Here is a 115,343-nt window from a genome sequence, read left to right as displayed (position 1 = left end):
GGAAGCCCTTTCGGAGTTTTCATCCATCACCCCGACAAGCTGAGCTCCCAATATCTCGGTGTAAATTCGGGCGTGATGCTGCCCAAGATGGCCTACTCCAACGACGCCCATTCTTTTCAATTCCACCAGTACTCACTCCAATCGGCCTGGTTCTGTTGTTCCCGTCTACAGTATCACAGATAAGCGTCGAAAGTGGCATCTATGGATGAAAAAAAGACCATTCGGCTCTCTTTATCCCCGCTTCGATAGGATAGATACCTGGAAGAGTTGCATAAAGTACACTCCCCATGAACGGCGATGTTGTTCGGGTCAATACCCAATCCCTCGATCTGACTTCTTATAGCGGAAGCCATGTCGAACCATACGGAGTCGCCGTCTCTTCTCCAAAAATTCCTTTCAAGCAGGCGCATCGCTTTATCGGTCCAGGGATCGTTGCTCTTTCTTCTGTAACAGCAAGAACCTATTCCCGGACCTATCCAGGCACGAGATAGCTCGACATCCACGTCCGTCGTCTTCAACAACCTACGCCATCCGGCAAGGACTATATTGTCAACAGTTCCCTTGAATCCCGAATGTAGAAGAAGGCGCCAAGGAGCGGGAGAGCTCCCCGATAACAGGACGGGGTAACAATCCGCTACCTGAATCGTCCCTATGAATCCTTCGGATGTCAGAATGACGCCGTCCCCGAAGGTGCGGGAGGCGATGTCGTCCCGATCGATAACTATGTCGACGCCATGAACCTGCCTAGGAGAGATCACTGTTCCCAAGGTCGACAGATACATCATCACTTCGTCCTGAGGACGAAGATCGGGAGAACGCAACGTCATAGCACCACGAACAGAGTTCCCCTCCAAAAACTCGAGCACATCTCCATTTGCTCCGATCGATACGCGAAAGGAAGGGATCATGGTTTTACGTAGTTCCTGTATATCCAGGACAATAGATAGAGACTCCCGCAGCCGATAACGATGTCGCACTCCTCCGAGGCAAGATCCAGGGCTCTCGATGGATCGGTTACGGCGACCGGAGAGGCTGTCCACCTCATGTCCTTCGCAGCTTGGGCCAGTCTTTCGGCTTTGGCACACCTCTCGTTATCGGGCACCTCGGTACAGTACAGTCGACAGGACATACCGTCGGACAGTATGCCCAACACGGTGGCGTAGTCTTTGTCGGACATGGACGTATAGACGATTCCGAGGCTTCTAGATCCGATAAGATCGCCCAAGGAGGCTACCAAAGCCGACATTCCGTGGGGGTTATGGGCTCCGTCCAAAAGCAGAGGAGGCTCTTTTCTAAATACCTCCAACCTTCCGGGCCATTTGGTGGAGGAAAAACCTCTCAGGATATCCTTTTTTTTCATCCGGTAAAAATCTTCTCTCAGGATATCGCAGGCCAGATAGGCTAGACGTGCGTTCTCCGCCTGGTATCTACCCAATAAAGACAGGACAAGCTCGACGGTCTTCCCCTGTCTTCTAAGAGATACCGTCGTACCTGAAAGGGACAGGGATAAACTATCCAGATCTATCTCTATCGTCTCATCCGCCACGACATCGATGCAACCTCGGCTGTCGCAGATCTCCCTGAAACGGCGAGATAGCACGCCTCCTCCGTCTCCGGCAAAGATGGCTCGACCCCCATCCCTTATGACCGCGAATTTTTCCTCCGCCACCGCCTCCACAGTATCTCCGAGAAAATCGCTGTGATCCAAGGCGATAGGCGTGACCACCGACAGCCTGACGTCGCCCAACACGTTGGTGGCATCCAGACGGCCTCCCATGCCGGCCTCTATCACCGCTATGTCGGGAGATCTCTCGGAGATCAAAATCAAGGCACATACCGTCATGATCTCAAAATAAGTAGGCCTGTCCTCTTTTAGCGAGGGGTCTTCTTCTACACAGTCGAATATCCGAAGAATTGATCTCCTCCAGGCTTCCGGAGATACGCATTCGCCATTGAGGGTTAGTCTCTCTCCGAAATGCAGAAGATGGGGACTGGTGTAGAGAGCTGTAGAGTATCCCGAACTCCGCAAAGCCATCTCTATCATGGCGGAAGTGGATCCCTTGCCGTTGGTGCCGACAACGTGGACGGCGGGAAAGGATCTTTCAGGATTTCCCATGATGTTCAAAAGACGGACAACCCTGCCTAGCCCGGGGTGTATCCCAGGGCTGGACAGTTCTGTCATAAGCCTCTCGATATCGTCGTATCTCTCTATATCTATTTTTTCGCTCATTTTTCGGAGAGACTGGCGATGTTTTCCGCTATTCTATGAATTCTTCTTTGGAAATCCTCGATCCTACCGCGCTCTTTTTCCACTACATCCAGGGGAGCTCTTTCAACGAAGTTTGGGTTGGCCAGTTTCTTTTCGCTCTTGGAAAGGTTGCTCTCCATCTGTTCCTTTTCCTGCTCCAATCTCCGTATTTCAGAATCGATATCCAGAAGATCTCCTACCGGAAGATAGACTATACCCGAGCCGAGAACGGAGCTAAGAGACTTGCCGGAAGCGTCGGATCCGGTCGGGACCACCGATACTCTATTCACCCTGGCGAGAAGGGATATCATGTCCTCGTTCTCCTTCACCAGTTCAACAGTATCTCTAGAATCCGTCCTCACCACCACGGAATCCACAGACTTCTGAGGAGGCAAACCAGCCTCTGCTCTAAGGTTCCTTATGGCCCTTATCATGTCCTGTAGGGTATCCATGGATTTCTCCAGGGTGTCGGGCCTTTCGTCGGAGGATCTGACCTTCCACTCCTCCTTTTCCATAGGCTCCTGTCCAAAACCGAAAGCCTGCCACAGCTCCTCTGTCAGGAAGGGAATAAAGGGGTGAAGCAACGAGAGAGTCTCTTTGAAGACTTCGAGAAGGACCCAGAGGGTGGCTTCCTTTCTGTCCTCACCCTCGTCTCCCCAGAGAGCGGGTTTGCTCATCTCTACGTACCAGTCGCAAAGATCTCCCCAGATAAAATCGTAGAGCAATCTGGCCGCATCGCCTATGAGATATTCGTCAAGATAATCGGTAACCTGAGAGTTCACCTTGGACAGTCGATCCATTATCCACTTATCGTGAAGCCTAAGGTCCTTATCATCGGGTCGAGAGGGTTCCGAGTCGCCCAGATTCATCAGTGCGAAACGGCTGGCATTCCATATTTTATTGAGGAAATGCCTGTAGTTCTCTATCTTACTTGGGCTTAGGAGTATGTCCCTTCCGGGCATCGTAAGGGCAGCTACGGTAAAACGAAGAGCGTCGGCGCCGAACTGATCGATCATGGTAAGAGGATCGATCACATTCCCCTTGGACTTGCTCATCTTTTGCCCCTGCTCGTCTCTCACCAAGGCATGGATGTAAACGTCGTTGAAGGGGATCTCGTCCATGAACTCCAACCCCATCATTATCATCCTAGAGACCCAGAAGAAGATTATGTCGAATCCGGTCACCATCAGGGAAGTGGGGTAGAAATGCTCCAATTCCTCGGTCTTATCGGGCCAGCCCAAGGTCGAGAAAGGCCAAAGGGCGCTGCTGAACCAGGTATCAAGCACGTCCTCGTCCTGTATCAAGGCGGACGATCCGCACTTAGGACATTCTGTCGGGTCTTCCTCGGCAACCACTATATGTCCACAGTCCTGACAGGTCCAGGCCGGGATTCTGTGTCCCCACCAAAGCTGACGTGAGATACACCAGTCCCTGATGTTTTCCATCCACTGATAGTAGGTTTTGGTCCAGTGTTCAGGCAACCATCGGATTTCGCCGTTTTCGACCGATTGAACTCCTCTGTCGGCCAAGGGCTTCGCCTTGACAAACCACTGTTCAGACAGATAGGGTTCCACGACGGTGTTACACCTATAACAATGACCGACCTGATGAGGAAGATCCTCGACCTTCTTGAGGTAGCCCTGTTCTTCGAGGTCCGAGACTGCCTTCTTTCGTCCTTCCTCTACGGACATACCTGCATAGGGACCGGCGTTCTCGTTCATCACGCCCTGGGCATCGATCACCTGGAGCTGTTCGAGACCGTGTCTCTGCCCCACCAGGAAGTCGTTCGGGTCATGAGCGGGGGTTATCTTGACGAATCCCGTTCCGAACTCGGGATCCACCATGTTGTCCTCTATTATGGGTATCTCCCTGCCTCCGGTTAAAGGAGCCACCACTTTTTTGCCTATCAGAGAGCGATTATTCTCGTCCCTGGGATGGACGGCTACTGCGACGTCTCCGAGAATGGTCTCCGGTCTGGTAGTGGCTACTAGAATATATCCATCTTCCCCTACGATCGGATAGGCAACGTAATAAAGTTTACCCGGCTCCTCCGAGTGCTCCACCTCCAGATCGGAAAGGGCGGTCTGACACCTGGGGCACCAGTTTATGATGTATTTCCCTCTGTATATGAGTCCTTTTTCGTAAAGCCTCACGAAGACGGCACGTACCGCCTTGGAGAGCCCCTCGTCCATGGTGAACCTCAGACGGCGCCAATCACAGGAATTTCCTAGTTTTTTCTGCTGGTTTATTATCCTGTTGCCGTATTCCTCTTTCCACGCCCATACCCTGTCGATAAAATCCTCTCTGGACATATCGTGTCTGGAGATACCCTCTTTGGTAAGCTCCCTTTCCACGACGTTTTGTGTGGCTATCCCGGCATGATCTGTTCCAGGAAGCCACAGGACGTTGTAGCCTCTCATCCTCTTGTATCTACAGATAATGTCCTGAAAGGTGTTATTGAAGGCATGCCCCATGTGAAGAGAACCGGTTACGTTAGGGGGGGGGATGACTATGCTGAAAGCCTCTTTCTCCTTGTCTACGTCCGCCTCGAAGAGTCCTTTATCCAACCACCACCGATAAAATCTGTCCTCGATCGGTTTAGGATCGTAGTTTTTGGAAAGCTCTTTGTTCCTCTCTATCATCTTTTTTCCCCCTTAACTATCCACATAACGATTCCATTCTTCCAGGTAGGCCGATATGAAAGTCCGCAACTCCTCTACTCCCAACTTCCCCTCCGTAGAGGTGAGGATAGGGACGTCGACGGATTTCAGACCGGACTTTATATACTTGTGAAGCTCGCCCTTTCTTTTACCCCTGGCTATTTTGTCCACCTTGGTAAAGACCGTGAGCATAGGCACTCCGAGAGCGGAGATCCAGTCCTGAAGTTCTACGTCGTTCTTCAGAAGTCCGTGACGAAAATCGACCAAGTGTATGACCAAAGACAGATTTTGTCTGGAAGATACGTATCTCTCTATCAGCTTACGCCACTGGTCCTGTTCTTTTTTGCTCCTCGACGCAAATCCATATCCAGGAAGATCGACCAAGGTAAAAGGATTTCCTCCAGAGGAGACCTCGAAAAAATTTATGCTTCTAGTCTTTCCCGGTTTCGAACTGATATGGGCTATTTTCTGGTCTATAAGGGCGTTCAGCAGACTGGACTTTCCCACGTTTGACCTGCCTGCCAAGGCGACCTCCGGAAACTTAGGTTCTGGAAACTGACGAGCCTCGAAGGCTGTGCGGACAAGCTCCGCTCTCCACCTGAACATTAATCGGACTCCAAGGCATGCTTAAAGACGTCCTTAGCGGAAGAGACGAAGACGAAACGGAGACCGTCCTTAACCCACTCTTCGAGCTCTTCCACGTCGGGACGATTGCCCTCGGGAACGATGAGCCTCTTGATACCGTTTCTCTTGGCAGCCAAAATCTTTTCCCTGATGCCCCCGATCGGTAAGACCTGCCCTAGAAGGGAGATCTCGCCAGTCATAGCAACGTCCGGGAGGTATCTTCTACCGGCCAAAACCGACAATATGGCCACGGCCATGGTTATACCGGCCGAAGGTCCGTCCTTCGGGATAGCGCCTTCAGGGACGTGGAGATGGACGTCGAGACCGTTCCAGTCGACGTCTTTAAGGCCGAGCTGGCCGCCGTGACCTTTCAGATACCCCATAGCGGTCTGTGCCGATTCCTGCATAATGGAGCCGAGGTTGCCGGTCAAGGTGACCTGCCCCTTTCCCTCCGTAGAGATAGCCTCTATCACCAGGACCTCTCCTCCGGCCTGAGTCCATGCCAAGCCCAAGGCAACTCCTCTGCGGGGACTCTTGGGAAGCCTGAGATCGTACCGTTTTGGGGCGCCAAGATAGTCTTTTAAGTTTTTAGCGGTCACCCTAACAGGGCCGACTTTTTCGTCGGAAGTCTCCGATTCGACGATCTTCATCGCCGCTTTCCTGCAGAGGGAGGCCATGTTCCTCTCCAGGTTTCTTACGCCCGCTTCCCTCGTGTACTCTCCCACTATCTTTCGATAAACTCCGTCGGAGATGGTAAGGTCTTTCCTGCTCAGTCCGTTTTCCCTGAGAAGCTTGGGCAGCAGGTGTTTCTTAGCTATCCTCAGTTTTTCCTCCATCACGTAACCGGAAAGCTCTATAACCTCCATACGGTCCAACAAGGCGCTTGGTATCGTATGGGTGACGTTTGCGGTGGTAATGAACAGGACCTTGCTGAGATCGAAGGGGACCTCCAGATAATGGTCCACGAAACGATCGTTCTGCGATGGATCTAGTACCTCCAAAAGGGCCGACGCCGGATCCCCTCTGAAATCGTTGCCCAGTTTATCGACCTCGTCCATCAACAACACCGGGTTCTTGGTCCCCACTTGCTTTATCTTCTGCATTATCCTGCCAGGCATGGATCCGATATAGGTCTTCCTATGGCCTCGTATCTCCGCTTCGTCTCTTACCCCGCCCAGAGACATACTGACGAACTTTCTTCCCATAGCATCGGCGACGGAACGGCCTAACGAGGTTTTCCCGACCCCGGGAGGGCCGACAAGACAGAGAATTCCCCCTCTGGCCTGGTCTCCCGCCAGTTTCCTGACCGCTATGAATTCCAGAAGGCGTTTCTTTATCCTCTCGAGACCGTAATGATTGGACTCCAGGACGGAACGCACCGAGGAGAGGTCGAGATTGTCCTCCGTTTCCCTATGCCAAGGCATCCCCAAGATCCAGTCTATGTAGCTCCTCACGACCGTGGCCTCCGCCGACAGAGGCGGCATCTTGCCCAATCTTCGAAGTTCCTCCCTGGCCCGTTCCTCCACTTCCTCCGGAAGCTCTGCATCGATGATCTTCTTTTCGTACCCGTCCAGTTCGGATTCCGAATCGTCCTGTCCTAACTCGGAACGTATGATCTTCAGCTGCTCCCTCAGATAATACTGCTTCTGCCCCTGTTCCAGCTCCTGTTGAACTCTGTCGTGGATATCGTGTTCCAGTTTCAGAAGTTCGTTTTCCTCCAGTAACGTCTTAAGAAGAAACTCCAACCTCGTATCCATACGGTTGCATTCCAAAAGATTCTGTTTTTTGTCGACATCTATGGTCAGATGAGACGCGACCAGGTCGGACATTTTATCCAGGTCTTTCACAGAATTAACCGAGATGAGGATCTCCGACGGAAGTTTTGGGTGAAGGGTCACGTATTCCTCGAAAGCCAGCATTACACTTCTCTTTAATGCCTCTATCTTTTCATCTTTCCTCCATCGCCCTGTCTCAACTGGTACGATATCGGCCGATAGGACATCCCTCTCCTTGACGAACGATCTAGCCCTCATACGCCCGAGCCCCTCAAGCAGCACCTTGGTCGATCCATCCGGAACCCTGACCATCTGAAGTATGTTGCAGAGAGTTCCCATAGAGTAAAGATCTCCGTCTCCGGGATCCTCTACCGACAGGTCCATCTGGGTAGCGACGAAGATCTTCCGATCCTCGAGTATGGAAAGCTCAATTGCCTTGAGGGATCTGGGACGTCCTACGAAAAGAGGAGCGATGGCCCCCGGGAACATCACCATGTCCCGAACGGGAAGAACATAGGCCATAAACTAGGCTACCTCCTCATCGCTTCCGAGAACATACCTGGGCGGCTCCGAGCCGTCGATAAACCCTTCGTCCAGAATAATCTTGACGACGTCGTCCTCTCTGGAAGGGATATCGTACATAAGATCCAACATTCTGCCCTCCATTATCGTCCGGAGTCCTCTGGCCCCGGTGTTCTTGATCATGGCTTTTTCAGCTACGGCTTTTAAGGCTCCCTCGGTAAACTCCAGATCGATGTTCTCCAGCTCAAGGAGTTTCTCATACTGTCTGACCAAAGCGTTACGAGGCTCGGTAAGTATCTTGACCAAGGCATCTACGTCCAGGGTCTCCATGGGAACCAATACGGGAATACGGCCTATGATCTCCGGTATAAAACCGAAGGACATCAGATCGTCCGGCTCTGCATGAGACAGAAGCTCAAATCTCTTGGCCGACACTTTGCTGTGGACTTCACCTCCGAAGCCGATCATCTTTCTGTTCATCCTTCTGGCTACTATATCCTCAAGGCCATCGAAGGCCCCCGCACATATGAAAAGGATATTGGTGGTATCTATCGATATGAATTCCTGATAGGGGTGTTTTCTGCCACCCTTGGGGGGAATGTTGGCCAAGGTCCCCTCGAGTATCTTGAGCAATGCCTGCTGAACTCCTTCCCCCGAGACATCTCTGGTTATCGACGTCGACTCGGACTTACGGGTTATCTTGTCCATTTCGTCTATGTAGATGATCCCTCTCTCCGCAGCGGAGACATCGTAATCGGCGGCTTGTAGAAGCCTTACGAGGATATTCTCGACGTCCTCTCCGACATATCCAGCCTCTGTAAGAACGGTGGCATCCGCCATGGCAAAGGGAACATTAAGTTTTTTTGCCAGTGTCTGGGCGATCAGGGTCTTTCCTGAACCGGTAGGACCGGCCAACAGTAGGTTGCTTTTCTGGATATCAACTTCGCTCTCGTTGGCCATATTGTTCTGAATTCTCCGATAGTGGTTATATACCGATACGGAGACGGCTCTTTTGGCCTTTTCCTGACCGATAACGTAACGATCCAGATAGGACTTGATCTCTCTGGGCTTGGGAATGTTGTTGAAGTCCATAAAAGGTTCCTTTACCGAGAGGGTCTTTCCCGACTCCTGAGAGGCCTGATCCTCCTGAAGTATCAGAGAACAGAGGTTGATGCACTCGTTACATATATAGACGCCAGGCCCGGCGATTAGCTTGACCACCTCTTCCTGGGTTTTGCCACAAAAGGAACAACGAATGCCCTTATCTCCTGTACGGCCTTTCTCGTCAAAATTTCTCATTTTTAGTCCTCCTTGCGATCGGATAGGAACCTGGACGACGCATTAACGCCCATAATGCACAAATAAGGGATACCCGATTTGCGGGCTCCCTTATCTGCGTCTCGGCGGTTACGAATTCTATCGTCTATCGATGACCTTGTCCACAAGCCCATAGGCCATGGCCTCGTCAGCTGACATATAGAAGTCCTTTTCCGTATCTTCGCATATCTTATCGAAATCCTGACCACTGTGGTCGGCCAGAATCCGATTCAACGTCTCTTTAGTATGCATAATCTCCTTGACCTGAATAGCCATATCGGATGCCTTGCCTCTGGCACCTCCCCAAGGTTGATGTATCATCACCCTGCTTCGAGGAAGAGATACCCTTTTCCCCGTAGTGCCGGCGGTCAAAAGCACCGCCGCCATGCTGGCGGCTATTCCTACGACTATGGTCGAGATATCGCACTTGACATACTGCATGGTGTCATAGATCGCCAACCCGGCGGTGGTGGAACCACCGGGAGAGTTGATGTAAAAATAGATATCCTTATCGGGGTTCTCGCTCTCCAAAAACAACATCTGGGCTATGACCGAGTTCGCCAGACCATCGTTTATCTCGTCTCCTATGAAAACGATACGGTCCTTCAAGAGCCTGGAGTAGATATCGTAGGATCTCTCTCCTCGCCCCGTTTGCTCTATGACATAAGGGATATACATCGACATCGAGGTAACTCCTCCCTGTCCTGATTATTGAGCCTGGCCCAACTCCTTTTCCTCAACGGAGACCTTCTCCATCATTGCGGAGATCGTCTTCTTGACCTTCAGACTATGGGCTATCTCGTTGATCTTGTCCTTATTTTTAAGGAAAGCTCCCTTTACCGCCTCTACCCCGATTCCGTAACTATCGGCTACACGCTGGAACTCCTCGTCTAGATCCTCCTTGGTGAGCTCAACGGCCAGATCCTTGCCGTAAGCCTCCAAGACAAGGAACTCCTTAACGTCTCTTTCGGCCTGAGAGATAAGCTGCGAATCGTCTACATCCTCGGTTTCCTGCTCTTCCATTCTCTTTTTAAGGCTTTCGACCTGTCTGTTGACCATGGATACGGGAACCTCTACATCGGAGGCATCCACTGATTTTCTGACCATGTCGCCCTCGGCAGCCTGCTGAGCTTCGCCTTCCATATGCTCTCCTAGACGATTACATATGGCTTCTCTGAAAGCCCCCTCGTCCATAGTCTCTCCCTCTTCTCCGAAAACCTGTCCGAAGAAGGTTGGATCGAGATTCGGCAGAACTCTTTCCTTGACTTCTTTTACGGTAAACTTATATTTAGCGGTCTTCCCCGCTAATTTCTCGTCTTTGTAATCCTCGTCTATAACGACCTGCGAGTCCCTTTCGTCCTCGGGAGAGACGCCAAGCAATGCCTGATATATCTCGGGCCTCAGGGTCTCTTCGACCAAGTCAAAAGAGTGACTCTCAGCAGGGTGAGAGACTATTTCCTCTCCCTCGTCGTCGACCACTACCGTTGAGTAATCCGCCACGACGACATCTCCGGAAGCACTGGGGCGATCTACCGACTCCAAAGAGGAATGTCTTTTACGAAGATCATCGATCGCTTCCGCTACATGATCGTCGGTGACGTTCATCTTTGGTTTTACTACCTTGATCTCGGATAGATCGGCCAAGGACACCTCGGGCTCGACCTCGAAAACCAAGGTCAACTCCACATCCTTACCCTCTTCCATAACGTCGATCTTAACGTCCGGATCCTCGATAAGGTTCAAATCGTAATCGGTGGTTATCTCTCCTAGGAGAGATGGGATCATCTCTTCCAAAGCCTCTGCCAAAATAGCCTCTTTCCCGAAACGAAGATCGAGAACCTTTCTGGGAGCCTTCCCTCGGCGGAACCCTGGGATAGCTGCATTTTTGGCGAGCTTATCGTACATCTTGGAGACCTCTTTTTTGAAGTCCTCTTTTTCAACAACCGCTTTTATGGTAACCACGTTCTTTTCCTGCGACAGCATCTCTGATCTCACGAGAGGCAACCCCTTTCACGACAACCTATATCTTGAACAACCACGGTAGTATATCACAAACGAACTTCTTTTACTAAACCATTCATTTCTGCGCATCTATGAAGAGACGTATCTCGTCGTTGGAACGATTGATGGCCTCCTCGTAGAGGAGAAATAGTTCCTCGAAAAGATCACGACGCTCGTCACGACCGGCCTGACCTATGGCGGACAGCTTCTCTATTGACTCGAGACTTCCCATCGCCCCTAAACTGCCCTCTATCGAGTGAACCATTCGCCGTACGTCCAAAGGATCTCGTCGTTCTACGGCATCGGCCAGAGAACGATGCATTTCATCGTAATGAGATAAAAAGATGCGGGCCAACTCTACGGCTAGTTTTAGATCTCCCCCCGCCATGTCAAGCAAGCGCTTTTCTCGTTGACTTGAGGACTCGGACACGGGCAACACCTCTACATTGGTTGAATTTTATTCTATGAATAAACAAGACAGATAAAACAATACGTCCTGAAAACAGCTTATCATATAAAGGAGAATAAGAGAACTAAAAGGAAGGGTAATGGATGAAGGGAATCCCTTAACGAGGAAAATGGTGCGAGAGAGGGGACTTGAACCCCTACGCACGAAGGCACTGGATCCTAAATCCAGCGTGTCTACCAATTCCACCACTCTCGCATCGTCGTTGGCGGAAAAATGGTGGACCGTACAGGAATCGAACCTGTAACCCCCTGATTAAGAGTCAGGTGCTCTGCCAGTTGAGCTAACGGTCCCATTAGAAGGCATCACCAAGACGGAAAACTGGTGGATCGTACAGGAATCGAACCTGTAACCCCCTGATTAAGAGTCAGGTGCTCTGCCAGTTGAGCTAACGATCCACAAAAACAATGGGGTGAGTGAGGGGATTCGAACCCCCGACCTCTGGAACCACAATCCAGCGTTCTAACCAACTGAACTACACCCACCATAAACTCTTGGCGCGCCGGGCAGGATTCGAACCCGCGACCCACGGCTTAGAAGGCCGTTGCTCTATCCAACTGAGCTACCGGCGCAAAAAAAATGGAGCGGAAAACGGGACTCGAACCCGCAACCCCCAGCTTGGAAGGCTAGTGCTCTACCAATTGAGCTATTTCCGCATATCCATCGTAATATGGTCGGGGCGAAAGGATTCGAACCTTCGACCCCCTGCTCCCAAAGCAGGTGCGCTAACCAGACTGCGCTACGCCCCGCACTACAGCCGAAGGGTGAAAACTTGACCTAACAGCGCCCGAACTCGGTACCGGGAAATGATACAACAGGAAGCTAAAACCGTCAAGCACTTCCTTATCCCGTGACAGCCCACAGAAAAGTCTAAAAAAGAACCAATCTGGTGGAGCTGGGGGGACTCGAACCCCCGACCTATTCCTTGCGAAGGAATCGCGCTCCCTCTGCGCCACAGCCCCTTTCATCACGAGACGGCGATAATTGTACGGATATGAGGCGATCTTGTCAAGCAAAGAAAAAAGGATTACCCTAGCACCTTACGGTTAAAGACCGAGGATGGAGCGTGATCTTATGGGATATGGCCCAGAACTGGTTCGTGCCCTCTCTAAGGAACTTTCTTCACTGTTGGAAGGAAAATCGATCTCAAAGATAGAGGGCGGCAAGGATTGGATTCTATTCAGAATGAGGGATAAAAACGTTTTCGTATCCTGGGGACAGGAAAACTTCGGGATGACTCTTCTCTCTACGAAACAGGCGCTTTTATGCAAAGAGCTAAAACCGATCCGAGGCGGACTCCCTCTAGCTCTCAACAAATATCTATCGGGAGGAAGAATAAAGAGCATACGTCAGGAAAAGATGGACAGGGTAATAGCCATCGACATAAGACGGTTCGTGGGGGCCGGGATAGAGAACGAATACACCGTGACAATAGAGCTTATGGGGCGGTTGAGCAACGTAATTCTTCTGGACAGGGAGGGAACCATAATAGAACCTGCCAGACACGTGCATCCGGACGTAAACCGCTACAGAAGCGTGCTCCCAGGGCAAACCTACGTATCTCCGCCGCCAGTCCAGGGAATATCGCCCGATGGAATAGAGAGATCGAACGTCATAGATTATCTAAAAAAACCGATAGGCATAGGCAAAAAACTGTCTAAAAGCCTGCTGATAGAGATCGAGAGAGGGTCGTTAACCCAAGACGAAGTACTTTCTGATTTAAAGAAAACGTTAAATGGCGAGGGGATTATCCAAGACATAGGAGATTATACATCCATATGGCCTCGTCCTCTGGAGTCGGGAAAAGTTCGCCAGGGAGGAGCCATAGAGATATTTCGACGTATATCTCTTTGGAGAGCCCTGGAACAGGTTCGATTCAAATTGGTATCGGAGGGCAAAAAAAAGCTATCCAAGAGGATAAAAAGCCTCGACAGACACATCGAAGGAGTGTCGAGACAGCTCAAAATGATAGACGAAGCCGGGGCTTTCCGCATAAAGGGAGAGGCCATCCTGTCTAACCTACATATGATACCGTCCAGGACGTCGGAAATAGAACTACCCTATTGGGACGAAGAAGGGCGAGAGGTCAGGCTATCGGTGAAACTGAACCCCGACCTCTCGCCCTCGGCAAACGCAGCTATATACTTTAAAAAGTACAAAAAATACTCCGCCGACGAAAAGTCGGTACTCGCACACAGGGGAAAGGTACTTAAAGAAAAGGAAGACATGGAGGCAGAGCTGGATAATCTTAGCAGAATCGAGGACATAGGGCTCCTCCGACAGATGGTCTCGGAAATATCGGGAAACAGCGACGATGCAAGGAAAGATAAAAGGCGCAAGAAGAACAAAGAGGAGAAAGAACCTCCATACATACGATATGACTTCCAAGACAGCCTTATACTGGTAGGCCTAAACGAGAGAGGGAATCGTCACGTAACCTTCCGTATGGCCGGACCGGATGACATATGGTTCCATATACATGAAATGCCGGGAAGCCATGTCATATTAAAGACCCCTCCCAAAGACCAAGTCCTGTTGGACACGGCCATAAGGATATGTGCATCTCTATCCGTCTATTACTCAAAGGGAGCCAAACTACCTAGTTCCTCGGTGGATTACACGAGTAGGAAACACGTCCGCCATATACAGGGAGCCGGACCGGCGCAGGTGACATACAAAAACAGCGACTCAATAACGGTCAATTCCGACCTATGGAGAGAACTCTTGAGAGAACCGACGAGAGATCACGAGGAAGAACGGAACGAAAATTCATGATCTCAGCCGTCCTAGGATGAGGAAGCACGAGTTTCCAGGCATGAAGAAAAACTCGCCCCTCCAAAAGAGGATCGCTTTTTCTGACCTTTTTCCTGAAACCATAAAGTTCGTCTCCCACCAGAGGTGCACCCAAATGTCTGAGGTGCACCCTTATCTGATGGGTCCTTCCCGAGTGTAGCTCGCATATCATAAAAGAGTATCTTCCTCTGTTCCAGAGAGGATAGACATCTGTGCGGGCGTCCTTCCCGTCGTCCGTGACGGTCATCCTGTAGCGGTTGTTTCTATCCCTTCCGATAGGAGCGTCCAAGGACATCCTCTCTCCTACCACACGTCCATCGGACAAGGCCAGATAGAACTTTCCCACCTCCCTGTCTCTGAAGGAACGCTGAAGTTCGTTCAGAGACAGGGTGTTCCTGGCTACTACCAAGAGACCGGAGGTCGTCGAATCCAGACGATGGACTATCCCTGGCCTGACCACATCGTTTATGGTACCTATATCGGGATACCTGTAAAGCAAACCATGCACCAAAGTTCCCCGCCAATGTCCGGGAGCTGGATGTACAACCACTCCCGCAGGCTTATCCACGACTATTATGTCGTCGTCCTCGTAGACGACGGAAAAATCGACCGGTTCGGGGACGAGGTCCGTCCTCTGAGGAGGCGGAAGCCTGAATCTCAAAGACTCTCCCGCCAAAACCGATCTGGACGGTTTCACTCTCTTTCCCTGAAAGACCTTCACGTAACCGTCACTGATCACTCTCTGTATAAATGTTCGGGATACGCCTAAGAAATCGGACAAGAAAACATCCATACGAATACCGTCCATATCGGGGGGGACCACTATCTTCTCTTCTTCAGGACAGGCCGAGAGAGCCTGTCCTTGATCGGACAGGCTCTCCTCGTCTACGAATTTTATCGGGTCTAACCCCTCATTACGCTCTGACATCTGGGACACAGACCTTCTTCATCTACCTCTGTAACGTATTTCCAGCAACGAGGACACTTGTCGCCTGGGGTCTTCTCCACCAGAACCTTATACCCCGTATCCTGATCCTCGACGAAGCCGTCTCCTTCCTTCTCCACCCACTTGAAGGACGATACTATGGTCACGTACTCCCAATCTTCTCGAGAAAGATAGTCGGCGACCTCTCCGTCCGGTTTCACCACCGATACGGCGGCCTCCAGGGACTGTCCGATCTCGCCTCTACCTCTGGAAGCCTCCAAGGCCCTGCTGACAGCGCCTTTGAGTTTTATTACGGCACTCCATTTTTTCTCAAGATCCTCGTCGTCCGCTCTTTCATCGAAGAGGGGCCAATCTGCCAGAAAAACGCTCTCCTCTAGAGACTCGTCGATCTTTCTAAGTTCATGCCATATTTCCTCGGACGTAAAACTCAGCACGGGAGCCAGCATAGTGGACAGAGCCGTGACGATCCTCCACATTACGGTCTGAATAGCCCTGCGGCCCTTGAAGTTCGGGTCATCTGCGTAAAGAGAGTCCTTGGCTGCGTCGAGATAGAGAGAGCCCAACTCGTTTACGCAGAATTGATGGATAGAGACAGTCGGAATATGGAACTCATATGAATCGTATCCCTTCGTAACCCTCTTAATAAGCCTATTCAACCTGGACAGGATCCACTTATCGAAAGAGGACATCTCCGCCTCAGAGACGGCATTGGTACTCGGATTAAAATCACACAGGTTTCCCAACAAGAAACGAGCCGTGTTTCTTATCCTGCGGTATTCCTCGCTCAAGGTCCTTATGATCGTCTTCGAAATCCGAATATCGTTTTTGTAATCGGTCGAGGCTACCCAGAGTCTCAGTATATCGGCACCGTTGGTATCTATGATCTCCTGAGGAGCTACAACGTTACCGATGGACTTCGACATCTTCTTCCCCTTGCCGTCGACGATGAAACCATGGGTCAAGACAGCCTTATAGGGGGCTACTCCCCTGGTGGCGACGGAGGTCAGTAGGGAGGTCTGGAACCATCCTCTATGTTGATCGCTTCCCTCGAGATAAAGGTCCGCCGGCCAAGAAAGTTCCGGACGATTCTCCAGAACCGCAAAATGACTGATACCGGAATCGAACCATACGTCCATTATGTCCTTCTCTTTTTTCAGATTGCCGCTGCCGCAAGAAGGACATTTACACAGGTCGCCCAGCAGTTCCTCCGGCGACTCCTGCCACCAGACGTCTCCGCCCCGCTCTTTGACCTTTTTCTGAACCAGTCTTATCGCCTCGGGGTCTAGCAACATCTTTCCGCAATCCTGGCAATAGAAGACCGGGATGGGGACTCCCCATACCCTCTGTCTACTGATACACCAATCCGAGCGATCCCGCACCATGTTGTAGATCCTATCCTTGCCCCAATCGGGAATCCACTTGACCTCGTTCTCTATGACGTCTAACGCCTGTTGACGAAACTGAGCCACGTTTACGAACCATTGATCGGTGGAACGGAAAATCACGGGTTTCTTACATCTCCAGCAATGAGGATATGAGTGAAGTATCTCAAGCTGGCCTAAAAGCCTGCCGCTGTCGGTCAAGGTCTTCAGAACTAACGTAGCACCTTCGTCCAGAGTCATACCGCCGACTAAAGGGGTCTCTGGAAGATATCTTCCGGTCGGATCCACCGGATTATATACCTCTATACCGTATCTGACGCCCGTCTCGTAGTCTTCGACCCCGTGTCCCGGAGCGGTGTGAACACATCCCGTCCCAGTATCCAGTACAACATAATCGGCTAAGAGAACAGGGGTTTTCCTATCGTCATAAAAGGGATGCACTGCCTCGACCTTCTCCAGTTCCGCTCCTTTAACCGTAGCGAGAGGCTCCCCGAAGGTCATCCCCGTGGCCTTCTCAACGTCGGCTATCAACGCTTTGGCCAGAAGATATACAGAGTCTCCCGAGGGAACGAAGACATATTCGTAGGCAGGATGAATGGCTACAGCCATGCTCGCAGGCAGGGTCCAGGGAGTCGTCGTCCATACGATTACGTTGACGTCCTTTCCGGCTACCTCTGGTATCCTGTCTGCGACGTTCGGCATTGAATAGGCCACGTAAATCGACGGGGAAGTCTCGTCACCGTACTCGATCTCCGCAGCGGCCAGAGCAGTCTGACAGTCGATGCACCAATACACGGGCTTTTGCCCCTTGTAGACCAACCCCTTCTCCACCATATCGGCGAAGACGCCTATCTGTGCAGCCTCGTACTCGGGCTTCAGAGTTACATAAGGATTTTCCCAATCGCCGACACCGCCGAGACGCCTGAACTGGGAACGCTGGGAGTCCAAGAAACCGAGGGCATAGTCGGTGCATCGACGGCGAAGCTCCACTGGATCTATCGAATCCTTGTCGACGCCCTCCCCTTTGAGCACCTTCAACTCGATAGGAAGGCCATGGGTATCCCAGCCGGGGACATAGGGGCATCTATAACCCCGCATAGACTTAAACTTGACTATAAAATCTTTAATAATTTTATTAAAAGCCGTTCCGATGTGGATATCACCGTTGGCATAAGGAGGGCCATCATGCAATATAAAGGAAGGCTTGTCCTCGTTTTTTTTCAACATGAGCGAATGGAGATCGATCTCATCCCAACCCTCTATAAAACCGGGTTCTTTCTTGGCCAGACCGGCCCTCATGGGAAAATCGGTCTTAGGTAGACACAAGGTCTCCTTAAAATCTTTCGACATTAACCAGGTCACCTCTCAATACGGAAATGCCGCCCCGGGAGAGGCGGCGCAAAATCGAACGATGAAATTGTATCACGTATCGTCCCTGTTAGGGACGATACGTGATGTTTTTTGTATCTAGGCGGCGGAAGCGTTCAACCGTTTAGCTTTAGCGGCTTGAAGAACATGCAGCATCACCAAAACGGAGAGTCCGGCTAAATCGCTGTAAATACCCGGTATCAACAGACAGAGGGCACCGGACAAAGCGACTATGCGAAAGACCGGGTTCATAGGACACTTGTAGAAACCGACGGTGCTCATCCCCAGAAGGAACACCCCTAACACGGCCGTACCGACTGACATGGCAAACCGCCCCAAAGTGAAGTTAACCAAAACCAATATCGGATTATAAGCGTATATATAGGGGACTAAGAAACCGGCCAGAGCCAATTTTATAGCCGTCGCTCCGGTCTTAAACGGATCGGCTCCCGCTATCCCAGCGCCGGCATAGGCTGCTAACGCGACGGGCGGACTTAGATCCGCTGCTATACCGAAGTAGAGAACGAACATATAGGCCGCGATAGGTGCTACTCCCAACTGGAACAAGGCCGGTGCACACATTGTGCTCGTGACTATAAAGTTAGCCGTCGTAGGCAACCCGGCCCCTAGAAGTATACAGGCGACCATGGTCAACAACAAGGTTGGAAGAAGCTTGCCGCCAGCGATGGCGACTACGGCGCTGGCTATTCGAAGGCCCAGTCCGGTCAATGTGGCTGTCCCGACTATTATACCTACGGTAGCACAGGCACAGGCTACTCCTATAGCGCCTCTAGCTCCGTTCTCAAACGCGGCAGCCAGTTTTTTAGGGGTTAGCCAGGTTTCCCTGTTGAAATAAGACACGGCTATGCTTATAAGGATGCCGTTAAAAGCGGCCTTTAAAGGCGTATATCCGGCTATCAGGAAATAGATAATGCCGATTATGGGGAGCAACAAAAGACCCTTTTCCTTCAGAAGTGGGATCAATTTAGGCAGTTGTTCCTTGGGAAGCCCCTTCAGTCCGAGTCGGTTGGCCTCCAGATGGACCTGAATCATCACGGCGAAATAGTAAAGTAAAGCCGGAACGATTGCAGCCAGAGCAACATGTATGTATGGAATCCCAAGAAACTGAGCCATTATGAAAGCCGCTGCTCCCATCACCGGTGGCATTATCTGTCCTCCGGTAGATGCGACCGCCTCCACCGCACCGGCAAAATGACTCTGATAGCCCACGCTCTTCATCAATGGGATGGTAAACATACCTGTAGTACATACGTTAGCCACGGAGGATCCGGATATCGATCCCATAAGACCAGAGCTTAAAACTGCGACCTTGGCGGGACCACCGGTGCTATGTCCGGCCAGAGCCATAGCCAGATCGATGATGAACTTTCCGAGTCCGGTCTGCTCAAGGACCGAGCCAAACAATATGAACATAAAGACGAAGGTCGCAGACACTCCGAGAGGAATACCGAAAACTCCCTCCGTCCCGAGGTACATATGGTTGATGATCCTCTTTATGCTGAATCCCCTATGCTGGAAAAGATCGGGAAAAGCCCTTCCATAAAAACAATAGATGAGAAAGAAAATAGCTATGCAGGGCAATATCGGGCTGGACACCCTTCTGGTTGCCTCTAGCAAAAGCAATATACAGACGAAGCCCATAACTATGTCCATCTGAGTCGGAAGCCCCGACCTGTTGACCAGTTCGTTGAAATTTATCACCAGATAAAGAGCGGAATAAGCAGCCACGGCGGCCAAGGCAAAATCCATCAGGGGAATTTTATCCTTGGGCGAGCTCTGCTTTGCAGGATAAAGCAGAAAGACCAGAGCCATGACGAAAGCCAAGTGTACCGCCCTTTGTTGAAGAGCAAGCAAAAGCCCGAAACCCGAGGTATAAAAGTGAAACGCAGACATAGAGACCGCCAGGATAGTTATCAACATACCCTGCCAATTCCCTAATTCCCTGTATCTGGCCTCGGTATCGAATTTTTTTCTCAGATCGTCAAGATCAATGGTCTGATTTTCCTCGGCGATCTTTCCCTCTAAGACGTCGCTCAAACAAACCCCTCCCTCTTATCTCTAACTTTACATCCCCACGAGAGTCGTCAAAAAAGGCTTCGTCTCTACAGAGACTACGCATCTTTTACCTGGAACGATATCGAACAGATCGATCCAGTCGGACCGACCGTAAAAACGGCATACGTTTCGTCCCAATACGTTGTCTCCGACTCTCAGCATATACCTCTTTGTGCTGTAGCGTCCACCGAAAAAATGCATCCAATCTTTATCCGACAGATAATACCCACGATAAGGGGATTCCGAAGGAAGACCTGCGTTGTGAGAGACCACCCGTTCCTCCCAAAGCCACAGTTTTCCATCGACAACGACGTAGACGTCCTCTACCGGAGTTTTTTGAACAGAGTGGATATAGCCGGTCTCGAACAAGCTTCCGAGATACATATATTCGTCGACCAGGACCTCTTCTCCCACCGCTAGAGATATTATGGTTGCGTCGACACACACAAAATAAATTAAAAAAACACATATTATAGACAAAATAGCCCTTCTGATCGTTATTATCGCCCCTCCCCCCATTCACAGGTGAACGCATTTGTAAATTATAGCGCCTCAGGGAGCTAATCACAATGGACTAGTCTAAAAAGATACGCCCTTTTATCTAGTCAGAAAAAAGAAAATCGCTTATGTGGCCTATCGTTTTGTTCGGCATACAAACTATCACACAGAAGAGACAAAAAAGAGTCTCCCCTATAGGGGAGACCCTTTAATATAACGATACCAAAATCAAATGGCGGACCTGGGGGGATTCGAACCCTCGACCTACGGCTTAGGAGGCCGTCGCTCTATCCTCTGAGCTACAGGCCCGCATCTGGAACGAAAGGAATTGTACCACGGTACATCATACAATTCAAGACCGAGGAAGTATAAAAAGGGCTAAGGATATCGGTTTTACATCCGAAAATTGCCTTGGTCCTCTTTATATCGTCCCTTAACTGACTTACGAGCCTTTCGGGATCGGGAAAGCGCCGTTCAGACCTGAGTCTCTCAAAGAATAGAACGTATAGAGTCTGATCGTAGAGATCTTCGTTTTTATCGATTATGTGAACCTCTACCCTGTTTTCCGATATATCTCCGAACGTAGGGTTATTCCCGATAGAGATGGCCGCAGGGCACCATTCGCCATCCAGATAGGCTGCACCGGCGTACACGCCTGGTTTGGGAATTATCTTAGTGGACGGGAAGGATAGATTAGCCGTAGGAACCCCCATCTTTCGTCCTCTTCTAGATCCTTCTATTACGTGACCTCTCATGAAGAATGGGTAACCTAGCCTAGTCGAGGCATCCGATATCTTGCCCCTAGAGATTAAATCCCTTATCAAGGTACTGCTGACCACGGAACCATCGATGGTCACAGGAAGCACCGAACTAAACGGAATTCCTTTGGCTCTACATATCTCCGAAAGGGTATCCACGTCTCCCCTTCTTTCCCTCCCAAATCTGAAATTATCCCCAACGACTACACCGGAAACGCCTATCTCCCTATCCATGTAGGAAAAAAAATCCTCCGGGTCCATCGAGGAAAGTCGAGAGGTAAAGGGAAACTGTATCATCGTCGGAATGGACAGTATTTCCCTCAAAAGGATCTTTTCTTCCTCCGTGAAGAGCAATGAAACTCTCTCGTGCATCAACACTGTCTTGGGATGAGGGGTAAAAGATACCACCGCCCATCCGCAGGATTCCCTCTCGGCCATGGCGGATGCAACGGAGAAAAGCCTCTGATGTCCTAAGTGGTAACCGTCGAAGGCCCCCAACACGACTATCATGAAAGACTCTCCATCAGCAGATTGGTCTCAGGGACCAGATAACAACGGTCATCCTCAAAACGGAACCTGCACACCGACAGAAGACCTTTCCCTGTAACGACAGCCCTCGAGCAGCACCAAGCCTTATGGTTTTTTATAGGCTTTAGCGTGTAAAGGGGAAGGGAAAGTCCGTTCTTGAGAGCTCCAAGATCTTCATGTCTCGTTATCTCATAGCTTCTGTAAGCTCTGGATATGAAATCCACAGGAAGCAAGGATTGCGAGAGCACCTCTTTGTCGAGACAGTCCATCCCCTCCGAAAAGGGTACCCCGTCCGATACGTCGAAGGGCCCGGTAGAAATTCTGCGTAATGAGCTCAGATGGGCCCCATATCCGGACATATCTCCCATGTCCCTGGCGATACTCCTTATATAGGTACCTTTATGACAGACCACTCCTATGGCGGCCTCTCCTCTATCGGTAGAAATCCTCTGCACGTTTACGGAAGTGATAAAGACCGGTCTAGACGGTAGCTCCATCAACTTCTCCGATCTGGATACGACGTGAGCTCTCCGACCATCGACCTTCAAGGCCGATATGGAGGGAGGACGCTGCATCCTTATTCCCAAAAAGGAGGGGACTAAAGACTCCACCAGATCCCGCTCTATAGATATTTCATCATCTATAGAGCTCAGGATATCGCCGGTACCATCGTCGGTGGAGGTCTTCACTCCGAACTTGACGATTCCCAGATAGTTTTTGGGCAGATCCATAACGTAACGGCATAGCCGGGTGGCCTTACCTACCAGAACGATCAGAAGTCCCTGGGCCGTAGAATCCAGAGTACCGGCATGACCCACCTTTACCCCTCTGCCCAAAGTCCTCTTTACCGCGGAGACACAGGCGGTGCTTCTGACTCCCTCGGGTTTATCTATTATCAAAAAGCCGTCTCTACCGTTTGTAAATCGAGTCGAGGACACGGGCGATCACCTCGTCCATGGGACCTGTCAATCGGCATCCGGAGGCACATGGATGTCCTCCGCCGTTCCATAAATGGGCTATCTCTCTGACGGACAAACTGCCGTCGGAGCGAAGACTTACCTTCACATCTTTATCGTTTTCAACGAACAATACAGCGACCTTGGTATCCTTGATTTTCATCAGAGAGTTGACCAACGATTCCGTATCGTCTTGATCGGTATGGGTCTCCTCGAAGTCCACATCGTACAACCACGAATAACACAGGCCATCTAGTCGAACCACACGTTCGTATGCCCGTCCCCAAAGATGAAGTCTTTCAACTGTGTCGTTATGATAAAGCATCTCTACGACGCGCTGAAGGGGTAAACCACAATCAAGCAGGTCAGCCACGATTCTCAAGGTCTTCCCACCGGTGTTGGAAAAGGTCATTCCACCTGTATCGGTAGCTATCGCCACGTATATGGCCTCTGCCATATCGGCCGAGATCGCCACGTTCATATCCCCTGCCAAACAGTAGATCATCTCCCCGACCGAGGAGACGTCCTCTATCAAGTTGATATCCCCAAATCTGGCGTTATCGCCGTGATGGTCGATAACCACCAGTTTCTCCCCTTTAGACATTCCCTCTATCCCTCTATCGAGGGTACTCACGTCCAAAGCGACAACTACGGAGTTCTCTGGAATGTCCGGCATGGATTGGACCGATTCATAACGATCGGAGGCGAATAAAAAGCGATAGCGCTCGGGGAAAGGATCCTTGCCATACCATCGAACATCCTTTCCCAAAGACAGGCCTATTTTAAAAAGAGCGCTTGCGGACCCTAGAGTATCGCCGTCGGGCTTTACGTGACTTATCAATATCCAACTACCGCTATCTTTTAAGGTGGAAATCAAGCGGGCCTTATTCTCGTTCTCCATCGTCACCCTCGACATAATCGGTATTCTCTTCATGAGTTACCACCATATCTAGAAGTCTATCGATGGACCTTCCGTATTCCCCGCTTGTATCGTAGATGAAGCGCAACTCGGGAACCGTCCTAATCCTCAAGCTCTGAGCGAGAGAGGACCGGAGAAAAGTCCTCACTTTTTTCAAGGACTCCGAAACAGAACGACGATCTTCCGGGGAGATAGTGGTGAAATAGACTTTCGCCGATTTCAAATCTTTAGCGCAGTCGACTCCGGTTATAACCGCTCTTTTGGCATTTTCGTCCTTTACGGAGAACTCCAGGAGACGGGATATTTCCCTTTGAAGTTCTTTATTGACTCTCTCTATTCGAAATCCCGCCATAGGAATCACCTCACTTATCGATGATAATCTCGAAAGTATTCGCCGGAGGTCCAGCGATGCGGCCTCCGGCGGACTGTCCCCGTTATTACAGGGTTCTCTTTTCCTCTATCAGTTCGTAGGCTTCTACGACATCGCCTTCTTTTATATCCTGGAATTTAGCAAAGCTCATTCCGCACTCGTAACCGGAGGTCACCTCGGCAACATCGTCCTTGAACCTCCTGAGGGCGGAAAGCTCTCCCTCCCAGTAGACCACTCTGTCCCTTATCAGCCTTACCTTAGAACCTCTCTTGACGGATCCCTCCGTCACCATACATCCGGCGACTTTTCCTACCTTGGGAACCTTGAAGATCTCCCTGATCTCCGCCTGACCGACTATTTTTTCCCTTATGTCCGGGGCAAGCATTCCCTCCATAGCCGCCTTGATGTCATCGATAATATCGTATATGACCCGGTAGAGACGGACCTGGACGTGCTCTTTCTCCGCCATTTTCTTGGCGTTGGCGTCGGGACGAACGTTGAAACCGATGACTATGGCGTCCGATGCGGATGCCAGCATGATATCGGACTCGGACAATCCGCCCACACCGGTATGGACGATATTTATTCCGACCTCATCGGTCGTCAACTTATCCAAAGAGCCGGTAAGAGCCTCTATACTCCCCTGAACATCACACTTGATCAACAAGTTCAGCATGGGGGTCTCGCCGTCCTGCATCTTGGTGTAGAGTTCCTCCAGGGTCATCCTCGGAGCCATCTTGTTAGCCTCCAGGCGCCTCTCCTGTTCCTTGACCGCTATGGCGTCCCTTGCGGTCTTTTCGTTGTCCACCACGAAGAAACGCTCTCCCGGCTGAGGAACCTCGTTGAGCCCCAGGATCTCCACCGCGGTGCTGGGACCGGCGGACTTCACCTGTTTGCCCGATGCGTCTATCATAGCCCGGACCTTTCCCCAGGAGGAGTCCAGCAACACTATGTCTCCTCTTTTGAGGGTTCCCTGCTGAACCAGAACCGTGGCAACCGAGCCCTTCCCCTTGTCCAACTCGGCTTCCACGACAACGCCCTCGGGAGATACGGTCGGATCGGCCTTGAGCTCCTCCATTTCAGCGACGAGAAGGATCATCTCCAGAAGCTGGTCTATGTTTTCGCCGGACTTCGCCGAGACATGGACCATTATGGTGTCTCCTCCCCAATCTTCGGGAATCAACCCCTGATCGCTGAGCTGCTGTTTGACCCTGTCGGGGTTGGCTCCTGGCTTATCCATCTTGTTGACCGCCACGATTATGGGAACTCCGGCAGCCTTGGCGTGGTTTATGGCCTCCGTTGTCTGAGGCATTACGCCGTCGTCGGCTGCCACCACCAAAATGGCGATATCGGTACACTGGGCGCCTCTGGCCCTCATGGAGGTGAAGGCGGCGTGCCCCGGAGTATCGAGAAAGACGATGTCCTTGCCATCATGGCTAACCCTGGACGCACCTATATGCTGCGTTATTCCGCCCGCTTCCCTAGCCGTTATGTTAGTGTTCCTGATGGTATCCAGAAGGGTTGTCTTGCCGTGATCGACATGTCCCATAACCGTCACTATAGGGGCCCTTGGTTGAAGGTTTTTGCCCTTGAAATCCGGCTTCAATGTAGTTTTATGAGGTTCCTCGTCATCGGCCTTGACAGCCCACTCGATATCGACCTCGTAAGCATCGGAGAGTATGGTCAACACCGAATCGTCGGCCTGTGCCGAAGCAGGCAGCATAACGCCCTGAGCTATAAGGGTCTTTACGGCATCTGCAGGGGAGACCTTGAGGATATCAGCCACTTCCTTGATGGAAGATCCTTCCGGAACGGAGATTCCTCTCCTAGGTTTATCCTCTTCTTTGGAGGTTTTTCTTTCATTATTAGAGGACTTCTTCACTAAATCCTCTATCTGTTGAGCCGTTTCCACGTCCAAAGAACTCATATGGCTCGTAGCCTCCACGTCCATATCGTGCAGTATCTCCATAAGCTCTTTGTTGCTCATTTCCAGCATCTTTGCAAGCTCGTAGACCCTGATTTTACTCAATGGCCTCTCCCCCTTCTTTTAATCGCAAAATTACGGTATCGGTAAGCCCTTCTCCTTCGGGGAGGGCTACAATTTGACAACCCGCCAACCCTATGGCCTCGCCCAGTCTCTCTCTATCTATCGTCCTCAACTGAAAAAAACTATGACGAGAAAAGGCCTCTTTCTTAGCCTTTCTGGCTACGGCATCGGATCTATCGGAAGTCATTATCACGACGTAGTTTTTTTTGTTTTTTTGTAAGACGGCGAAGACGTTATCCTGTCCTATCACCAAAAACCCCGCCCTCCTGGCGAGCCCTAAAAAGGACATCCACGAGAGATCAGGCATCGTCGCCATCCTCCAAACCCCTAACCCTCTCGAGCAAACGAAGGTAAACGTCCTCCGGCACCCTTACCTTGAGGGCTTTATCCAGACGTTTTTGACGAAACGCCGTTTGAACACAGCGACTAGAGGGGCATAGGTATGCCCCTCGACCGTTGACCCTTCCTGAATCGTCTACGACGACGGTTCCGTCGGGACGACGAACTACCCGAATAAAGTTTGCGGGTACGTCGTGTCTACGACATACTAGACACATCCTAGGGTTCTTCGATTTCTTTTTGGGAACCGCCACTATTTTACAACCTCTCGCCTCTTATGGGATATCTTCGAACAAATCCTGCAAAGTCGGCATCGAATCCTTTTCCGGTGCCTCCAGAGGATTGATGTCCACTTTCCACCCGGTAAGGCGGGCAGCAAGACGAACGTTTTGCCCCGCTTTCCCTATGGCGAGAGAGAGCTGATCGGGACGGGCAAATACCTTGGCGGATTTCTCCTGCTCCAAAACTGGCTCCACCCTGACTACCTTAGCGGGAGAAAGGGTATTCCTTATGTATTGAAGAGGATCGTCGCTCCATATTACCACGTCGATCTTTTCTCCGTTAAGCTCGTTGCTTATGGTCTTGATTCTGGAACCACCGTTTCCGACGCAGGCTCCGACAGGATCGACATTGGGATCCAATGTCGTCACTGCGACCTTGGCTCTGGCACCGGCCTCCCGAACGATTCCATGTATCTCCACCACTCCGTCTCGGATCTCTGGAATCTCCAGCTCCATCAGGCGACGAAGCAAACCAGGATGGGTTCTGGAGACAACGATCCTAGGCCCTCTGGTAGTCTGACGAACGTCTAACAGATAGAACTTCATCCTCGAGCCCAGTTCGTAGGTTTCTCCGTTTATGCGTTCTTCCCGGGGTAACATTGCCTCGGTTCTCTCGCTTATACGGACGAGAATCTGGTCGTTTTCGGCCTTAAAGACGACACCGTTGACCATGTCTCCCACTCTCTCGGAGAACTCGTTGAAGATGATCTCCCTCTCTGCATCTTTCAAACGCTGGATTATCACCTGTCTGGCGGTCTGGGCCGCTATACGTCCAAAGCTCTCAGGAGCGATCTCCACCTCTGTCTTGACCACATCTCCCTCTACCAGACCGGGGAAACCTAGGGCTGCAGCGTCCTCTGAAGTCAACTCCGCGTCGGAATTTTTCACCTCATCTACAACTCGCCTAATCTCCATGATCGAGATATTTCCGGTCTCTCCGTCTATCTTCACCTCGGGCTCGAGGTTTTTTTCCTTGTATTTTTTATAAGCCGAAGCCAGGGCCGCCTCAATACTGCCCAAAATTATGGATTGAGAGAGATTACGCTCCTCCGTTAGCTGCATCAAAGCTCGAATAAAATCGCTCCCCAGCTGCATCTACTGATCCTCCTCGCGTACTTTCTTTCTCTTGTTTTTCTTTTTAGCACCCTTCTTTTTTCTGTTGCTATTGGTCTTTTTGTTCTTTTCTAAAACATACTTTAATTTAGCGGAGAGAATCGTCTCTAGAGGGAACTCAAAAGCACCGTCTTCGTTCTCCACCCTTATAGAACCATCCTGAGACACCGAGACGATCCCATTTATGCGACGGCGTCCTTCGACGAGCTCATTAAAACGGATGGATGCCTCTTTCCCCGAGAAACGACGAAAATCGTCTAAGCTCAATAGTGGTCTCTCTAAACCGGGAGAACTAACCTCCAGATAATAGCGATCGTCGAGAAGGTCCTCTCCGGATTCCTCCAGCCAGTTATTGATCCTTCGAGAGACGATCTCGCAGTCCCTCACGGATATTCCACCTAGAGAATCCATATAGACCCTGACAAAAGAGGCGGCAGATTCTTTTTTCACCTCGAGACCTACGAATTCATAACCTAAGCTTTCGACGATTTTACGAATTTCTTCTTTAGGGAAGTTTTTCCCCTCCATGCTTTTCGACTCCTTATATGACTACATAAAAAATGAAGAGTGGGGGGGCCCACTCTTCTCGGTCCAGGACATTTGACCCAGTGTCTCAATCAGTATATCACGCATAACTATGCATAACAAGATTATTCTGAGACATCGGAGAGGAAATCCCCCCACCAGAGATCAACCGTAGCGATAAAATCCTCCTCCGGTATCAGGCGAATTTCCTGATCAGCGAAGACCTCTTCCTCCAGACCTTCAAGATCGTTCAGTCCGAAGAAAAGGGAAGAATTGTTCATATCGATCCTCTTATAGTAATGAAAATCTCTGGAAATCAAGGGAATCCCCCTTTGTCTATCTAGTCAAAGCCTATAAGGATCAATCAACCCAATAGTTCGGAGCTTCCTTGGTAACCACGACGTCGTGAGGATGACTTTCCTTGACCGACGCAGAGGTCATCTTTACAAAACGAGCATGACGATGCAGATCTTCGATATCGGAGGCTCCGGCGTAACCCATCCCTGATCGAATGCCACCGGTCATCTGATAGATAACGTCTCCCGCCGATCCCTTGTAGGCCGCCAATCCTTCGATTCCCTCAGGTACCAATTTATTTTCCTTTGCACCTTCCTGAAAATAACGGTCCTTGCTGCATCCACCCTTCATAGCTCCCAGAGACCCCATCCCACGATAGCTCTTATAGGACCTGCCATGATAGATAATGACCTCTCCCGGACTTTCCTCGGTTCCGGCCAAAAGAGAGCCTATCATTACTGAATCAGCACCGGCAGCCAAGGCCTTTACTGCGTCGCCGGAATAACGTATACCTCCATCGGCTATAACCTTGATCCCTCTAGGGGTCGCTTCGGACGCTACATTCATTATAGCAGCCAATTGTGGAACTCCTATGCCGGCTATTATCCTTGTAGTACAGATCGACCCAGGTCCCACTCCGACCTTGACTGCCTGCACTCCCCTGTCGATAAGGGCCTTTGCGGCCTCAGCTGTGGCGATATTTCCCCCGATAAGGGGCAACTCTGGATGCCTTTTGCGTATAGCCTCCACCGTATCCAGGACCTTGATCGAATGGCCATGGGCCGTATCTACCACGATCACGTCAACACCGGCCTTCACCAATGCGTCCACTCTGTCGTAAACGTCCGCCCCTACCCCGACTGCGGCTCCTACCCTGAGTCTTCCGGACGGATCTTTAGCGGCGTTGGGGAAGTCCTTGACTTTCTGGATGTCCTTTATGGTTATAAGCCCCTTTAGAACTCCGTTGGAATCGACTATCGGTAGCTTCTCCACCTTATGGCACATCAATATATGCTGCGCGTCGTCCAAGGTGGTGCCCTCCGGAGCGGTTATCAGATTTTCCCAGGTCATTACCTCGGATATCGGTTGATCATAGTCATGGATAAAACGAAGATCTCTGTTCGTTATTATACCCACCAGTTTTTTGCCGTCGTCTACTATCGGAACTCCCGATATATGGTAGTGGGACATCAGCTCCAATGCCTGGCTCAGACGATCCTCAGGATGAAGATAAAAGGGATCGACGATGACCCCTGACTCGGATCTTTTTACCTTGTCCACTTCCCTGGCCTGTTTTTCCAGGGTCGTGTTTCTGTGAACTATTCCAATTCCGCCCTCTCTAGCCACAGCGATGGCCAAGCGACCTTCCGTAACTGTATCCATAGCTGCACTGCATATGGGTATGTTCAGTTTTATCTCCGGCGTAAGCCAGCTCTCTACTTTGACCTCCGACGGCAGAACCTCGCTGTATCGAGGCTCTATCAACACATCGTCGAAGGTAAAACCGTCATAGGGCGCGAATTTTTGAGAAATATTCATGACAGCCTCCTCATATTTTCTTGGGTTAGTCGTAAATTGTGAGCATTATAGTGGATTTGCCGCTTTATGCAACCCCATGGAGGTGTTTTTTATCGTAGCGACCGCGTAACACATCATACAATGCCCCGACCCTACCGATCCGACGCCCTCTCCAGACTTAACCTTGAGATTGACTCTACGTATCCCATCGTTCCATATGGAATCCAGATTCCTGATTATATCGATCACAGTTTCACCGATTCTGGGTATCTGGGCATGCAAAACAACGTCAAGCCAGACGATCGACCATCCGCACTCCTCCACCTTGGAGACTACCTCTCGTAGAAGTTCATAGCTATCAGCATCTCTATAGGAATTATCGCAGGCGGGGAAAACACGGCCGATATCGGGCAACCCCGCCGCTCCCAGGATTGCGTCCGAAATACCGTGGCATATCAGGTCGGCATCGGAATGTCCCTCCAACCCCATAGGAGAGGGAACCTCCACACCGCCTAGGACAAGAGAACGCCCCGGCACCAACGGATGGACGTCGAAACCTATGCCGGTTCTTATCTCTCCGGCCGAATTCCTACCGGCTAAATAGGTGGCCATCTCCCAATCCCCCTCAGTAGTGACCTTGAAATTCATCTCGTCGCCCTCGACAGGAACGATGACGCCACCGTTAGAAATCCACGGTTCGGCTTCATCTCTGACCTCTTCCGACGAGAGGGACAATGCTTTCAAAAGGCCCTCCCTGGGAAAACCCTGAGGGGTTTGGGTTATTCTGATACCTGAACGATCCATGGCCTTCACGACATCGTCGACGGAAACCCTCTTTAAAGCGTCCTTTACCGGCAACAAAGGGATAGCCCCTGTGTTTTTCGACACAGCGGACATGATCTTTTCACACATGGAGCTCTTCGCAAAGGGTCTGGCCCCATCGTGGATCAACACCTTATTCGACCGGACCGAGGCGATTCCGTTCCTCACGGAAAGGGATCTGGTACAGCCACCCCTTACGATCGACAATCCCTCTCTCGTCCTCACCGGATACAATCTCTCGTCCCAATCCTCCGGCAGGACGAGAACTATCTCCTCTATCCCCAGACTAAGAGCCAAATCGAAGGACCATTCCCACATGGGGCGACCTCCAAGAAATCTGAACTGTTTAGGCGTTCCGCCAAGACGACTGCCGCTACCGGCAGCCATTATCATAAAGGACCACTCGCTCACTCGCGAACCTCTCTTCTTATCCTTCCGAAAACCATCCTACCGGCGGAAGTTTGAAGCATAGACGTCACGACGACCTCTACCCTGCGACCGATGTAGTTCTCTCCGTCCTCCACGACCAACATGGTCCCATTATCGAGATAGCCTACCCCTTGTTGCGGCTCTTTACCTTCCCTTATGACGTCGACGACCACCGATTCTCCCGGCAAAAGCGAGGGTTTCAGTGAGTTGGCCAGATCGTTTACGTTGAGAACCACGATATCCCTAATCTGAGCCACCTTGTTCAGGTTGTAATCTGTAGTGAGGATCTTTCCGCCTATCTTTTGGGCAAAGACGATCAAACCACTGTCCACCGAATCGGCGTCTAGATCCTTCAATCCGACCTCGGTTATGACGATCTCCAAAAACGAGATCTTTTGCAAGGCCTTGACGACGTCGAGACCTCTCCGACCTCGGGATCTTTTATTGGGATCCTTGGAATCCGCTACGGATTGAAGCTCGGTCAGTATAAAGCGGGGAAGTATGATGGCTCCCTCTAGAAAACCGGTCTTAGCTATATCCAATATTCGACCGTCTATTATCACGCTCGTATCCAGAATCTTCCCCGGAATAGCCATGGACATGGCGGCATTGCCTTCCATATCCTCTATAACTACCTCGTTGCCCTTGCCTTTGAAAGAGGCTATTTTTTGTTTAAGCCCCACGAAGGGAGCCAGTACCCCCCTGATGTCGTTCTGTCTTTTGACGAACAACCTGGCCAAAACGTAACCTATCACTATGTTGAGAAATACCGCGACATAAGGTCCTACAGGAAGATCGGAAAAAGGCATGGCCACCAGGTTCGCCAACAGAAGTCCGACGAACAGCCCTGTCGTAGCAGCCGATATATCCTGCCACTTCGTGCTTTGCAAATGTTTTTCAAAGAGAGTTCCTATAAGACCGAGTATGCGAAGAAAAAACGGAGCTATTAAAAAGCCGATTGAACCACATATAAAGACGCAGATACCACTGAGAGCAAATTTACTCAAAAAACGATCGGTCCCAATCCACTCGGATAGATGTGGAACTATCGCGAAGGCCAGTTGATAACCTGCCATTCCTCCCAGCAGAGCCAACAGAACCCTGCAGATGAATTTCATTATCTTTATGAGTCCTTCCGTCATAAAATCACCCCTTCCTGAATATCATGCCTAATTATTCATTAAAATCAATCTTCTCCAGACACAAAAATTCTGGTATCCATAGCGGCATGGAGAGTCACCCTATCGGCGAATTCTATGCTTCCTCCGACCGGAAGCCCATAAGAAAGCCTGCTTTTTTTGAGATCCGGCATCCCCTTAAGGGCGGAAAGAACGGAGTGGTAGGTCATGTCCCCTTCCACCCGAGGATTTGTGGCTATTATAACCTCGGAAATCTTCTCCCTCTCTATCATGTTTATCAATCTATCGAGACTCCCTTCCGGAAGATCCTCTCCATCCAGAGGCGACACCGTGCCTCCAAGGACATAGTAAAGTCCATCGTATACCCCGGCCTGTTCGATACTGAGGAGATCTTCTATACCTTCCACGACACATAAAATAGAACGATCTCTTAAGGGATCGGAGCATATATTACAGGGCTGTCTATCCGTTAAATTACCACATATTTCGCATACCGATAGACTTTTTTTCAAAGACAGGAGAGCGTCGGCCAACTCTATAGAGTATCCCTCCGGGGCCTGAAAAACGAAGAACGCCATCCTTCTGGCGCTCTTCTCTCCGACTCCGGGAAGCCTCTTTAAAAGACCTATCAACCGTTCAAAAGGTCCGGGAAGAGCCATTAGAGTCCTAGCCCTCCTAGGGCACCTCCCAGACCACCGGTTATCTGTCCCATCTTTTTCTTCGCTAATTCCTGTCCCTTTCTGGCCGCATCGTTCACCGCTGCTAGCACCAGATCCTCCAGCATCTCGATATCCTCGGGATCTACCACCTCAGGAGTTATCTTAAGAGAAAGAATCTCACCGTGACCGTTAGCGGTAGCGGTGACCATTCCTCCGCCGGAATTTCCCTCGACGCGGTCGTCTGCCAACGAAGCCTGGACCCTCTCCATCTGGGCCTGCATCTTTTGAGCTTGTTTCATGATGTTGTTCATTTTCATATAAATCCCTCCACAGATCAATCGTGATGATACGACGTGTTCCTAGATATCATTAAAGCTCTATATATCTGTTCAGAAAAAAACAACAAGCACATTTCATGGGTCAAGGTCATCTGAGACAATGATAACATCTCATCGCTTCTTTTACGAACGTCTTCATCGAAACCGAAAGGACCTCCTATTATGAAGACCAACCTTCCTTGAGCCGATTTCAACCTGGAAAACAAATAGGACGAAAAGGTTCGACTGGTCATGGTCGAGCCCCTCTCGTCCAAAAGGACCACGTGATCTCGAGGTGTAAGATACCTGAGAATGGCCCTACTCTCCCTTTCCGTAGATTTTTCTGGAGAAAGACCTCTGCCATCCGGAAGATAATCCAAGGATATAGGCAAATAGGGTGTGGTTCTCTTTATATAAGAATCAATCCCCTTGAGGATAGACTTGTCCTTGGGCTTACCTACTGCTAAAACAGATAACTTCATTTACGTTTCTTCTTTCCGGTCAGTTTTTTAATGGTGTATCTTTCCTGCCTCTCTCTCTCGGATAATACCTCTAAAATCTTTTTTTTCTCTTCCGAGAGAGACGGCAAAAGCGAGTGTTCCAACGTATTTATCTTCAGATTGGTCTTTCTCAGCTCTCTCTCGAATGCCTGTATCTTGCTTCTCAACGTTATATAACGCCACAACATCGATTCGGCCTGCTCCAGTAGAAACAGAAGTTCCTCTATGTACAACGACGATAAAGCCGGATCCATGTCTAATCTAAACCGATGCTCGATTTCCGAGGGCTCGGATTCGAACCTGGTATATCGACACCCCATAAGGGACTCTCTGAAAAGTCTCAGGTTGAGCAGAGGATGTTGAAGTCTCAGAAGATCTATGGTGTGAGAACCTTCATAGACCCTGATCAGACCGTATATCGCAGCTATACTGCTGCACAGTTTTCTATACTTGTCCTGAAGTTCGTAGAAGAGCTTCTTTTCCCCTTCCATAGCACGGATAAAGGCATCTCTCTTTTTCTCCAGAAGCCCTTTTCCAAAAGCTATATCTTTTATCCTGATCGACACCTCTAGAAGTCGGTCTCTTGTAGCGGAGGACTGGCTCATCCTAACGCTCCCTCCGAGAGACCATCTCCTGGGGTAGTTTAAAAAGCTCCTGATCCGGGAGGGTCCGAAGAGCTCTCCAAGCCTCCTCTAAGGAATCCTCCAGGTTACGATCTCCGCCTCTTTGGTCGATAAAATTCGCCTCAAAGGACTTTCCAAAGGCGATGTATCTGTGTTCTATCTCGGTCAGACCGTCGTCTCCGACTATGAGCCTCAGCTTGATGAGCTCCCTGGCCTTGGCGTAGGCAGAGTAAAGTTGATCCGCCATGGCCCTGTGATAATCCACCGTCTGATCCTTGCCTATTCCCTTATTCATAAGACGGCTGAGACTGGGTAAAACGTCTATAGGAGGAAAGATGCCCTTGTCGTGAAGGTCCCTTCCCAGAACTATCTGCCCCTCTGTTATATATCCCGACAGATCGATAACCGGATGGGTCATGTCGTCGTCCGGCATGGTTATTATCGGTATCTGGGTTATACTTCCGGCGGAACCATCTATCGAACCGGCTCTTTCATATAGATCGGCTAGATCGGAGTACATATATCCGGGATACCCTCTCCTGCCCGGGACCTCCTCGCGAGCGGCGCTTATCTCCCTCAAAGCGTTACAGTAATGGAGCATATCGGTCATTACGACCAACACATCGTAGCCCTTTTGAAAGGCGAAATACTCGGCCACAGTGAGGGCCATCCTAGGAGTCAGAAGCCTTTCCGCCGCGGAATCGCTGGCCAGGTTTAAAAAAAAGACCCCTTTCTCTATCGCTCCGGTCTTCTTGAAGCTTTCGATGAAATACTGAGACTCCCTTTTCGTTATCCCCATGGCGGCGAAAACCACCAGAAACTGACTATTCTCCCTTACCTTGGCCTGACGGACTATCTGAGTGGTTACCTCGTTTGCCGGAAGCCCCGATCCGGCGAAGATTGGCAATTTTTGCCCTTTGACCAAGGTGTTCATCACATCTATCGTCGATATTCCGGTTTGAATAAACGATCTCGGGCTACGTCTTCTGGCTGGATTTATAGGAAGTCCGGAAACCGGTATTCGATCCTCACAGAAAAGTATCTCCTCGCCTCGTTCGTCCAGACCTCTGCCGTTCAGAATCTTCCCTATGAGATTCATCCCGACCGGGACCTTGACGACGTCCCTGTCCATCCATACCGTCGTATCTCCGGTGGATAGGCCCATGGCTCCGTCGAAAAGCTGTATGACGCAAAGATCTCCCTCTACTTGAAGTATCTGGCCTTTTCTGGTCCGTTTTCCGTCTTCTACGGTCACGAGCTCGCCGTACCCTCCTTTTTTTACGCCTCTGACGAAAAGTAGGGGGCCCGCTATACCCGCTATATCTCTGTAACCTTCTCTATAGAGTTTCATCTTCTACCTCCACGACGGAAGCCTTGAGCTTTTCCTCCAACTTGGAGATCCAGGACGAAAAGTTTCGGTCCATCGATGCCTCATTCTGTCCTCTAAGGTCGAGAAGGTCCCTGACCATGGGGAAATCGGATATAGTCTCGAGCCTGGCTCCCGAGGACAGGGCACCAACCACCACATCGTCCAATCTTTTCAGATTGGATAAAAGGGAAAACTGCTTTTTCAAGGATGAACTGGCATCGACATCGTCAAACGCATTTTGTTGGAGGTAGACCGATTTCAATATGTCCACGAACGACAGAATCCATTTATCCTTATCGGAAAGCCCATCTCTGCCGACCAACTGGACCAGATTTCTGAGCTCTCTTTCCAGGGCGAGACGCCCTCTAAGAAAGGCTTTTAGATCGTCCCACAGATCGGAGACCTCTTCCCGATAGAACCGCTCCATCTCCTGCTCGTAAAGACTATAGCTTTGATTCCATTGAATAGAGGGGAAATGCCTCTGCTGGGCCAGGGCCTTATCCAAGGCCCAGAACACTCCCGAAAGCCTCAAACTGGCCTGGGTGACCGGCTCGGAGAAGTCTCCGCCTGCGGGAGAGACAGCGTTGATAACCGTTATGGACCCCTCTCTCTCAGGAGATCCCAGAAGCACCGATCGACCGGACCTCTCGTAATATTCGGCCAGCCGGGTTCCCAGATAGGCGGGATATCCTTCCTCTCCGGGCATCTCTTCCAGTCGACCTCCGATCTCCCTGAGGGCCTCGGCCCAACGCGAGGTGGAATCGGCCATTATAGCCACGTTCAACCCCATATCCCTGTAGTACTCGGCCATGGTTATACCGAGATAGACGCTGGCCTCCCTGGCCGCAACTGGCATATTGGAGGTATTGGCGATCAAGATCATCCTATCCATAAGGGGAGCATCCCTATAGGGATCCTTTAGCTCCGGAAATTCCTCAAGGACCTCCGTCATCTCGTTGCCTCTCTCGCCGCATCCTATGTATATTATTACGTCGGCGTTACACCACTTCGCTATCGACTGCTGGGTAACCGTTTTTCCCGTTCCGAATCCACCGGGCAAGACAGCGGCCCCGCCTAGAGCGAGGGGAAACAGGGTATCCAAAACTCTTTGACCGGTTATCAGTGGCCTATCCAGGTTCAGACGCTTCCCTACAGGTCGAGATCTTCTCACGTCCCATCTCTGGAACATGGATATATCTCCTCCGTCACAGGTCGCAATGACTGTATTTACGGTATAATCGCCTTCCGCTAAGATCGAAAGTATCTCGGAGGATCGGAAATCGGGGGGAGCCATTATGCGATGTTCGACGGCATCGCACTCCTTCACCGTCCCGACGACATCCCCCGGGTTCACTCTGTCTCCGACCTTGAGGAGGGGGACAAAATGCCAGAGTTTCGACCTGTCGACCGTCGGAATAGATCTTCCTCTCTCCAAAAAGGGGCCTTCTTTACCCAGCACCTTCAGAGGGCGGCCGATACCGTCGAAAACCGAACCCAGAAGTCCAGGAGCCAGCTCTACCGAAAGAAGATTGCCAGAGAAAAAAAGAGGATCGCCCACAGCGATCCCGTCGGCATTTTCATAGACCTGAATGTCAACCGTGCCCTTTTGTATCCTAACGACCTCTCCCAATAGACGTTGACGGCCGACATGAACGACCTCGTACATCGATACAGGAAAATCGACGCCAGCCCTTATGACCGGTCCGGCTATACCCCATATAGTGGATTCTCTTCTCATTCCATGTGCTCCTCTATATTCAACGTAGGTAAGGTGACCCAAAGGGGTTTTTCCATCCGCTCAAGTCTCGTCTTAAGGGCAACGGGAACTCTGTCGAACCAGCTTTCCTCGACGACGATACAGACTACGTCGTCTCTGTCCAACATCCTTGGCAGACAGTCTCTTAGCATCTCCGGGGTCTCGCATGATACCGGCTCCAACCCTAAAAGACTCCATAGGTCAATGAAGAGCCTGCGTCCCAACACTACAGTTCGCTGCGGATCCTCCATCGGCAGGCCTCCTCTAAATTTTCCACAGGAGGGTACGAATCCTCTCCGGCGAAAGCTCTGCGGCCAAGCCCACGGCCAACAGTTCCATGTTTCGCCACTCCACTATCTGGCGAGCCATATAGGCCATGGCAACTCCGATACCCATAAAACTCTTTCTTCTCTGGGATATCTGCCACCTGAAGAATTTATCCTGTAAGATTCGCCCGACCTCGGAATGTCTGTCTTCCTCCGAGATGGAAGCCTCCATCCAAGGGGTGTGCCGCAACAGGGATTTTATAGTCTTGCTTTCCTCGAGACGATTCACGGGGAAAAAAGCTCCACCGTCGAGATACTCTACAGGGAAAGCCGAATCTCCGCTGTTTCTCCTGAACCATATGAGGAGATTCCAAAGATCCACCGTCCGACCAAGGTAATCTTCGACCAAAGCGTAATTATCGTTTTTTCTTTTGAGGGATCCGTAACATATGGAGAGCAATCCCTTTAGATAATTTCTCTCCGCCATAGCGAGGTTTCCCGACGATTGGAGCACGTCCAATGCCTCGGACAAGGCTAAGGCCGCAGGAGAACCTAGACGGTAACACAGCTCGATAGCCTCCGCTACGTGATTCCCCTCTCTCCATATCTCGTCAAAAAAATCTCCGCCTAGAAAACCGTAATCATGCCATTTAGGCGCTGTAACAGGAGCTCTATCGCTGTGATACTTTCTTATCAGAGCTCTGCCGTTGTATATATCGGCCCTTATGGATATTATCGGCATCAAGATCTTCCCCTCTTCGGGAGACCAGTTTTTCATCTTACGAAATTTCTCCGCCGATCCTGCCGCCATAGATCTCTTTATGCGCTCTAAAACCGACGTCTCCGAGGTGGCTAACTCCTTACGATAGTGGGATGAATAAGGGCTCGAAAGGAAGATCTGTTCCAGCTCTTCCAAATTTTTGTCCGCCATACCGTAAAAAAAGGAATAAGGGTAGAAATACCCCCATTCTCCTCCAAGCCTCGCGTTAAGATAGCCGTAGTCGTCCCCGAACGTCAGGGTGTCTTTCCATGACCTCATCAAACCGGACAGCCAACTCTCCGATTGCCCTTTGGAAGACCTTATCGAGCCTGGATCTGAAGGTGTTGTCAACTACGGCCCCTCCTTCTGTGTCGACTGCCACACAGCCACCCCAATCGTCCTCGTCGAGAGGTGACGGAACGCGACCGTCGCGGGAAAGGCAATCCACCAAAGAGGGAGATACCGAGAAAGAGGCGTCCTCTCCCAAAACGGACAAAGCCTCATCGGTCAAAGCTTCCACCGAGGCTAGATAGTCACCCTCGGATACCGTCAATGAATCCAGTCGTTTCTCAAGAGCTATTCTTACCTTTTCCGCAAGCTCTCTCTGGATATCCTCGACGGCTCTCTGCATCTCTCCCCTTAGCTTCAGCCTGGATTCTCGCCTCATGCCATCGATCTTTCTTCGCTGCTCCTCCCTCATATCCTTCATCAGGGATTCGACCTCTTGCCTGCGAAGAGCTATCATATCGGCGATGCGATCCTCTATCTCCGATCTCCTTTTCTCCAGGCGTTCCTCCCCTTCTTTACGGATAGAAGAGAGAAAATCCTCCAGATCGGATCTATCGGAGACGGTCATCACGCAAATTGAAGGATGAGCATTATAGCCACGACGAATCCCAATATAACCATCGTTTCGGGAATCGCCTCCAAAATTATCATCGTCCCCGCGGTCTCCGGCTTTTCCGCTATAGTGCTGGCAGCGGCACTTCCTATTTTAGCCTGAGCAATCGCGGTAGCAAGTGCAGGCAGTCCAACCGCCAGAGCAGCAGCCAGGGCAATCATCGCTTTTTCCAATTGAAACTCCTCCTTCTTTTCTTTGCGAAAGGACGATATTCGGTGTCCCCGCCACTGTAAAAGGTGCCCATAAACTCTACGTAGTGTAGTCTGGCGGAATGCAGCCCCGACTCGGCCGTCGCCAAAACGAAATTTAACAGATGTATCGCTAAAGCGATAAAAATCCCTAAAAAGGAAACACCCAACACATCGACGAACTTGGACGCAACCATGGCCAATATGGCCGAGGAAAGACCGATCGCACCTATCCTCACATAGCTGAGGATGCTGCCGAAAGAGCTCATAGATTCGACAAGCCCTCCAACTCCGCCTCCAGCTATCAACAATATCAGGCCGATCGCCAAGACTATCATAGAGACGGAGAAGAAACTCTGTGGTATAACCCCTTTAGTGGCACATAAAGCCCCGATCATGGAGAGAATTATCACTATATTCCCTCCACGCTCCATCCACAGGTGGTGAGATCTGTTCTTGATCCCCTCTATCACGCCCAACGCCAATCCCAACAATATATGGGCCAGCCCCAAGGCCACTGTGAAAGCCAGAACGGGAACAACCGCATGAGACCTCTCTACTACCAAGGGCTCTATACCGAAAATACGGTGAGCTACGTCTCCAAAATATTCTCCGTAGATGACACCCCAGATAACGCTCCAAAAGGCCATAGTCAGCAAAACGAATGCCCCGTCGGCTACCATAGGATGGTTTGTCCTCTTTCTGAGCCACCAGGCCAAAGACGCTAAAACAACCCCATAACCGGCATCCCCTATGATACATCCTGCAAAGAAGGGGAAGAATATTCCTATCATCACAGTAGGATCGGTACCTCTATAGCTCGGAGGTGAGACCAGCTTCAAAAATATCTCGAAAGGCTTGAACAAGGTTGGATTCGATATAGCAGTGGGTACCACCTGCCATTCATCGGAGGTAGGATATCGCCAACGAACCATGACGTCATCACCGAAGACTTTTTTCAGCTTTTCACATAGGGGATCTCGCTCGTCCTCGGGAAGCCAGCCCTCCAACATGAAGGCCTCTCCCATATCCTTTCCCCTTTGTTCGACGACTAGCTGCTCGAGTCTCTCGTCTATCAATATGAACAAAGCTCCTAGACGACTTCCCCACTGAACCCTAACACCGGAGAGAGTTTCCTCTATATGATCGCAGGCCTTTGGACTCTCGTTCAACTTTTCGTCCATGTACTCCATACATCGGAGCAACCCCATACCGGGCTCACATCCCGTAGGGGTCCAGGAAACGAAGCCCTCCGATTCCAGGAATAGATTGACCGGCCCCCTATACTCCAGAGGGACCCCCACGGCCAAAAGGCTCTCTTTTTCTCTTATATGAAAGACATGATGATGCAGCTCGGGGACAGGGCCCCTTCCACTATGGTCGGATATGAGGAGGGATTGTATCTCTGATAGGATCTCAGGAACCTGCTCCTTTCGAAGCCACCATATCGACACATCTCTGTTCTCCTCGTTTTCTGACTGCACGAAGGATCTGAAATGCACAGATATATGGCTGGCTCCCTTAAGTTTATTCCCAAGACGTCGAGCTTCCTCCCTCTGTTCCAGAAGGCTGGATAACTCCTTTTTGAAATGGTCCAGACTTTCGTTCGTTTCCTCTATCATCTGAGAAAAAGGCAAGGTCAAATTCCGGCCGAGGTCGTCTAGATCCTCGTCCCTTATTTCTTTCCAACTATCCCATTCAAGGGATTCGATCATACCCAATAATTTACTCCGGAGGAGACGCAGAGAGTCGGCTTCCTCATCGGTTATCCTGGCGGCCTCTCCATGCTCCACGTGCAAAACTCCCTGATCGTGAAGAAAAGAGACGATCTCTCTCTGCCTTGAGGTCAACCCCCATATGGCGACTCGGATCATCTTACGGATCAAGAGCAATCCTCCTTTTCGGGAAAAGCGATCAGGGAAAAGGCCTTATCCACGATATCCTCCACCCTGCAAAGGGAGAGATCTTGCCTCAATCTCTCAAGGACTTCGAAGTTTTCGGCCCGGCCCCGTCTTTCCTCATCCAAGACATCGGCCTCCATGGCAGCGAACTCCTCCCCTAACAACTCTATGGTTCGCTCCGACATCTCCTTCAACCTAGACTTGGCCTTGTCCAGTTCGCTCTCTATCTCTTTCTCCTTTTGGGCCAGTTCAGTCGCCAACTCCATCCTGCTTTGCTCAAGTCGATCGTTTTCGACGGACCATGGAGCCGAAGAGAGGGAGTCGACGGGGTTATATTTCCGGCGAGACACCCTCTATACCGCCTTCCATCAGAAACTCGCAAAAAGCACCTCTATCGATTATCCCTATCAACTTGCCTTCCTCGGTAACGGGAAGACGTTTGAATTTCTTTCTGAGCATCATATCCGCAACGGTCATTATGCTCGTATCGGGAGAGACGAAAACGGGGTCTTTCTGCATAAAATCCTTAACCAGATCGTTCTTCATGGCGCCAAAACGCTGAAAAAGCAGGTTCTCCTCGTTTCCAAAAAACGTACTTTGAGCCAATATCTCGAGGTAGGTCGGAATGGTTGGCTTCAGAATATCCGACTCGGACAGATATCCGACCAACCTCCAATCGTCGTCTATAACGGGAAGACCGGACAACCCATGAGAGTACAGGACGTGGATGGCGTCGAAAACGCGGTCTTGAGACATCACCGCCGTGAGATCTCGGCTCATAATGTCTTCAGCTACGATGGTTTTCATCTTTTCCCCTCCAGCCGGAGAACCCTATCTTCTCCAATAGAACGGAGAATACGAACAACACCAAATCGACATCCTGGCGCAAACGCCAGGGTTCCTGAATAAGTCTATACAGCCATTCCAGACCACATTTTTGCCACAAAAGAGGAGCCCTTCTAAGCCTTCCGGATATCACGTCGAAACTTCCTCCGACTCCGACACCGACGACACCGTCCATCTCGGGAAGATAACGGTTCAACCAGGCCTCCTGTTTAGGTACACCCAAGGCAGTAAAGAGGAGCTTAGCCCCCGAACTCCGAATGCCCTGCAGGATATCTTGATCCTCCAAATCGTCGAAATAACCGTCACGATAGCCTACGACTTTTAAACCGGGATAAAGTCGCTCCAGCTCGACGGCGGCAGAGGATACGACATCGGGCTTACTTCCCAGCAGATAGATAGGCCATCTCTCCACTGCGGCAAGACGGCATAATCCATGCATAAAATCGATGCCGGCCACCCGCTCGACCACCGGAACGCCCAAGAACTTAAGAGCCCAGACCAATCCGGCACCGTCAGGCAGGGTAAGCCAGGCTGAATCCGCAATTTCCCTGTACAGAGGGTCTTTTTTAGCCCTATAAAAAGACAGAGCGTTAGCCGTCACTATCATGGCAGACGGAGCCCCGGACAAGAACCTTCCCCTTACTTTGGAAAGAGCGTAATTCATTGACATTCCATCGACCCGGATTCCCCAAAGACCGGTTCTAGCCCTGCCTTGCGAACCTTTGAGGCAGGAGACCACTACTGCTATAGACACAGCCAAAAGGGATAAAAAGGCCGGCCTGGTGGTATCGTTTATGCCTATCTGCACGAAGGATACTACCGTACCGATCAAAAGACAGAGGAACGTGACGAACTTGACCGCACCGGGATGATCCACCCCTCTGTCCATCATCCTGTGATAGATGGACACGTTGCCCCATTTACCCAGAGGGACGGCATGGCTGACCAAATACAGGGATAGCTCCATCATCGGAAGAGCGTAGAGCCCCATCGGTATCACCATCAACGTGGTGAAGGTCACACCCTTGGTCACCCCGACCAGAGAGGCCCCCGCCACCAACATACCCCAAAACGAGGAAAGAGGCTTCCCAAGTTGGCGATAGTTATGGCCCAGTCTACTCCAGAAGACCGCGACGAAAGAGACCCCCGCAATAGACATGAGAAAAGCGTCTCCTACCTGTTGCCCCGAAATCGAGGATATCAGCAAGGTCAAGGAGAAACTTACCCCGAGAAGGTGTCCGGCCAACCCAGGGATAGCATCCAATCTCTGAAACAAAAGAGGGAAAACCGTCACCCAAAGGGCTGTCATCAGAATCGAGGAATAAGAGGAAAGATAAAGATATTGCCCTCCCGGCATGCCTACGAATGAGATTCTAGGACCTACCAGGGCGAAAAAAAAGCCGACCACTACGAAAAGCCAAGAGAGTTTCTTGTTCGGAGAAGTGTGCTGCACCATTCCGACTATAGAACCCAACAACGCCATACCTACGACGGCACGAATTTCGCTGTCTCCGGTCCAAAGGGCAAACAGCATCCAGACTCCCACCAGAGTCAGATCTCTCATATAAAAATAACGTTCTTTCGATAAAGTCCTCCGGTAGAGTCTCTGCAACATGAACGACACGAGCACCAGGGAGGATAGGACAAAAGCAGTCGAGGAGGAAAGATAATGTATCACGACGAAAAAAGGCTCCCTTCAAGGATACTCCCTTTGGAGTACCGCTCTATATAACATCGTTTCTATTGTACCAGCGGACCCAGCTATTTTCCAGGAAAAACGCCGGCCAGAAGCCGGCGTTTTTCCTATAAGATCATCTATTAGTAATTTCTTTAAGCCCGCCCATATATTGGACAAGGACTTCCGGGATCTCTATGGATCCGTCGGTACGCTGATAGTTTTCCATTACCGCTATAAGAGCCCGGCCTATAGCGATTCCCGATCCGTTCAAGGTATGGACGAATCTCGGTTTTCCTCCTTCGGAGGGTCTGTATCTGGTGTTCATTCGGCGAGCCTGAAAATCCTCGCAGTTACTGCAGGAGCTGATCTCCCTGTAGCGTCCCTGAGAGGGCAACCATACCTCGATGTCGTAGGTCTTGGAAGCCCCGAACCCCATATCTCCGGTACAGAGGGTGATGACCCTGTAAGGCAGCTTCAACAGCTGAAGGACCTCTTCAGCGTTGGAGGTCAGTTTCTCCAACTCTTCGTAGCTGTTCTCCGGGGTGGAGAGCTTCACCATCTCCACTTTTTCGAACTGGTGCTGTCTCATTATCCCTCTAACGTCTCTGCCGTGGCTTCCCGCCTCTTTTCTGAAACAGGGGGTGTACGCGGTGTAGTAAAGGGGCAGATCCGACTCCTCCATGATCTCTCCGCCGTGAAGATTGGTCAGAGGAACCTCCGCTGTCGGGATCAGCCATAGGTCGTCGTCGGCGATCCGATAGAGATCGTCGGCGAACTTCGGCAACTGACCTGTTCCGGTCATGGCAGCAGAGTTAACCATAAAGGGAGGGTTTATCTCCTTATACCCGTGACGGTCCACGTGAAGATCGAGCATAAAGTTCAGAAGAGCCCTCTCCAACCTCGCACCGGGCCCGGCCATGACGGTAAAACGACTCTGGGCCAAATTGACCCCTCGCTTAAAATCCAGTATCCCCAGATTTTCACCGAGATCCCAATGTGGAAGAGGCTCGAAGTCGAATTCGCGGGGCTCTCCCCATTTCCTGATCTCCACGTTATCGTCCTCGTCCACTCCTATCGGCACCGAATCGTGGGGCCTGTTGGGAACCTGAAGCATGAGATCGTCCAAACCGGCGTCGACCTCGGCCACCTTTTGGTCCAGAGCCTTGATCTCCTCCCCTATGGCCTTCATCCTCTCCATGATAGCCGTTGGATCCTCGCCTTTAGCTTTGGCCGCTCCGACCTTCTTCGACCCGGCGTTTCTCTCCGCCTTCAGCTCCTCCACCTCGGATATGAGCTCTCTTCTTCTGGCGTCGAGCTCCAAAATCGAATCGGGGTTGAAATCGTGATTACGGGCTTTCAGAAACTCTCTGACCTCGTCCATGTGATCTCTGACGTATTTTATATCGAGCATATCTCTTATCCCTCCCGGGTTATCCTTATCTCCTTGAGTAGATTCACCATCTCCAAAGCCGCGATCGCCGCCTCAGCCCCTTTGTTGCCGGCCTTGCTTCCGGCCCTTAGAAGCGCCTGCTCCAGATTGTCGCAGGTCAGGACGCCGAAACTGATCGGAGTCCTCTGATCCAACCCTATATTGGCCAGCCCCTTGGAGACCTCCGAGGACACGTATTCGAAATGGGGGGTGTCACCCCTTATGACCGCCCCCAAAGCTATGACGGCATCGAACTTGCCCAACAGAGCCAGTTCCTTGGCGACAAGAGGGATCTCCCAGGCTCCGGGAACCCAGAACACCTCCACGTCGTTGACCTTGACCCCGTGGCGAAAAAGGGCATCCTTAGTCCCTTCCAGTAACTTGGACGATATTAGTTCGTTGAATCGCGATACGATGACGGCGTAACGTCCGCCTTCGGCCACGAGTTTTCCCTGATATATCTTCATGACGCAGCTCCTCTCAGTTCAAAATATCCTTAAGGTGAAGGACGTGCCCCATGCGGGCTTCCTTGGTAGCCAGATATCTGCGGTTATGTTCGTTCGGCTCTATTATCACCGGAACCCGTTCCTCTATGGTCAGACCGTATCCCTCCAACCCCACGACCTTGAGGGGATTGTTGGTCATAAGCCTGATACTGGAAAGCCCGAGGTCCTTAAGTATCTGGGCGCCCAGTCCGTAATCCCGGAGATCCGGTTTATGACCAAGGGCGACGTTGGCGTCCACCGTATCCATCCCCTCCTCCTGGAGACGGTAGGCCTTCAGCTTTTCCAATAAGCCGATCCCCCTGCCTTCCTGACGCATATACAGCACAACCCCTCTGCCTTCCTTTTCCACCGCACGAAGGGCGGCGTGAAGCTGAGGACCGCAGTCGCATCGTAGGGATCCGAAGACGTCTCCCGTCATGCACTCGGAGTGGACCCTTACCAGAACGGGATCTTCTCCAGCGAGATCGCCCTTCACCAAGGCTATGTGAAGCTTGTCCGGCACGTCCTCTAAAAGACTCCTGTAGGCATGGGCCTTGAAATCGCCGTACTCGGTGGGAAGGACTATCTCTGCTACCTTCTCCACCAAAACGGTCCTCTCTGTCCTGTATCTTATGAGATCCCTTATCGAGATCAGCTTGAGACCGTGTTCGCGGCAAAATTCACCGAGGTCGGTCAGCCTTGCCATGGATCCGTCGTCTTTTATGATCTCGCATATCATCCCGGCGGGACTCATTCCGGCCAACCTCGCCAGGTCCACCGCCGCTTCGGTGTGTCCCGACCTTTTAAGTACCCCCCCGTTTCTTCCTACGAGAGGGAATATATGCCCCGGTCTCATCAGATCGGAAGGCACTGTCTCGGGATTGGCCAAGGCCCTGGCCGTCATGGCCCTTTCCTCCGCCGATATGCCGGTGGTCGTTCCTTCTCGAAGATCCACGCTGACGGTGAAAGCCGTACCGTGACGGTCGCTTCCATCCCTCACCATCGGCTCCAGACCGACCTGGGAGGCCTGCTCTTCCGTTATTGGTACGCAGACCAGACCTCTGGCGTAGCGGATCATGAAGTTTACCGACTCGGCGGTGGCACATTCGGCTGCCATCACTAGATCGCCCTCGTTTTCCCTGTCCTCGTCGTCCACGACGACGACCATCCTACCTTTAGATATATCCTCTATGGCTTCCTCGATGGAAGCGAAAATGTCTTTATTCGAACTCACAGCCGTCACCATCCGATTTCGTCAAGTCGTTCAATGCTCAATCCCCCCCCACGGGGGGAGCTCTCCTCTACCTTCAAACCCAGAAGGCGCTCGACGTAACGTCCTAACACGTCGACCTCCAGGTTAACAACGCCCCCTATAGATAGGTTGGACAGATTGGTATCGCTCAGGGTGGTCGGTATCACCGCCACGGAGACCAGAGGACCGTCCAAAGACGCTATCGTCAGGCTGATGCCGTCCAATGCGATGGACCCCTTGTGGACGACGTATCTCTCCAGTTCCGACGGAATCTCGAAGATCATCTCGGACGAACCGCCAGAACGGACGAAAGACCTCAATATCGCCGTTCCATCCACATGCCCCGTCACTATATGCCCGTCCAGACCGCTGTCCAGCCTGAGAGCCCTCTCCAGGTTCACCCTGTCTCCGGGCCTGAGAGAGAGAAATCGAGTTCTCTTCATGGTCTCCTCGGTCACGTCTGCCTCGAATCGCCCCCCTCCGGACGACCTTACGGTCAGACAGGCACCGGAGACCGCGATGGACTCTCCTCGAAAGAGCGTATCCGCCATGGAACCGGCGTCGACTGAGATCACGAAGACCCCGTCTCTCCTCCCGATGGAACGAACCGTTCCTACCGTTTCAATAAGTCCCGTGAACAAGGGAAAACCCCCTCCAGCCATAGATCTCCATCCTGACCTCTGCACGAGATCAGAGATAAATTCATCGACTCCTCCATCGAGGACAAAATCATGCCGGGCGTCATCGTCTGCCCCTGCCCCATAATCTTGGGGGCGACGAACAAGGAGACCTCATCGACGAGACCGTCATTCAGAAGGGACGATATGATACGCCCTCCGCCCTCCACCAGTAGTCTCCTGACTCCAGATCCGTAGAGATCTCTCAGGACCGTCTCCAGATCGACCTGTCCGTTCTTTTCTGGGATCACTCTCTCTCCCTTTAGCCCTGCGAATCGTTTTGTATAGATTATACATCTATCGTCCAGAAAGACACGCCGATTTTCATCGACCCCTCCGATCACGACGGGAATAGGCGACCTTCCTGGAGCATCCCTCACTGTCAAGGCGGGGTCGTCCGCGGTTACCGTGCCCCTGCCGACCATGACCGCATCCGATTCGGACCTGAGCAGATGAGCCTTTACCCTGGAGGTGCCGTTGGTTATCCACTTGCTTTTCCCGTCCGGGAGGGACATATCGCCGTCCAGACTGATGGCGGCCTTTACCGTCACCCAGGGCAAACCGGCGAGGGCTCCTTTGATAAACCCTCTGTTGAGCCATCGACACTCTTCCTCCAAAACTCCGACGGACACATCCACCCCGGCGGAACGAAGTATCTCGATACCCCGCCCAGAAACCCTGGGGTCCGGGTCTACCGTCGCCACGACACACCTCGCTATGCCGGCCTCCACCAGGGCGGGAGCACAGGGTGGAGTCTTGCCGTGATGGGAACAGGGCTCAAGCGTCACGTAGGCAGTGGCCCCCGCTACCCCTTCAGCTGCGGACATCAACGCCTCCCTCTCCGCGTGAAGGGCTCCGCAACGACGGTGGTACCCTTCCCCCAGTATCTCGCCGTCCCTCGCTATGACGCATCCGACCATGGGGTTAGGGGACGTGTAGCCGGTCCCTCTCATGGCCAAGCTGAGGGCTCTCCTCATATAGGTGACGTCTTCAACCCTGCTTTTCATCGTCGAGACCTCCGAGATGTCTCAATATATTCCTGGCGTGGGATTCCCCTATTCCGGGGACCTCCATAAGAGCGGATTCTCCGAGCCTGGCAATCTGCTGGACGCTTCCGAATCGAGCAAGAAGGGCGGCTGCCCTACGCTTACCTATTCCGGGAATCTCCTCTAGGGCGGAGCGTCTCAGCCTTTCCTGTCTCTTCCCTCTGTGGGTCGTTATGGCGTAGCGATGGGACTCGTCCCTCACCCTCTGGAGCAACCTCAAGACAGGGTCGTTTCTCTCCAGTTCGATAGGCTCCTCCGAATCCAGGGTAAAGACGAGCTCCTCCCTCTTCGCTAGAGATATCACCGGAATCGAAAGCCCCAGCTCCGACAGGGCCTCGTAGGCGAAGCGAAGCTGTTCGGGACCTCCGTCTATCAGTATGAGCTGAGGAAGAGGCGCCTCTCCCTCGAGACATTTTCTGTATCTCCTGGTCACGGTCTCCTTCATTGACCTGAAATCGTCTATGCCCTGGACCTCCCTTATGCCGAAGCGTCTGTAGAGGGATGGATTGGGGAGCCCCTGTTCGAAGACCACTACCACCCCGTAGGTCTCGTGTCCCGACGAATGGGATATGTCGAAACCGTCGATACGCCATGGGACGGTGGGCAAACCGACGATTCCCTGAAGATCGCAAAGTACCTGCCAGGTATCCTCGTCCAGATCGGCGGACAGGGTGGCCGACACCTTCTGTCTGGAGAAACGCCACAGGGCCCTCAGGGTATCCCTGAGCCTCGCCGCCTCCTCGAACCTCATCTCTCTGGCCCTCCTGTCCATCCTCTTTCTGAGCCTATCGGTCACCTCCAGAGTCTGTCCACGAAGCAACAGTACCACGTCGTCTAGGACGTCGCCGTATTCTCCTTTGGAACAGAAGCCCACGCAGGGAGCTAAACACTTTCCCAGAGAGTGCCTCAGGCAGGGGCGAGTCAGATGAACCTTGGAAAAATCGTGTCTGCAGGTCCTGAGGGGGAAATACCTCTCGATCAGCCTCAGCACTCTTCGAAGCTCTCCGGCGCTTACATAGGGGCCTATATGGAGCCCCTCGCCCTTACGGAGAGTTACCTCCAGCCTGGGGAAATCGTCGTCTGTGACGTGTACGTATGGATACCGTTCGTTCATCTTGAGATCTACGTTGAAAAAGGGCATTATTTTCTTTATCAGACGGGACTCCACTATCAGTGCCTCAGCCTCGGTCTCGGTCCTTATGGTGGAGATATCCTCTATGGAGGCCACCAGTTTTCTGAGCCTGGGAGAAGCGTAGCCGGAAGCATGGCGGAAGTAGGACGAGACCCTCTTCTTAAGCGATTTAGCCTTGCCCACATATATAATCTCTCCGTCGGAGTCGTGCATGAGATAGACCCCCGGCCTGTTGGGAAAGGTTCGTACCAATTTTTTGAGACGTTCCAGTCGATCCGTCATGGCTACCTCCGAACATAGGTGAAAAAGTGGCAAAATATTAGAGGAACAGTATAATCAGTATGTATCTGGAAATCCAGTTCCACCCAAACGAAAAGATGGAGGTTTCACGTCATGAGTCTTGTACTGTACAACGATCTAACCAGAAAAAAAGAGCCCTTCGTTCCCCTAAAGGACGGCGAGGTCGGCTTTTACAGCTGCGGCCCGACGGTTTACGACTACTTTCATATAGGCAACGCCAGACCCTTCATCGTCTTCGATGTCCTTAGACGTTACATGGAATTCTCGGGCTACAGGGTAACCTTCGTCCAGAACTTTACCGACGTTGACGACAAGATGATAAACCGCGCCAACGAGATGGGAATAACGGTCCAGGAGCTGGCGGAGAAGACCATCGCGGATTACTTCGAGGACGCCGACGCTCTTGGCATAAAGAGGGCCACCCACTACCCCAGGGCCACTGAACACATCGAGGAAATTATCGACCTGGTAAAACGGCTGGAGGGATCGGGACACGCCTACGAGGTCGACGGGGTCGTCTATTTCGACGTATCCTCCTTCCCGGAATACGGCAAACTCTCCCGACAGAACATCGAAGAACTCCAGTCCGGGTCCAGGATAGAGGTAAACAGCTCCAAGAGAAACCCCCTCGACTTCGTCCTCTGGAAGGCCCAGAAGCCGGGAGAACCGGCCTGGGACAGCCCCTGGGGCAAGGGACGACCGGGCTGGCATATCGAGTGCAGCGCCATGGCCATGAAATACCTGGGCAACACCCTGGACATCCACTCGGGAGGGACGGACCTGACCTTTCCCCACCACGAAAACGAGATAGCCCAGGCGGAGGCCGCCACGGAGGAGATCTTCGTACGCTACTGGCTCCACAACGAATATATCCTCATAGACAAGGAAAAGATGTCCAAGTCTCTGGGCAACTTCATGACCGCCAGGGAGGCCAGAAAACACTACTCCCCTCTTGCCATAAGGATGTTCATGCTCAGCGCCCACTATAGGTCGCCGGTCAACTTCGGTCCCGAGGGCCTCCAGCAGGCCACCGCCGCCCTGGAAAGGCTCCACAACTGCTGGAGCGACTTCCGTTACGCCGTCGACAACCGTCCTCATTCTCAGGAACAGGACGACATAGTCGAGTCCATAAAGCGGCACAGGGACGATTTCGTGGCGGCCATGGACGACGACTTCAACACCGCCGGTGCCATAGGACATATATTCGAAGCAGTCTCCACAGTGAACGGCCACCTCAAGGGCAACGACTCTCTGTCCTCGGAGGGGATAAAGGCTATAGAGGACTTCTTCCGGGACGTCGACTCAATAATGGGCCTTATAGACCTGGATTCGGACGGCCAAGACGACGACTCGGAGGAGATCGAGTCCCTGATCCGAAAGAGAGAGGAAGCCCGATCCGCCAAGGACTTCGCCACGTCCGACGCCATAAGAGATCAACTGGCGGCCAAGGGAGTCATACTCGAGGACACCCCACAGGGAACCAAGTGGAAGAAAAAGATATAGACCTAATAACGATCTAAAAGCGGCTTCGGCCGCTTTTTTTTTACCCCCTTGACTGACCAAGACTGACCTTGTATTATGCGTCAAGAAAGGTCAAACAAGAGGAGGCTTACCCCATGGACCTACAGAAAATGACTTTAAAATCCCAAGAGGCCCTCTCGGCCGCCAAGGACATCTCCATAAGAGAAGGACACCAGGAGGTCGACGTCGAGCACCTCCTGTCGGCGTTGCTCTCTCAGGAGGACGGCCTGGTCCCATCCCTGTTCGACAGGATGGACGTCCCGATCGAGCCGGTGAGGACATCTCTACGAGACGCTCTGTCAAAGAAGCCCCGGATAAGCGGAGGCGGCTACGATCCAGAGAAGATCTACGTCTCCCAGAGGCTGTCGAGAATGCTGCTGTCCGCCCAGGAAAGGGCGAAGGAGCTCAAGGACGAATACGTATCGGTGGAGCACATATTCGGTGCCATGGTGAACGGAGCCCCAGACCCGGTGGCGGAACTGCTCCGTTCCTGCGGCGTCGACAGAGATCGTTTCCTAAAGGCACTCACCTCCCTTCGAGGAAATCAGAGGGTGCAGAGCGCCACCCCCGAGACCACCTACGAGGCACTGAAGAAATACGGAGTAGACCTGGTCGAACAGGCCAAAAACGGTAAACTCGATCCCGTCATAGGGCGAGACGAGGAGATCCTGAGGGTCATCCGTATTCTGTCTAGAAAGACAAAGAACAACCCCGTCCTCATAGGCGAGCCAGGCGTGGGCAAGACGGCGATAGTGGAAGGCCTGGCCCAGAGAATACTGAACGGAGATGTTCCTGACAGCGTCAAGGGACACGGGGTCTTCGCGCTGGACATGGGTTCCCTGGTCGCCGGAGCAAAGTATCGAGGCGAGTTCGAGGAACGATTGAAAGCGGTCCTTAACGAGGTCAGAGAAAGCGACGGCCGGATTCTGCTCTTCATAGACGAGCTCCACACCATAGTCGGAGCCGGCAAGACCGAGGGATCCATGGACGCCGGCAACATGCTCAAGCCCATGCTAGCCAGAGGGGAGCTCCACTGTATAGGAGCCACCACTCTGGACGAATACAGGCGTTACATAGAGAAAGACGCCGCCCTGGAGAGGCGTTTCCAGCCCGTCATGGTGAATCCTCCGTCTGTCGAGGACGCCATATCCATACTCAGAGGCCTCAGAGAACGCTTTCAGGTACATCACGGCGTAAGGATAACGGACAGCGCCGTGGTAGCGTCGGTAGTGCTGTCGGACCGCTATATAACCGACCGTTTTCTTCCCGACAAGGCCATAGACCTCATAGACGAGTCCTGTGCCATGCTCCGAACCGAGATAGACTCCATGCCCTCCGAGCTGGACGGGGTCTCCAGAAAGGTCATGAGACTGGAGATCGAGGAGGCCGCCCTAAAGAAGGAGGACGACCAGGCCAGCGCAGAGAGGCTCAAGGAACTCCAAAGGGAGCTCCAGGACCTCCGAGAGGAGGCCGCCTCCCTCAGATCCCGCTACGAGGCGGAAAAGGAACGAATCCAGTCGGTCCGTTCCGTTCGAGAGGAGATAGACCGAATCGGCCGAGAGATCGAGGAAGCCGAGAGAAACTACGACCTGAACCGGGCCGCCGAGCTCAAACACGGAAGGCTTCCTGAACTCCGTAAGGAACTGGCCGAAAGGGAGAGGGCCATGGAGGAATCCGGAGGGACCAGGCTCCTCAGGGAAGAGGTCACCGAGGAGGAGGTCTCCGAGATCGTCAGTAAGTGGACCGGTATCCCCGTCTCACGACTGGTCGAGGGAGAGAGGGAAAAACTTCTCCGACTGGACGAGATCCTACACCGCAGGGTCATAGGCCAGGACGAGGCGGTGGACCTGGTAGTCAACGCCGTAATGAGAGCCAGATCCGGCATAAAAGACCCACGCCGTCCCATAGGTTCCTTCATATTCCTCGGACCTACAGGAGTCGGCAAAACCGAGCTGGCCAAAGCCCTGGCCGAATCCCTCTTCGACACGGAGGAGAACATCGTAAGGATCGACATGAGCGAGTACATGGAACAGCACTCGGTAGCTCGTCTCATAGGCTCTCCTCCGGGATACGTGGGTTACGAAGACGGAGGTCAGCTCACCGAAGCGGTCCGCAGAAAGCCCTACAGCGTGGTCCTCTTCGACGAAATAGAGAAGGCCCACAGGGACGTATTCAACGTCCTCCTGCAGATACTGGACGACGGCAGGATAACCGACAGCCACGGCAGAACGGTCGACTTCAAGAACACCGTGATAATAATGACCAGCAATATAGGCTCCGCCAGGTTGCTTCAGGGAATCATGCCATCCGGGGAGATTCCTCAGGACGTAAAGAACTCGGTCATGGGAGAGCTCAGAGGACATTTCCGCCCGGAGTTCTTGAACAGGGTCGACGACATCGTCCTGTTCACTCCTCTGAACCAGGAACAGATAGTCCTCATAGTGGAGCTGCTCCTCGAGGACCTGCGCTCCCGCCTGAAGGACAGAAACGTTATCCTGAAGGTAACCGACGAGGCGATGAGAAAGATCGGAGCCGACGGATACGATCCGGTCTACGGCGCCAGACCTCTGAAGAGATTCATAAGCCACGTCCTGGAGAGCAAGATAGCCAGGGCTATTATCGCCGACCGGAGGGACGCGATGGAGGTCGCCGTCTCCGTTGAAGACGGAGAGCTGGCGGTAAATATAGACTAGCCCCTCTCTCCGAGGAAGGAGACAATCTCCTCTACGGACAGTATGGGATAACCATTGGCTGCTCCGTGTTCCTCTACTGCCTCGCCCTTGGCCATCTCTCCCGATCCGTCGGGGTCCATAAGCTCGCACAGGACCCCGACGGGTTCCAACCCCGCCAATTTCATGAGGTCGACCGTGGCCTCCGTATGTCCCCGTCGCTCCAGGAGACCTCCTGGGCGGGATACTAAAGGAAAGACATGGCCGGGGCGATGTATATCTGAAGGAACCGCTCCCTCCGCCGACGCTGTCTCGACGGTGGTCAGTCTGTCCGAGGCGGACACGCCGGTGGTAACGCCCTCCGCCGCCTCTATAGAGACGGTGAAAGCCGTTCCGTAACGGCTGGTATTCTTCGATACCATCGGAGGAAGATCCAGGCTTCTGGCTTTCTCCTCGGTCATGCAGAGACACACTATGCCACTGCAATCCCGGATAAGTCTGGTCATCTGTGGTTCGGTGAGAGATCGGGCGGAAAAAATCAAATCCGCCTCGTTCTCTCTGTCCCTGTCGTCGACGACAAGAACCCCATCTCCTCTTCTGAGGGATGAAAGGGCCTGTTCCACTGGGCAGATGCATTTGGGCGTATACGTTAGTTCCATTTGAAGAGACCTCCCGAGAGAATAGAGATACCATGGCTCGGGAACTGGAATTATAAAGGAGGGGAATGTCCATTTGAGATGCGGCATCCTCTCTCTTCCGGACTGTGACCGTCGGCTCTGGAGTCTCACCAGATCAACGCATTGAGCGCTCGCGGGCTTACCGGAAAAATCCGGATCACCGCCGGTGGGGAATTTCACCCCGCCCCGAGAATGGCTGTTGAAACTATAACATATATGAGACCATAAAAAAAGCCGCCCTTCCAGGCGGCTTTTTTGTCTTAATTTTGGCGGAAGCGTGTGAGAATCGAACTCACCGGAGACGGCCTATACCGCCTCCCGCGCGGGTTTGAAGCCCGGGGCGCCCACCAGGACACATTCGCTTCCGACGAAACGTGATGTATTGTACCCCATAAGGATCGATTTGAAAACCCCGAGGAAAGCCGTCGTCAGAAACCCCTCTCTTTTCTTATGGAGTCGTAGGCGGCCTGTATATCCTGAAATTTCTTCGAAGCCAATTTCACGAAATCGTCGTCCAGACTCATCCCCACGAATCTATCTGGATGATACTTGGCTATAAGCTCCCTATACTTTTTCTTTATCTCATCGGTAGAACTGGATCTGGAACAACCCAGTACGATATAGGGATCGATCGTCGAACGGCCATCGTAGGAGAAACCTCCGCTTCCAGATCTCTCCCCGCCTGGATTTCCATAACCGGATCCGCTGGAACCACCGCCTCCCCGGCTTCTCTGATACATATAAACGGCGATGAAACTCCTCAATATCTTGCCTATCAGATAAAACAAAAACAGGGGAAGCAGAAGCCGCAACAACCGAAGGATAAGGGCCATCTACCTTCCTATCCTCTCCTGAACCAACTTAGGCACCTCGGGAAGTTCCTCCCGAATGGAAAAAGCTTCCGTCACATAGGGGACACCTGAATCGGCCAGGGATCTATCGTTACAGTAAAGCCTCATCAAAGGCTGGCCTACCGTAACGGAATCTCCGATACCGGCCATTATCTCTATTGCAGCGCCGGGATCCACCTGGTCTTCCCTGTTCATTCGTCCACCGCCTATCCTGCGGACCGCCTCTCCGACGGATTTGGTATCCACCGAGTGGATGAAGCCAGGTATCTCGGCTTTAACCTCGTACACCATCGAACCGTGTCTGAGGTATCTTTCAGGATGGGAGATAACCTCCTCCGTTCCACCCTGTTCTTTGACGAGATCGACAAATTTCCTCAGTCCCGCTCCAGAATCGAGGGCATCACGGGCCATAGCCCGCCCGGAGTCGGGAGAATCGGCCCGGCCTCCCTGAAAGATCATCTCTCCTGCAAGATCCAGACACAGATCCACCGTATCCTCAGGTCCACCGCCTCTCAGAACCTCTATGGATTCGAAAACCTCCATAGAGTTTCCTACCCATCTTCCTAGTGGCTGTTCCATAGAGGTTATGAGGGCAGAGCTTGGGAAACCCAGCTTATCCGATACGTCCACCAGGGATTTCGCCAGGATCTCCGCGTCCTGAAGACTCTCCATCAACGCCCCGGAACCGTATTTTACGTCGAAGACGAAGCCGGAGGCTCCCCCGGCGATCTTCTTGCTCACGATGCTCGAACAGATGAGAGGGACGGATTGAACGGTGGAGGTCACGTCTCTGAGCTCGTAGAAAAGAGCCTCCGCCGGCGCCAGATCGTGAGAATGACCGGCGATGGCACAGCCGATCCTCTCAACCTGATCGCTAAAATCTGCCAGAGACATATCGACGCTGAACCCAGGGATCGATTCGAGCTTGTCGACAGTACCTCCGGTAAAGCCAAGCCCTCTCCCCGAGAGCTTGGCCACCGGGACGCCGCAGGAGGCCACCAAGGGGACCAGAACCATGGATGTCTTGTCTCCCACACCGCCGGTACTGTGCTTATCGATGCAGTTCAACCCTTTAGGGAAGGAAACCCTCTTCCCCGATTCGGCGAGAGCGGAGGTAAAGCTCAGGAGCTCGTCCTCCTCCATCCCGTTAAGGTAGACCGCCATCAGCCAGGCAGCGACGTGATATTCCCTCACCTGTCCGGTCAGAGCATCGGTCACGAAGGCCTCGATATCCCCTTTATCGTGTTTCCTTCGGTCCCTTTTGGTCTCTATGAACCTCAAGACGTCGAACATGACTACATTTCCAGCTTCTCTATTACCCCGCCGACAAGGGCGGTAAGCTTTCCCGCTGCCTTGGCCATCTCGTCGAGGACCTCCTGCTCGGAAAGAGCAGAGGCGGTCATACCTGCCGCATAATTGGCCACGCAGGAGACGGCGAAGACCTTCATACCGGCCTGTCTGGCCACTATGACCTCCGGCACGGTGGACATACCGACCACGTCGGCCCCAAGGGTACGAGCCATGCGTATCTCCGCCGGGGTCTCGTAGGAAGGCCCGGTGAAAGCCACGTATACTCCCCTCCTGGTGGTTATGCCCTTGTCCCTCGACACTTCCTCGGCTATATCCAGAAGATCCCTGTCGTAGGCATAGGACATATCGGGGAACCTCTCTCCTAACTCCGAGAGGTTGGGACCTATAAGAGGGTTGGTGCCCATGAGGTTTATGTGGTCGTGTATCAAGACCATATCCCCTGGCACCAGACCGTAGCCTATCCCGCCGCTGGCGTTGGAGGCCACGAAATAGGGTATTCCCCATCTTCCGAACACCCTTACCGGGAAGACCACCTGATCCATCTGGTAGCCCTCGTAGAAATGCAGCCTTCCCTGCATGGCTACGACGGATTTACCGCAGAAAGACCCTGCCACCAGCCTACCGGCATGGCCTGGAGCAGTCGACATAGGCCAATGGGGGATCTCCTCGTAGGGAATCACTATGGGATTCTCTATGGCATCGGCCAGGGCTCCTAATCCGGAGCCCAGTACCACCGCGATATCCGGGGTAAAGCCGACCCTGTCCTTTATAGTCCTCAAAGCCTCGTCTATCTTTTTGATCATACGATCTACCTCCTGGATATCTATGCTCTAGGATGACTACGGTCGTAGACATCCCGTAGTTCCTGATCGAAATGAAGATACTTTTCCGTAGTGCCGATGGACTCATGCCCCAGAAACTCCTGCAAGGTCCGAAGATCCATGCCTCTTCGAAGAAGATGGCTGGCCACGGTGTGTCTTATCACGTGAGGATGAAGACGACTCTGAGATATACCTGCTCTGGAGCCTCTTTTTCTTATCATCTTCCACAACGATTCCCGCCTCATTGGACGTCCGTTCCTGGACAGAAAAACCTGGTCGACACCTTCTTTTACCACCGACGGCCTAGCCTCGTCTATAAAACGCTCAATCCACCGTCTAGCGCTTCCCACCAAGGGAACCATTCTCTCTTTATTACCCTTACCAAATATTATCATACTGGCCCTCTCGAATTGAAGATCCCTCAACTTGAGAGAACATAGCTCGGAGGCCCTCAGGCCACACCCGTAAAGGGTCTCCAATATGGCTCTATCCCTGAAGTCCAGGTACCCCATTGGATCGCCGTCACAGGCCCCTAAAAGCCTGGAGACCTCGCCTTCGGTCAAAAGCTGAGGCAGTCTTTTAGGTCTATCCGGCAAGGTCGGCATAGGGACATCGTCCGAGACATAGCCCTCCACGACCAAGAAGTTAATCCATGTCCTGACCGCGGCGCACTTCCTCTGAATCGTAGCCGGAGCAAGGTCGATCGATCTCATATAGTGAATGTATTTTCCGTAAAGGTCCGAATCGGAGGCAACGGAATCCCTGCCCGATCGGGAACAGAAATCGCTCCATTGGCTTATATCGACACGGTAAGCTTTGCAGGTGTTCTGGCTCTCCCCCAGTTCCAGAGAGAGGTAGCTTAAAAATTGTCCTAGGATGGAAGAGAAAGACGTCATAGACTCAGCTCCTGACGAAGGATAACGAAAAGGGAGGCACAAGGCCTCCCTTAATGATATGCTATTTTCCCCTCTAAAGCCAGTCGGGAAAGGATCGCAACGGTCTTGCCGTCTCGGATCGTCCCGTCTCGGATCATATTCCAAACCTCAGGTATAGGCACCTTGCGGACCACGATCGACTCATCGTCGTCGGCGGGAAGTTTGGAAGGGGAGAGTCCATCGGCCCAGAAGAATATCAGTTCTTCCTCGCTGAACCCCGGGGAGGTGTAGAGTCTCCCGATCTCCTCCATTCGGTCGGCTCGATAGCCTATCTCCTCCTGTATCTCCCTGCAAGCGGTCTCAACGGGGGATTCCCCCTTTTCGACTATGCCTGCCGGGATCTCCAGGAGGGAGGTTCTCACCGCATATCTGAACTGTTCCACCAAAAACAGACATCCGTCCTGAACGGCCACGATTCCGACCGCGGGAGAGTGTTCTACGACCTCTCTCTTGGTCTCTCTCCCGTTGGGCATGATCACGTCGTCCACACGAAGGTTCAGTATAGCCCCTTCATAGACCGACCTGGAGGCTATCGGCCTCTCCCTTTGATCCATGGCCTATTTATTCATCAGCTCTTCGGCTACGGACATCCCCTTGTCGAAGGCCTCGAGGTTCATCGGAAGGAACTTGGGCTTCTTGGCTCCCAGCTTTTCCTTTATGGTCTCCAGGGCGTCATTCTCTGACACCATGCCGGATGCCTTGACGATAACCCCGAGCATTATTATGTTGGCGACCCTGTCGCTTCCGAGATCGTGGGCCATCGTCTGAGCCGGAACGGGAAGGACCGTCACGTCCGTCCTGGGAGAGGAATACTCAACGAGATCGCTGTTGTAGATAAGATATCCACCGGGCTTGACCCTGGGAGCGAACTTCTCCAGCGAAGGCTGGTTCATCACAACCACGACGTCGGCGGATCCCACGACGGGAGATCCGATCTCCTCGCTGCTCACAACGCAGGAGCAGTTCGCGGTGCCTCCGCGCATCTCGGGACCGTAGGCGGGGATCCAGGTCACGTGACGCCCCTGGTGTATTCCCGAATATGCTACCAACTGTCCCAACATCATTATTCCCTGTCCGCCGAAGCCGGCGGCTAGAAGATCCATGTAGAACTTATCGGACATATCACCGGCCCCCTTACTCGAAATCCTTGAAGACGCCCAGAGGATAGTAGGGGATCATCTTCTCTATCTGCCACTCGAAGGCCTCTACCGGGTTCATTCCCCAGTTGGTGGGACAGGTGGAGAGAACCTCTATGAAGCAGAACCCTCTGCCTTCCTTCTGGTAGTTGAAGGCTTTCTGGAAGGCCTTCTTTGCCTGCATTATATACTTCGGCTTGGACAAAGAGACCCGTTCTATATAGGCGGGGGTCTCCAGTGTGGCAAGCATCTCGCACATTCTCATGGGGAATCCGGCAAGCTCGGGATCCCTTCCCTGAGGACAGGTGGTGGCCTTCTGACCTATAAGGGTAGTAGGGGCCATCTGTCCACCGGTCATGCCATATATGGCGTTGTTGATGAAGAAAGTACAGAACTTCTCCCCCCTGTTGGCGGCGTGGACGATCTCTGCCATGCCGATGGAGGCCAGGTCTCCGTCTCCCTGATAGGTAAAGACGAACTTGTCCGGAAGGACCCTTTTGATACCGGTGGCGGTTGCCGGAGCTCTGCCGTGAGCCGCCTCGACGTAATCTATGTCGATATAGTCGTACATCATAGCAGCACATCCCACCGGGGACATGCTGACGGTCTCTTCCTGTATGCCCATCTCGTCGATGACCTCACAGATCATCCTATGAGCTATTCCATGACCGCAACCGGGACAATAATGGGTGTGTATGCCTTTTGTCCAGGTCTCAGGACGAGAATAAACTTTGGTTTCAGCCATTATTAGGACCCCCTATCCCAGAATTTGCTTGCACTGATTCTCGATCTCTTCGACCGAGGGGGCTACTCCACCGCAACGACCGTAGAAGCTGACGGGGAAACGGCTCTTCGTAGCGATCTTGACGTCGTCTATCATCTGCCCCATGTTCATCTCGAGATCAAGGATATGCTTCACCCTGTCGGTGAGCTTCTCGAAGGGCTCGTAGGGGAAGGGGAACAGAGTTATGGGACGGATCATTCCGACCTTGTATCCCTGCTCTCTCAGGTGACTGATAGCGGACTTGGCGATACGGGCGGTAGTTCCGTAGGAGGCTATGACCAACTCGGCGTCCTCTACGTGAAGCTCCTCCCACTTGACGTCCTCTTTCTGCATCCTGTCGTATTTTTCCTGAAGTTTACTGTTGTGGGCCTCAAGAAGCTCGGCGGTGAGGTACATGCTCTTGATAAGGGATCTCTTTTTGCCCTCTCTGGCTCCCTTGTTTCCCAGTCCCCAGCTTTTCCAGTCCCCTCTCTCCGTCTCGTGAGGGGTTATCTCCACCGGCTCCATCATCTGTCCCATGAAGCCGTCGGCCAGAATCATGACCGGATTTCTGTACTTGAAGGCATAGTCCCAGGCGGACTGTACGACCTCCACCGTCTCCTGAAGGGTGCTGGGAGCGAATACCATCAGGTGATAGTCTCCGTTTCCGCCGCCTTTGGTAGCCTGAAGATAGTCAGCCTGGGAAGGAAGGATACCTCCGAGACCGGGGCCTCCTCTCATGACGTTGACCACGACAGCCGGAAGCTCCGATCCGGCGATATAGCTGAGCCCCTCGGACATGAGCGATATTCCAGGGCTGGAGGACGTGGTCATGACCTGGTATCCCGTGGCAGCGGCACCCAATATCATGTTGACCGAAGCGACCTCGCTCTCTCCCTGAATATAGATCCCTCCGTGCTCGGGAAGATGAGCGGACATGTACTCGGGGATCTCGTTCTGCGGTGTGATGGGATATCCGAAGAAATATCTGCAACCGGCCTGGATGGCAGCCTCAGCTATCGCCTCGGTTCCTTTCATTAGTACCTTAGCCATATCGATCCCCCCTACTCCGTTTCCTTGTAAACCTCGATGACCGCATCGGGACAGGAGATGGCACACATCCCGCAACCGATACAACCTTCCTTGTACTGCTCCACTGGACGGTGACCCTTCGAGTTAAGATGATCCGAGATACGAAGCACCTTGACCGGGCAGGCGGCCACGCACAGGCCACAGCTCTTGCAGTACTCTTCGGCGACTTCTATTCGCCCTTTTGCCATGAGCAACAACACCCCTCTCGCGTTTTTTGCTGCACTTTACTTTAGCCCTTGTCAGCCTCCTGACGGAGGATTCGAGCTCCTTGGTTTTTGGAGGGCACCCCTGTAGACCACATGGCACCCTTTTCCCATGGAAGCAACATATATCGTGAAACGGGCCACGGGGACGCCTCTCTGCCGGCTAATCTCCTCAAGGCCTCGTCGTCAAGTTGAGGTGGCACTCCGGTGTAGAGGACCGGAAGATCCATCTCTTTTCCGGCAGCCTCCACCAGTTGCAGGCCTTCTTCTACGACATCTACGGTAGTCTCCGCCATGAGGTGAGAGTTACAGATCAGCGCTCCTACTTCAAGCTCGCCGATCTCCTCCATACGTTTTCTCATCTTGGAGATCCCCTCTACCGTCGAGGTCATTGGACGGTAGGCGTTTACCACGAGGATAAGTAGATATCCAGCGGACACCATCCTATCCTTGTACTTCTTTAACGCCAGCGCTCCTTCCGCATCTCCCCCTACGTCCATGAGCAACCTGCCGTTAGGTTCGGAAAGTGCCCAATCTACCTGAGCCGTCACCAGGGGCATGTCGGCCCATTTGGCACTGTCCGGAGCTGTAAGTACCTTGAATCCACTGTCCTCCAAGGTCTCACTGACCTGCCGGATGCAGAAATAGGGATTTATTATGTCCACGTCCGCGATGGTCACGTCCTCACCGACAGAGCTAAACCCCAACGCCAAATTAAGGACCCATTCGGTTTTGCCGGAACCTAAAGCTCCGGTCACAGCGATCGCCTTGGGCCAGGAATGTCTGTTTATGAGATCTACGAATCTGTTTCGGCTCTGGGTCATAGCAGAAGATCTCCTTCCGAAAGGTGAGAGCCCTTGAACCAATCCTTCCCGTCGATGGACCTCCTGCCCTCAGGCTGGACTTCCATCAATTTTACGGAACCGGAAGAACAACGCACTACGGGAAAGCCTTCCTCGTCTATTCTTACCGCACCGACGACGTCGTCTAGGTCTTTCTCCGTTACAGCGGTTCTCCAGATCTTCAGCCTTTTATCACGGAAAAACGTGAAGGCTCCTGGGGTGGGATTGAGGGCTCGGGTGGTGTTGTGAAAAGCAACAGCCGACATCTCCCAGGAGAGAAGAGCCTCGGCCTTGTCTATCTTGTGGGCATAGGTAGCTTTAAGGTGATCTTGATCCTGAAGGGAAATTCCCTTCTCTTTCAACAAGTGTACCCCTCTATTCAAAAGATCGCCACCTATGTATGCAAGTCGAAAGAGTAACTCTCCGCCGGTCTCTTCCGAATCTATATCGATAAACCGGGAAATAAGGATCGGCCCTGCGTCCATCTTTTCGACCAGACGAAAAACGGTCACGCCGGTCTTCTTGGCGCCGTCCATTATAGCCCTCTGAACCGGGGCGGCCCCTCTGTACAGAGGCAGAGCCGAAGGATGGACGTTCAGGCATCCGTATTCCGGGGTGGAGAGATAGGGCTCTCCGACTTTCTGGCCAAAATCGATCACGAATATAACCGAGGGACTCTTAGACCCCATACGATCCAGCAGAGTTCGATCGGAGTTTACGTCTATCGATCTATGGACGTTCAGGCTATGCTCCATAGCCAGAGCGTCCACAGGGGTAGGGGTTTCAGCCAACCCTCTTCGACCGCCTCTCCTGGGAGGCATGGTCACTACCAATTCCGGAATGAGGTTCAAGTCCATGATGCGGCTCAGGCAGAGGGAGGCGAACCTCCCTGTTCCCATGAACCAACAGCTCATAGATCCTCCTTCTTTCTCTTTTGGAGTTTCTTCTTGACCATCTCCCTTTTCATGGGAGATAGATGATCTATCATAAGTTTTCCGTTCAGGTGATCGATCTCATGACACATCGCTCTGGCGAGAAAGCCTTCCGCCTCGACCGAATAGGGTTCTCCGTTTTCGTCCTGGGCCTCCACCACTACCGAAGCCGGTCTGGCTACATCCTCGAAGATCCCAGGAAAACTGAGACAGCCCTCCTGGTCTACCTGTCGACCGTCGTAATCGACTATCCTGGGGTTGATCAGGACGTGAAGCTTACCCTCGTAGGCTATAACCGCCACCTTGAGAGATTCCCCCACCTGAGGGGCGGCCAACCCCACTCCGTCGTACTCGTACATAAGAGACTCCATTTCCTCGAGGAAAGATTTGAAGTCATCGTCGAATTGTTCTATCTCCCTGGTAGGCTCTCTGAGAACCGGATCGGGATATATCCTTATAGTCCTATCTGACAAGATAAAAACCTCCTGATTAACGCTAAAACGCCATCCCCTTTTCAGGAGGATGGCGTAAGCGGCAACGTACTCTGTCTAGGCTAGTCTTTGTCGAACAGGTTACCCAGAGCCTCGCCGAAGGCGTCGCCCAGGGTTATGGGACCTTCCTCGGACTGGAAGTTGGTCATCGGACGGTTGCTGCCGTCGGATTTCTTCTTCCTAGCTCCGCCCTGAGGAGCCCTCTGTCTCCTGTCGCCCTCCTCGAGAGCGCTTATGCTGAGACGAATTCTACGATCGTCGGGGTTTACCTCGATCACACGTGCTGTGACCTCCTGCCCCTCGGATAGAACGTCCCCGGGCTTCTCCACCCTTCTGGTACTGAGCTGGGATATGTGGATCAGACCCTCCACGCCCTTCTCGAGCTCCACGAAGGCTCCGAAATCGGCGAGGCGGACGACCTTGACGGGAATATCCTGTCCTCTGGAGTATCTGTCCTCTATGCCATCCCACGGATCGTTGAGCTGCTTGTATCCGAGGCTGAGGCGCTTCTTGACCGGATCCACGTTAAGGACGACGGTCTCGACCTCCTGGCCTTTCTTGATGACCTCTTTAGGATGTTTGATCCTGGTCCAGCTCAGATCTCCTATGTGGATAAGACCCTCTATTCCAGGCTCGACCTCCACGAAGGCGCCGAAGTCGGTTACATTCGTGACCGTTCCGGTAGCGGTATCGCCGTCCTTCCACCTCTCGGTGATGGTCTCCCACGGATCGCTCTGGGTCTGCTTTACGCTGAGAGAAATCCTGTTGTGCTCCTGATCTATGCCTATAACCTTGACCGTGACCGTGTCGCCCTTCTTGGCGATATCCTTGGGCTTGGCGTTTCTCTGCCAGGAAAGCTCGCTGATATGGACGAGACCATCTATAGGACCGAGGTTAACGAAAACCCCGAAGGATGTGAGGCTGCTGACCGTCCCTTCCAGAACGGTTCCCTCCGTCACGTCTCTGTAGAAGTTTTCCCTCTGTTCCTTGAGCTCTTCGTCCAGTATGGTCCTACGGGACAACACGAGACGACGCTTGCGACGATCCTTCTCGAGAAGTTTTACGTCGAAGACCTCGTCGATGAACTTGCCTGGGTTTACCCCTCTTCCCTCCTCGGCGAGATGGGAAATCGGGATGAATCCCTCCAGTGAACAACAGTCCACCATAAGTCCGCCCTTGACCTTGCGAAGTCCTCTGACAGAAAAAGTCTCCTGACCGGAGATCTTCTCCTCCAGCTCCTGCCATCTGCGATCGAACTCGCAGCGCCAACGGCTGACGATAAGCTGAGATTCCTCGCCCTGACGGATGTTGACCACCTGGACCTGAAGCTCCTGTCCAAGCTCGGGCTCCTCGTTGTCGTCGACCAATATATGATGGCTCCACTCTCTGGTAGGCAGGAAACCCTCGCACTTGTAGCCCACGTCCACGAGCCATCCACCGTCGACCTGGTCCACTACCTTGCCGGAAACCACCTTGCCTCTGTGGATCTCCTCGAGCCCACCGGTGCTCTCGAGAAGCTCTTCCATTGTCATAGGTGCGGACTCGTCCATGGTCTCGGTCGTGTTTTCCTCGTTTGTGTAGTTCTGCATATCTTCACTCATTATCTTGACATCCCCCTGACGTCCTGCGATGGCTAAAGCATCGCTTGTTGTAATTGTTTGATAAGCCAATCCGGTGTACTTGCACCGGCGGCGATACCTATCGTACCCTTTCCCGACAACCACCTCCCGTCGAGCTGATCCGCTTGCTCAACCCAGAGCGCAGGGGTGCCGGACTCCTGCGCAATGCGGAAAAGTTTCCCCGTATTGGCACTGTTATGGCCACCTATTATCACTATACCGTCGACCTTATCGGCCAAACGGCGAACGGCCTCCTGACGCTCCACGGTCGCTCTGCATATGGTGTTGGAGACCTTTATCTCTCTGGCCGACCCGACCGCCTCGGATACCAGCTCCTTGAGGGTCGATTCCTGCTGGGTCGTCTGAGATATAATACCAATTTTATCGATTTTATCAATAGCTCGGAGATCTTTTTTCCCGGAAACCACCAGATAAGGTCCTTCCACGTAGCCGAGGATACCCTTTATCTCCGGATGGTTCTCATCGCCGAGGACCACGAGGTAATATCCCTCTCTCGACAGCCTGCCTGCCATCTCCTGAGCTTTCCTAACGAAAGGGCATGTTCCGTCTATTATGCGGGCACCTTTATCCTGAAGCCGCCGGTGCACGTCCGGAGATATCCCGTGAGCCCTCACGAAAACGGGCTCGTCAGGAGGGATCCGATCGTCATCTTCCACTACGACCAACCCCTTGTCCACCAATCGCTGGACCTCCTGAGGATTATGAATAGGGCTGCCTATACAGAAAACCCTTCCCTTTTCCTCCAAGGCTTCCTCCATCGTACGGATGGCCCTCTTAACTCCGAAACAAAGCCCCGTGGGCTCTGCCACCACAACTTTCACAGAACGACACCCCCGGCTCTCAGATGGTGCACCGCTTTATCGATCATCGACGACAACACTTTATTATACTCTTTTTCCGAGAGATCGTACCATATGGCAGGAGAAAACTTTCTAAACCAGGTCATCTGTCTCTTGGAAAACCGCCTGGTGGCCACGGTGTCGGACTCGATCCCCTCCTCCAAAGACATTTTACCCATATGGTAGAGTACCAGCTCTCTGTAGCCGAAACCCTTCATGGACGGGAGTTCGGGAGAAAAGCCGTTATCCAGAAGCCAGCGAACTTCTTCGGGATAGCCACCGTGAAACTGCTGTTTAACCCTCTTGGCTATAGTTCGATGAAGCTCGTCTCTTGGCCTGGTAAGACCGAAATACAATGGGGCGAATCGGGAGCTCTCCTTCTTGGGTCGATCGCGCCACCAGGAAGAGGGCTTGCCCGAGAGCCTGAATATCTCGATGGCCCTTATAACCCTCACGGTGTCGTTGACGTGAAGCCTAGAAGCGCTATCTGGGTCCGCCTCCGCCAACATGGAATGGAGCTTCGCAGGACCGTTCTCCTCTTCTCCTACTGCTTCCAGTTCCCTTCGAATCTCCGGATCGGAGGGAACATCGATCGTAAGGACCTCGTCCAACATGGCCCTATAGTAAAACGGCGTTCCTCCCACCAGGATGGGGACCCTCCCTCTCGCCCTTATTCTATCGACAGCGTCGGAGGCCTGTTCGGCAAAATCCGCAGCGCTGAAGGTCTCATCGGGATCGACTACGTCTATTAGATGGTGCAGTATATCCCTCCTGGTCGCAGGATCCACTTTATCGGTGCCTACATCCATATAGCGATAGACCTGCCTGGAGTCCACCGATATAACCTCTCCGTTCAGTGCCTTGGCGAAATCCAGGCTCAAAGAGGTCTTTCCCACGGCGGTAGGGCCTATGACGGCCAATATCGGTATAGCCAAAGATTCAACTCCTCTCGAAATGGGAGGCCATCTTGTCCGAGGAAAGTCTCAACACAGCGGGCCTCCCGTGAGGACAGGCAGACGGGGTTTCGCAACAGATGAGATCTCTCCAGAGAGCGACGGCTTCCTCCCGAGACAGCTTCCAGGTAAGTTTCACCGAGGCCTTGCACGCCAAGGTAGCCCACTTCAGCCACATTATCTCGCCTGTATCGGTGTTTTCCGACAGAGCGGCAACGGTAGTTCTGAGCATATCGACGGGAGAGACGGAAGAACAACCGGGAACGTCGGGAATTCCCTCCAGCAGGGTTTCCCCATCGCCGACGGAAAAAACGAAACCGACTGAAGCCAGCCTTGCCTCCATGTGATCGACCTCGGAGGCCATCGTAGGCGGCAGGTGAACGGGAGTGGCCAAATTTTGAGTTCCATACCCGGAAGAACAACGCTTCTTTATCCTCTCGAAGTTTATCCTCTCGTGTGCCGCATGGGGATCCATCAATACCATATCACCACCGTCGTCGAAAACGAGGTATCCCGAATTCAGTTGTCCCAGATATGAGATATGAGGCCCCTCGTCCACCTCCACAGGGTCGCTAATCTGCTCCCTGACCGGAAGGGGTGAGGATTCCTCTGCAGGAGCAGAGGAAAATTTAAAGGTCCTAGGGCGAGTATCGTCGCCGGATCCAGAGGGGGAAGGGAAAGGATCCACCCCTCTGAAGAGAGATTCCCCTTTCGGAGCGTATTTCGGAACATAGGTCCCGGCGGGAGATCCTGTCCGCAGCAACGGACGGCTTTCCCAATCCGGCAACGACCGGCCTTTCATGGAGGTCGCTCCGTCCCTGACTGCGGCGAAGAGATCGCCTCCATGTCTGAAGAGGACCTCCGTCTTGGCCGGATGCACGTTCACGTCCACCTCGTCGGGTGGGGTCTCTACCCATACGACCCAATTCCCTCCCGGATGGGTTTCGCCGGAGGAAATCGCCGCCCTTATCGTTCCGTCCTCCACCCTCCTGCCGTTGACGAAAGCCATGACGGAAACTCGGGAAACCTTGGAGATCCTCTGCCACCACAGGATGACCGAGTAAGGACCTCTAGCCCCCGACGAGGTCAGTATCTCCGGTTCGTCCCCCCAAAGGCCCTTCAGGACATCCACCCTATCCCTGGCGCCCTGTGTCTCGTAGATCTTTTTACCGTCGCTGTTCAATATAAAGGCAACCGAGGGATAGGCGACGCTGAACTCCTGAACTACCTTGGTTATCCTTCGGAGCTCCGCTCTGGCGCTCTTAAGAAACTTGCGCCTCGCCGGAAGATTGAAAAACAGATCGTCCACCTGTACTCTGGTACCCACACGACAGTTCTGCTCGTCCACCTCGGGGGAGGACCCGCCCTCCATCCTGAGCCAGGCACCGCGATCCTCTTGATTCGTCCGGCTCCTTATGTCCAGGCGGCTCACCGCCGCTACGCTGGCCAGGGCCTCTCCTCTGTAACCCAAGGTCGCAATGGCGTCAAGGTCCTCTATAGAGGATATCTTGCTGGTGGCGTGGCTTTCCACCGCCAGGGGCAGGTCCTCTCGGGGAATGCCGCAACCATCGTCCTCGACCACGATTGAAAGGCGACCGCCTTGGATCACAGATACGGAGATCCTGGAGGACCCCGCGTCGAGACTGTTCTCCATCAGTTCTTTGACGACGGAGATCGGTCTTTCTACGACCTCTCCAGCCGCTATTCTCATAGCCACTGTTTGGGGCAATCTATGGATCGTCAAGGTTTCACCGCCTTTCGGGCTTCCTCATGCAGTTCGTAGACCTTCTCCAGAGCCTGAATAGGGGTCAGATCGTCCGGGGATAGAGAGGCTAATTCCTGTATTATGGCGTCTCCCTTCAGGTCGAAAAATTCCATCTGAACGGAGGGTCCCGGAACCGACGCCCCATCGTCCGAGCTTTTCTCGAAACGTTCCAAGAGCTCCTGAGCCCGACACAGAACCACCCGGGGCAATCCGGCCAACCGAGCCACCTCGACTCCGTAGGATCTATCGGCAGGACCGGGAACCACCCTGTGAAGAAAAGTCACCCCGTCCGGACGCTCCTCCACCTCCACCCTCAGGTTGAAGACGTGGGGCATCCGACCCTCCAGAGCGGTAAGTTCGTGATAATGGGTGGCGAAAAGGACCTTGGGACAGCGGCCACAGGCGCCCTGAAGGTACTCCAGGACGGCCCAGGCTATACTCATACCGTCGTAGGTGGACGTACCTCGTCCCACCTCGTCTAAAATGACCAAGCTTCTGTCCGTGACGTTGTGCAGAATGTTGGCGGTCTCCACCATCTCGACCATGAAGGTACTGTTCCCGAAGGCCAGTTCATCTCTGGCTCCCAGCCTGGTGAAAACCCTGTCGCAGAGTCCCAGCTCTGCCGATTCCGCCGGTATATAGGTCCCCATCTGAGCCATTATGACGAGAAGGGCGGTCATCCTGAGATAGGTAGACTTGCCCGCCATATTGGGCCCGGTAACTATGGCCAACCTGTTTCCGTCCATCTTCATGTCCACGTCGTTCGGGACAAAGGGGATCTCTTTCTGTACGGCCTCGACCACGGGATGGCGGCCTCCTTTTATTGAAATATCTCCACCATCGCTGAATTCAGGTCTGATATATCCTCTCTCTCTGGAGACCTCCGCCAGGGAGACCAAGACATCCAGATTTCCCAACGCCCTGCCTAGAGACTGAAGCTTTTCGGTCTTCTCCAGAGTTCTCTCCAAGAGCATACCGTACAGTTCGGTCTCTCGCTTTCGAACCTCCTCCTCCGATCTCGACATTCTTTCCTCGAAATCGCGCAGCTCCGAAGTGGTGTAACGCTCAGCCGAAACCAGGGTCTGCCGTCTCCTGTAATCCTCGGGAAGCTCGAGGTCGTCCCTCATGGAGCCTTTCCCTATCTCCAAGTAATACCCGAAGACCCTGGAATATCCCGTCTTTAACCTTGGGATGGAAAGCCGATCCCTCTCCCTCTGGGTAAAATCGTTCAGCCATTCCTGACCTCTCTCGGCAAAGCCCCTCCATTCGTCCAGTTTATCGTCGAAACCGTCTCTCACTATTTTTCCGTTTCCGAGAACCCTGGACGGACTGTCCTCAATTCCCCCGGCTAGAAGATCCGATATGTCGCGAAAATCGTCGCTACAGGGAAGCAGATGGGACAAGCCCACATCTTTCAGGGCTACCTCTATGGAGGGAAGAGCGGATAATGTGTCCCTAATAGCCGCCAGGTCCCTGGGGTTTCCCGATCTCATATGCAGCCTAGCCAGGGATCTCTCTATATCCTTGCAATGCCCGAGTCCATCCTGCAGATCGTTCAATCCATCCGAGGAATTAAGCAGGGTTTCCTGAACGTCTAGACGACGGGATATTTCCCCTGGGTCCATCAAGGGCCTCGTTATCCACTCTCTCAGACGCCTTCTTCCGCAGGCCGTCTTGCATCGGTTCAGTATGTCGTAGAGGGACGGTCCGTCACCGTCGAAAAGCTCGAGGTTTCTTTGAGTGGTCACATCGAGATGTAGATATCGGGAGGAAAGCACCGGGGCTATTCCCGAGACGTGCCTGGCAGCTCCGAACTGAGTCTCCTCCAGATAACGAAGCAGCGCGGCAGCCACCCCTATTTCCGGAGCACCGTCCTGAAAACCGAAACCCTGGAGGGAGGCCAGGTCCCATCTATGTTGAAGCCATCTGGCCCCTCCGGCTGGATCGAAATCCTCTACAGGCAGCTCGACGACAGGAGAACTCTCGATAAGGAAAGCTATCTCCTCCGGGATCTTCCCCTTGGGGCGAAGTATCTCCGATCCCCTGTAGGCGGACAGGAAACCTCGCACCTCGTCCAAGGGCATCGCCCCAGCCTCCAAAAAACCGGTTCCCGGTTCCAACGATCCAACCGCCCATCTGTACCGATCCAGCTTACGAACCGCGACCAGCCGCCCGTCGTTTCCGGTCTCTTCCGGGAGATAGGTCCCGGGAGTTACCAGCCTTATAACCTGACGATCCACCAGAGAACGGCCATCCGGCTCGGTCATCTGTTCGCAGATGGCCACGTGATAGCCTTTTTTTATCAATTTTCCAAGATAGCTCTCCGACGCATGGTGAGGGATCCCGGCCATGGGGATCTTTTTGCCCTGGTCCCTGGCGGTCAAGGCTATATCGAGAACCTCCGAGGCCACTCTGGCGTCGTCGAAAAAAAGCTCGTAGAAATCTCCCATACGAAAGAAAAGAAGAGCTTCGGGGTACTCGTTTTTCCACCGGACGAATTGCTCCAACATGGGAGTCATCTTTACTCCGTCCGGCAAGGTGAAGCTTTTCAACATATTACCTCCTCAGGGAATCCAGATATCCCTGCAATATCACCGTCGCGGCTACCTTGTCCACCTGACCCTTTCTTTTTTTTCTGGACACGTCTCCCTCGATCAACACCCTGTTGGCTATGGTGGAGGTGTATCTCTCGTCCCACATGACTATCTCCAAATCGGGAAAGGCCTCTCTTACCGCCTCGGTCTTGGCCTCCACGTTCTCGGCGGAAGGCCCCTTAGTTCCATTCTCTCTTATGGGAAGCCCTACCACCACGGTGGATACGTTCCGACAGGTGACGAGCTCCCTCAAATCGGAGAGCCAGTCTCCTTCGGCGTCCCATACCGCGACCCCCTGGGCGAAAGATCCCAGGGGGTCGCTCATGGCGACCCCTATTCGGACGGTCCCCATATCCAAAGCCACGATTCTTCTCGTCACTTTACGTACCCTTTCACTATGGCCACTGCCTTATCGAGAATGTCCTTCATATCGTCGATTTTAGGACCGCCAGCCTGGGCCATGGTGGGCCTACCGCCGCCTTTTCCACCAAACAATGCGGCAACTTCCTTGACTATCTTCCCTCCGTGCAGCCCCTTCTCCACGGCACCGCTACCGACCATACAGACCATCTGGGTACGATCTCCGTCGCTGGACATCAACAGGGTCACCGACCCGGGATCCCTATCCTTTATGCTGTCTCCGACCTCCCGAAGTTGATCGGGGGTAACTCCTTCTATAGAGGCCACGTAAAGGGATACTCCATGGCCTATGTCGGTCTTGACAACGCTCTCCTTGAGATCGTCCATAGCCGAACGGATCGTGTAACGCTGGAGCTTTTTCTGAAGCTCCCTGTTTTCCTCGTCCATGGACTGTATCTTCTCTATCAACCTGGCTGGTCGAACCCCCAGATTCGAGGAAAGCTCTTTCAGGGTTCCGGTTATGTTCTGGTAATTTCTGAAGGCGTTCATCCCGGTCATGGCGGTAATCCGCCTGATGCCCGATCCGATACTTTCGTCGTTGATGATCTTGAACAGACCTATCTCTCCGGTGGCACAGACGTGGACTCCTCCGCAGAGCTCGGAGGAAAACTCCGAGATGGATACCACTCTTACCTTGTCCCCATATTTCTCCTCGAAAAGAGCCTTCGCCCCCAGGTTCTTAGCAGTTGCGAGATCGGTCTCGTCTACCTTAAGGGACTTGTTGTTCTGTATCTCCTGGTTCACCATGAGCTCCACCTCGTCCTGCTCGCTGGAGCTCAGAGGTTCAAAGTGGGTGTAGTCGAAACGTAGAAATCGATCGGACACCAGAGAACCGTTCTGTCTGACGTGCCCGCCAAGAACCCTTATCAACGATTCATGAAGAAGATGAGTGGCGGTGTGGTTTTTGGTTATGGCCTCCCGCCTATCCCTGTCCACCATTGCCCTAACCTTACAACCGGACTTTACGGTTCCGCTGGTGACCATTCCTCTATGAATTATGAGATCTCCCGCCGGGTGAATTGTGTCCTCCACCTCTACGACGAAACCGTCGCCCTTGACGAAGCCCTGGTCTCCCACCTGACCGCCTCTCTCGGCGTAAAATGGAGTTCGGGATAACAGAAGTTCAACCGAGTCTCCCGTCGAGGCGCTGTCGACGACCTTCCCTTCCTTCATCAGGACTGTCAGATCTGCCTCCAGCTCGATGGAATCGTACCCCAAGAAGGGAGTGGCTCCATGTTCAGAAAGTAACTCGGCGTAGAGGTCTCCAGTCATCACGGCGTTGGCCTGCTTGCTGGAGGATCGAGCCCTCTCCCTTTGGACCTCCATCTCCCTTCGGAAGCCGTCCTCGTCGACGGAGATCCCCTTTTCCTCGCAGATCTCTCTGGTCAACTCCAGAGGATAACCGTAAGTATCGTAAAGCTCGAATGCTACATCTCCGGAAAGTATGCTTCCATCTCCGGCAAGCACCGAGGATATCTCCTGATGGAGAAGATCGCTGCCCTGCTCCAGGGTACGACCGAAACGTTTTTCCTCCACCGCCACCACCTGCTCTATGGTGAGACGGTTGTCCAGAAGCTCCCTGTAGGGATCGGCCATTATATCCATGACGTTCGGTATGAGGTCGGTCAGAAAGGCCTTTTTGAGACCTATCAACCTGCCGTAACGGGCGGCCCTTCTGAGCAGACGGCGCAGAACGTAGCCCTGTCCGTCGTTCGAGGGAAGAATACCGTCGGCTATCATGAAGGAGACAGCCCTTATGTGGTCCGAGATCACCTTAGCCGCCATATCCCCCTGGGGACCGTCGCCATATCCTATACCGGCCATATCGCACACATGGTCCATTATGGGACGGAACAGATCGGTCTCGAAATCGTTGGCGACCCCCTGGACAAGGGAGGTGAGTCTCTCCAGTCCCATTCCCGTATCGATGTTCTTCCTCGGCAGAGGAAGCAGAGAACCGTCCTCCTGACGATCGTACTGGGTGAACACGTGGTTCCATATCTCAAGATATCTGTCGCACTCGCAACCGGGCTTGCAGTCCGGTCCGCAGGAAAATGCCGGTCCCTGGTCGTATAGGATCTCCGAGTCGGGGCCGCAGGGCCCCTGAGGTCCCATGAACCAGAAATTCTCGTCCTCGCCGAAACGAAGTATACGGCTGTCGGGAAGTCCGACGTCCTTTGTCCAGACGTCGAAGGCCTCCTCGTCGTCCTTATATATGGTGGCGTACATACGGTCGGGATCTAGGCCGATGACATCGGTGAGAAACGCCCACCCCCAGGTTATGGACTCTTTCTTGAAGTACCCTCCCCAGCTGAAGTTGCCGAGCATCTCGAAAAAAGTGTGATGCCTGGCGGTACGTCCCACGTTGTCTATATCGTTCGTGCGGACGCACTTCTGAGAGGTCACCGCACTGTCCACATCCGGCTCGGCTATGCCGAGATAATATTTCTTGAAGGGAACCATACCTGCTATGGTGAACAACAGGGTAGGATCCTCTGGAACCAGGGAGAAGCTCTCGTAGTGTTTGGCACCTTTGGAAACCCAGAAATCGACGAAAAGTCGACGGATCTCCTTACCGCTTTTCCATTCCATTATTATCGGTCACCCCTAACGGCGTATCAGTTCAGCCCGTGCCTTACGGGCATGGGAGAGGACTTCTTCCTCGTCCTGTCCGGGAAATTCCCCGTCTATGTAGATCCAGCTACCGTCCACCATAGTCCCTGCCACGTCTGAGGAGGAACCGGCATATACCAGGAAGACCCCCAGGTTCTCCTCGTTCACCCCTATGTAGTTGGGGCCGTCCAGATCGACCAGGACCAGATCGGCTTTCCAGCCCTCTCTGATAAGACCGGCTTTTTCGAACCCCAGAGCCCGATAGCCCCTGTAGGTAGCACCATCCAGTATCTCCCTGGCGGTTACGATAGACGGATCTCTCAAGACCCCCTTATGGAGCAACGCTGCGGTTCTCAGCTCGCCCCACATATCGAGACGGTTGTTACTGGCGGCTCCGTCGGTGCCCAAGGCCACCGAAACACCGCTGGAGAGCATAGATCTGACTGGAGCAACTCCGCTGCCAAGCTTCAGATTGCTGCCGGGATTGTGTACCACCGTGGCCGGTACCCTCGACAGATCGGAGAGCTCGTCCTCCGGAAACCAGACACAGTGAGCCAGTATGAGTCCAGAAACGTCGCAAAGTCCGGTTTTCTCCAGATATTCCATGGCACCTGTTCCAAAGTCATCCTTTAGGTATCCCAGCTCCCATTCCGTCTCCAGATAGTGAAGGTGTACGGACATACCCTTATCCTTGGCGGAGGAAGCTATCTTCTTCATGGCGTCGAAGGGTACCGTATAGGGAGCATGGGGGCCCATCTGCACCGTTACCATGGGATCGTCTTTATATCTATCGGCCAAAGCGAGCGATTCCTCTATTTTGGATTCGTCGTCTCCGACTATGCCGCGGCAGATCCCTGTCCTCATACCGCATGCCTTGGCGGCTTCTGCCACTTTGTCCATCTCGAAGTACATATCGCCGAAACAGGTGGTACCGGAGGAGGCCATCTCCATGAGGGCGGATCGGGTTCCCCAGTATATCCTCTCCGGGTTGAGGTTCGCCTCTACCGGCCAGATCTGTTCTTCCAGCCACTCTTTCAGAGGCCTCTCCTCTCCCAACCCCCTCAGAAGGCTCATGGCGGCATGGGTATGACAGTTCACGAAACCGGGCAGTACCGCCATCCGTCCCTTGCCGTCCACAATATCGTCTCCGATCAGGCTTCCTGCCTTCCCGACCGATGATATTTTTCCGTCCTCGATCAGGATATCGCCGGACCTCGCAGAATCCATCGATCCGTCGAGAAACATCACGTCCTTCAGAAGCATCGTCATGGACTCACTCCCTCCAATCCGCCATATAGGCCTTCTGAGACTCGGAAAGCTCGTCCAAAGAAACTCCCAGGGACTCCAGCTTGGTGGAAACAACCAGACGATCGATATCCTCCGGAACCGGATAAAGCCTGGAATCCATGTCTCCGTGGTTCCTGTGGACGTGGAGGGCCGACAGGAGCTGCAACGCAAAGCTGAGATCCATTATCTCTATGGGATGTCCGTCTCCCGCCGCCAGGTTCACCAGGCGTCCCTCCCCCAGGAGGTAGATATTCCGACCGTCCTTCGTCCGATAGCAGGTAACGTTGGGTCTGACCTCGGAGACACCGGAGGCTATCGAGGTCAGATCGGACTTTGATATCTCCACGTCGAAATGTCCAGCGTTGCCCAGTATGACTCCGTCTTTCATCTTATCCATGTGTCTGGCGCATATGACGTCCAGGTTGCCTGTCAAGGTGAGAAAGATATCTCCCAAGGGAGCGGCGGCATCCATGGTCATTACCTCGTGACCATCCATAAGGGCTTCGAACGCCCTATGAGGGTTTATTTCGGTCACTACCACCCTGGCCCCCAGGGCCTTAGCCCTCATGGCGACCCCTCTACCGCACCAGCCATATCCTGCTACCACCACTACCTTGCCGGCGACGAGGCTGTTTGTGGTCCTCATCACCCCGTCCCACACGGACTGACCGGTGCCATAGCGGTTATCGAAAAGGTACTTGCTGTCCGCGTCGTTGACGGAGATCATCGGGAATGGGAGGATTCCCTGTCTCTCCATAGCCTTGAGCCGCTTGACCCCCGAGGTGGTCTCCTCCGAACCGCCTTTGACCTTTCCTATGAGGTCCTTCCTCTCGTCCAACAAGGTCGCCACCAGGTCGGCTCCGTCGTCGACTATTATCTCCGGATCGCTGCTCAACACGTCTCTCAGGTAACCGAAGTAGCTGTCGTGATCCATTCCTCTGTGACTAAAAACATGTACCCCCTCGGAGACCAGGGCGGCACAGACATCGTCCTGAGTAGAAAGGGGGTTGCTTCCGGCGGCGAAGACCTCTGCTCCCAGACGGGAAAAGGTCCTCAAGAGACAGGCAGTCTTTGCCTCTAGATGAAGACAGGCGGCCAATCGCACTCCGTCGAAGGGTCTCTCGTCGGAGTAACGCCTCTCCAACGACGAAAGGACCGGCATATATTGCCAGGCCCAATCCAGTTTCTGCTTGCCTTTAGGGGCCATATCCATGTCGGCCACGGAAAAATCCCTCATCTATCAGCACATCCTCTCTCGTCTTTTGGACGACGGTCAATCGCCTCCGCTATGGACTCAATGTATGGAGGTCTGAGAACCCCCATCTCCGTAACTATGGCGGTCACGTTCTCGCCGGGAGTGACGTCGAATCCGGGGTTCCAGATCGGCACATCCTCCGGTATAAGTTTCGAACCGTAGGGAGATCTTATCTCAGAACCGTCCCGCTCCTCTATGGGTATGCCATCTCCGTCGGAAAGCCCCTCGTCGAAGGTACTCATAGGGGCGGCTACGTAGAAAGGCACTCCGTGGGACTTCGCGACGATGGAAAGTCCGTAGGTACCTATCTTGTTGGCGGTATCGCCGTTCATCGCTATCCGATCCGCTCCGACCAGGACAGCGTCTATTTTCTCTCTTTTCATCAGCCAGGCCGCCATTCCATCGGTCATGACCGTGACGTCTATCCCGTCCTCTTGAAGCTCCCATGCGGTAAGACGTCCTCCCTGAAGCCTGGGACGTGTCTCGTCGGCGTATACCCGAATTCTCTTGCCGGAATCCACGCAGGATCTGAGGACGCCGAGAGCGGTTCCCCAACCTGCTGTAGCGATGGCTCCGGCGTTGCAGTGGGTGACGACGGTAGCCCCGTCCGGTATAAGGCTGGCTCCGTTTTCCCCGATAGCCTTGTTTATATTTAGATCCTCCCTGTGTATCGCCACTGCCTCATCGACAACAGCGGCAGGAGAGGCTCCGGTTAACCTGTCCATCCTCTCGAGGGCCCATCGAAGGTTTACCGCCGTGGGGCGAGTCGACATCAGAAGAGATCTGGACTCCTGCATGTTCTCTCCGGCCAGACGGGCCAAAGCCATGCCGTAGGCCGCCGCTACTCCGATGGCAGGTGCACCTCGCACCACCATGGACTTTATGGCTAAGGCAACCTCTTCGCAGGTTCTGCAACGGACGAAGGCGACCTCCCATGGAAGTTTCGTCTGATCCAAAAGGGCGAGCTCCCCTTCGCTCCATTTCAACGTATCGGGAACCATTCAATCAGCTCCTTTTCAAAACGCACGACGACTCCACTCGACAGTCGGCCCTTCCATCCACAAAGTCGAGGGACACTTTTTTACCGGGAGTCATGGACTTTACCGAAGAGACGGGAGTACCGGCTTCGTCTCGACAGGAAACGTAACCCTTTCCCAGAATCCTCAGGGGAGAGGCCCCGTCCAAAGCCGCCGAAAGCCCTGCAAGCCTCCCGATCTCGCTAACGACCGTCTTTTCCGTCGCGGATACGGATCTACGAGACAGACCGTCGAGGTCCTTTCTAAGACGGTCGATATCTCCCGCCATCAGTCGAGTCAGGAGGGTCTCTCTGTCGACCAAACGGGTGGCGAGTCTATCGATCTCCCGCTCCATCGCCTTTTTAAGACGGCTTTTGCCGTTGGAAAGAAGGCTGTAGAGATAGGTCCTGTCGGGGACGACCGCCTCGGCTGCCTCCGAAGGAGTGGCACAACGCCTGTCCGCCGCCATGTCGGACAAGGTGAAGTCGACCTGATGTCCCACCCCCACCACGACCGGAACGGGACAGGAGGAGATGGACCTCACCACCGTCTCGTCGTCGAAAGGATTGAGGTCTCCTCTGCTCCCTCCGCCTCTGACGAGCAACACCGCATCGGCAGGCAGCAGAGACGGTACCTTCAAAAAGGCCTCGGCTATCTCATCCGGACCGTCGACTCCCTGCACGGTAGCGGGAATGAGGACCAACTCCACCGATGGATTTCTGGTCCCCATAACCTTTGCCACGTCCCTGAAGGCCGCTCCGGTGGCGGAGGTGATACACAGTATTCTTTCCGGGTAGGTAGGGATAGGCCTTTTCCTCTCAGGAGCGAAAATCCCCTCCTTGGAGAGCTTCGCCCTGAGCTCTTCCTTCGCCCTCGAGATGGCCCCCTTGCCCAAAGGGAACAACCTTCTGGCGTACAGCTGGTATATCCCTCTCTGAGGATAAGAGGACACCCGCCCACCGACGACGACCTCGTCGCCGGGACGAGGCCATTTGACGACTCCAGCGGCATCGGACCTGAAGAGAACCCCGGCTATACGGCTCTCGCGCCCGGAAAGGGTGAAGTAACAATGACCGCTGCTGTGTCGTTTCAGATCTACGATCTCGCCCTGGACCGCGACTTTCCCCATTCCCGGGTAACTCTCTATCGCTTCTTTTATCCTAAAGGACAGGTCGTCTACCGAGAGTATCCCCTTGTTGGATACGGCCTCACTCATCGTCTTCCGGCATGGCGCGAACTATCCTGGCCAGGGCTCCGTTCACGAACCTGCCGGATTCGTCGGTACCGAAGACCTTGACCAGTTCAACGGCCTCGGATATGGCTACCGGAACGGGGACGACACGGGCTATCAGACCTTCGTATACGGCCAACCGTATGGCCGCGCGGTCTACCGCAACCATACGATCCCCTCTCCATCCCACGACGTTGACGTTTATGAGGTTGTCTATCTCTCCCAGATGGTCCATAACCCCCAAGACGAGGGCTCTGACGCCTGCTTCGACATCGATCTCGTCCTCGAAGGAAAAGTCGTTCAACGCCTCCTCGGCATCGTGCTTTTTGGTCACGTCCATAGAATAGAGAAGCTGAAGAGCCACCTCCCGGGCCCGATGTTTTTTATAATGACCTCGTCCGACCTTCAATCCATCATCTCCTTGAAAAACCTGGCGATCCGAGAGGTCCAATGCTGCCCCTTATCGGAACGAAAGAAAAAGGCAAATCCGTAAAAAACGGCGCCTACCAGAAGACATTCCAGGGTTCCCTTAAGCCCAAGCTTCAAAAGAGCCGCCATGACGGCACCGATTATGCCCCAGAAGTAAGGTCGCTCCGTCAAACCGGGACCGTCCTCGCCCTCCACGTCTGAGACGTGTTTCCACGAGACCACTGCGTCGAGTCCGAGGGCCTCGAGATGTTCCGTAAGGTCCTCCGACGTCGACAGCTTATCCAGATATAACGTGGTATCGCTCAAGACCAGAGAGAGAAAGATCTGATTTTTCTCGCCTAAAAACTCGATATCTCTACAGCTGACGCCTTCGGGAAGATGGCTCTCCACGAAAGCCTTCAACCCTAACGTAGAAAGCCAGATTCTACCTCGACCGTTGTCCATCCACTTTACGTACACGGTGGCCTCCTAAATCAAAAAAGGCCGACTCGAACTCGAGCCGACCCTCAAGCTATTCCTGGTCCTTTGATTGCGTCTCGGAACGCTCGTCTATCGCCTCGTTATCATCTCGGGGTTCCTCTTCCGTAGACTCGGTCGGCTCGACGACTTCCCCGGAGGACTCGTCGACCTTTGGTTCGTCGAAGTACACTCCTTGAACGTATATATTGACGTAGTTAACGGCGTAACCGGTCATTCCCTCCAACTCGTTTTTTACTGTCTCCTGGACATCCCAGGCCAAGTCGGGAATTCGAAGGCCATATTTCACCATGAGAAAAGCGTCGACCGAGATGGACGGATTCTCTCCCTCGTCGACGTAGACCTTTACTCCCTCGGTCACCTTCCGTCCCAGTCCAAGCTTCGAAGCTATTCCGGAGCTTGCCGGTTGAATGCCATTAACCTTCTGAAGAGCCTGTCTGGCGAGCTCCGTTATGACATCCTCGGATATATGGACCTTCCCGGCCACGTCTCCCGAAAGCTCGCCTTCCGCCTCGGCGACGGCGCTCTCTACATCGACGATCTCAGTTTTTTCCGTCTCGACCACAGTGTGATTCATATCATCCATAGGTCAATCATTCCTCCTCGAGCTCGACCTCGGAAGGCGCAAAGGTCCTCCTGCAGTTGGGACATTGGACTGTATCGTTTTCATCGCATAGATCCGGTCTGTAGTAGAACATGGTGGAACAATAGGGACAAAGTATCGGCCGATAGAGGTCGACCCCCTCCGGTTCATCTCCCTCCGCGACGAGGACATCCTCCTGGTCCAAGACCTGCTCGCCCAACCAACCTTCCTCGATGGCGTCCAGATCCTCACCCAACCCGTCACAGTAATCGGAAAGATCCATCAGCTCTTCCGTCAAGGCCACCAAGGATTCATCCTGCCGATCCATGTCGTCCACTACGGCGTCGAGGGCCTCCACGATAGCACCGTACAGGGCCATTTCAAAATCGTCCCTCGGCGTCCCCGCATCGAGCAATCCCTTGATATAGGCTATCTTCTCCCTCGCACTCATCCCGAACCTCCTCAGACAACGATAAAGGGCCTACTTCTTGGCGCGTTCCAGATAAGCCCCCGTCCTGGTATCTACCACTATATCCTCTCCGACCTCCACGAACATCGGCACAGTTACGGTAAGCCCCGTCTCGGTGGTAGCGGGCTTTCCACCGCCGGAGGCGGTATCTCCCTTGAAGTTAGGAGACGTCTCTATGATCTTCAGGGTCACGCTGTTAGGCAGCTCTATTCCCATAATCCTCTCTCCGTACATCTCCAGGGTAACCTCGATATTGTCCGTCAGGTATTTGATGGCCTTGCCCAGCACCTCGGTGGAAAGATAGATCTGATCGTAGCTTACCATGTCCATAAAGACATAGCTATCTCCGTCCTGGTATAGAAACTGAGCGGGCTTCTCCTCGAAGACGATCCTGTCGAATTTCTCTCCGGAGCGGAAAGCATTCTCTATGATGGATCCAGTATCGAGGTTTCTCAACTTGGTCTTTACGACCGCTCCGCCTCTTCCCATCTTATGGTGCTGGAACTCTACGACCTCCCACATTCCTTCCTGCCACACTATCTTGATGCCGGGGTAAAACTTGCTTGTATCCACTACCTGTGCCATCTATGAACCTCCTAGTTCGTGTCGCGTCTCGAATAGCACAATAATACGGACTTATGACCGTACCTGTCAACGTCGATTATCCCTATAGCGAAGGGGATCAAAGGTCCCATCGCTCTATAGGGCCGTCTGTTACGTTCAATATATAGGGAATCACCACCATGACGACCTCAGTTCTGTCGTCCGTCTTGTTTTTGGACTTGAAGAACTCTCCTAACAAAGGTATATCCCCAAGTATAGGGATCTTGGTGGTGTTTTCCGTGTGTCTCTCGTTGAACAAACCTCCTACCACGAAGGGCTCTCCGTCCCTCACCCTGACGGATGTAACCACCTCTCTCTCGCTGGTCTGTGGAAACTCTTCCTTCTGGTTTCCTTCCTTCCAGGCTATGACCTCTCCCGTCGAGATTGAAAGTTCCACGGAGATAATACCGTCCCTTCCAACCACGGGGGTGAACTCCAGCTTTGGACCTACCTCTTGATCGCTGTAGGTGGGGTTCCCGGCATCGTCTCTGGCGGATATGTACTTCAGGTTTTCGACCAACTTTATAGACGCCTTTTGACCGCTGACCGTTATAACCGAAGGGTTGGCCAGCACCTTACCCTTATTATCCTTAACTAATGCCTTTATCCCAGTGTCGAGGAGGCGAATTCCTCCCGTACCTATATCGGGTATCTTGATGCCGGGAAACTCTATGCCACCAGGCCGATCTTCTCCAGTAGGAGGATTGTAGGTATCGGGGTCCTTCACGTAGGAATAGCCGCCCTCGGCTCCGGAGGAACTGGTGCTCAGCCACCAATGCTTGTAGACGGCGTTGAGCATCGTCTCCAGCTCGTCGGAGGCCTCGTCTTTTATCTCTATTATCCTGGCACGAAGCATGACCTGCTTGCCCGGGTCGTCCACGGTCTGAAGCACCCTCTCGAAATCGGAGAGCTGATTTTCCGACCCCTTGACGAAAAGCCTTCCCAACCTCTCGTCCACCGTGATTTTTTCCTTAGGTATGGTTGTTAGCCCTCCCAGCATATCCGGAAGAATTTTTACATCCGAATAGGCCACATCGTAGACTCTGGTCTTCTCCTCTCCCATTACCTTGGATATACCCTCTGGAGAGCCTATCACCAAGGTTTTTCCCACCTTGGCGTAGCTGAGGCCGTAAAGCCTCATTAGATAGCCGAAAACCTCTCTAAGAGGAGCCTCGTCGAATCTCATGGTGAGAGGGGGAATCTCCGCCACAGAGGGATCCAGAACGATGTTCACCTTCATCATGTCCGCCAGCATTCTGAACACGTCCTGTATATCCACGGAACGGAAATCGACGGAGATTCTCCTGTTGGTCTGAAAAGGATCGCTGCCATCGACGGGGATCCTACGGGGCTCCTTCAGCTTTTTGGCACTCTCCTCCCTCTTCAAAGACGAGACAGTCCTGAAATCCAACAAGATCCTGTTACATGGCGGATCTCCCTTTACGGAGTGAAGAGTTATCTTTTCTCCTGTGACGAACCTGACCCTTAGGCCCCCCTCTATGTGGTCCATCTCCACCTTGGAGAGGATGGGAAAATTGTAGAGCCTCTCCCATCGAGACGAGGGTACAGTGGTCCCCTTGAATATCAGGTCTACAAGCCCTCCGTCCTGGTTCATCACCTCTGGACGAGGAAGATTCATTCCCTGAACCGTCACGGTCATCCTGTCAGCCCCCACCTGCTGAGGCATTATCCCGGAAAGAACCGACGGAGGCAGAGGCTCCGAAAAAAGAGGTCCCGGCGCAAAGATAAAGGCGAATAGGACAAAGAAAAATGCGATAGTTTTATTTCTCACGTCGACGGCCCTCCTGTATAACTAAAAATTAACCGGAACCGATACGTTAGTTCCGTTCCAACGAAAGATCAGCTTATCGGTCCCTATGGAAAGGAAACGGCCTTTTTTATCGGAGAAGGTGGTGCCCTTTCTAACCACTATACCGTCGCCTATTCCGTCTATATCCACCACGGCGGAGGCATCCTTACCCATCACCATGACGGCACGAACTATAACCAGAGGGGGCAGGTCGACCAGATCCTCCACGGACGGCTCGGTAGAGGCCACCGGCACGTTTTTAGGAGACTCCATACGAACCATCGGATTTCTCCCTATCCGTATTATGTCGTTGGCTAGACGAAGGCTATCCTTGCGCTCCGCCTGAATTGAATTATAGCTAAAAACCAAAGCCTCCAGGCTCTGCCTTTCCTTTGAAAGATCCATAGGAGAAAGGTATTTTTCCGCCTGCTCCTGGTTAGCCTCCTGCCAGAGCTGGACGAAACAGACACCGCTCCATCCCAGGGCCAAAAGGGTCAAGGAGAGCCATATCCAACGGCCTACGACATAAAACCTCTCTTTGCCGTCCAGAAGATCGTCGAACCATCCTTTGGCTCCGTCCAACCACATGCCTCTAACTGCCATAGGACATCACTTCCCAACCACCGTCTCCAAGACTATATCGCCTCGGACAAGCTGCTCTTTAAACCCAGCCAACGTTATATCCTTGACCCTTAACGCCACGTCGAGTCTTCTCCAGTCCGCCAGGGTTTTTATGAAGGAGGGATAGGGGCCTTCGAAGCTTATCTTTACCCCTTGATCTCCCGGACCGTCCTTTCGGTATGCCTCGTCTATAACTCTGGAAAGCATTCCGTTGGCGGTAAGCTGTCTCTGGACCAACGAGAACAGGTCTACCTTGTTTTGAGGTCCGTTTATGGCAGAGGCATCGGCTATCGGGCCAAGTATATCCTTGTACATGGAAATACGCCTTTCCGCCGATAAAGCCTGCCTTTGCAGAACACGGAGGTCCTGTTGAGCCGAAGTCAATCTCCCTTGGAGCTTATCAACATGGGAGGTCATTCCCAGAACGAGCACCAAAAAGGCTATGGGCAGAACAAAAGTCGCTGCGGCAAAGATCTTTCTCCAGCGGTCTTCCGTCATGGCGACACCTCTTTATCGGGGATATTTTTCGAGATAGAACAAAGCAGACGAAATTCGACCAAGCTCGTGCCCTCTCGAGAGACCCTCCTGGTATTGGGAAACCCTACCTGCTCTATCACAGGAGAATCTATCAACCCAGTTGCGAACAGGACCACATCGTTTTCGTTGTAGGAAAAACCATTCAGATGAAGGCTTCCGGCCTCGGCCTTTACGGAGGAAAGCCATACCCCGTCGGGCAGAGAAAGCTCTATCTGTCTGAAGATCTCTAGCAAGGGGACGTCTCCGTGCAGAAGGCTCAAGGTAGCAGACATAAGAGCCTCTCTGTCTTTCAGTCGTTTCAGCTCGGATATGAGGTTGGTCGACTGGATCGAGAGCACCTCTTTTCTGCTCTCCACCTCATCCAGTTTGCCCCTCAGAGTATGGGATCGCATAGCACCGCTGACCAACACACCGCCGCAGACGAGTACTACCGCTGCGGAAAGTGATGCAGCCAGAATCCTCGTAAAGTCTACCCTGTTGGACTTCTCCACCGGGCGCAATTCCGCAGGAAGCAGGTTCAATCGAACTGTCATATCAGATTCCTCGCTGCTAACCCCACCACCACATCGGCCTCTCCAGCCTCGTCGGGAGCACCGGTTATACCACATCTCAACCAGGGATCGACGATATCAACGGAAAAGTTGAACTCTGTCTTGAGTCTGTCTACAAGAGGTCCTCTGACGGAAACGTCTCCCGCCAAAAGAACGGTGCTAAGATTAATCCCTCGGAAAAGAGTCCTTACGTAGTTTCCCGTAGCCTGTATCTCGCTTACCACTCGGTTGGACAGCTCTTCCATGGACATCACCGAATCGGTGGGAAAGGGAACCGAGCGAAAAAGCAGGCTGCTCTCTCTGTAGCCTATCATCATCTGTAACGATTCCGCCGCGATTATCAAGACGATATAACCGTGATCGTAGATAGACATTCCCCTGCTGATGGCCCTGAAGGCCGCTACGTTGTTGGGCTCCATCGACGACAACGGGAGTCCGTCGTCTCGAAGTCTTTCCAGAAAACCCTGAATCTTGGATCTCCGCACCGCCGCCACGACCAGGTGAACTCTATCCTGTTTTCCTCCGTCAGGAAGCTCTATCACATCGGCATCGTAGAGGGCCTCTGAAGCATCGTACGGAAAGTTTTTGTCGAAATTCCAGTGCAACGCATCCTTGGCCATCTCCAGGTCCATATCAGGAAACTCCACGTTTTTTATCATGACGTCTCTGGAGGGAATCCCCAGGGCCACTTCGAAACCGAAGCCTCCGATCCTGTCGGAAAGCTCCCCTATTGCCCTGACGGCTTCCTCTTGGTCGACGAGAGAGTCCTGTTTGACCGCACCGTGAGAGTAGCTGATGAATTCATATCTGTTGACGGCAAGGTCCGTATCGGAACGAAGCAGCTCAAGGTAGTATATACCGTTGGTCATTATGGCCAAACCGGCAAAACCGTCTTTTTTTCTGTTTTTTTTCCAAAACGACATAGAAGGCCTCCTACCACGTCACTGCAAAAAGATCTCTCGCCAATAGATAGCCTTCGGCTTACGGCTCCCGATAACACCTTCTGGCAAGTCAAGATCGTTGAGATCGATCTGGATCAGGTCGCCCTTTTCAACTATATCTATATCCTCCGCCCCTTCAGGCTTTGAAAACGGCTTCATTTTTTTCACCGATATCAACAGCTTATCGTCCAACACCGCCAATCCTGCTATTTTCAGGCCTTCAAAGGTAATATACTTCCGACCGCCACCGAACAAACCGCGCCCCGTTCTGGGATCCAGGACATAGAGGTTGGCAAAACCGTTGGCTGTACAGGGATCTTCCTTTAAGTCCTTGCGATAGGTGGCTATAAAGATAGCACCATGGCTCATAAGTGGAGATGTAGTGGAATACTCCTGGCCCTTTCTGGAGGACTCTTGAGCCAAAGGGGTAAACCACCCTAGTGGATCGTCGGACTGGCTTTCATCATCCAATCCAACAAGCCCTACACCGGCGTTGCCGAAATCCTTGAAGCTCGAGTCTTTTTCGATCTCCTCTACGTTTAGAGCATATATTATATTGATCTCGTTGGAAAACCCTTCTTTATCCTCTAACAGAGAGAAAGGGGAGGTTCCTCCAAAAAACCACACGTCGCTATCTATCAACCCTACAGCCAGAGGAAAGGGATTTACCAACGCAGAAAAGGATACCCCATCTCTTATCGAAGGACAGGAGAGAGACCATATCCTCTTCAACGTTAAAGAATCATCCTCTTTCTCTCCATGGAGTACTCCTCCCTTGGAATCAGAGGAGAAGAACCCCTCTATGCTCCTGTTTATCATCCTGGTACTGTAGGGGACGGCAGGAGACAAAACGCTTCCGACCTCCTCGTTCTTACCGTCTTCGTCTAACGCCTCGTAGAACGTATGAAGAATTTCTCCGGTCAAAACGTCTACCACGTATATGGCCCTTCCTATCGAACCGTCCTTGCCGATTCCCACACCACCGGAGAGGACGAACACGAATTTTTCCTCTCCTCCCAAGGTAATTTTTCCAAGAGAGGGAGCCCCTGTTACGGTAAAACCCAGATAGTTGAAATTAGGGGAATCGTTTTTGGACAAAACCTGAAGATCAGCTCCCAAGGACGTCGTCCCTTCTTTTTTCGTCCAATACAGTTTCTTCTCGCTGGAGTTGTTCACGTCGAAAACATTTTCGATTGCCCATAGAAAAAAGGGAGAGTCCGGATCGGTTATATCCAGTGCATACATCCCGGCCCCGCCTCTGCCCAAAAAACCGATCAAGATGGTAGCATAATCGCCGGAGGGCAACCTAACATCCCCTACTGCCATAGGTCCATCCAAGAGATACAGGGAGTTAGATCCTTCAGCACTGGAATAGGAATCCACTTTATAATTATCGCTTGAACCGCTGGAAGACATCACGAACCTGAGAGATGCGATTCGGTATCGATACAGAGCGTTTGGAGGTACGAAAGCCCAACGCTCTTCTCCTGTCTCGGAATCAAAGGCGTGAAGCATACCGCTGTTCGATTGGATATAAACCGAAGATGCCCTTTTACTCCATTTTTTCTTGAACTTTACGTAATCCGGATCGATATAGCTGTCTGAAGGAGCTCCAACTAAACAGAGAGAGGAATGCTCCATGTCGCTAAGGACATGCTCTCTTCTAGAGAGATCTTTTTTGTTTTTATAACTCTCATAGCCTCTTAGCCATCCTATAAGGTCGTTCAAGTCCTTCTTGTTATTTTTGCCGAATCCCATCTCCTCAGAAAATACGGATCTTTTTCGGGCACTCGTCTCCGGCTTGAAGACACAGAGATTGCCCACCCCCAGGTCAGGAACTCCGTCGCTATCGTCCCAGTTTACGGTATATATATTTCTGGATCCAGGAGAGGGCAGCTCTTCCTCAGCACTCCAAAGGGTTCTACCTGTGTCCAGGTCTTCTTTTCTTAGATCGCCCCACCATTGCCCCTCTACCTTTCTTGTGTAGAAAGGCGTATAGGCCGAAAGCTCTTCTTCGGCACCGGGGGATCTCACCGCTATAGGGGCATTGCTTCCGAAACGCCCGGACTGAATGGTAGCAAATACCCTGGAAAATCCTTGAATCAGCCCCGGCACATCGTTGGCGAAAAGGGCGTAGCTCTCTCCTTCGGAGGGAGCTACATATTCCCTGGGAGTTCCATCACTCTCGTAGCCGCTGTCCATTCCGTAGAAAGCCATCCGGTTAAGCGTATCCCTTAACTTGACCACGTCGGGAGAATCGTCGTCGGGATCGACGAATCCTATGACCAGCGTACGAATCGGATAATTAAGATCCTGTCCATTCAAACGCTTAGATTTTTGATAAAGTTTTTTCACCGAATCGACGGGACTTTCTCCTCCGATGTTATCGTCTCCGGCGGTCATAACGACCAGCCAGTTAGTCTGACATACCCCTCCCATATGAGTATTGTCGAAGAAATGCCAGGCCGTACCGGAAAGATCCCCGTTGCTCTCCAATGTGCTGGAAACTTTAGTGCTATATATGGAACGGGCTAAAGGGGCTTTGCCGTCGGCCCGCAGTTCATCGTTATTCGAAGATTCCTCTCCATCGATTAATTTTTTTATCTGATCCACGACATCGCTGTCGGAGGTGTTCTGTATGGGGACCCTTAATCTAGCCTTATTGGCTTTTTGAGAACCGTATTTATAATCGTCTATATTGACACCCCAACTAATCTTCTGGGAATCTCTATAACAATTATGATAACGGTAATCTTCTATAGCCCAATCCGGACCTCCCTTATATGGATACACCTTGTACCAATCGGCAGGAAGGGGAGTTCTAACGTTCTCCTGCCAAAAGGTCGCAAGACCTAAGTTAAGTTCTTCTATGAGCTCGGGACTCTCCAAGATGCGCCATAAGACCAGCTTCATCTTATAAAGACGACTATCGTTGGGAATGAGATCGTTCACCGAATAACCCGGCTTGGGGTTATCTCTCGTATAAGAAGGATCTTTGAATATAAGGTCATTGTAATAACAGTTATCATCATATGTATCGTTGTTACTGCCATCACGATCGATGCCGTACCTTTCGTTCCTTGCATTGAACCAAGAAGAAGGACGGCTACCGTCGCCGTAGGTACAATCTACCAGAGGAGTGTCGTAGTAGGATACTTTCTCCGAAGGCATCTTGCCATTGGGGGTCCACAACATGGGAGAGCCGGTGTCTATCAAAATCAACACGTTAGGAGGATAACCCGTGACGTAGACGTCCTCCAGTCCCCAGTTTAATTTTGGATACGCTTTGAGAGGCAATGCCTTATCGGCAAAGGCGGATGAACAGGGCAAAGAAACGTATATAAAAAGCCACAGGACAAATATGGAGAATAAAAACGTTCTACTTTCCTTCGGCGACGATGACCTCATGAACTTTCCTCCCTTCTTCCGTTGTCGACTGTATCAGATATATTCCTATACCGGTCGGATCTTCTCCTCCGTTTGAAGAGGGATATCCTCCCCCAAGGGAGATACTTCCGTCATAGGTGGACAACTGCCATTGTGGAATTCCGACGAAGGAAGCGTCCATGGACGACGAAGCTAAAGAGTATCGTAGATCGTAGATCACGTAATGATCGGTCGAATGCACCACCAGATCGGAAGTTTTTTTTACACTATCGTAGTTTCTTCCTACCGGCAGATCTCCGGTGGTAACTATGTAATCGTGAATCCATCCCTTTCCTCTTTCTATGGATGAAATGCTCTCGTTGTACCTGTTTTTCTGAGCCATCACCTGAAATCCAAGACGATTTCTACTTTCCACAACGAAAAGAGCTACCGACACGAAAGCCCCGCCCACGACAAGCACTATCAACACCAGTATAAGCGAATATCCGCCTTTTCCCATCCTCGTCAATTTCGCACCCTCCAAGCCTCGTGAGTTACCGCCAGATGATATCGAAGGTCCTCGGAGGTTATAGTGTATCCAGACCCGGCAGGCCAGTTCAGATCCTGGGGCAAGGGCTCGGGAAGATAGGCGTCGCCCTGGCTTAAAACCCAGACTCCTAAAACGCTGCTGCTCCGGTCCCAGTCGAAAAAGACCCTCCTGATCCCCCTTATCTGAGGCATCGCAATCTTGACGTTATCGGCAACATAAAGAGAGGGAACCGAACTACCCGGCTGCTTATCTACATATGCATTAAGATATCGAAGTATAAAAAGTCGGTCGCCCAAAGCTATCCTTCCATTAAAGCCTCCAGGGGCGCTCTTAAATGAAAGCGATAAACCGGAAGGCCTTTTCTCGATCTGCAGAGGAATTCCTGCGGAAGGGAAGATCAACCACTCATTATCGTAAGTTACATCCAGCAACGACGTTAAATCGTCTAATCCCATGGATTTAGATAGAAGAGAAAGAGAAAAAGATTCGGAGATATCCTCGACGGCATCGGCCGCAGCGAAGTAAGAAGGAAGGGCGTACAGAATTTTCAGATCCCCGCTCTTGACCGCTCCTATATCATCGACCTCCAGAGGAGCCTTCATAGATTTAGCTGGCCCCAAAGGATCGAAAGAGGAGACAAGAGAGCTGAATTCACCTGGGTTCCAGGGGATGGAAAAAGCGCAGTTCAAAACGGCGGGACGAAGCACCGACAAAGCCATCTGCCCTCTTTGAAGAGCCGACGTATACTCGGCAGATTGTTCGTAGTTTTTAAGGTAGGTGTAAAGCAACGACACGGAGGCGCCGCCGATGACGGAGGTTATAACCAAAGCGATCAAGACCTCCACTAAAGTGAAGGCCCGTCTAGTTCGAGCTTTTTTCGTCGATGAAAGGATCACCTCTCGAACACCTCCCTGGCGGAAAAAGGTCCGTAATCCCTGGACAGGGATAGAGTTCCATTCCCGGATAGTCCGGACCAGTCCACCCTTACCGTAACCGTCCAGATATCCGATCCAGAGGTGGAGACGGTTCGAGTCCAGTCAAAATCACGATCTGTACCGGAGGATCTAACCCAGCCGGGAGCGGAGGAGTCCAGAGGAACCCCCTCCACCTCCTCCAGCTTGGTCATCGCTACGGAAATCGCCCTCTCCCTCTCAACTCCATGCACCATCAGCCTGGTGGTGGCGACGGGAACCGCCGCCAAACCCACCAAGGCGATGGAGAGTATGAGCATGGCTATAAGTGTCTCTACGAGGGAAAAAGCGCTACGGGACATATAGAGTTAAAGTTAACGTATGATCATCCAAACGCCACCATCACCCCCAGCATACTTAGTCTTTGGAATAGTAGGCTTACTATCGTCCCCAGCATACAACCCAGAATCTTCTGCCACGGCAGCTAACTTACCCTTGACATCTCCTTCATCCAGCAACGTACCTTTATACCCTATCCAATCACCAGAGGTAGTAAAAACTACAAAACTATCACTACTGATCTCTCTGTCTATATAGCTAGAATAATCGTCCACATGTTTTGGCCAACCGTTGTTATCCGCATAATACATCAAAGCAGCGGATTTCAACGTCCTCAGGTCGCTGACTATCTTGGTGGCGTTGGCCTTGTCTGTTCCGCCACCGGCTACCAGCAACATTCCACCGGCCAATATACCTATGATTATGATAACTATCAGCAGCTCGACCAGGGTAAATCCTCGTGATTTCCTCATTTTCTTAATCCTCGTGTTAACGTTCATATTATCATACCTCCCATTTATTTTATCCTTTCGGCTACAAACCGAATATAACACGACAAATACATATAACGCCATTCATCGCTACAACATTTCCTGAATGGCCGTAACTATGGGCGAGAATATGGCGAGAGCCACCAAAGCGACTATTCCTCCTACGAACACTATCAGAAGAGGTTCCAATATGGACGTCAGCCTTTTTATCTTCTCGTCCAGTTCGAGCTCGAACCAATCGGCCACCTTGTTGAGCATCTCGTCCACCTGGCCGGTTTCCTCACCCACCCGAAGCATATGGGCCACCATCGGAGGGAATAGTTTGACGTTTCTCGCTGTGTCGCCAAGCCCGGCTCCCTTTCTGGCCGCCTGTTCCAGATATTTGAAAGCCCTCTCGAACACCACGTTTCCGGCAACCCGAGATGTCATGTCCAGAGCCTGAAGTATCGGTATCCCCGAGTGGGTCAAGGACGCCAGAGTCCTGGTGGATCTGGCCATACCCGCCCTGAAGACCAGATCTCCGAAGATTGGCAGTCTGAGCTTCAGTCTGTCCATAAAGGGCTTGGTCGAACTCCACCTCGCCATAAAGATTATAGCCGAGATAAGCAAAACCACCGACACCATGAAGATCACCCAGTTGGACGCCATCCAGAGACCGAAGGAGAACATTGTCCTTGTTGCCCAGGGCAGCTCTATATTGAGGTTCGAGAATACCGTGGCGAACTTGGGCATCACCACCGTAATCAACAGGTAGAGAACGAAAAGGGAAAAGGCCATGACCACAGCAGGATAAGTGACGGCCGAGACTATCTTCTTCTTCAGGGCATCCTGGCGCTCCATGAAGTCCGCCACCCTCTCCAGGCTGACGTCAAGCGAGCCGCCCTCCTCACCCGCCTGTATTATGGATATGGACATAGGGGGAAAGACCGACTGCCTGCCCATGGATTGACTCAGAGAGTTTCCTCCGTCGACCATCTTCTTTACTCTTACTATACCGCTTCCCAGAATTTTATTCTTAGTCTGTTCCGACAGTATGTCCAGAGACGCACCGAGACTTACGCCGGCCTTAACCATTGTCGCAAGCTGCCGGAAGAACACGGCCTTGTCCTTCACCGGAACGGTCCCGATCCTCTGAAGACGGGCTATGATTCCCTCGGATGAACCGGATCGAGTCGCCCCCTCTCCGGGCCGTTCCTTTTTAGCCTTCCTGTCCTCCTCTATGGATATGGGAAGCATGTCCATCTTGCGCAGCTGGGCAACCACCGCACGGGTCTCCTGAGCTTCCAGAACCCCTTCCTCTATCTTACCCTTAGAGGTCCTCGCCTTATAGCGATATTTCACGACCAATCACCTGCTTTATCCAAGATCGTCGGCCTCGAATACGAGGCGCTCGAAATCCTTGCGGTCGTAGGCGTAGGTTCCGGCCTGCTCGAAAGTCAACATGCCTTTCAACACCAACCGAGACAGATCCTGTTCCATGGAATGCATCCCCACCTCCGAACCGGTCTGCATTATGGTCTTGATCTGCCCCGTCTTTCCCTCTCTGATGCAGTTTCTCACCGCCGGGTTGACCCTGAGCAGTTCGGTGGCCACCACTCGGCCGCCCCCCGGCATAGGAATAAGCTGCTGAGAACATATCCCTACCAGCGATGACGCGAGCTGAAGCCTTATCTGCTGCTGTTGATGAGGAGGAAAAACATCTATGATTCTGTCGATGGACTGAGAGGCATCCCTGGTATGGAGGGTGGCGAAGACAAGATGGCCCGTCTCGGCTGCCGTTATGGCTGCCCCTATGGTCTCGAGATCCCGCATCTCCCCTATGAGTATTACGTCTGGGTCCTGTCTGAGGGCTCTTTTGAGGGCCTCGGCGAAAGACCCTGTGTCGGAACCGACCTCTCTTTGGTGGACGACGGAGTTTTCCGACCTGTACAGATATTCTACAGGATCCTCTATGGTTATTATATGTTCCTTTCGGGTCAAGTTTATGTGCTGGATGCACGCCGCCAGAGTGGTGCTTTTCCCGTGTCCAGTGGGCCCTGTGACCAACATCAATCCTCTTTTTTGCTCACATAGCGACGCGAGAGCCCTTGGCAGAAGCAACTGATCCAAAGTCCTTATGTCCGTAGGGATAAGCCTGAGAGCCATGGCTGGATTGCCCAGCTCGTAGAAACAGTTACCTCTGAATCGGGCCTCTATATCTCCACGTCGGAAGGAGAATCCGAAGTCTATCTCTTTTTTTTCCAGAAAATTCTCTCGTTGCTTCTCGGAAAGAATGTCACTCAATACCGTCTCCATATCTCCGTCGTCTATTACACCTACATTGGAGACTCTTACCAGACATCCGTCTATTCTCATGATAGGGCTGTTTCCCACGCTGAGATGTAAATCGCTAGATCTTTTCTTTATAACCTCTCTCAGCAGGTCGTGGACCCTTACGGATAAAGACATGAATAATCCCCCTAAATGGTGACGTTCATGATCTCTTCCATGCTGGTAACGCCGTCCAACATCTTGGAGATACCGGCCCTACGGAGGGTTCTCATGCCGTTATCCACCACGCGGGCCCTTATGGTCGAAGCGGTCTCCTTTTCTATGATCATGTCCTTGATCGAATCGTCCAGTTCCATTATCTCGAACAGAGATGTCCTGCCGGAATAGCCAGTACCTCGACAGGCGTCACATCCCTGAGGGCGGTAGATCTCCGATCCTTGAGGGATGCCAAGCTCTGAGCAGAGCACGTCCGGGACGATATATTTTTCCTTGCAATGCTCGCATAGGCGCCGGACCAGTCTTTGAGCTATTACCGCCGTCAGAGACGAAGCCACCAGAAAAGGGGGAACCCCCATGTCCTCCAGACGAATGGGAGCACTTGTGGCGTCGTTGGTGTGCAAGGTAGACAGAACCAGATGGCCCGTCAAGGCAGCCCTTATGGCTAGGTTCGCCGTTTCTCCGTCCCTTATCTCTCCGACCATTATCTTGTCCGGGTCCTGCCTCAGGATGGCCCTTAGGACGGAGCTGAAGGTTCGCCCCGCCTTTTCGCTGACCTGGACCTGGCTTATGCCGTTTATGGAGTATTCCACAGGGTCTTCGACAGTCACTATGTTCACGTCCGGGTTGTTTATCCTCTCCAAAAAGGAGTACAGGGTGGTGGACTTCCCGCTTCCGGTGGGGCCGGTCACCAGGATTATCCCGTAGGGAACCTTGAGAAGCCGGTCCAGCCTGTCTCGATCCTCCTGGTCGAAGCCGAGTTTTTCCAGGCCGACCATGGCGTTGCTCTGGTCCAGTACCCTTATGACCGTTTTCTCCCCATAGATGGTGGGCAAGGTGGAGACTCGGAGGTCCACCTTTCTGTCCAGCACCCTTATAAGTATCCTTCCATCCTGAGGTTTTCTCTTCTCCGATATATCGATGTTGCTCATTATCTTTATCCTGGAGGTCACCGCCGGATGAAGTCCTCTGGAGAAGTCCAGGGCATTGAAAAGCTGTCCGTCGACTCGGAAACGGACCTGGGTGCTCTTTTCCATCGGTTCTATATGTATATCCGAGGCCCCTTCTCTGACCCCCTGCTCCAGTATGTTGTTGACGATTTTTATGACAGGGGCGTCGTCGGCCGCCGCACCGCTCTTTATCGACAGTCCGAGATCCAGCTCGCCGCCTTCGCCAGTGGTGTCCACAACCTCGATTTCGGCGTCGTCCAGTGTTTCCTGTATCGAGTATATCCTGTTCAGATCCCTCAATATCTGGGAGACAGGACAGAGCCCGAAGGATATCTCCTTGCCTGATATCATCCTGAGCTCGTCGGCCGCCACCAGGTCCAAGGGGTCGGCTGTGGCAATCATGAGGTTTCCGTCATCGGTTATCGTAAGAGGAATGACGCGAAGCCTCTCAGCCACGTTTTGAGGTATCAGACGGAGGGCCTCCGGCATGGGACGATATCTGGAGGTGGACACCATCGGAAGGTGGAGCTGCTTCGACAGGGCCTCCACCAGCTGGAATTCCGACAATCTGCCATTTTTCAGGAGGATCTCTCCCAGCCTCATGCCGGTCTGCTTCTGCTCTTCCAGAGCGGACTCGAGCTGTTTTTCCGTGAGGACGTTGGACTTTATCAGGAGATCTCCGAGCTTGACGTTTTTAAACGATTCCAACCCATTCACTCCTTTTCGAGAAAGGACGTCATTTCGTTTCCGAGGACGGACAGAGACCAGCCAGGGAACACCTCTGACAGACCGGTTTCCTCGCCTTACAGATGGATTTACCGTGACTGATGATGTTGAGGTGAGCCCCTTTCTTTCGCTCGTCTGGAACGATCTTCTCCATGTGCTCCTGTATCTTTACCGGGGTAGCCGAACGGGTAACCCACTCCATCCGACGGCAGAACCTGGCGACATGTGTGTCCACGGGAAAGGCGGGGATGTCCATATCGAAGACCAGGACGCAGGCGGCAGTCTTAGGGCCGACGCCGGGAAGCCCCTCGAGAAAGGCCCTTACATCGTTCGAATCCCAGTCTTTCAGTCCCGTAAGGCCATATTCACCTAGCTCGCCATGGATTATCTCCAGTATATCCAGCATTCGAGCGGCCTTGACGTTGGCGATTCCTGCGACCCTTATGGCGTCGGCCAGCTCGTCGGGGGAGACCGCCGCGACGTCTTCCCAAAGGGGGTACAGGGCCTTCAGTTTCTCGAAGGCCCTGTCTCTGTTATTGTCGTTCGTGTTCTGAGACAATATGGTCAACATCAGACCGTCCAGAGGATCGTCGAAGGCGGAGACCATGGGGTTCTTTTCCTGACCCCACAGTTCCTCCAACACATCGAGCACCGATAGGAAGTCGTCCCCGACTGGAGAAAACGAGCTGAGAACCTCGCCCCCCACCTCGGACAGAAGACGGCTCACCGAAGCTGCTCCTCCACCTTGTTCTTCTTGCCCTTTCCAGGTTTGTCCGCCGTTCCGGACATTTCCTTGTGTATTCTGGCGGCGTCCTTCATCCACTTCTTGAGCTTGGCCTTGACCTTGCCGTGTATGGAATTTTTGGGATAATTACCCCTCTTGTTGGCTTTCCCTGCAGGTATACCAGTGAGGACCTCTATTCCCTCGTCCACCGAGTGAACCTTCCAGACGTGGAACAGGCCGCCCTCTATGGCCTCTACGATCTCCTCGTTCAACATGAGGTGCCGTTCGTTCTGATGGGGTATTATCACTCCCTGAGAACCGGTGAGCCCTCTCTCCTTGCAATAGGAGAAGAACCCCTCCACCTTCTCGTTTACCCCTCCTATTGGCTGGATGTTGCCGAACTGGTCGACCGACCCGGTGACGGCTATGGACTGATCTATAGGGACCTCCGCCAAAGAGGATAAAAGGCTGTAGAGCTCGGTGGAAGAGGCGCTGTCTCCCTCTATGCCTCCGTAATTCTGCTCGAAAGAGATGCTGGCCGACAGGGTCAAGGGCATATCCTGGGCGTACTTCATGCCGAGGTAGCTGTTCAGGGTAAGGTGACCTTTGTTGTGGATGGGACCGGCCATGGCAGTCTCTCTCTCGATGTTGACCACGCCCTCCTTCCCCATATAGGTGTTGGCGGTTATCCTGGCGGGATGTCCGAAAGCGTAGTCGCCGAGGTCTATGACGGCCAGTCCGTTTATCTGTCCGATGGCCTCCCCTTCGGTGTCTATCCTTATGACCCCGTCCACGAAGGCACGACGAATCCTCTCCTCCACCAAACTGGCTCGATAGCGAGTCTCCTCTATCGCCTTCCTCACATGACCCCTCGAGACCAACTCCGCCTTGTCCAGCTTGGCCCATGTTATGGCCTCCACTATAACCTCTATTATCCGGTTGAACTGTATGGACAGGCGGTCTTTATCCCCGGACAGACGGGCCGACCAGTCTATGACTTGGGCGACCGCCTCGGCGGTGAAATGAGGGCCCTTCTCCCTTTTGACGACCGTGGTGATGAACTGAGCCATCTGGTGCTCGGAGCAAGAGGTCCTCTCCATGTCGGAGGTGAACTCCGCTCGAAGTTTGAACATCTTGCGGAACTCGGGGTCGTAGTACTGAAGCAGATGGTACAGATAGTGGGTGCCTACCAAAACGACCTTGACCGATATGTCCACTCCCTCCGGGCGAAGGGACGACATGGGAACAGCACCGTACTGTTCGCCCAGGTTCTCTATATGGAGGGTGCCTGTCCTCAAAACCCTCTTGAGTCCCTCGTAGGACATGAAGTTTCTCAAAAGAAGTTCTACGTCCAAAACGAGAAATCCTCCGTTGGCTTTCAGTATGGCTCCGGCCACTATTTTGTTGAAGTCGGTATAGAGGTATCCCTGGCGGCTTTCGTACTCGACCTTTCCCATGAGGTTATAGTAGGTCGGGTTGGTCTCCCATATGACGGGAGCCCCGTCTTCCGGGTCGTTGGAGACTATGGGATTTACCTGGTAGACGCTGAAATCGACCTCGGTATTGTCGTCCCTGGCCGATGCCACGAACACACCGAAATTGTCTATGACGCTGGAGGTATAGGCGTCTATCCAGCCAAGGACCTTGTCGTTAACGCCGAAACGCTCTCTGACGTCGTCTATGGCTGGCTGTATGGCGTTTCTGCATATCTCCGACTCCAGCTCGCTTATCTTCTTCTTGAGGTCTTTCTCCTTGTCCCTGATATCCCTGAGAATTCCCAGGGTCTTCTGTGAGATCTCCTCCGATTCCTTCTGGAGCTCTTTTTGTCTGTCCTCGCTGAGGGCCTCGAACTCTTCAGGCTGTATTTCTCTCCTGGTGGAGTTGCCCTCTTCGTCCACGTCGTCTGTCAGGGGGATGTTCACGAATCCCTGAGGGGTTCTCTTGACGGAAAAACCTCTTTCCCAGGCCCAGGCCTTGACCTCCTCCATCTTCTCGTTTACATCTTCCTGGAAGGCCTTGACCTCCTGGGCCTTGGTATCCTCGTAATGCCCCTTTTCGAAGGCTTTGTTTATGACGCTCTTCAGCTCGTCTATGAGGTTTTCGAAGGCGGTCTCCATCGCCTTTCCCTGTCCGGCGGGAAGAAACAAGGCTACGGGCTCTCCGGGATTATCGAAGTTATAGGCATATACCAGATCGTCCGGCACATCCATCTCCTTCGCCTTTTTTCTGAGGCTGTCCAGAGCATAGGTCGTCCTGCCGCTGCCGGAGTTACCGACGACGAAGATATTGTATCCCTTGCTGTTGACCGAGAGACCGAATTCCATGGAACGGACCGCCCTCTCCTGACCTATGAAACCGGTGAGGCAATCGACCTCCTCGGTCGAAGAACAGTCCAGCGAGGAGGGGTCGGTAGTCCTTCTGACCGCCTCGGGATCTAGACGCAACAATTCCTTTAAAGACATAAAAACTCCTCCTTTATCGGCTATATACCCTATCTATGATTCCACCACCCAGAAGACAGGGGCCATCGTAAAGCACCAAGGATTGCCCCGGCGCTACTCCTCTCGTCGGTTTTTCCAAAAGAACCTCCGCAGAGTCCTGACTCAACCTGGAGAGAACCGCCGGAACCGGTGCGGAGCGATAACGATGTTGAATCATGTAAACCGATCCTTCATTTACTTTATGTTGCCATTTTAGCATAGAGAATCCTATTCTGACAACGGAGGTATCCGCCTCTCTGCCCAGTATCAGGGCGTTTTCGGATCTGTCCTTCCTCACTACGAACCATGGGCCTCCTCCGAGTCCCAGCCCTTTTCTCTGTCCTTCGGTGTAACGGCACAGCCCTCTGTGACGGCCCAGCACGTCTCCGTCGAGCGAGATCATCGGCCCCGGGCCAGCCTCCTCCCTTAAATTCCCGTCCAGGAAGGATTCGAGCGATCCCGGGATGAAACAGATGTCCTGGCTATCGCCGGATCTCAGTTCCTCGTCGTCGAACTCGCGGAAGACCAGATCCCGAACCTCCGGTTTGGACAAGTTCTCGAGAGGAAAGATCAGACGACCGAGCCACTCTGAAGGAAGTCGATAGAGCATATAGCTCTGATCTTTTCCTCCTATCTCGGCCCTGCTTATGGCCGATCCGTCGCGATAGGGGGTTATCCCGGCGTAATGTCCCGTTCCGACCAGGTGGATTCCTCTTCGATCGGCCTCTTCGAAGAGAAGCCTGAACTTGACCCTCTCGTTGCAGATCACGCAGGGATTGGGGGTGGTACTCCTCTCGTAGGCCTCCAGGAAGGGCTCCACCACGGAGGATCGAAAAACATCCCTGCCGTCTACCTCCACCACCGGTATCCCCAGCGAGTCCAACCCCTTAAGCCTGGCCTCGTCCAGCCGATCCTCCTTTTCCTTGAGGATCAGCCGAACCCCAAGAGGTTCGTATCCGGAGCTTCTGAGCAATAAAGCGGCAGCGCAGCTGTCGACGCCGCCACTGACGCCCAAAAGGACCCTGCGATCAGTGGTCGATGCCATTTCTGGACAGGACTCCTCTGTCGTAGGGATGACGACGGGATACAATCTCCGACAGATAGTCCCCTCTCTCCAGTATAGCCTCCGAGGGATACCTGCCTGTGACCACCAATTCCACCGATCCCGGACGGTTGTCTATAAGGTCCAGCAGGTCGCCCTCTTTCAGAATACCGTAATCCAGGGCAACCGAGACCTCGTCCAGTATGACCAGGTCTCGAACTTCCTCGTAGACGAACCGCCTGGCGGCCTCCATCCCTCTGGCGGCCTCTCTCAGGTCCTCGTCGGTTTCCTTTCCCTTGTAGACATAATCGGGACGTCCGGTCTGAACCAGCTCAAGGCCATTTAGCTTCTCCAACAATGCGACCTCCGAATAGGGGTAACCCTTCATGAACTGCACCATTCCGACGGAAAAGCCAGCACCCAAGGCCCTTATGGCCAGCCCCAGAGCCGCTGTGGTCTTTCCCTTTCCGGTTCCGTAGTATACGTGCATCAATCCTCTGTCTCTCACGGCTGAATCTCCTTCCACACCACTGTTTCACATAAAGTAGTAAAATGCCACTGAACGGAGGGATCAAGTTGACGGAAAAAGAAATTCTCGTCACCGGCGTCGTCCAGGGCGTCGGGTTTCGTCCTTTTTGCGCGAAGTTGGCCTCTTCTCTGGGACTCGGAGGATCGGTGATAAACAGCTCCGACGGAGTGGTTATCGTCCTCAGAGGAACGGAGAGGTCCATAGACAACTATATCAAAGATCTTAAAGACACCAAGCCCGATCCGGCGGACATCCATTCCATAACGATAATCTCGGAGAGAGAGACGGACGGAGAATCTCCCGGACCTTTCGTAATAGGCAAAAGCCGAAGAACCGAGAGACAGAGGGTTTTGATCCCTCCCGACATAGGCACCTGCGACAGATGTCTGGCGGAGATGAGGGATCCATCGAACAGAAGGTACCGTTACCCCTTCATAAACTGCACCGACTGCGGCCCACGTTTCTCCATAGTGTCCGGACTCCCCTACGACAGGCCCAAGACTACCATGTCGGTATTCCCCATGTGCGACAGGTGCAACGGCGAGTACACCGATCAGGAAAACCGAAGATATCACGCTCAGCCCAACGCCTGCGCCGACTGCGGCCCTTCAGTATGGTTTCAAACCGAAGGAGAAAAAACCACTCCCGGGGAAGACGGAATCGATCGATGCAGGGAATACCTGAAGGCTGGAAAGGTGACGGCGATAAAGGGTCTCGGAGGTTTCCATCTTGCCTGCGACCCCTTCGAGGACGAACCGGTATCGACCCTCAGGGAGAGAAAGGGCCGCCCAGACAAGCCTCTGGCGATAATGGCGGAAAACCTGGAGTCTGCCAGGGAGATAGCCCTAATATCGGAGGAGGAAGCAGCTCTCCTGACATCGTCCAGGCGTCCCATAGTTCTGTGCGATAAAAAACCCGGTATCGTTGCGGAATCGGTCGCTCCGGGCCAAAACAGCATCGGCATAATGCTACCCTACACACCGCTTCACCATCTGATACTGGAGGGGATGGAGGCTCTCGTGATGACCAGCGCGAACCCCACCGACTCGCCTCTCATCTCGGATAACGAAGAGGCCCTATCCAGACTCGCCCACGTGGCCGACGGTTTTCTGATGCATAACAGGGATATATGCATGAAGGTGGACGACTCTCTCGTCGCCCTTTCGGGGGACAGGACAGTGATGCTCAGAAGGGGAAGAGGCTACGTTCCTAACCCGATCGACCTATCCATGTCCATGCCACACATACTAGCAGCAGGAGCGGAGATGAAGAGCACCTTCTCACTGACCCAGGAGGGATTGATCTTCCCGAGTCAGTACCTCGGAGACGCCAAGCAGATGGATACTCTGGAATACTATCGTCAAACTCTGGACCATTTCACAGAGCTTTACAATATACGTCCCAAGGCATTGGCATACGATGCCCATCCTCTGTATCTATCGACCCAGACCGCCTTGAAGGCGCTAGGCGAAGTGGAGAGGTCCATGGCGGTTCAGCATCATCACGCCCACCTGGCCGCCTGTCTGGCGGAACACGATATAAACGATCCGACCATAGGGGTCATCATGGACGGAACGGGGTACGGATCGGACGGCACGATCTGGGGGGGGGAATTTCTATTGGGAGACTGGTCCGGTTACAGAAGGCTGGGCCATTTTATGACGGCCGGGCTTCCGGGAGGAGACCGTTCGGTGTTGGAGCCTTGGCGCTACTCCCTGTCTTTGCTGACAGAGGCTCTAGGGGAAAAAGAGGCCATAAAGGAAGTCAGTCGTATGTGGCCGGAACGAGCGGAGAAAGCAAAGATCATAGTGAAAACGATGAAGTCCTCTCCATTAACGTCCTCCTGTGGCAGGCTTTTCGACGGAGTATCGGCGATTCTCAGCGGCAGAGACAGGGTAAGCTACGATGGACAGGCTGCCATGGAACTTGAGGCCCGGGCTTCCTATACCGACGAGGTTCCCGTCGATATGGACATATGGAACGACGAAGACGGGGTAATTATGGACTGGCGTCCCTTCATAAGGTGGCTGGTGAAGGAAAAGCCCACCTTAAATCAGGGTGGATCGGCATTCCACGCATCTTTGGCCAAGTCCATTTCGGAGATATGCACGAAAATAGCGAAGGATACCGGCGTAAAGAGGGTCGCCCTGTCCGGCGGGGTATGGCAAAATCGGATGCTTTTGAGACAGACTGTGGTCAGACTTGAGGACAAAGGATTACACGTACTGACCCACCGGAGACTTTCACCTAACGATGAGTCCGTGTCGGTAGGTCAGGCGGCGATAGCCGGATGGCGATGGCGAATTTGAAAGCTAAAAAACGGAGGGCGGCCCAATGGGCCGTCCTCCGTTGTGGTTTTCAGGGCTGTAGAGACTAGTTACGCTCTGGTAACGTTCGACGCCTGGGGGCCCTTCTCACCGTTGGTGATCTCAAACTCGACCACGTCGTTCTCTTCAAGGGTTTTGTACCCATCCATCTGAATCGCGCTGAAGTGGACGAACACATCGTTCCCCTCTTCGGTGGTGATAAAACCGTACCCCTTGGTGCCGTTGAACCATTTGACTGTGCCTTTCATTACTTGTGCCTCCTAAAATGGGTGTACACCTGCGACGAACGTTGCAAGTTCCTCAGGAGCGACTACTATTCGTCGTCCCCTACCTACAATCTTTATAATCGATACCGCTGATAGCGTCAAGTTTTTTAGGACGATGAATTGCCTCCACGTATCTTACCGTTCCGCTTTTGGACCTCATGACGAGAGAACTGGTCTTGATTCTCTCGCTCTCGTAGCGGACGCCGGTCAGGAAATCTCCGTCGGTGATGCCGGTAGCGGAGAAGAAGACGTCGTCGCTGGATACGAGGTCGTCCAGGGTCAGGACCTTGGAGAAATCCAGTCCCTGACCTATGGCGCAGTTTTTCTCGTCCTCCGTTCGAGTCCAAAGCTTACCCTGCATTCCTCCACCGAGGGCCTTCACGGCACAGGCCGTTATGACAGCTTCGGGGGTTCCTCCTATGCCCATCAGCATATCGGCCCCACGTTCGCTCTTGCAGGTCAGGAGGGCCCCTCCGATATCTCCGTCGGGAATGAGTTTTATCCTCGCGCCGGCCGCCCTTATCTCCGCTATGAGGTCCGTGTGTCTAGGGCGATCCAAAACGACTACAGTCACGTCGCACACGTCTTTTTTCTTGGCCTTCGCAACCATGTTTATGTTCTCCGCCACAGGGGCCTCTATGTCCACCATGTCCTTGGCTTCCGGACCGACCACCAGTTTATCCATGTAGAAAACACACTTGGGATCGAACATCGTGCCTCTGGGGGCTATGGCCACCACGCTGATGGCACCGCTCAATCCCAATGCGGTGAGCCTGGTGCCGTCTATGGGATCGACGGCTATATCCACCTGAGGGCCATCGCCGGTACCGAGTTTTTCTCCGTTGAACAGCATGGGGGCCTCGTCCTTTTCCCCCTCGCCGATGACGACTATCCCGTCCATGTGGATTGTGTTGAGCATATACCTCATGGCGTTGACGGCGGCACCGTCGGCGGAGTTTTTATCTCCCCGTCCCATCCAGCGTCCCGCCGCCATGGAGGCGGCTTCGGTACCCCGGCAGAACTCAAGGGCCATGTTGCGGTCAGGGGTTTTATCGCAGCGAGAATCGACAACCATATGTAAGACCTCCCGAATTATCCCCTATTGGGGAATCTATCGAACACAGAATCGACGTGACGGAAATAATATTCCTCGGAGAAGAGCTCCTCCAGTTCCTCCCTTTCGAGAGCTCCGTTGATTCTCTCGTCTTCCCAGAGAAGATCGATGAAGTCTCCCTCACCGTCCCAGCACCTCATAGCGTTGGACTGGACCACCGAGTAAGCGTCCTCCCGGCTCAGACCGAAACGTTCGACCAGCTGCAGCAACACCCTCTGACTGAAGACAAGCCCCTTGGTCAGATCGAGGTTGCGCCTCATGTTGTCGGCCTTTACCGTGAGCCCTACGACGACCCTCTGAAGAAGTTTCTCCATGTAGTGGACCAGATGAAACGAGTCGGGCCAGGCGATACGCTCCACCGAAGAATGGCTTATGTCCCTCTCGTGCCACAGGGCCACGTTCTCGAGGGCAGCCAGATGGTAGGATCTGAGAAGACGGGACATGCCAGTTATCCTCTCGCAGAGTATGGGGTTCTTTTTGTGAGGCATGGCGGAAGAGCCTTTCTGCTTGCTGCCGAAGGGCTCCAGCACCTCCAGCACCTCGGTCCTCTGAAGATGGCGTATCTCGGTGGATATCCTCTCCATGGCGCAACCCAAACTCGACAGGGCGTAGGATACCTGAGCGTGCCTGTCTCTCTGGACTACCTGGGTCGACACAGGATCGGCCTTCAGATCGAGGGAAGCGCAGACCTTCTCCTCGAACTCAGGGGAACTATGGGCAAAGGTTCCCACCGCTCCGGAAAGCTTCCCGTAGCCGATATTCTCCCTGGCGGAGATAAGCCTCTCCCTATCCCTCATAAGCTCCGAGTACCAGTTCAAAACCTTGAGCCCGAAGGTCGTAGGCTCGGCATGGATCCCGTGAGATCTTCCTACACAGGGGGTATGACGGTGCCCGTCGGCCAGTTTCCACACGGCGTCGCAAAGAGAGTCCAGCTGCTTCACCACGATGTCCAGGGCCTGTCTAAGCCTCAGGGCGCTGGCTGTGTCGAGCACGTCGCTGCTGGTGAGCCCCAGATGTATGTACCTGCCGCTAGGCCCTACCTGTGAGGCCATATCCGTGACGAAGGCTATGACGTCGTGATGGACTTCCGCCTCTATAGCGGCGATCCTGTCCACGTCGAAATCGCTTTTCGTCTCGATCTCCTTCAATGCGTCCTTCGGAATGACTCCCAGATCGCACCAGGCCTTACAGACCGCCAGCTCCACCTCCATCCAGCTTCTGTACTGGTTTTCCAAGGACCATATTCCGCGCATATCCTCAGTCTCATAACGACCGATCATAACAGCTATTCATCTCCCGTCGACGGGGAACCGGCGGTTCCTCCGTCCTTTATCTCCAGATATCCTAACAGATCGTTTTCCCACCGACAGGGTAACAGTTCATTGTCGACCTCCGCCTGGCTCATGCGATCCCTTCTGACCAAATCTTTGCCCTCCCGACGAAGTCTTTCCGCCAGGGCTCGACCTACGGCGGCCCACCATCCTATATCCTCGGCCATGGAGATCTCGCCGCTAACGTCCTCGGCCAGATAGTAAGGCCCTTCGATTTCGGAAAGGTATACCCGTTTCTTCCCCTTGGACAGAAGAGCCTCCCCCTTTTCTCCGAGGGATTTTATCTCTTTCGCGGTGAGGGACAGCCGACCGAAGAGGGCCGCCGCCTTTTCGTTCAACTCGGCACCACCGTCTATCTTCACTATTGGCAGTGGAACGGACCACCAGGAGGGTGTGACAGGGGCATCCGGAGGTTCCCGATCGAAATCCTCTATCCTGCCCCCCTTCTCGTCGAGGAAAAGGACCTTTTCTCCCTGGGGTATGTCCTCGAATGAAGAGAATCGTTTACCCTTCAACACATCTTCTAAAGGCGAGTCGCCCAGCCCCATTCCCATAAAGGAGATGAGACGTTCCTTGTGGAGAACGATCTTCTTTTTCCTTTTCTCTACGACGACCCAGTCTATCCTCAAGCTGTAAAGTTTTCTGAGAAGCTCGTCCACCGGCACGGAGAAACCATATTCGAAAGACACCCCCATTATTCCTCTCCGGATCTATCGGAGGACCTGAGAAGTGCATCGACGAACTCGGACGGGACGAAAGGAGCCAGATCCTCTATTGCCTCGCCAAGACCGACATATCTGATGGGAAGCTTTAGCTTATCAGCTATTGCCAAGACGATCCCCCCCTTGGCGGTATTGTCGTATTTTGCAAGTACAACTCCGGTGAGAGGGGTTACCTCGTTGAACACCTCTGCCTGACGAAAGGCGTTCTGTCCCATGACGGCGTCCAACACCAGGAGAGACTCGATTCTGTCTGCCGGGACTTCCTTGGTTATGACCCGATAGACCTTCCTCAGTTCCTCCATGAGATTGTGCTTCGCCTGCAGCCTTCCGGCGGTATCGACTATGACCACATCGGCACCGGACGCTTTGGCTGCGTTTATGGCGTCGTATGCCACGGCTCCGGCGTCGCTGCCCTGATGCTGGGAGATCACCCTTATGCCTATACGCTCACCCCAGACGTGAAGCTGCTCCGAGGCAGCCGCCCTGAAGGTGTCAGCAGCTGCGAGCACCACTTTTTTACCCTGAGACACCAACTGCTGAGCCAGTTTCCCCGTGGTGGTGGTCTTGCCGCTGCCGTTAACCCCTACCATGACCACGACCGAGAGTCCCGATCCGGGGGAAAGAGGTTTCCCCATCATAGGGACCGATTCCAGACGGGAGGAAAGTATCTCCTTAAAACGAACCAGGAGAGGCTCAGGTTCTCTGATTCCCTCTCGACGAGAGGTCTCCTTCAGTTCCTCGGCCAGCTCTTCGGAGAGCTCTACACCTACGTCTCCGGCGATAAGACGATCCGTAAGCTCCTCCCAGAATTCGTCGTCCAGCTTGCCGGAAAAGAGGGAGGCGACCCCCTCGCTCCATTTCTCCCTGACGTTGGCCAACTTGGAAGCAATACCCTTGAAAAAAGCCATCAGTCCACGGTACCTCCCTTGGAGACGTTGTTGCCGTCCTTTTTGACGTTTTTATCAGCGTTTTTATTGTTGCCGGGTTTCTTTCTTCTCCTGCGACGCTTGGGCTTGGGCTTTGAGTCTCCCTTCTCCGGAGGACCCTGTTCCTTTCCTCCGCTTTTGGCTTTGGGAGTTCCCTGTTTGACCTTATCCTTGGGGGGCTTTTGACCTTGAGACTTGTCGGTCGTCTTCTCACCGGATGTGGCCGCAGGCTTCTTTTTCTTTCTCCTTCTCCTCCTGCTGGAGCTTTTGGGCTTGTCGGAAGGACTGTCGTTCCCGGAAGCCCCTTTCCCCGACGGTTTCTCCGATGAATCGGAGCGCAGTTCCTTTTTCGAGGGCTCGTCCTTGTCCTTCCGGACAGCCCTGATGGTGGAGGTAGGCATAGCGAATACCGGTTCGATCGGAGGTTTCTCTGCCTCCTGGTCCGAAACCGCCACGAAGGGCTGCCAGTCCTCTCCGGCCATCACCGCTTCCTTGAAATCGGCAAAACGTTCCACCGATACGGGAACGTGGGCTCCATCAGGGGTCCTCACGAGGGCGTTTTCTCCGTCTATGTCGACTCCTACCAGTATAAAGGTGCCTCTGGGACTTCGTATTTTGCTGCCAGGATTGGGAAGTTTCTTCCAAAGATCCCTGTAGACGTGATGTTCGTAGCTCATACAGCACATAAGCCTTCCGCAAAGTCCGGATATCTTGGTGGGATTCAACGCGAGGTTCTGCTCCTTAACCATCTTGATACCGATGGGAAGGAAGTTGTGAAGCCAGTAGCTACAGCAACAGGGATTGCCACAGGGAGCTATACCTCTCACTACCTTGGCCTCGTCTCTAACCCCTATCTGTCGAAGCTCTATCCTGGTTCTAAATTCCCTGGCTAGATCTCGGACGTAGGCCCTGAAGTCTATCCTCTGCTCGGCGGTGAAGTAGAAGAAGAGTTTTTTCCTGTCCAGAAGATACTCCACATCGACTATCTTCATAGCCAGACCGTGCTCCCCCAGGAGCTGTCTTGCCTTGAAAAGGACGTCTTCCTCATCTCTACGGTTTTCCTGATCGGCGACGATATCGTCCTCCGACGCCTGTGCCACGAAGGTCACGGTCTGGAGTCCCGGCTCTCCTCCCTGGGCTCCGTCCTTGGGGCTGTTCTCGTTGGCCTTTCTGTAAAGCTCCGTCTGCTCTTCCGATATCGGACCTCCTACTGTGGCGGTCTCGATACCTCTCATAGTCTCTATCGCCACCGGCTCCCCAGGAACCAAGACGGGGGAGTCGACTTCCATTATGCCCAGATATCTGGGCTTACCAAATATCGTCAAATATACGCTCAAAAGGATACTCCTCCTCGATAGATAAAAAAGCCAAATCTCCTATCATGGCCGTGGACAGATGGGTCCGCTCCGCCATGAATATCAACTGATCGACGGCGGATGCCGTTTTCAACCTGCCATCTTCGACCAGTTTTCTCGACATACCCTCTAACTCCAGTAGCAGGTCTCCCCTGTCAATACGGGCCGATTTGCCCAGCCATGCGATCCATTGGCCCTTTCCGGACGGCAAAGACACCGATTTAAGCAGGTCTTCCGAGGAAAAACGAAGAGTCCAAACCCGGCTCCTCAAGGTAGGTATCATACGGTCCTCTCTCAACAGGAAAAACAGGTGCCCCGATTCAGGGGGTTCTTCCGTTATCTTCAGAAGGCTGTTGGCGGAGTTGAGCGACATTCTGTCGGCGTCGGGGACCACCGCTATCCTCCTGGAGGCCACGACGGGACGAAGTAACAGCTCCTCCGACATTCTACGACATTGATCCACCGAAGGAGCTCCTTCCTCGGAGGCTACGATGAGATCAGGGTGTCCATCCTCAGACCACGCGAGACAGGATGGACAGCTCCCGCATCCGATCAAATCGTCACAGAGCCACAGCTCGGCGGCCTTTCTCAAAAGAGAGGTATGCAACGATTGGGGAGCTACTATAGCCAGAGCGGACGGCAGCATCCCCCTATTCAAGGCGGATTCCATTTCTCCCCAGGCAGAGCTGCCCTCTAGAAAAGAAGAGAGATCAGACATCCCTTTATATCCTCCATAAGTCTGAGAGCCCTGGTGCGGTTGTTTTCCCTGAAAAGGACCTGTTCCAGCTCCTCCAACCATGCGTCGGTCTGCTCGACTACCAGAAAACCTCTCTTGTCCCCTCTACGCCACTTCAGATCCCTTCTGAGCCTCACGCCCTTAAGGGCCCTGTCTAAAAGCTGCCTCACCAGTTCCCTATATCTGGACATGATAGCAGTGGATGGAACGCTGGACAGCTTCGTCCCTACGTCCTCAAGCTCCTTGAAAAGCGCCTCGAGCTCCATGATCTGGACCGTCTGATCGAAAGAGCTGCCCCTTCCACCAGAGGAGGAGACTGCCCTGCCGTCGCCCTTCAGGGGAACTTCCACTCCACCGGAACGGTCTCCTGAAATTCTATTTATAGCTGCCAAGGAATCAACCCCTCCAGGGACTCCATCAAGCGGGAGAACACGACGTTCTCCTCTCCTTCTCCGTCTATCCTGATAATTCTATCCTCGTAGCTTTCCCTCAGAGACTGAAAACCGCACAGGACCCTATCGAGGAAAACTGAGTCCTCCTCCATGCGATCGAGGCTTCCTCTCGAGCTTATTCTACCCAGCGAACAGGAAAGCGGCACGTCTATCCAGAGGGTCACGTCGGGAACCGGAAATTTGCTCCAGTTGAAGAGCTCCTCCACAAAGGTCAGATCCAGCCCCCTACCGAAGCACTGATAGGCAAGGGTAGAATCGGTGTATCTATCGCATATGACTATGTCGCCCCTGTCCAGGGCGGGAATCACTACCTGCAGGAGATGCTCGCATCTGTCCGCCATGAACAGGAAAAGCTCTGTGTGTTCGTGACGGAGATCCCCGCCGAGGAGTATACGCCTGATCTCCCCGCCATGGGACCAATCTCCAGGCTCCTTGGTGAGAACCACGGAACGTCCCCGTTCCTCCAGGTGATCTCTCAACAACATAGCCTGGGTCGATTTTCCACAGCCATCTATGCCTTCCAGGGAAATGAATAAACCCGAACGATGCGCTAAAGACAATTGTCGCATATAATACCCTCGTTTCTCATAAAAAAGAAAAGGAGGATCATCATGACCGACAAAAAAACGAAAAAAGACCGCACCAAGAGCTGGACGCGATACGGCAAGGTCGACATGACAGAATCCCTAAGATTTCTTATGGACACCGTAACCGCCTATAAGACCGAGAGAGAGTGGGTACGATGGCTTCAATCGGATCTCGAAAGAAAAGGATCGAAGGAGGTAATAGAGACGTCCTCTCTCGAACCGGGCGATACGGTTCACATGAACTGGAAGGGACGGGCCCTTCTAGCCGCTAAAGTAGGCAGAAAAGGTCTATCCTCGGGAGTCACGGTAATCGCATCCCACATAGATTCCCCCAGAGTCGACGTAAAAAGTCGCCCTCTCTACGAGGAAGGCAACTTGGCCCTTCTCGATTGCCATTATTACGGAGGTTTGAAAAAATATCAATGGACCAACGTCCCTCTGGCGCTACACGGAGAGATCCATAGAGGGGACGGAACCTCCGAACGCATCGTCATAGGGGAGGATTCATCCGAACCGGTCCTTATGATACCGGATCTGGAACCCCACGTAGACAGAGACATGGCGAAGAGGAAGGCGTCGGAGACGGTCGTGGGCGAGGATCTAGACGCCATAGTGGGACATCGTCCCATAGAGGACGACGAGATAGAGAATCCGATAAAAGAGAGCATACTGTCTCTTTTAAAGGATCGGTTCGCCATGGATGAACAGGACTTTCTGTCCGCCGATCTAGCCCTCGTACCGGCGGGACCGGCCAGACTGGCGGGATTGGACGAGTCGATGGTGTCATCCTACGGGTTGGACGACAGGATCTGCACCTCCATGTCCTACAAAGCCTTCTGCGACATGGAGACTCCTGATAAGACGGCTATCTTCGTGGCCGTCGACAGAGAGGAAATAGGCAGCGAAAGCATCGGTGGAATCCAGGGTACCTTTTTGGATCTCTTCCTCCTGGAGCTCCTTCGATCTGCGGAGAACAGATCGGACATCCTATCCCTAAGAAGACTCTACTCGGAAAGCTGTGCCATAAGCGCAGACGTAACCTCCGGAATGAACCCCCTCTACAAGAAAAACTACGTCAGAGACCAGCAGGCTCTCATAGGAAACGGCGTTGGGGTGGTCAAGTTCACCGGAAGCGGCGGAAAATACGACGGCAACGAGGCACGAGGCGAATTCGTCGCTGCGGTGGTAGCCTGCCTGGATAGAGCGGAGGTTCCATGGCAGACCGGCGGCTTCGGAACGGTGGATAAGGCCGGAGGAGGAACCATCGCGAAATATCTGGCCAGGACGGGAATGGACACGTTAGATATGGGCCCGGCGCTCCTGTCGATGCACGCCCCGATGGAGATAGCCAGCGTGGCCGACGTAGAGGCACTCTATCGGTCCTATATAGCGCTTTGGACCGATCTAGAACAGGCCCCCCGACCTTCCATATAGACTCCAAGCAGAGAGAGGATGGCGAAAGATCGTTTCAGCCATCCTCTCTTTTCGCTTATTCCGTTTCCTTAGAGGTTCCTTCGCCTTCCTTGCCTTGAGGAATCACAACGAAGCTTTTCTGAAGACTTCCGTCGACGTAGTAATCCGAGCGATAGACCCTCATAGATCCCTCTTTTATCTTACGCCGTCTTATCTCGCCGGGGAACTCCAACGATCGGGGAGAACGAAAGTCCTCGGCCATCTCGGACCCCATGTCCTGATAGATCAACTCTATCACGACCTCGTTATTCCTCTCCCTGTCGTCCAACTCGCCTAAAAGCTCGGGAAGGTTGGATATCGAACGATCCATATCCCCCATCTCACCGCCGTCGGGCTCTCCCAAACCGCCCCCTCGAACGGCTATCCTGCAGGGACCGATGGCTTTTTCCGGAACTATAAGGGAAAACTCCCTTGTCCTGGATTTACCTCTGTAGGGTCTGAGATCGACCGATACAACGACGGTATCTCCCGGGCTGTAGGTTTCGCCGTCCAGCCTTATGGAGTCGACGTAAAGTATACGGGGATCTCTTGTAACGTCCACCGCAAAATGGACCCCTAGAGGAAGAAGCTCCCTGAAGGGGTTCAAGGCCACGGTAGATACCAACCCCTCGACCTCTTTGGACATGGTCTCCACTATATCGGACGGAGAGAACAGATAATTTGTGTAGGTCCAACCTCTCGGGAGCCCCCCTCCCTCGAAGGTGACGGTCAACTTGGCTGTTCCCGCTCCTTTTCTGCCCCAAAGACCGTCGGTCAACCCCATGAACACCGCAGGAACGGCTCTGGAGACCAGAAAAGGCTCCGGAACCGCCCTGAAACGGCGTATCTCCCTCTTTCCCTGATCTCTGTCGTGGAAACGAAGGGAAAGGTCCAGAGCCGGAGCGAAGGTGCCCATTCGTCCTCCTATGGCCTGAGGCCTATCCTGTGTCACAGTTCCCACTATGGGACCGAATGAGCCGATCTTGAAAGGAGCTTCGACGCTCGGTATGACGTGATGTATCCAGGCCTTGGTGACCGGGTAGGCCACCGCCCCGTTGGAGATGAACGGATGGCCGAAGGCCAGGAAACGACCGTCGTCCGCCAAAGCGGAAAGGGTTCCTGTGGCTCCCAGGGTCACGTCCCCCCATACCAGAAGTACCCCTATGGCACCTCCGGGAGTCAATGAAGACCCGTATTCCACGGCATCGGCTCCCCTCCAGGAAGATCCCGCCAAAACCACAGGCATATCCAGGGATTCGGAAAGCCTCTGGCGAGATCGTCCTCCTATACCCGACAGGGAAAGGACCATCCTCTCCGCCTTGGGCTCCATATCCGAGGAAACCTCGCCCTTCTCAAGTAAATAGTCGACAGGAGGCACGAACTTTCTCTCCATGTCCTTCCAGGAGAAGACCTGGCACATATCGTCTATAGGGGTAACCAGCCCCAGCCTGTGATCGCTGAAGTTCCATCCGTAACCGATAGCCCCTATCAGCTTTTTCCCGACGAATACCGGACTCCCGCTCATGCCGGCGGCTATTCCACCGGTGGCCTCGATTATCGGTCCCTCGGCCCGTATAAGGATGAGGTTCGACGGGGTCCCGCTCTGGGGAATCACGCTTATCACGGTTACGGGGAAAGATTTTACGGAGGTCCCGGAAACGACTGTGTAGGCCCTTCCTTTGAGACCGGGGACCACGTCTTCGACGTCCATGACAGGTACATTTGGAGAAAATGCAGCGCTTGCCATGGAAGGAGAGGCTATCCACAGAGCGACTAGGGCCAGATAGAGGGCTAGATATC

General features: G+C 52.9%; 108 protein-coding genes, 10 tRNA genes and 1 riboswitch (2 of these 119 cut by a window edge). Of the genes, 5 read left to right on the top strand and 113 right to left on the bottom strand.

The window, feature by feature from the left end; all coding sequences use genetic code 11:
- From L2W48_RS04570 to L2W48_RS04485, 18 genes are all read right to left on the bottom strand, one after another.
- A protein-coding gene (locus L2W48_RS04570) for a Gfo/Idh/MocA family oxidoreductase (RefSeq protein ID WP_268906454.1) crosses the window boundary here: on the bottom strand, positions 1-111 show its 5' end (the start). Its footprint begins 846 nt before the window's first position; the window shows 111 of its 957 coding nt (coding positions 1-111); its start codon is at positions 109-111; its stop codon lies beyond the left edge, outside the window.
- Between the two features lie 62 nt (positions 112-173).
- Positions 174-827 carry a purine nucleoside phosphorylase YfiH/LACC1 family protein gene (locus L2W48_RS04565; protein ID WP_236098842.1) on the bottom strand — a complete coding sequence of 218 codons (654 nt, stop codon included), beginning with the start codon at positions 825-827 and terminating at the stop codon, positions 174-176.
- A 77-nt stretch (positions 828-904) separates the two neighbouring features.
- Positions 905-2,230: a bifunctional folylpolyglutamate synthase/dihydrofolate synthase gene (locus tag L2W48_RS04560; RefSeq protein ID WP_236098841.1), complete on the bottom strand. Its 1,326-nt coding sequence runs from the start codon at positions 2,228-2,230 to the stop codon at positions 905-907.
- A complete protein-coding gene (locus L2W48_RS04555) occupies positions 2,227-4,890 on the bottom strand; it encodes a valine--tRNA ligase (RefSeq protein ID WP_236098840.1) in 2,664 nt (887 codons plus the stop codon). Before L2W48_RS04555 ends, L2W48_RS04560 begins: the two co-directional genes overlap by 4 nt.
- 12 nt (positions 4,891-4,902) lie before the next feature.
- Positions 4,903-5,514 (bottom strand): ribosome biogenesis GTP-binding protein YihA/YsxC, encoded by a 612-nt coding sequence (gene yihA, locus L2W48_RS04550; protein WP_236098839.1) that lies wholly within the window; start codon positions 5,512-5,514, stop codon positions 4,903-4,905.
- The gene (gene lon, locus L2W48_RS04545; protein WP_236098838.1) at positions 5,514-7,829 is read right to left on the bottom strand and encodes an endopeptidase La; all 2,316 of its coding nucleotides are present in this window, start codon (positions 7,827-7,829) and stop codon (positions 5,514-5,516) included. Before lon ends, yihA begins: the two co-directional genes overlap by 1 nt.
- 3 nt (positions 7,830-7,832) lie before the next feature.
- Positions 7,833-9,128, bottom strand: coding sequence for an ATP-dependent Clp protease ATP-binding subunit ClpX (gene clpX, locus L2W48_RS04540; protein ID WP_236098837.1), 1,296 nt, complete (start codon positions 9,126-9,128; stop codon positions 7,833-7,835).
- Positions 9,129-9,245: 117 nt separating this feature from the next.
- Positions 9,246-9,824 carry an ATP-dependent Clp endopeptidase proteolytic subunit ClpP gene (gene clpP, locus L2W48_RS04535; RefSeq protein WP_236098916.1) on the bottom strand — a complete coding sequence of 193 codons (579 nt, stop codon included), beginning with the start codon at positions 9,822-9,824 and terminating at the stop codon, positions 9,246-9,248.
- Between the two features lie 30 nt (positions 9,825-9,854).
- Positions 9,855-11,141, bottom strand: coding sequence for a trigger factor (gene tig / locus L2W48_RS04530; protein WP_236098836.1), 1,287 nt, complete (start codon positions 11,139-11,141; stop codon positions 9,855-9,857).
- An 82-nt stretch (positions 11,142-11,223) separates the two neighbouring features.
- Entirely contained in the window at positions 11,224-11,535 is a 312-nt protein-coding gene (locus L2W48_RS04525; RefSeq protein ID WP_236098835.1) for an Hpt domain-containing protein, read from the bottom strand.
- A 191-nt stretch (positions 11,536-11,726) separates the two neighbouring features.
- A tRNA-Leu gene (locus L2W48_RS04520) sits at positions 11,727-11,811 on the bottom strand.
- A gap of 19 nt (positions 11,812-11,830) precedes the next feature.
- A tRNA-Lys gene (locus tag L2W48_RS04515) sits at positions 11,831-11,906 on the bottom strand.
- Between the two features lie 29 nt (positions 11,907-11,935).
- A tRNA-Lys gene (locus L2W48_RS04510) sits at positions 11,936-12,011 on the bottom strand.
- A gap of 10 nt (positions 12,012-12,021) precedes the next feature.
- A tRNA-His gene (locus tag L2W48_RS04505) sits at positions 12,022-12,098 on the bottom strand.
- 10 nt (positions 12,099-12,108) lie between these two features.
- Positions 12,109-12,185: transfer RNA gene (locus tag L2W48_RS04500), tRNA-Arg, on the bottom strand.
- A gap of 8 nt (positions 12,186-12,193) precedes the next feature.
- Positions 12,194-12,269: transfer RNA gene (locus L2W48_RS04495), tRNA-Gly, on the bottom strand.
- 15 nt (positions 12,270-12,284) lie between these two features.
- Positions 12,285-12,362: transfer RNA gene (locus tag L2W48_RS04490), tRNA-Pro, on the bottom strand.
- Positions 12,363-12,500: 138 nt separating this feature from the next.
- Positions 12,501-12,575 (bottom strand) — tRNA-Ala (locus L2W48_RS04485).
- Positions 12,576-12,672: 97 nt separating this feature from the next.
- On the opposite strand from L2W48_RS04485, the gene L2W48_RS04480 reads away from it, so the two are divergent.
- Positions 12,673-14,388 (top strand): Rqc2 family fibronectin-binding protein, encoded by a 1,716-nt coding sequence (locus L2W48_RS04480; protein WP_236098834.1) that lies wholly within the window; start codon positions 12,673-12,675, stop codon positions 14,386-14,388.
- Here L2W48_RS04480 and L2W48_RS04475 read toward each other — a convergent pair.
- The 38 genes from L2W48_RS04475 to L2W48_RS04300 all read right to left on the bottom strand — a co-directional run bounded on the left by L2W48_RS04475 (position 14,312) and on the right by L2W48_RS04300 (position 50,784).
- Entirely contained in the window at positions 14,312-15,334 is a 1,023-nt protein-coding gene (locus L2W48_RS04475; RefSeq protein WP_236098833.1) for an RluA family pseudouridine synthase, read from the bottom strand. The genes L2W48_RS04480 and L2W48_RS04475 overlap by 77 nt on opposite strands.
- Positions 15,310-18,084 (bottom strand): isoleucine--tRNA ligase, encoded by a 2,775-nt coding sequence (gene ileS, locus L2W48_RS04470; RefSeq protein WP_236098832.1) that lies wholly within the window; start codon positions 18,082-18,084, stop codon positions 15,310-15,312. The genes L2W48_RS04475 and ileS overlap by 25 nt, the downstream gene beginning before the upstream one ends.
- A gap of 117 nt (positions 18,085-18,201) precedes the next feature.
- A complete protein-coding gene (locus L2W48_RS04465) occupies positions 18,202-20,160 on the bottom strand; it encodes a TRAP transporter permease (protein ID WP_236098831.1) in 1,959 nt (652 codons plus the stop codon).
- A 27-nt stretch (positions 20,161-20,187) separates the two neighbouring features.
- Entirely contained in the window at positions 20,188-20,625 is a 438-nt protein-coding gene (locus L2W48_RS04460) for a DUF1850 domain-containing protein (protein WP_236116500.1), read from the bottom strand.
- Between the two features lie 284 nt (positions 20,626-20,909).
- Positions 20,910-20,985: transfer RNA gene (locus L2W48_RS04455), tRNA-Arg, on the bottom strand.
- Entirely contained in the window at positions 20,976-21,944 is a 969-nt protein-coding gene (ribF, locus tag L2W48_RS04450; RefSeq protein WP_236098829.1) for a riboflavin biosynthesis protein RibF, read from the bottom strand. The genes L2W48_RS04455 and ribF overlap by 10 nt, the downstream gene beginning before the upstream one ends.
- A complete protein-coding gene (gene truB / locus L2W48_RS04445; RefSeq protein ID WP_236098828.1) occupies positions 21,941-22,861 on the bottom strand; it encodes a tRNA pseudouridine(55) synthase TruB in 921 nt (306 codons plus the stop codon). Before truB ends, ribF begins: the two co-directional genes overlap by 4 nt.
- Before the next feature lie 10 nt (positions 22,862-22,871).
- Positions 22,872-23,819: a DHH family phosphoesterase gene (locus tag L2W48_RS04440; protein WP_236116499.1), complete on the bottom strand. Its 948-nt coding sequence runs from the start codon at positions 23,817-23,819 to the stop codon at positions 22,872-22,874.
- A complete protein-coding gene (gene rbfA / locus L2W48_RS04435; protein WP_236098826.1) occupies positions 23,803-24,189 on the bottom strand; it encodes a 30S ribosome-binding factor RbfA in 387 nt (128 codons plus the stop codon). Before rbfA ends, L2W48_RS04440 begins: the two co-directional genes overlap by 17 nt.
- Before the next feature lie 85 nt (positions 24,190-24,274).
- On the bottom strand, positions 24,275-26,236 hold the full coding sequence (infB, locus tag L2W48_RS04430) for a translation initiation factor IF-2 (RefSeq protein WP_236098825.1): 1,962 nt from the start codon (positions 26,234-26,236) through the stop codon (positions 24,275-24,277).
- Positions 26,229-26,561 carry a hypothetical protein gene (locus tag L2W48_RS04425; RefSeq protein ID WP_236098824.1) on the bottom strand — a complete coding sequence of 111 codons (333 nt, stop codon included), beginning with the start codon at positions 26,559-26,561 and terminating at the stop codon, positions 26,229-26,231. The genes infB and L2W48_RS04425 overlap by 8 nt, the downstream gene beginning before the upstream one ends.
- A complete protein-coding gene (rnpM, locus tag L2W48_RS13150) occupies positions 26,554-26,811 on the bottom strand; it encodes an RNase P modulator RnpM (protein WP_369123582.1) in 258 nt (85 codons plus the stop codon). Before rnpM ends, L2W48_RS04425 begins: the two co-directional genes overlap by 8 nt.
- Before the next feature lie 57 nt (positions 26,812-26,868).
- Positions 26,869-27,969: a transcription termination factor NusA gene (gene nusA, locus L2W48_RS04420; protein ID WP_236098823.1), complete on the bottom strand. Its 1,101-nt coding sequence runs from the start codon at positions 27,967-27,969 to the stop codon at positions 26,869-26,871.
- A complete protein-coding gene (gene rimP, locus L2W48_RS04415; protein ID WP_236098822.1) occupies positions 27,970-28,515 on the bottom strand; it encodes a ribosome maturation factor RimP in 546 nt (181 codons plus the stop codon). It lies immediately after the preceding gene.
- Between the two features lie 122 nt (positions 28,516-28,637).
- Entirely contained in the window at positions 28,638-28,793 is a 156-nt protein-coding gene (locus L2W48_RS04410; protein WP_236098821.1) for a hypothetical protein, read from the bottom strand.
- A gap of 79 nt (positions 28,794-28,872) precedes the next feature.
- Positions 28,873-30,348 (bottom strand): IMP dehydrogenase, encoded by a 1,476-nt coding sequence (gene guaB / locus L2W48_RS04405; protein ID WP_236098820.1) that lies wholly within the window; start codon positions 30,346-30,348, stop codon positions 28,873-28,875.
- A 45-nt stretch (positions 30,349-30,393) separates the two neighbouring features.
- A complete protein-coding gene (ispF, locus tag L2W48_RS04400) occupies positions 30,394-31,560 on the bottom strand; it encodes a 2-C-methyl-D-erythritol 2,4-cyclodiphosphate synthase (protein ID WP_236098819.1) in 1,167 nt (388 codons plus the stop codon).
- Positions 31,557-32,720, bottom strand: a complete 1,164-nt coding sequence (locus L2W48_RS04395) for a PIN/TRAM domain-containing protein (RefSeq protein ID WP_236098818.1) — start codon at positions 32,718-32,720, stop codon at positions 31,557-31,559. The genes ispF and L2W48_RS04395 overlap by 4 nt, the downstream gene beginning before the upstream one ends.
- Positions 32,721-32,764: 44 nt before the next feature.
- Positions 32,765-33,376: a recombination mediator RecR gene (gene recR, locus L2W48_RS04390; RefSeq protein WP_236098817.1), complete on the bottom strand. Its 612-nt coding sequence runs from the start codon at positions 33,374-33,376 to the stop codon at positions 32,765-32,767.
- Complete coding sequence (locus L2W48_RS04385) at positions 33,376-33,693, bottom strand: YbaB/EbfC family nucleoid-associated protein (RefSeq protein ID WP_236098816.1); 318 nt, start codon at positions 33,691-33,693, stop codon at positions 33,376-33,378. The genes recR and L2W48_RS04385 overlap by 1 nt, the downstream gene beginning before the upstream one ends.
- A gap of 17 nt (positions 33,694-33,710) precedes the next feature.
- Positions 33,711-34,175 (bottom strand): 23S rRNA (pseudouridine(1915)-N(3))-methyltransferase RlmH, encoded by a 465-nt coding sequence (locus L2W48_RS13145; RefSeq protein ID WP_369123581.1) that lies wholly within the window; start codon positions 34,173-34,175, stop codon positions 33,711-33,713.
- Positions 34,172-34,798 carry a V-type ATP synthase subunit D gene (locus tag L2W48_RS04380; RefSeq protein ID WP_236098815.1) on the bottom strand — a complete coding sequence of 209 codons (627 nt, stop codon included), beginning with the start codon at positions 34,796-34,798 and terminating at the stop codon, positions 34,172-34,174. The genes L2W48_RS13145 and L2W48_RS04380 overlap by 4 nt, the downstream gene beginning before the upstream one ends.
- Before the next feature lies 1 nt (position 34,799).
- Positions 34,800-36,167, bottom strand: coding sequence for a V-type ATP synthase subunit B (locus L2W48_RS04375; protein ID WP_236098814.1), 1,368 nt, complete (start codon positions 36,165-36,167; stop codon positions 34,800-34,802).
- A complete protein-coding gene (locus tag L2W48_RS04370) occupies positions 36,154-37,923 on the bottom strand; it encodes a V-type ATP synthase subunit A (protein ID WP_236098813.1) in 1,770 nt (589 codons plus the stop codon). Before L2W48_RS04370 ends, L2W48_RS04375 begins: the two co-directional genes overlap by 14 nt.
- Complete coding sequence (locus tag L2W48_RS04365; protein ID WP_236098812.1) at positions 37,920-38,192, bottom strand: V-type ATP synthase subunit F; 273 nt, start codon at positions 38,190-38,192, stop codon at positions 37,920-37,922. Before L2W48_RS04365 ends, L2W48_RS04370 begins: the two co-directional genes overlap by 4 nt.
- A 13-nt stretch (positions 38,193-38,205) precedes the next feature.
- Positions 38,206-39,246, bottom strand: a complete 1,041-nt coding sequence (locus L2W48_RS04360) for a V-type ATPase subunit (protein WP_236098811.1) — start codon at positions 39,244-39,246, stop codon at positions 38,206-38,208.
- A complete protein-coding gene (locus L2W48_RS04355; protein WP_236098810.1) occupies positions 39,194-39,823 on the bottom strand; it encodes a V-type ATP synthase subunit E in 630 nt (209 codons plus the stop codon). The genes L2W48_RS04360 and L2W48_RS04355 overlap by 53 nt, the downstream gene beginning before the upstream one ends.
- Positions 39,823-40,041 carry an ATP synthase subunit C-like protein gene (locus L2W48_RS04350; RefSeq protein ID WP_236098809.1) on the bottom strand — a complete coding sequence of 73 codons (219 nt, stop codon included), beginning with the start codon at positions 40,039-40,041 and terminating at the stop codon, positions 39,823-39,825. The genes L2W48_RS04355 and L2W48_RS04350 overlap by 1 nt, the downstream gene beginning before the upstream one ends.
- Positions 40,026-41,942 (bottom strand): V-type ATP synthase subunit I, encoded by a 1,917-nt coding sequence (locus L2W48_RS04345; RefSeq protein WP_236098808.1) that lies wholly within the window; start codon positions 41,940-41,942, stop codon positions 40,026-40,028. The genes L2W48_RS04350 and L2W48_RS04345 overlap by 16 nt, the downstream gene beginning before the upstream one ends.
- Entirely contained in the window at positions 41,939-42,223 is a 285-nt protein-coding gene (locus L2W48_RS04340) for a hypothetical protein (protein WP_236098807.1), read from the bottom strand. The genes L2W48_RS04345 and L2W48_RS04340 overlap by 4 nt, the downstream gene beginning before the upstream one ends.
- A 64-nt stretch (positions 42,224-42,287) precedes the next feature.
- Positions 42,288-42,764, bottom strand: a complete 477-nt coding sequence (locus L2W48_RS04335) for a CBS domain-containing protein (RefSeq protein ID WP_236098806.1) — start codon at positions 42,762-42,764, stop codon at positions 42,288-42,290.
- The gene (locus tag L2W48_RS04330) at positions 42,745-44,367 is read right to left on the bottom strand and encodes a WecB/TagA/CpsF family glycosyltransferase (protein WP_236098805.1); all 1,623 of its coding nucleotides are present in this window, start codon (positions 44,365-44,367) and stop codon (positions 42,745-42,747) included. The genes L2W48_RS04335 and L2W48_RS04330 overlap by 20 nt, the downstream gene beginning before the upstream one ends.
- A 247-nt stretch (positions 44,368-44,614) precedes the next feature.
- The gene (gene serS, locus L2W48_RS04325) at positions 44,615-45,892 is read right to left on the bottom strand and encodes a serine--tRNA ligase (RefSeq protein ID WP_236098804.1); all 1,278 of its coding nucleotides are present in this window, start codon (positions 45,890-45,892) and stop codon (positions 44,615-44,617) included.
- Between the two features lie 5 nt (positions 45,893-45,897).
- The gene (gene ribH / locus L2W48_RS04320) at positions 45,898-46,377 is read right to left on the bottom strand and encodes a 6,7-dimethyl-8-ribityllumazine synthase (RefSeq protein ID WP_236098803.1); all 480 of its coding nucleotides are present in this window, start codon (positions 46,375-46,377) and stop codon (positions 45,898-45,900) included.
- Between the two features lie 13 nt (positions 46,378-46,390).
- Complete coding sequence (locus tag L2W48_RS04315; RefSeq protein WP_268906434.1) at positions 46,391-47,641, bottom strand: bifunctional 3,4-dihydroxy-2-butanone-4-phosphate synthase/GTP cyclohydrolase II; 1,251 nt, start codon at positions 47,639-47,641, stop codon at positions 46,391-46,393.
- Complete coding sequence (locus L2W48_RS04310) at positions 47,635-48,288, bottom strand: riboflavin synthase (RefSeq protein WP_236098802.1); 654 nt, start codon at positions 48,286-48,288, stop codon at positions 47,635-47,637. Before L2W48_RS04310 ends, L2W48_RS04315 begins: the two co-directional genes overlap by 7 nt.
- Positions 48,261-49,331 (bottom strand): bifunctional diaminohydroxyphosphoribosylaminopyrimidine deaminase/5-amino-6-(5-phosphoribosylamino)uracil reductase RibD, encoded by a 1,071-nt coding sequence (gene ribD, locus L2W48_RS04305; protein WP_236098801.1) that lies wholly within the window; start codon positions 49,329-49,331, stop codon positions 48,261-48,263. Before ribD ends, L2W48_RS04310 begins: the two co-directional genes overlap by 28 nt.
- The gene (locus L2W48_RS04300) at positions 49,315-50,784 is read right to left on the bottom strand and encodes an excinuclease ABC subunit UvrC (RefSeq protein WP_236098800.1); all 1,470 of its coding nucleotides are present in this window, start codon (positions 50,782-50,784) and stop codon (positions 49,315-49,317) included. The genes ribD and L2W48_RS04300 overlap by 17 nt, the downstream gene beginning before the upstream one ends.
- 111 nt (positions 50,785-50,895) lie before the next feature.
- Here L2W48_RS04300 and cysS point away from each other — a divergent pair, with 111 nt between their 5' ends.
- A complete protein-coding gene (gene cysS, locus L2W48_RS04295) occupies positions 50,896-52,305 on the top strand; it encodes a cysteine--tRNA ligase (RefSeq protein WP_236098799.1) in 1,410 nt (469 codons plus the stop codon).
- A 113-nt stretch (positions 52,306-52,418) separates the two neighbouring features.
- On the top strand, positions 52,419-55,016 hold the full coding sequence (gene clpB / locus L2W48_RS04290; protein WP_236098798.1) for an ATP-dependent chaperone ClpB: 2,598 nt from the start codon (positions 52,419-52,421) through the stop codon (positions 55,014-55,016).
- Here the strand turns inward: clpB and ribB are convergent.
- From ribB to L2W48_RS04055, 47 genes are all read right to left on the bottom strand, one after another.
- The gene (ribB, locus tag L2W48_RS04285) at positions 55,013-55,651 is read right to left on the bottom strand and encodes a 3,4-dihydroxy-2-butanone-4-phosphate synthase (protein ID WP_236098797.1); all 639 of its coding nucleotides are present in this window, start codon (positions 55,649-55,651) and stop codon (positions 55,013-55,015) included. The two genes, clpB and ribB, sit on opposite strands and share 4 nt — an antisense overlap.
- Positions 55,652-55,732: 81 nt before the next feature.
- Positions 55,733-55,867: riboswitch (FMN riboswitch) on the bottom strand.
- 69 nt (positions 55,868-55,936) lie between these two features.
- Positions 55,937-56,035 (bottom strand) — tRNA-Sec (locus tag L2W48_RS04280).
- Between the two features lie 62 nt (positions 56,036-56,097).
- Positions 56,098-56,502, bottom strand: coding sequence for a J domain-containing protein (locus tag L2W48_RS04275; protein WP_236098796.1), 405 nt, complete (start codon positions 56,500-56,502; stop codon positions 56,098-56,100).
- Positions 56,503-57,813, bottom strand: coding sequence for a thymidine phosphorylase (locus tag L2W48_RS04270; protein ID WP_236098795.1), 1,311 nt, complete (start codon positions 57,811-57,813; stop codon positions 56,503-56,505).
- A 2-nt stretch (positions 57,814-57,815) separates the two neighbouring features.
- Positions 57,816-58,634, bottom strand: coding sequence for a purine-nucleoside phosphorylase (locus tag L2W48_RS04265; RefSeq protein WP_236098794.1), 819 nt, complete (start codon positions 58,632-58,634; stop codon positions 57,816-57,818).
- Between the two features lie 20 nt (positions 58,635-58,654).
- Entirely contained in the window at positions 58,655-59,548 is an 894-nt protein-coding gene (locus L2W48_RS04260) for a tyrosine-type recombinase/integrase (protein ID WP_236098793.1), read from the bottom strand.
- 50 nt (positions 59,549-59,598) lie between these two features.
- Complete coding sequence (locus L2W48_RS04255; RefSeq protein WP_236098792.1) at positions 59,599-60,141, bottom strand: NUDIX hydrolase; 543 nt, start codon at positions 60,139-60,141, stop codon at positions 59,599-59,601.
- Positions 60,142-60,144: 3 nt separating this feature from the next.
- Entirely contained in the window at positions 60,145-60,708 is a 564-nt protein-coding gene (locus L2W48_RS04250) for a 2-oxoacid:ferredoxin oxidoreductase subunit gamma family protein (RefSeq protein WP_236098791.1), read from the bottom strand.
- 13 nt (positions 60,709-60,721) lie between these two features.
- Positions 60,722-61,468, bottom strand: coding sequence for a thiamine pyrophosphate-dependent enzyme (locus L2W48_RS04245; protein WP_236098790.1), 747 nt, complete (start codon positions 61,466-61,468; stop codon positions 60,722-60,724).
- A gap of 12 nt (positions 61,469-61,480) precedes the next feature.
- The gene (gene vorB / locus L2W48_RS04240) at positions 61,481-62,539 is read right to left on the bottom strand and encodes a 3-methyl-2-oxobutanoate dehydrogenase subunit VorB (RefSeq protein ID WP_236098789.1); all 1,059 of its coding nucleotides are present in this window, start codon (positions 62,537-62,539) and stop codon (positions 61,481-61,483) included.
- 11 nt (positions 62,540-62,550) lie between these two features.
- Entirely contained in the window at positions 62,551-62,766 is a 216-nt protein-coding gene (locus L2W48_RS04235) for a 4Fe-4S dicluster domain-containing protein (protein ID WP_040383460.1), read from the bottom strand.
- Positions 62,767-62,807: 41 nt separating this feature from the next.
- Positions 62,808-63,605: a zeta toxin family protein gene (locus L2W48_RS04230; protein ID WP_236098788.1), complete on the bottom strand. Its 798-nt coding sequence runs from the start codon at positions 63,603-63,605 to the stop codon at positions 62,808-62,810.
- Entirely contained in the window at positions 63,602-64,537 is a 936-nt protein-coding gene (gene fmt / locus L2W48_RS04225; protein WP_236098787.1) for a methionyl-tRNA formyltransferase, read from the bottom strand. The genes L2W48_RS04230 and fmt overlap by 4 nt, the downstream gene beginning before the upstream one ends.
- Entirely contained in the window at positions 64,534-65,028 is a 495-nt protein-coding gene (def, locus tag L2W48_RS04220) for a peptide deformylase (protein ID WP_236098786.1), read from the bottom strand. The genes fmt and def overlap by 4 nt, the downstream gene beginning before the upstream one ends.
- 80 nt (positions 65,029-65,108) lie before the next feature.
- The gene (locus L2W48_RS04215) at positions 65,109-66,647 is read right to left on the bottom strand and encodes a S1 RNA-binding domain-containing protein (protein WP_407928674.1); all 1,539 of its coding nucleotides are present in this window, start codon (positions 66,645-66,647) and stop codon (positions 65,109-65,111) included.
- Positions 66,648-66,679: 32 nt separating this feature from the next.
- Positions 66,680-67,507, bottom strand: coding sequence for a 4-hydroxy-3-methylbut-2-enyl diphosphate reductase (gene ispH / locus L2W48_RS04210; RefSeq protein WP_236098785.1), 828 nt, complete (start codon positions 67,505-67,507; stop codon positions 66,680-66,682).
- Positions 67,504-68,460: a tRNA (adenosine(37)-N6)-dimethylallyltransferase MiaA gene (gene miaA / locus L2W48_RS04205; protein ID WP_236098784.1), complete on the bottom strand. Its 957-nt coding sequence runs from the start codon at positions 68,458-68,460 to the stop codon at positions 67,504-67,506. The genes ispH and miaA overlap by 4 nt, the downstream gene beginning before the upstream one ends.
- 4 nt (positions 68,461-68,464) lie before the next feature.
- Positions 68,465-70,222, bottom strand: coding sequence for a DNA mismatch repair endonuclease MutL (gene mutL, locus L2W48_RS04200; RefSeq protein WP_236098783.1), 1,758 nt, complete (start codon positions 70,220-70,222; stop codon positions 68,465-68,467).
- Positions 70,219-72,798: a DNA mismatch repair protein MutS gene (mutS, locus tag L2W48_RS04195; RefSeq protein ID WP_236098782.1), complete on the bottom strand. Its 2,580-nt coding sequence runs from the start codon at positions 72,796-72,798 to the stop codon at positions 70,219-70,221. Before mutS ends, mutL begins: the two co-directional genes overlap by 4 nt.
- A 1-nt stretch (position 72,799) precedes the next feature.
- Positions 72,800-73,216, bottom strand: a complete 417-nt coding sequence (gene ruvX, locus L2W48_RS04190) for a Holliday junction resolvase RuvX (protein ID WP_236098781.1) — start codon at positions 73,214-73,216, stop codon at positions 72,800-72,802.
- Positions 73,213-75,849, bottom strand: a complete 2,637-nt coding sequence (gene alaS / locus L2W48_RS04185; RefSeq protein WP_236098780.1) for an alanine--tRNA ligase — start codon at positions 75,847-75,849, stop codon at positions 73,213-73,215. Before alaS ends, ruvX begins: the two co-directional genes overlap by 4 nt.
- Positions 75,850-75,864: 15 nt before the next feature.
- Positions 75,865-77,139, bottom strand: a complete 1,275-nt coding sequence (locus L2W48_RS04180) for an amidohydrolase (protein WP_236098779.1) — start codon at positions 77,137-77,139, stop codon at positions 75,865-75,867.
- A 4-nt stretch (positions 77,140-77,143) separates the two neighbouring features.
- Positions 77,144-78,394 carry an adenosylhomocysteinase gene (locus L2W48_RS04175; RefSeq protein WP_236098778.1) on the bottom strand — a complete coding sequence of 417 codons (1,251 nt, stop codon included), beginning with the start codon at positions 78,392-78,394 and terminating at the stop codon, positions 77,144-77,146.
- Positions 78,391-79,413, bottom strand: coding sequence for an S-methyl-5-thioribose-1-phosphate isomerase (gene mtnA / locus L2W48_RS04170; protein WP_236098777.1), 1,023 nt, complete (start codon positions 79,411-79,413; stop codon positions 78,391-78,393). Before mtnA ends, L2W48_RS04175 begins: the two co-directional genes overlap by 4 nt.
- 4 nt (positions 79,414-79,417) lie before the next feature.
- Positions 79,418-80,644 carry an exodeoxyribonuclease VII large subunit gene (gene xseA / locus L2W48_RS04165; RefSeq protein ID WP_236098776.1) on the bottom strand — a complete coding sequence of 409 codons (1,227 nt, stop codon included), beginning with the start codon at positions 80,642-80,644 and terminating at the stop codon, positions 79,418-79,420.
- Positions 80,637-81,068 carry a transcription antitermination factor NusB gene (gene nusB / locus L2W48_RS04160; RefSeq protein WP_236098775.1) on the bottom strand — a complete coding sequence of 144 codons (432 nt, stop codon included), beginning with the start codon at positions 81,066-81,068 and terminating at the stop codon, positions 80,637-80,639. The genes xseA and nusB overlap by 8 nt, the downstream gene beginning before the upstream one ends.
- Positions 81,065-81,547 (bottom strand): hypothetical protein, encoded by a 483-nt coding sequence (locus L2W48_RS04155; RefSeq protein ID WP_236098774.1) that lies wholly within the window; start codon positions 81,545-81,547, stop codon positions 81,065-81,067. The genes nusB and L2W48_RS04155 overlap by 4 nt, the downstream gene beginning before the upstream one ends.
- Positions 81,548-81,599: 52 nt before the next feature.
- Positions 81,600-82,151: an Asp23/Gls24 family envelope stress response protein gene (locus L2W48_RS04150; protein ID WP_236098773.1), complete on the bottom strand. Its 552-nt coding sequence runs from the start codon at positions 82,149-82,151 to the stop codon at positions 81,600-81,602.
- A 7-nt stretch (positions 82,152-82,158) separates the two neighbouring features.
- Positions 82,159-82,599, bottom strand: coding sequence for a CD1247 N-terminal domain-containing protein (locus tag L2W48_RS04145; protein ID WP_236098772.1), 441 nt, complete (start codon positions 82,597-82,599; stop codon positions 82,159-82,161).
- Positions 82,600-82,629: 30 nt separating this feature from the next.
- On the bottom strand, positions 82,630-83,202 hold the full coding sequence (gene efp / locus L2W48_RS04140) for an elongation factor P (RefSeq protein ID WP_005662220.1): 573 nt from the start codon (positions 83,200-83,202) through the stop codon (positions 82,630-82,632).
- A 97-nt stretch (positions 83,203-83,299) separates the two neighbouring features.
- Positions 83,300-85,012, bottom strand: coding sequence for a type II secretion system protein GspD (locus tag L2W48_RS13085; protein ID WP_236098771.1), 1,713 nt, complete (start codon positions 85,010-85,012; stop codon positions 83,300-83,302).
- A gap of 21 nt (positions 85,013-85,033) precedes the next feature.
- Positions 85,034-85,633 (bottom strand): hypothetical protein, encoded by a 600-nt coding sequence (locus tag L2W48_RS04130; RefSeq protein WP_236098770.1) that lies wholly within the window; start codon positions 85,631-85,633, stop codon positions 85,034-85,036.
- A 6-nt stretch (positions 85,634-85,639) separates the two neighbouring features.
- Entirely contained in the window at positions 85,640-86,149 is a 510-nt protein-coding gene (locus tag L2W48_RS04125) for a hypothetical protein (protein WP_236098769.1), read from the bottom strand.
- A complete protein-coding gene (locus tag L2W48_RS04120) occupies positions 86,146-86,721 on the bottom strand; it encodes a PilN domain-containing protein (protein ID WP_236098768.1) in 576 nt (191 codons plus the stop codon). Before L2W48_RS04120 ends, L2W48_RS04125 begins: the two co-directional genes overlap by 4 nt.
- Complete coding sequence (pilM, locus tag L2W48_RS04115) at positions 86,718-87,662, bottom strand: type IV pilus biogenesis protein PilM (RefSeq protein WP_236098767.1); 945 nt, start codon at positions 87,660-87,662, stop codon at positions 86,718-86,720. The genes L2W48_RS04120 and pilM overlap by 4 nt, the downstream gene beginning before the upstream one ends.
- Positions 87,663-87,680: 18 nt before the next feature.
- A complete protein-coding gene (locus L2W48_RS04110; protein WP_236098766.1) occupies positions 87,681-91,088 on the bottom strand; it encodes a pilus assembly protein in 3,408 nt (1,135 codons plus the stop codon).
- Positions 91,060-91,575, bottom strand: a complete 516-nt coding sequence (locus L2W48_RS04105) for a hypothetical protein (protein WP_236098765.1) — start codon at positions 91,573-91,575, stop codon at positions 91,060-91,062. Before L2W48_RS04105 ends, L2W48_RS04110 begins: the two co-directional genes overlap by 29 nt.
- Positions 91,572-92,492, bottom strand: coding sequence for a PulJ/GspJ family protein (locus L2W48_RS04100; protein WP_236098764.1), 921 nt, complete (start codon positions 92,490-92,492; stop codon positions 91,572-91,574). Before L2W48_RS04100 ends, L2W48_RS04105 begins: the two co-directional genes overlap by 4 nt.
- A complete protein-coding gene (locus tag L2W48_RS04095) occupies positions 92,489-92,869 on the bottom strand; it encodes a type IV pilus modification PilV family protein (RefSeq protein WP_236098763.1) in 381 nt (126 codons plus the stop codon). The genes L2W48_RS04100 and L2W48_RS04095 overlap by 4 nt, the downstream gene beginning before the upstream one ends.
- Before the next feature lie 12 nt (positions 92,870-92,881).
- Positions 92,882-93,346, bottom strand: a complete 465-nt coding sequence (locus L2W48_RS04090) for a type II secretion system protein (protein WP_236098762.1) — start codon at positions 93,344-93,346, stop codon at positions 92,882-92,884.
- 81 nt (positions 93,347-93,427) lie between these two features.
- Positions 93,428-94,678: a type II secretion system F family protein gene (locus L2W48_RS04085; RefSeq protein ID WP_236098761.1), complete on the bottom strand. Its 1,251-nt coding sequence runs from the start codon at positions 94,676-94,678 to the stop codon at positions 93,428-93,430.
- 15 nt (positions 94,679-94,693) lie between these two features.
- A complete protein-coding gene (locus L2W48_RS04080; protein ID WP_236098760.1) occupies positions 94,694-95,785 on the bottom strand; it encodes a type IV pilus twitching motility protein PilT in 1,092 nt (363 codons plus the stop codon).
- Positions 95,786-95,796: 11 nt separating this feature from the next.
- Positions 95,797-97,482 (bottom strand): GspE/PulE family protein, encoded by a 1,686-nt coding sequence (locus L2W48_RS04075; RefSeq protein ID WP_236098759.1) that lies wholly within the window; start codon positions 97,480-97,482, stop codon positions 95,797-95,799.
- A gap of 28 nt (positions 97,483-97,510) precedes the next feature.
- A complete protein-coding gene (locus tag L2W48_RS04070) occupies positions 97,511-98,227 on the bottom strand; it encodes an endonuclease III domain-containing protein (protein ID WP_236098758.1) in 717 nt (238 codons plus the stop codon).
- A complete protein-coding gene (locus tag L2W48_RS04065) occupies positions 98,224-100,686 on the bottom strand; it encodes a Lon protease family protein (protein WP_236098757.1) in 2,463 nt (820 codons plus the stop codon). Before L2W48_RS04065 ends, L2W48_RS04070 begins: the two co-directional genes overlap by 4 nt.
- Before the next feature lie 13 nt (positions 100,687-100,699).
- Complete coding sequence (mnmA, locus tag L2W48_RS04060) at positions 100,700-101,749, bottom strand: tRNA 2-thiouridine(34) synthase MnmA (protein WP_236098756.1); 1,050 nt, start codon at positions 101,747-101,749, stop codon at positions 100,700-100,702.
- The gene (locus L2W48_RS04055) at positions 101,733-102,254 is read right to left on the bottom strand and encodes a cob(I)yrinic acid a,c-diamide adenosyltransferase (RefSeq protein WP_236098755.1); all 522 of its coding nucleotides are present in this window, start codon (positions 102,252-102,254) and stop codon (positions 101,733-101,735) included. The genes mnmA and L2W48_RS04055 overlap by 17 nt, the downstream gene beginning before the upstream one ends.
- 68 nt (positions 102,255-102,322) lie before the next feature.
- Between L2W48_RS04055 and hypF the strand changes: the two genes are divergently transcribed.
- Positions 102,323-104,584: a carbamoyltransferase HypF gene (gene hypF / locus L2W48_RS04050; protein ID WP_236098754.1), complete on the top strand. Its 2,262-nt coding sequence runs from the start codon at positions 102,323-102,325 to the stop codon at positions 104,582-104,584.
- Positions 104,585-104,652: 68 nt separating this feature from the next.
- Here the strand turns inward: hypF and L2W48_RS04045 are convergent, their stop codons facing one another.
- The 9 genes from L2W48_RS04045 to tmk form a co-directional block, all read right to left on the bottom strand.
- Complete coding sequence (locus tag L2W48_RS04045; protein WP_005662254.1) at positions 104,653-104,850, bottom strand: cold shock domain-containing protein; 198 nt, start codon at positions 104,848-104,850, stop codon at positions 104,653-104,655.
- Between the two features lie 79 nt (positions 104,851-104,929).
- Positions 104,930-105,943, bottom strand: coding sequence for a class II fructose-bisphosphatase (glpX, locus tag L2W48_RS04040; RefSeq protein ID WP_236098753.1), 1,014 nt, complete (start codon positions 105,941-105,943; stop codon positions 104,930-104,932).
- Positions 105,944-105,960: 17 nt separating this feature from the next.
- On the bottom strand, positions 105,961-107,262 hold the full coding sequence (purB, locus tag L2W48_RS04035; protein ID WP_236098752.1) for an adenylosuccinate lyase: 1,302 nt from the start codon (positions 107,260-107,262) through the stop codon (positions 105,961-105,963).
- 5 nt (positions 107,263-107,267) lie between these two features.
- On the bottom strand, positions 107,268-108,002 hold the full coding sequence (locus L2W48_RS04030) for a hypothetical protein (RefSeq protein WP_236098751.1): 735 nt from the start codon (positions 108,000-108,002) through the stop codon (positions 107,268-107,270).
- A 5-nt stretch (positions 108,003-108,007) separates the two neighbouring features.
- Complete coding sequence (gene ftsY, locus L2W48_RS04025) at positions 108,008-108,943, bottom strand: signal recognition particle-docking protein FtsY (RefSeq protein ID WP_236098750.1); 936 nt, start codon at positions 108,941-108,943, stop codon at positions 108,008-108,010.
- A complete protein-coding gene (locus L2W48_RS04020) occupies positions 108,943-110,298 on the bottom strand; it encodes a PSP1 domain-containing protein (protein ID WP_236098749.1) in 1,356 nt (451 codons plus the stop codon). Before L2W48_RS04020 ends, ftsY begins: the two co-directional genes overlap by 1 nt.
- A complete protein-coding gene (locus L2W48_RS04015; RefSeq protein ID WP_236098748.1) occupies positions 110,270-111,034 on the bottom strand; it encodes a DNA polymerase III delta subunit-related protein in 765 nt (254 codons plus the stop codon). The genes L2W48_RS04020 and L2W48_RS04015 overlap by 29 nt, the downstream gene beginning before the upstream one ends.
- Complete coding sequence (locus L2W48_RS04010) at positions 111,010-111,444, bottom strand: DUF327 family protein (RefSeq protein ID WP_236098747.1); 435 nt, start codon at positions 111,442-111,444, stop codon at positions 111,010-111,012. The genes L2W48_RS04015 and L2W48_RS04010 overlap by 25 nt, the downstream gene beginning before the upstream one ends.
- Positions 111,432-112,073, bottom strand: a complete 642-nt coding sequence (tmk, locus tag L2W48_RS04005) for a dTMP kinase (RefSeq protein ID WP_236114793.1) — start codon at positions 112,071-112,073, stop codon at positions 111,432-111,434. Before tmk ends, L2W48_RS04010 begins: the two co-directional genes overlap by 13 nt.
- Positions 112,074-112,115: 42 nt before the next feature.
- Here tmk and L2W48_RS04000 point away from each other — a divergent pair, with 42 nt between their 5' ends.
- A complete protein-coding gene (locus tag L2W48_RS04000; RefSeq protein ID WP_236098745.1) occupies positions 112,116-113,525 on the top strand; it encodes a zinc-binding metallopeptidase family protein in 1,410 nt (469 codons plus the stop codon).
- A 55-nt stretch (positions 113,526-113,580) separates the two neighbouring features.
- Here the strand turns inward: L2W48_RS04000 and L2W48_RS03995 are convergent, their stop codons facing one another.
- Positions 113,581-115,343 carry the 3' portion of a SpoIVB peptidase S55 domain-containing protein gene (locus L2W48_RS03995; RefSeq protein WP_236098744.1) on the bottom strand. It continues 16 nt past the right edge of the window, so only the last 1,763 of its 1,779 coding nucleotides appear in the window; its start codon lies off the right edge, out of view; it ends in the stop codon at positions 113,581-113,583.

This window comes from Dethiosulfovibrio russensis (assembly GCF_021568855.1).
Lineage (GTDB): Bacteria > Synergistota > Synergistia > Synergistales > Dethiosulfovibrionaceae > Dethiosulfovibrio > Dethiosulfovibrio russensis.
Note: the sequence above shows the minus strand (reverse complement) of the source record. Positions and strands in the feature narration are given on the sequence as shown.

Bases quoted from the DNA above. Each gene is read 5' to 3' on its own strand.
- L2W48_RS04565 (WP_236098842.1), bottom strand. From the start codon at position 827: ATGACGTTGCGTTCTCCCGATCTTCGTCCTCAGGACGAAGTGATGATG.
- L2W48_RS04560 (WP_236098841.1), bottom strand. From the start codon at position 2,230: ATGAGCGAAAAAATAGATATAGAGAGATACGACGATATCGAGAGGCTT.
- L2W48_RS04555 (WP_236098840.1), bottom strand. From the start codon at position 4,890: ATGATAGAGAGGAACAAAGAGCTTTCCAAAAACTACGATCCTAAACCG.
- yihA (WP_236098839.1), bottom strand. From the start codon at position 5,514: ATGTTCAGGTGGAGAGCGGAGCTTGTCCGCACAGCCTTCGAGGCTCGT.
- lon (WP_236098838.1), bottom strand. From the start codon at position 7,829: ATGGCCTATGTTCTTCCCGTTCGGGACATGGTGATGTTCCCGGGGGCC.
- clpX (WP_236098837.1), bottom strand. From the start codon at position 9,128: ATGAGAAATTTTGACGAGAAAGGCCGTACAGGAGATAAGGGCATTCGT.
- clpP (WP_236098916.1), bottom strand. From the start codon at position 9,824: ATGTATATCCCTTATGTCATAGAGCAAACGGGGCGAGGAGAGAGATCC.
- L2W48_RS04525 (WP_236098835.1), bottom strand. From the start codon at position 11,535: ATGGCGGGGGGAGATCTAAAACTAGCCGTAGAGTTGGCCCGCATCTTT.
- L2W48_RS04480 (WP_236098834.1), top strand. From the start codon at position 12,673: ATGGAGCGTGATCTTATGGGATATGGCCCAGAACTGGTTCGTGCCCTC.
- L2W48_RS04475 (WP_236098833.1), bottom strand. From the start codon at position 15,334: ATGTCAGAGCGTAATGAGGGGTTAGACCCGATAAAATTCGTAGACGAG.
- ileS (WP_236098832.1), bottom strand. From the start codon at position 18,084: ATGTCGAAAGATTTTAAGGAGACCTTGTGTCTACCTAAGACCGATTTT.
- ribF (WP_236098829.1), bottom strand. From the start codon at position 21,944: ATGATAGTCGTGTTGGGGGCCTTCGACGGTTACCACTTAGGACATCAG.
- L2W48_RS04440 (WP_236116499.1), bottom strand. From the start codon at position 23,819: ATGGAGAACGAGAATAAGGCCCGCTTGATTTCCACCTTAAAAGATAGC.
- rbfA (WP_236098826.1), bottom strand. From the start codon at position 24,189: ATGGCGGGATTTCGAATAGAGAGAGTCAATAAAGAACTTCAAAGGGAA.
- L2W48_RS04425 (WP_236098824.1), bottom strand. From the start codon at position 26,561: ATGCCTGATCTCTCGTGGATGTCCTTTTTAGGGCTCGCCAGGAGGGCG.
- rnpM (WP_369123582.1), bottom strand. From the start codon at position 26,811: ATGTGTCTAGTATGTCGTAGACACGACGTACCCGCAAACTTTATTCGG.
- nusA (WP_236098823.1), bottom strand. From the start codon at position 27,969: ATGCAGCTGGGGAGCGATTTTATTCGAGCTTTGATGCAGCTAACGGAG.
- rimP (WP_236098822.1), bottom strand. From the start codon at position 28,515: ATGGAGGGGAAAAACTTCCCTAAAGAAGAAATTCGTAAAATCGTCGAA.
- L2W48_RS04410 (WP_236098821.1), bottom strand. From the start codon at position 28,793: ATGAACAATTCTTCCCTTTTCTTCGGACTGAACGATCTTGAAGGTCTG.
- guaB (WP_236098820.1), bottom strand. From the start codon at position 30,348: ATGAATATTTCTCAAAAATTCGCGCCCTATGACGGTTTTACCTTCGAC.
- L2W48_RS04395 (WP_236098818.1), bottom strand. From the start codon at position 32,720: ATGACGGAAGGACTCATAAAGATAATGAAATTCATCTGCAGGGTTCTG.
- recR (WP_236098817.1), bottom strand. From the start codon at position 33,376: ATGGCTCTTCCCGGACCTTTTGAACGGTTGATAGGTCTTTTAAAGAGG.
- L2W48_RS04385 (WP_236098816.1), bottom strand. From the start codon at position 33,693: ATGAAAATGAACAACATCATGAAACAAGCTCAAAAGATGCAGGCCCAG.
- L2W48_RS13145 (WP_369123581.1), bottom strand. From the start codon at position 34,175: ATGAAGTTATCTGTTTTAGCAGTAGGTAAGCCCAAGGACAAGTCTATC.
- L2W48_RS04380 (WP_236098815.1), bottom strand. From the start codon at position 34,798: ATGAGCCAGTCCTCCGCTACAAGAGACCGACTTCTAGAGGTGTCGATC.
- L2W48_RS04375 (WP_236098814.1), bottom strand. From the start codon at position 36,167: ATGAAACTCTATAGAGAAGGTTACAGAGATATAGCGGGTATAGCGGGC.
- L2W48_RS04370 (WP_236098813.1), bottom strand. From the start codon at position 37,923: ATGAGAAGAGAATCCACTATATGGGGTATAGCCGGACCGGTCATAAGG.
- L2W48_RS04365 (WP_236098812.1), bottom strand. From the start codon at position 38,192: ATGGAGGATCCGCAGCGAACTGTAGTGTTGGGACGCAGGCTCTTCATT.
- L2W48_RS04360 (WP_236098811.1), bottom strand. From the start codon at position 39,246: ATGAGGTCATGGAAAGACACCCTGACGTTCGGGGACGACTACGGCTAT.
- L2W48_RS04355 (WP_236098810.1), bottom strand. From the start codon at position 39,823: ATGACCGTCTCCGATAGATCCGATCTGGAGGATTTTCTCTCTTCTATC.
- L2W48_RS04340 (WP_236098807.1), bottom strand. From the start codon at position 42,223: ATGGAGTTGGCGACTGAACTGGCCCAAAAGGAGAAAGAGATAGAGAGC.
- L2W48_RS04335 (WP_236098806.1), bottom strand. From the start codon at position 42,764: ATGAAAACCATCGTAGCTGAAGACATTATGAGCCGAGATCTCACGGCG.
- L2W48_RS04330 (WP_236098805.1), bottom strand. From the start codon at position 44,367: ATGAGAGATCTGACTCTGGTGGGAGTCTGGATGCTGTTTGCCCTTTGG.
- serS (WP_236098804.1), bottom strand. From the start codon at position 45,892: ATGCTCGATATAAAATACGTCAGAGATCACATGGACGAGGTCAGAGAG.
- ribH (WP_236098803.1), bottom strand. From the start codon at position 46,377: ATGAAGATATATCAGGGAAAACTCGTGGCCGAAGGCGGACGTTACGCC.
- L2W48_RS04315 (WP_268906434.1), bottom strand. From the start codon at position 47,641: ATGGTGACGGCTGTGAGTTCGAATAAAGACATTTTCGCTTCCATCGAG.
- ribD (WP_236098801.1), bottom strand. From the start codon at position 49,331: ATGAAAAGCAGGGTTGAAGACGTCACCTATATGAGGAGAGCCCTCAGC.
- L2W48_RS04300 (WP_236098800.1), bottom strand. From the start codon at position 50,784: ATGACGGATCGACTGGAACGTCTCAAAAAATTGGTACGAACCTTTCCC.
- cysS (WP_236098799.1), top strand. From the start codon at position 50,896: ATGAGTCTTGTACTGTACAACGATCTAACCAGAAAAAAAGAGCCCTTC.
- clpB (WP_236098798.1), top strand. From the start codon at position 52,419: ATGGACCTACAGAAAATGACTTTAAAATCCCAAGAGGCCCTCTCGGCC.
- ribB (WP_236098797.1), bottom strand. From the start codon at position 55,651: ATGGAACTAACGTATACGCCCAAATGCATCTGCCCAGTGGAACAGGCC.
- L2W48_RS04275 (WP_236098796.1), bottom strand. From the start codon at position 56,502: ATGGCCCTTATCCTTCGGTTGTTGCGGCTTCTGCTTCCCCTGTTTTTG.
- L2W48_RS04270 (WP_236098795.1), bottom strand. From the start codon at position 57,813: ATGTTCGACGTCTTGAGGTTCATAGAGACCAAAAGGGACCGAAGGAAA.
- L2W48_RS04265 (WP_236098794.1), bottom strand. From the start codon at position 58,634: ATGATCAAAAAGATAGACGAGGCTTTGAGGACTATAAAGGACAGGGTC.
- L2W48_RS04260 (WP_236098793.1), bottom strand. From the start codon at position 59,548: ATGACGTCTTTCTCTTCCATCCTAGGACAATTTTTAAGCTACCTCTCT.
- L2W48_RS04255 (WP_236098792.1), bottom strand. From the start codon at position 60,141: ATGGATCAAAGGGAGAGGCCGATAGCCTCCAGGTCGGTCTATGAAGGG.
- L2W48_RS04250 (WP_236098791.1), bottom strand. From the start codon at position 60,708: ATGTCCGATAAGTTCTACATGGATCTTCTAGCCGCCGGCTTCGGCGGA.
- L2W48_RS04245 (WP_236098790.1), bottom strand. From the start codon at position 61,468: ATGGCTGAAACCAAAGTTTATTCTCGTCCTGAGACCTGGACAAAAGGC.
- vorB (WP_236098789.1), bottom strand. From the start codon at position 62,539: ATGGCTAAGGTACTAATGAAAGGAACCGAGGCGATAGCTGAGGCTGCC.
- L2W48_RS04235 (WP_040383460.1), bottom strand. From the start codon at position 62,766: ATGGCAAAAGGGCGAATAGAAGTCGCCGAAGAGTACTGCAAGAGCTGT.
- L2W48_RS04230 (WP_236098788.1), bottom strand. From the start codon at position 63,605: ATGACCCAGAGCCGAAACAGATTCGTAGATCTCATAAACAGACATTCC.
- fmt (WP_236098787.1), bottom strand. From the start codon at position 64,537: ATGAGCTGTTGGTTCATGGGAACAGGGAGGTTCGCCTCCCTCTGCCTG.
- L2W48_RS04215 (WP_407928674.1), bottom strand. From the start codon at position 66,647: ATGAGTGAAGATATGCAGAACTACACAAACGAGGAAAACACGACCGAG.
- mutS (WP_236098782.1), bottom strand. From the start codon at position 72,798: ATGTTGAAAAGCTTCACCTTGCCGGACGGAGTAAAGATGACTCCCATG.
- alaS (WP_236098780.1), bottom strand. From the start codon at position 75,849: ATGGAATGGAAAAGCGGTAAGGAGATCCGTCGACTTTTCGTCGATTTC.
- L2W48_RS04180 (WP_236098779.1), bottom strand. From the start codon at position 77,139: ATGACGATGCTTCTGAAGGACGTGATGTTTCTCGACGGATCGATGGAT.
- L2W48_RS04175 (WP_236098778.1), bottom strand. From the start codon at position 78,394: ATGAGGGATTTTTCCGTGGCCGACATGGATATGGCCCCTAAAGGCAAG.
- mtnA (WP_236098777.1), bottom strand. From the start codon at position 79,413: ATGGTTCCCGATACGTTGAAATGGAGCGAAGGGGAGCTCGCCCTTTTG.
- xseA (WP_236098776.1), bottom strand. From the start codon at position 80,644: ATGAGTGAGGCCGTATCCAACAAGGGGATACTCTCGGTAGACGACCTG.
- L2W48_RS04150 (WP_236098773.1), bottom strand. From the start codon at position 82,151: ATGGATGATATGAATCACACTGTGGTCGAGACGGAAAAAACTGAGATC.
- L2W48_RS04145 (WP_236098772.1), bottom strand. From the start codon at position 82,599: ATGAGTGCGAGGGAGAAGATAGCCTATATCAAGGGATTGCTCGATGCG.
- efp (WP_005662220.1), bottom strand. From the start codon at position 83,202: ATGGCACAGGTAGTGGATACAAGCAAGTTTTACCCCGGCATCAAGATA.
- L2W48_RS04130 (WP_236098770.1), bottom strand. From the start codon at position 85,633: ATGGCAGTTAGAGGCATGTGGTTGGACGGAGCCAAAGGATGGTTCGAC.
- L2W48_RS04125 (WP_236098769.1), bottom strand. From the start codon at position 86,149: ATGACGGAAGACCGCTGGAGAAAGATCTTTGCCGCAGCGACTTTTGTT.
- L2W48_RS04120 (WP_236098768.1), bottom strand. From the start codon at position 86,721: ATGACAGTTCGATTGAACCTGCTTCCTGCGGAATTGCGCCCGGTGGAG.
- pilM (WP_236098767.1), bottom strand. From the start codon at position 87,662: ATGTCGTTTTGGAAAAAAAACAGAAAAAAAGACGGTTTTGCCGGTTTG.
- L2W48_RS04110 (WP_236098766.1), bottom strand. From the start codon at position 91,088: ATGAGGTCATCGTCGCCGAAGGAAAGTAGAACGTTTTTATTCTCCATA.
- L2W48_RS04095 (WP_236098763.1), bottom strand. From the start codon at position 92,869: ATGTCCCGTAGCGCTTTTTCCCTCGTAGAGACACTTATAGCCATGCTC.
- L2W48_RS04090 (WP_236098762.1), bottom strand. From the start codon at position 93,346: ATGAACGTTAACACGAGGATTAAGAAAATGAGGAAATCACGAGGATTT.
- L2W48_RS04080 (WP_236098760.1), bottom strand. From the start codon at position 95,785: ATGTCTTTATCCGTAAGGGTCCACGACCTGCTGAGAGAGGTTATAAAG.
- L2W48_RS04065 (WP_236098757.1), bottom strand. From the start codon at position 100,686: ATGTCTTTAAAGGAATTGTTGCGTCTAGATCCCGAGGCGGTCAGAAGG.
- mnmA (WP_236098756.1), bottom strand. From the start codon at position 101,749: ATGGCATCGACCACTGATCGCAGGGTCCTTTTGGGCGTCAGTGGCGGC.
- L2W48_RS04045 (WP_005662254.1), bottom strand. From the start codon at position 104,850: ATGAAAGGCACAGTCAAATGGTTCAACGGCACCAAGGGGTACGGTTTT.
- glpX (WP_236098753.1), bottom strand. From the start codon at position 105,943: ATGGTTGTCGATTCTCGCTGCGATAAAACCCCTGACCGCAACATGGCC.
- purB (WP_236098752.1), bottom strand. From the start codon at position 107,262: ATGATCGGTCGTTATGAGACTGAGGATATGCGCGGAATATGGTCCTTG.
- ftsY (WP_236098750.1), bottom strand. From the start codon at position 108,943: ATGGCTTTTTTCAAGGGTATTGCTTCCAAGTTGGCCAACGTCAGGGAG.
- L2W48_RS04015 (WP_236098748.1), bottom strand. From the start codon at position 111,034: ATGTCTGATCTCTCTTCTTTTCTAGAGGGCAGCTCTGCCTGGGGAGAA.
- tmk (WP_236114793.1), bottom strand. From the start codon at position 112,073: ATGCGACAATTGTCTTTAGCGCATCGTTCGGGTTTATTCATTTCCCTG.
- L2W48_RS04000 (WP_236098745.1), top strand. From the start codon at position 112,116: ATGACCGACAAAAAAACGAAAAAAGACCGCACCAAGAGCTGGACGCGA.